At 37.9% G+C, this 115343-nt stretch carries 88 protein-coding genes and 1 tRNA gene (2 of these 89 running past the window's edge); 61 read left to right on the top strand and 28 right to left on the bottom strand.

Features of this window, described 5'->3' with window-relative positions; genetic code table 11:
• Positions 1 to 2568 carry the 5' portion of a VCBS repeat-containing protein gene (locus ACSBFT_RS15850; protein WP_489601388.1) on the bottom strand. It extends 696 nt beyond the left edge of the window, so the window shows 2568 of its 3264 coding nt (coding positions 1–2568); its start codon is at positions 2566 to 2568; its stop codon lies off the left edge, out of view.
• A gap of 138 nt (positions 2569 to 2706) precedes the next feature.
• Here ACSBFT_RS15850 and ACSBFT_RS15845 point away from each other — a divergent pair, with 138 nt between their 5' ends.
• The 3 genes from ACSBFT_RS15845 to ACSBFT_RS15835 are packed head-to-tail and all read left to right on the top strand — an operon-like array spanning position 2707 to position 6090.
• Complete coding sequence (locus ACSBFT_RS15845) at positions 2707 to 4218, top strand: sulfatase family protein (protein ID WP_489601386.1); 1512 nt, start codon at positions 2707 to 2709, stop codon at positions 4216 to 4218.
• Positions 4215 to 5663, top strand: a complete 1449-nt coding sequence (locus ACSBFT_RS15840; protein ID WP_489601384.1) for an outer membrane protein assembly factor BamB family protein — start codon at positions 4215 to 4217, stop codon at positions 5661 to 5663. Before ACSBFT_RS15845 ends, ACSBFT_RS15840 begins: the two co-directional genes overlap by 4 nt.
• Before the next feature lie 7 nt (positions 5664 to 5670).
• On the top strand, positions 5671 to 6090 hold the full coding sequence (locus ACSBFT_RS15835) for a DUF3995 domain-containing protein (protein WP_489601383.1): 420 nt from the start codon (positions 5671 to 5673) through the stop codon (positions 6088 to 6090).
• Here ACSBFT_RS15835 and ACSBFT_RS15830 read toward each other — a convergent pair.
• Positions 6080 to 7567: an FG-GAP repeat domain-containing protein gene (locus tag ACSBFT_RS15830; protein WP_489601381.1), complete on the bottom strand. Its 1488-nt coding sequence runs from the start codon at positions 7565 to 7567 to the stop codon at positions 6080 to 6082. The two genes, ACSBFT_RS15835 and ACSBFT_RS15830, sit on opposite strands and share 11 nt — an antisense overlap.
• A gap of 158 nt (positions 7568 to 7725) precedes the next feature.
• Between ACSBFT_RS15830 and ACSBFT_RS15825 the strand changes: the two genes are divergently transcribed.
• The 8 genes from ACSBFT_RS15825 to ACSBFT_RS15790 all read left to right on the top strand — a co-directional run bounded on the left by ACSBFT_RS15825 (position 7726) and on the right by ACSBFT_RS15790 (position 17961).
• The gene (locus ACSBFT_RS15825) at positions 7726 to 10938 is read left to right on the top strand and encodes a VCBS repeat-containing protein (protein ID WP_489601380.1); all 3213 of its coding nucleotides are present in this window, start codon (positions 7726 to 7728) and stop codon (positions 10936 to 10938) included.
• 144 nt (positions 10939 to 11082) lie between these two features.
• Positions 11083 to 11691, top strand: a complete 609-nt coding sequence (locus ACSBFT_RS15820) for a TetR/AcrR family transcriptional regulator (protein WP_489601378.1) — start codon at positions 11083 to 11085, stop codon at positions 11689 to 11691.
• Between the two features lie 2 nt (positions 11692 to 11693).
• Entirely contained in the window at positions 11694 to 12959 is a 1266-nt protein-coding gene (locus tag ACSBFT_RS15815; protein ID WP_489601377.1) for a TolC family protein, read from the top strand.
• Between the two features lie 13 nt (positions 12960 to 12972).
• On the top strand, positions 12973 to 13953 hold the full coding sequence (locus ACSBFT_RS15810; protein ID WP_489601376.1) for an HlyD family secretion protein: 981 nt from the start codon (positions 12973 to 12975) through the stop codon (positions 13951 to 13953).
• Positions 13953 to 14882 carry an ABC transporter ATP-binding protein gene (locus ACSBFT_RS15805; RefSeq protein ID WP_489601375.1) on the top strand — a complete coding sequence of 310 codons (930 nt, stop codon included), beginning with the start codon at positions 13953 to 13955 and terminating at the stop codon, positions 14880 to 14882. Before ACSBFT_RS15810 ends, ACSBFT_RS15805 begins: the two co-directional genes overlap by 1 nt.
• The gene (locus ACSBFT_RS15800) at positions 14875 to 15615 is read left to right on the top strand and encodes an ABC transporter ATP-binding protein (RefSeq protein ID WP_489601374.1); all 741 of its coding nucleotides are present in this window, start codon (positions 14875 to 14877) and stop codon (positions 15613 to 15615) included. The genes ACSBFT_RS15805 and ACSBFT_RS15800 overlap by 8 nt, the downstream gene beginning before the upstream one ends.
• Before the next feature lie 27 nt (positions 15616 to 15642).
• Positions 15643 to 16749 (top strand): ABC transporter permease, encoded by a 1107-nt coding sequence (locus ACSBFT_RS15795; protein ID WP_489601373.1) that lies wholly within the window; start codon positions 15643 to 15645, stop codon positions 16747 to 16749.
• 90 nt (positions 16750 to 16839) lie between these two features.
• Positions 16840 to 17961 carry an ABC transporter permease gene (locus ACSBFT_RS15790; protein ID WP_489601371.1) on the top strand — a complete coding sequence of 374 codons (1122 nt, stop codon included), beginning with the start codon at positions 16840 to 16842 and terminating at the stop codon, positions 17959 to 17961.
• Positions 17962 to 18048: 87 nt separating this feature from the next.
• Here ACSBFT_RS15790 and ACSBFT_RS15785 read toward each other — a convergent pair whose 3' ends face one another.
• Positions 18049 to 18933 carry an AraC family transcriptional regulator gene (locus tag ACSBFT_RS15785; protein ID WP_463044422.1) on the bottom strand — a complete coding sequence of 295 codons (885 nt, stop codon included), beginning with the start codon at positions 18931 to 18933 and terminating at the stop codon, positions 18049 to 18051.
• Positions 18934 to 19267: 334 nt separating this feature from the next.
• Between ACSBFT_RS15785 and ACSBFT_RS15780 the strand changes: the two genes are divergently transcribed.
• From ACSBFT_RS15780 to ACSBFT_RS15730, 11 genes are all read left to right on the top strand, one after another.
• Complete coding sequence (locus ACSBFT_RS15780; RefSeq protein ID WP_489601370.1) at positions 19268 to 20434, top strand: glycoside hydrolase family 130 protein; 1167 nt, start codon at positions 19268 to 19270, stop codon at positions 20432 to 20434.
• Positions 20435 to 20634: 200 nt separating this feature from the next.
• Entirely contained in the window at positions 20635 to 22233 is a 1599-nt protein-coding gene (locus tag ACSBFT_RS15775; RefSeq protein WP_489601368.1) for an MFS transporter, read from the top strand.
• 3 nt (positions 22234 to 22236) lie between these two features.
• Complete coding sequence (locus ACSBFT_RS15770; protein WP_463046508.1) at positions 22237 to 22683, top strand: GNAT family N-acetyltransferase; 447 nt, start codon at positions 22237 to 22239, stop codon at positions 22681 to 22683.
• A gap of 2 nt (positions 22684 to 22685) precedes the next feature.
• Positions 22686 to 23162 (top strand): GyrI-like domain-containing protein, encoded by a 477-nt coding sequence (locus tag ACSBFT_RS15765; RefSeq protein WP_489601367.1) that lies wholly within the window; start codon positions 22686 to 22688, stop codon positions 23160 to 23162.
• A 97-nt stretch (positions 23163 to 23259) separates the two neighbouring features.
• Positions 23260 to 24486 carry an AGE family epimerase/isomerase gene (locus ACSBFT_RS15760; protein WP_489601366.1) on the top strand — a complete coding sequence of 409 codons (1227 nt, stop codon included), beginning with the start codon at positions 23260 to 23262 and terminating at the stop codon, positions 24484 to 24486.
• Positions 24487 to 24528: 42 nt separating this feature from the next.
• The gene (gene bglX / locus ACSBFT_RS15755) at positions 24529 to 26772 is read left to right on the top strand and encodes a beta-glucosidase BglX (RefSeq protein WP_489601364.1); all 2244 of its coding nucleotides are present in this window, start codon (positions 24529 to 24531) and stop codon (positions 26770 to 26772) included.
• Positions 26773 to 27095: 323 nt separating this feature from the next.
• On the top strand, positions 27096 to 28208 hold the full coding sequence (locus ACSBFT_RS15750) for a PDDEXK nuclease domain-containing protein (RefSeq protein ID WP_489601363.1): 1113 nt from the start codon (positions 27096 to 27098) through the stop codon (positions 28206 to 28208).
• A gap of 4 nt (positions 28209 to 28212) precedes the next feature.
• Positions 28213 to 29511 (top strand): acetylxylan esterase, encoded by a 1299-nt coding sequence (locus ACSBFT_RS15745; protein WP_489601362.1) that lies wholly within the window; start codon positions 28213 to 28215, stop codon positions 29509 to 29511.
• A 50-nt stretch (positions 29512 to 29561) separates the two neighbouring features.
• The gene (locus tag ACSBFT_RS15740) at positions 29562 to 29777 is read left to right on the top strand and encodes a hypothetical protein (RefSeq protein ID WP_489601361.1); all 216 of its coding nucleotides are present in this window, start codon (positions 29562 to 29564) and stop codon (positions 29775 to 29777) included.
• Positions 29767 to 30069: a type II toxin-antitoxin system RelE/ParE family toxin gene (locus ACSBFT_RS15735; RefSeq protein ID WP_489601359.1), complete on the top strand. Its 303-nt coding sequence runs from the start codon at positions 29767 to 29769 to the stop codon at positions 30067 to 30069. Before ACSBFT_RS15740 ends, ACSBFT_RS15735 begins: the two co-directional genes overlap by 11 nt.
• Positions 30070 to 30359: 290 nt before the next feature.
• Positions 30360 to 31793 (top strand): glycoside hydrolase family 32 protein, encoded by a 1434-nt coding sequence (locus ACSBFT_RS15730; RefSeq protein WP_489601357.1) that lies wholly within the window; start codon positions 30360 to 30362, stop codon positions 31791 to 31793.
• Between the two features lie 70 nt (positions 31794 to 31863).
• On the opposite strand, the gene ACSBFT_RS15725 is transcribed toward ACSBFT_RS15730, so the two are convergent.
• Positions 31864 to 32667: a mechanosensitive ion channel family protein gene (locus tag ACSBFT_RS15725; protein WP_489601355.1), complete on the bottom strand. Its 804-nt coding sequence runs from the start codon at positions 32665 to 32667 to the stop codon at positions 31864 to 31866.
• Between the two features lie 159 nt (positions 32668 to 32826).
• Positions 32827 to 33636, bottom strand: a complete 810-nt coding sequence (locus ACSBFT_RS15720; protein ID WP_489601354.1) for a mechanosensitive ion channel family protein — start codon at positions 33634 to 33636, stop codon at positions 32827 to 32829.
• A 371-nt stretch (positions 33637 to 34007) separates the two neighbouring features.
• On the opposite strand from ACSBFT_RS15720, the gene ACSBFT_RS15715 reads away from it, so the two are divergent.
• The 6 genes from ACSBFT_RS15715 to ACSBFT_RS15690 all read left to right on the top strand — a co-directional run bounded on the left by ACSBFT_RS15715 (position 34008) and on the right by ACSBFT_RS15690 (position 44972).
• On the top strand, positions 34008 to 39521 hold the full coding sequence (locus ACSBFT_RS15715) for a GEVED domain-containing protein (RefSeq protein WP_489601353.1): 5514 nt from the start codon (positions 34008 to 34010) through the stop codon (positions 39519 to 39521).
• Between the two features lie 36 nt (positions 39522 to 39557).
• On the top strand, positions 39558 to 39908 hold the full coding sequence (locus tag ACSBFT_RS15710; RefSeq protein WP_463049011.1) for an avidin-fold protein: 351 nt from the start codon (positions 39558 to 39560) through the stop codon (positions 39906 to 39908).
• Positions 39905 to 40603 (top strand): DNA alkylation repair protein, encoded by a 699-nt coding sequence (locus tag ACSBFT_RS15705; protein WP_489601351.1) that lies wholly within the window; start codon positions 39905 to 39907, stop codon positions 40601 to 40603. Before ACSBFT_RS15710 ends, ACSBFT_RS15705 begins: the two co-directional genes overlap by 4 nt.
• A 44-nt stretch (positions 40604 to 40647) precedes the next feature.
• Positions 40648 to 43197 (top strand): glycosyl hydrolase, encoded by a 2550-nt coding sequence (locus tag ACSBFT_RS15700; protein WP_489601349.1) that lies wholly within the window; start codon positions 40648 to 40650, stop codon positions 43195 to 43197.
• Between the two features lie 37 nt (positions 43198 to 43234).
• A complete protein-coding gene (locus tag ACSBFT_RS15695) occupies positions 43235 to 43750 on the top strand; it encodes a cupin domain-containing protein (RefSeq protein WP_489601347.1) in 516 nt (171 codons plus the stop codon).
• Positions 43751 to 43874: 124 nt separating this feature from the next.
• Entirely contained in the window at positions 43875 to 44972 is a 1098-nt protein-coding gene (locus ACSBFT_RS15690; RefSeq protein ID WP_489601346.1) for a glycerate kinase, read from the top strand.
• Here ACSBFT_RS15690 and ACSBFT_RS15685 read toward each other — a convergent pair.
• Positions 44967 to 46031, bottom strand: a complete 1065-nt coding sequence (locus ACSBFT_RS15685; protein WP_489601345.1) for a phosphotransferase enzyme family protein — start codon at positions 46029 to 46031, stop codon at positions 44967 to 44969. The genes ACSBFT_RS15690 and ACSBFT_RS15685 overlap by 6 nt on opposite strands.
• A 180-nt stretch (positions 46032 to 46211) precedes the next feature.
• Between ACSBFT_RS15685 and ACSBFT_RS15680 the strand changes: the two genes are divergently transcribed.
• Positions 46212 to 46754 (top strand): hypothetical protein, encoded by a 543-nt coding sequence (locus tag ACSBFT_RS15680; RefSeq protein WP_463049004.1) that lies wholly within the window; start codon positions 46212 to 46214, stop codon positions 46752 to 46754.
• Between the two features lie 79 nt (positions 46755 to 46833).
• Here the strand turns inward: ACSBFT_RS15680 and ACSBFT_RS15675 are convergent, their stop codons facing one another.
• The gene (locus tag ACSBFT_RS15675) at positions 46834 to 48294 is read right to left on the bottom strand and encodes an alpha-L-fucosidase (RefSeq protein WP_489601343.1); all 1461 of its coding nucleotides are present in this window, start codon (positions 48292 to 48294) and stop codon (positions 46834 to 46836) included.
• Positions 48295 to 48300: 6 nt separating this feature from the next.
• Positions 48301 to 49656: an FGGY family carbohydrate kinase gene (locus ACSBFT_RS15670; RefSeq protein WP_489601342.1), complete on the bottom strand. Its 1356-nt coding sequence runs from the start codon at positions 49654 to 49656 to the stop codon at positions 48301 to 48303.
• A gap of 211 nt (positions 49657 to 49867) precedes the next feature.
• Between ACSBFT_RS15670 and purD the strand changes: the two genes are divergently transcribed.
• From purD to ACSBFT_RS15655, 3 genes are all read left to right on the top strand, one after another.
• Positions 49868 to 51157 (top strand): phosphoribosylamine--glycine ligase, encoded by a 1290-nt coding sequence (purD, locus tag ACSBFT_RS15665; RefSeq protein WP_463049001.1) that lies wholly within the window; start codon positions 49868 to 49870, stop codon positions 51155 to 51157.
• 131 nt (positions 51158 to 51288) lie between these two features.
• Positions 51289 to 52716 (top strand): PSP1 domain-containing protein, encoded by a 1428-nt coding sequence (locus ACSBFT_RS15660; RefSeq protein WP_489601340.1) that lies wholly within the window; start codon positions 51289 to 51291, stop codon positions 52714 to 52716.
• A complete protein-coding gene (locus ACSBFT_RS15655; protein WP_489601339.1) occupies positions 52703 to 53200 on the top strand; it encodes a gliding motility lipoprotein GldH in 498 nt (165 codons plus the stop codon). The genes ACSBFT_RS15660 and ACSBFT_RS15655 overlap by 14 nt, the downstream gene beginning before the upstream one ends.
• Positions 53201 to 53336: 136 nt before the next feature.
• On the opposite strand, the gene ACSBFT_RS15650 is transcribed toward ACSBFT_RS15655, so the two are convergent.
• Positions 53337 to 54599 (bottom strand): thioredoxin family protein, encoded by a 1263-nt coding sequence (locus ACSBFT_RS15650; RefSeq protein WP_489601337.1) that lies wholly within the window; start codon positions 54597 to 54599, stop codon positions 53337 to 53339.
• 139 nt (positions 54600 to 54738) lie between these two features.
• Here ACSBFT_RS15650 and map point away from each other — a divergent pair, with 139 nt between their 5' ends.
• From map to ACSBFT_RS15600, 10 genes are all read left to right on the top strand, one after another.
• A complete protein-coding gene (gene map / locus ACSBFT_RS15645; protein WP_463047808.1) occupies positions 54739 to 55503 on the top strand; it encodes a type I methionyl aminopeptidase in 765 nt (254 codons plus the stop codon).
• A gap of 13 nt (positions 55504 to 55516) precedes the next feature.
• A complete protein-coding gene (locus ACSBFT_RS15640; protein ID WP_463047809.1) occupies positions 55517 to 55867 on the top strand; it encodes an ArsC family reductase in 351 nt (116 codons plus the stop codon).
• Between the two features lie 201 nt (positions 55868 to 56068).
• Positions 56069 to 57505, top strand: coding sequence for an arylsulfatase (locus tag ACSBFT_RS15635; protein ID WP_489601335.1), 1437 nt, complete (start codon positions 56069 to 56071; stop codon positions 57503 to 57505).
• 14 nt (positions 57506 to 57519) lie between these two features.
• The gene (locus ACSBFT_RS15630) at positions 57520 to 61563 is read left to right on the top strand and encodes a hybrid sensor histidine kinase/response regulator transcription factor (RefSeq protein WP_489601334.1); all 4044 of its coding nucleotides are present in this window, start codon (positions 57520 to 57522) and stop codon (positions 61561 to 61563) included.
• A gap of 252 nt (positions 61564 to 61815) precedes the next feature.
• On the top strand, positions 61816 to 64833 hold the full coding sequence (locus ACSBFT_RS15625) for a SusC/RagA family TonB-linked outer membrane protein (RefSeq protein WP_489601333.1): 3018 nt from the start codon (positions 61816 to 61818) through the stop codon (positions 64831 to 64833).
• Between the two features lie 12 nt (positions 64834 to 64845).
• Positions 64846 to 66345, top strand: coding sequence for a RagB/SusD family nutrient uptake outer membrane protein (locus tag ACSBFT_RS15620; protein WP_489601332.1), 1500 nt, complete (start codon positions 64846 to 64848; stop codon positions 66343 to 66345).
• A gap of 88 nt (positions 66346 to 66433) precedes the next feature.
• Positions 66434 to 67843, top strand: coding sequence for an arylsulfatase (locus tag ACSBFT_RS15615; RefSeq protein WP_489601330.1), 1410 nt, complete (start codon positions 66434 to 66436; stop codon positions 67841 to 67843).
• 208 nt (positions 67844 to 68051) lie between these two features.
• Positions 68052 to 69398: an NADP-specific glutamate dehydrogenase gene (gene gdhA / locus ACSBFT_RS15610; protein ID WP_489601329.1), complete on the top strand. Its 1347-nt coding sequence runs from the start codon at positions 68052 to 68054 to the stop codon at positions 69396 to 69398.
• A 489-nt stretch (positions 69399 to 69887) separates the two neighbouring features.
• Positions 69888 to 71183: a Gfo/Idh/MocA family protein gene (locus tag ACSBFT_RS15605; protein WP_489601328.1), complete on the top strand. Its 1296-nt coding sequence runs from the start codon at positions 69888 to 69890 to the stop codon at positions 71181 to 71183.
• 479 nt (positions 71184 to 71662) lie between these two features.
• Positions 71663 to 71735: transfer RNA gene (locus tag ACSBFT_RS15600), tRNA-Lys, on the top strand.
• Between the two features lie 390 nt (positions 71736 to 72125).
• Here ACSBFT_RS15600 and ACSBFT_RS15595 read toward each other — a convergent pair.
• On the bottom strand, positions 72126 to 72527 hold the full coding sequence (locus tag ACSBFT_RS15595; protein WP_489601327.1) for a hypothetical protein: 402 nt from the start codon (positions 72525 to 72527) through the stop codon (positions 72126 to 72128).
• A gap of 442 nt (positions 72528 to 72969) precedes the next feature.
• A complete protein-coding gene (locus tag ACSBFT_RS15590) occupies positions 72970 to 74679 on the bottom strand; it encodes a GMC oxidoreductase (RefSeq protein ID WP_489601326.1) in 1710 nt (569 codons plus the stop codon).
• Between the two features lie 145 nt (positions 74680 to 74824).
• Here ACSBFT_RS15590 and ACSBFT_RS15585 point away from each other — a divergent pair, with 145 nt between their 5' ends.
• Both ACSBFT_RS15585 and ACSBFT_RS15580 read left to right on the top strand, forming a co-directional pair.
• A complete protein-coding gene (locus ACSBFT_RS15585; RefSeq protein WP_463048868.1) occupies positions 74825 to 75313 on the top strand; it encodes a heme-binding domain-containing protein in 489 nt (162 codons plus the stop codon).
• Between the two features lie 190 nt (positions 75314 to 75503).
• Positions 75504 to 76406: a prohibitin family protein gene (locus ACSBFT_RS15580; protein ID WP_463048867.1), complete on the top strand. Its 903-nt coding sequence runs from the start codon at positions 75504 to 75506 to the stop codon at positions 76404 to 76406.
• Between the two features lie 92 nt (positions 76407 to 76498).
• Here the strand turns inward: ACSBFT_RS15580 and ACSBFT_RS15575 are convergent, their stop codons facing one another.
• Positions 76499 to 77323, bottom strand: coding sequence for a hypothetical protein (locus ACSBFT_RS15575; RefSeq protein ID WP_489601324.1), 825 nt, complete (start codon positions 77321 to 77323; stop codon positions 76499 to 76501).
• 226 nt (positions 77324 to 77549) lie between these two features.
• On the opposite strand from ACSBFT_RS15575, the gene ACSBFT_RS15570 reads away from it, so the two are divergent.
• Entirely contained in the window at positions 77550 to 78716 is a 1167-nt protein-coding gene (locus ACSBFT_RS15570; protein WP_463048864.1) for a sigma-54-dependent transcriptional regulator, read from the top strand.
• 107 nt (positions 78717 to 78823) lie between these two features.
• The gene (locus tag ACSBFT_RS15565; protein ID WP_463048863.1) at positions 78824 to 80320 is read left to right on the top strand and encodes a YfcC family protein; all 1497 of its coding nucleotides are present in this window, start codon (positions 78824 to 78826) and stop codon (positions 80318 to 80320) included.
• Here the strand turns inward: ACSBFT_RS15565 and ACSBFT_RS15560 are convergent.
• Complete coding sequence (locus ACSBFT_RS15560; protein WP_489601322.1) at positions 80317 to 81075, bottom strand: hypothetical protein; 759 nt, start codon at positions 81073 to 81075, stop codon at positions 80317 to 80319. The genes ACSBFT_RS15565 and ACSBFT_RS15560 overlap by 4 nt on opposite strands.
• Positions 81076 to 81197: 122 nt before the next feature.
• Between ACSBFT_RS15560 and hemB the strand changes: the two genes are divergently transcribed.
• Positions 81198 to 82181, top strand: a complete 984-nt coding sequence (hemB, locus tag ACSBFT_RS15555; protein WP_489604844.1) for a porphobilinogen synthase — start codon at positions 81198 to 81200, stop codon at positions 82179 to 82181.
• Positions 82182 to 82185: 4 nt separating this feature from the next.
• On the opposite strand, the gene ACSBFT_RS15550 is transcribed toward hemB, so the two are convergent.
• Genes ACSBFT_RS15550 through ACSBFT_RS15535 form a run of 4 tightly spaced genes read right to left on the bottom strand, consistent with a single transcriptional unit; the run spans position 82186 to position 85970 of the window.
• Positions 82186 to 83160 (bottom strand): AAA family ATPase, encoded by a 975-nt coding sequence (locus ACSBFT_RS15550; protein ID WP_463048861.1) that lies wholly within the window; start codon positions 83158 to 83160, stop codon positions 82186 to 82188.
• 56 nt (positions 83161 to 83216) lie between these two features.
• Positions 83217 to 84038: a peptide chain release factor N(5)-glutamine methyltransferase gene (prmC, locus tag ACSBFT_RS15545; protein WP_489601321.1), complete on the bottom strand. Its 822-nt coding sequence runs from the start codon at positions 84036 to 84038 to the stop codon at positions 83217 to 83219.
• A gap of 52 nt (positions 84039 to 84090) precedes the next feature.
• A complete protein-coding gene (locus ACSBFT_RS15540; protein WP_489601320.1) occupies positions 84091 to 84873 on the bottom strand; it encodes a 3-keto-disaccharide hydrolase in 783 nt (260 codons plus the stop codon).
• Positions 84874 to 84923: 50 nt separating this feature from the next.
• Positions 84924 to 85970: a patatin-like phospholipase family protein gene (locus ACSBFT_RS15535; protein ID WP_489601318.1), complete on the bottom strand. Its 1047-nt coding sequence runs from the start codon at positions 85968 to 85970 to the stop codon at positions 84924 to 84926.
• Positions 85971 to 86111: 141 nt separating this feature from the next.
• Here ACSBFT_RS15535 and ACSBFT_RS15530 point away from each other — a divergent pair, with 141 nt between their 5' ends.
• The gene (locus ACSBFT_RS15530) at positions 86112 to 86855 is read left to right on the top strand and encodes a glycosyltransferase family 2 protein (protein WP_489601317.1); all 744 of its coding nucleotides are present in this window, start codon (positions 86112 to 86114) and stop codon (positions 86853 to 86855) included.
• On the opposite strand, the gene ACSBFT_RS15525 is transcribed toward ACSBFT_RS15530, so the two are convergent.
• Both ACSBFT_RS15525 and ACSBFT_RS15520 read right to left on the bottom strand, forming a co-directional pair.
• Positions 86848 to 87291 (bottom strand): transcription elongation factor, encoded by a 444-nt coding sequence (locus tag ACSBFT_RS15525; protein WP_463048856.1) that lies wholly within the window; start codon positions 87289 to 87291, stop codon positions 86848 to 86850. The genes ACSBFT_RS15530 and ACSBFT_RS15525 overlap by 8 nt on opposite strands.
• The gene (locus tag ACSBFT_RS15520) at positions 87292 to 88530 is read right to left on the bottom strand and encodes a glutamate-5-semialdehyde dehydrogenase (protein WP_489601316.1); all 1239 of its coding nucleotides are present in this window, start codon (positions 88528 to 88530) and stop codon (positions 87292 to 87294) included. It abuts the gene before it with no gap.
• A gap of 121 nt (positions 88531 to 88651) precedes the next feature.
• On the opposite strand from ACSBFT_RS15520, the gene ACSBFT_RS15515 reads away from it, so the two are divergent.
• The 4 genes from ACSBFT_RS15515 (at position 88652) to ACSBFT_RS15500 (ending at position 92457) form a co-directional block, all read left to right on the top strand.
• Positions 88652 to 90133, top strand: coding sequence for a DUF4301 family protein (locus tag ACSBFT_RS15515; RefSeq protein ID WP_489601314.1), 1482 nt, complete (start codon positions 88652 to 88654; stop codon positions 90131 to 90133).
• A gap of 150 nt (positions 90134 to 90283) precedes the next feature.
• Positions 90284 to 90901: a hypothetical protein gene (locus ACSBFT_RS15510; RefSeq protein WP_489601313.1), complete on the top strand. Its 618-nt coding sequence runs from the start codon at positions 90284 to 90286 to the stop codon at positions 90899 to 90901.
• 151 nt (positions 90902 to 91052) lie between these two features.
• Entirely contained in the window at positions 91053 to 91580 is a 528-nt protein-coding gene (locus ACSBFT_RS15505; RefSeq protein ID WP_489601311.1) for a hypothetical protein, read from the top strand.
• A gap of 37 nt (positions 91581 to 91617) precedes the next feature.
• A complete protein-coding gene (locus ACSBFT_RS15500) occupies positions 91618 to 92457 on the top strand; it encodes a sugar phosphate isomerase/epimerase family protein (protein WP_489601310.1) in 840 nt (279 codons plus the stop codon).
• A 23-nt stretch (positions 92458 to 92480) separates the two neighbouring features.
• Here ACSBFT_RS15500 and ACSBFT_RS15495 read toward each other — a convergent pair whose 3' ends face one another.
• Positions 92481 to 93122, bottom strand: coding sequence for a TIGR04282 family arsenosugar biosynthesis glycosyltransferase (locus tag ACSBFT_RS15495; RefSeq protein ID WP_489601309.1), 642 nt, complete (start codon positions 93120 to 93122; stop codon positions 92481 to 92483).
• A gap of 47 nt (positions 93123 to 93169) precedes the next feature.
• On the opposite strand from ACSBFT_RS15495, the gene ACSBFT_RS15490 reads away from it, so the two are divergent.
• From ACSBFT_RS15490 to ACSBFT_RS15475, 4 genes are all read left to right on the top strand, one after another.
• Positions 93170 to 93538: a Rid family detoxifying hydrolase gene (locus tag ACSBFT_RS15490; RefSeq protein ID WP_489601307.1), complete on the top strand. Its 369-nt coding sequence runs from the start codon at positions 93170 to 93172 to the stop codon at positions 93536 to 93538.
• A gap of 49 nt (positions 93539 to 93587) precedes the next feature.
• Positions 93588 to 94517 (top strand): hydroxypyruvate isomerase family protein, encoded by a 930-nt coding sequence (locus tag ACSBFT_RS15485; protein ID WP_489601306.1) that lies wholly within the window; start codon positions 93588 to 93590, stop codon positions 94515 to 94517.
• Positions 94518 to 94590: 73 nt separating this feature from the next.
• Positions 94591 to 95013 (top strand): hypothetical protein, encoded by a 423-nt coding sequence (locus ACSBFT_RS15480; RefSeq protein ID WP_489601304.1) that lies wholly within the window; start codon positions 94591 to 94593, stop codon positions 95011 to 95013.
• The gene (locus ACSBFT_RS15475; protein ID WP_489601303.1) at positions 95014 to 95394 is read left to right on the top strand and encodes a thiol-disulfide oxidoreductase DCC family protein; all 381 of its coding nucleotides are present in this window, start codon (positions 95014 to 95016) and stop codon (positions 95392 to 95394) included.
• 6 nt (positions 95395 to 95400) lie between these two features.
• On the opposite strand, the gene ACSBFT_RS15470 is transcribed toward ACSBFT_RS15475, so the two are convergent.
• The 7 genes from ACSBFT_RS15470 to ACSBFT_RS15440 all read right to left on the bottom strand — a co-directional run bounded on the left by ACSBFT_RS15470 (position 95401) and on the right by ACSBFT_RS15440 (position 100196).
• The gene (locus ACSBFT_RS15470) at positions 95401 to 96138 is read right to left on the bottom strand and encodes a LytR/AlgR family response regulator transcription factor (protein ID WP_489601302.1); all 738 of its coding nucleotides are present in this window, start codon (positions 96136 to 96138) and stop codon (positions 95401 to 95403) included.
• A gap of 1 nt (position 96139) precedes the next feature.
• Complete coding sequence (locus ACSBFT_RS15465) at positions 96140 to 97174, bottom strand: sensor histidine kinase (protein WP_463046878.1); 1035 nt, start codon at positions 97172 to 97174, stop codon at positions 96140 to 96142.
• A gap of 627 nt (positions 97175 to 97801) precedes the next feature.
• Positions 97802 to 98761, bottom strand: coding sequence for a signal recognition particle-docking protein FtsY (gene ftsY / locus ACSBFT_RS15460; RefSeq protein WP_463046881.1), 960 nt, complete (start codon positions 98759 to 98761; stop codon positions 97802 to 97804).
• A 73-nt stretch (positions 98762 to 98834) separates the two neighbouring features.
• Positions 98835 to 99242, bottom strand: a complete 408-nt coding sequence (locus tag ACSBFT_RS15455) for an acyl-CoA thioesterase (protein ID WP_463046877.1) — start codon at positions 99240 to 99242, stop codon at positions 98835 to 98837.
• A gap of 65 nt (positions 99243 to 99307) precedes the next feature.
• On the bottom strand, positions 99308 to 99463 hold the full coding sequence (locus tag ACSBFT_RS15450; RefSeq protein ID WP_463046876.1) for a DUF4295 domain-containing protein: 156 nt from the start codon (positions 99461 to 99463) through the stop codon (positions 99308 to 99310).
• Positions 99464 to 99485: 22 nt separating this feature from the next.
• Entirely contained in the window at positions 99486 to 99668 is a 183-nt protein-coding gene (rpmG, locus tag ACSBFT_RS15445) for a 50S ribosomal protein L33 (RefSeq protein WP_463046875.1), read from the bottom strand.
• Positions 99669 to 99839: 171 nt separating this feature from the next.
• Positions 99840 to 100196 (bottom strand): DUF3127 domain-containing protein, encoded by a 357-nt coding sequence (locus tag ACSBFT_RS15440; RefSeq protein WP_489601301.1) that lies wholly within the window; start codon positions 100194 to 100196, stop codon positions 99840 to 99842.
• 81 nt (positions 100197 to 100277) lie between these two features.
• On the opposite strand from ACSBFT_RS15440, the gene ACSBFT_RS15435 reads away from it, so the two are divergent.
• From ACSBFT_RS15435 to ACSBFT_RS15420, 4 genes are all read left to right on the top strand, one after another.
• Entirely contained in the window at positions 100278 to 101342 is a 1065-nt protein-coding gene (locus ACSBFT_RS15435) for a hypothetical protein (RefSeq protein ID WP_489601300.1), read from the top strand.
• A gap of 5 nt (positions 101343 to 101347) precedes the next feature.
• Complete coding sequence (locus tag ACSBFT_RS15430; protein ID WP_489601299.1) at positions 101348 to 101590, top strand: VF530 family protein; 243 nt, start codon at positions 101348 to 101350, stop codon at positions 101588 to 101590.
• A 92-nt stretch (positions 101591 to 101682) separates the two neighbouring features.
• The gene (gene uvrA, locus ACSBFT_RS15425) at positions 101683 to 104514 is read left to right on the top strand and encodes an excinuclease ABC subunit UvrA (protein ID WP_489601297.1); all 2832 of its coding nucleotides are present in this window, start codon (positions 101683 to 101685) and stop codon (positions 104512 to 104514) included.
• A 333-nt stretch (positions 104515 to 104847) separates the two neighbouring features.
• Positions 104848 to 113382, top strand: a complete 8535-nt coding sequence (locus ACSBFT_RS15420; protein WP_489601295.1) for a DUF7933 domain-containing protein — start codon at positions 104848 to 104850, stop codon at positions 113380 to 113382.
• Here the strand turns inward: ACSBFT_RS15420 and ACSBFT_RS15415 are convergent.
• A complete protein-coding gene (locus ACSBFT_RS15415; RefSeq protein WP_489601293.1) occupies positions 113379 to 113855 on the bottom strand; it encodes a hypothetical protein in 477 nt (158 codons plus the stop codon). The two genes, ACSBFT_RS15420 and ACSBFT_RS15415, sit on opposite strands and share 4 nt — an antisense overlap.
• A gap of 57 nt (positions 113856 to 113912) precedes the next feature.
• On the opposite strand from ACSBFT_RS15415, the gene ACSBFT_RS15410 reads away from it, so the two are divergent.
• Positions 113913 to 115343: the 5' portion of a tail fiber domain-containing protein gene (locus ACSBFT_RS15410; RefSeq protein WP_489601291.1), read on the top strand. It continues 9 nt past the right edge of the window; 1431 of the gene's 1440 nt are visible here — the first part of the coding sequence; the start codon lies at positions 113913 to 113915; its stop codon lies beyond the right edge, outside the window.

The raw sequence follows: 115343 nt of genomic DNA, 5'->3' as shown, positions 1-115343 counted from the left end.
GCTATTTGGGACTAGGATGGGTTTAGATAATTTGCCTTTTTCATTCATGAAAATTTTGATGGGCATCCAGTCGCCCACCACAATAAGGTCTTTGTCACCATCTGAATCTATGTCTTCCCATGCGGCGTCGGTAACCATTCCTAAATGGGTAATTTCTGGGTCTGCAAGGCTTACCCAAGCTCCATTCTCATTTCGGAATAAATAACTTTTTGGGCTTAATCCGTAACTTCCAACTACCGCCCTTGCTCCTAAAAAGAAATCAGGATCGCCATCTTGGTCAAAATCGCTTACCTCTAAAGTAGAAAAGTTTCCTACTACAGGAGGTATATGATTGGGGTCAACGGTAAAGTTCCCTTGACCGTCGTTGATATACAGTCTTACGATATAGTTGATTTGGTCTACGCCAGATTCATTTCCTCCAGCACCTATCAATAAATCATTGTCGCCATCAGCGTCATAATCTAAGAAAGACCCACAAGTGCTTTCAAAGCCCTTATCTGTTTCAAAACTGACTGAAGGTTTAAATTTAAAAGTACCATTTTTTTGCTGGATAAAAAGTTTGTCATCGTCTCCCTTTGCACCTAATAATATAAAATCTTCAAGCTTGTCACCATTGGCATCACCGGCGATTAATCTTGGACCTTCTGTGGAGAGCATTTGATGTAAAAGATATTCGTGATCGAAGTCATTATAGTTGTTTTCGTGATGAACAGCCTCTGGTGATATTAATTTCTCCGTAATGTCTGAAAACCAAGGTGCTATTTTTGACTGTTCATGGCTATAAATTCCGGTGGCGTTTTCATAGCTAAGATTCAATAACTGGTCGGCATTTACCTTTTCCATAATCTGGAATTTTCTGTCTGGCCAGATCACGGTTATTTTTTTAATCGACGTGGTTTTACCTAAACCAAAGAGCAATTGTGGTTCTATACTGCTTTCAAAACCCCTATTGATGAAATTTTCTAAAACCTGTGTTTGGTTTTCAGTTTCCACCACAACTTTGGCTCCAATGCCAAATGGGTTTTTCGAAGAACCCGAAAATTTGACTTTTAAATAATGATTCTCGGAAGTGTGATTTTCATATATAAAACTCGGCATGTTGACATTGTTTACCACCAAATCGAGATCGCCATCATTATCTAAATCGGCATAAACGGAACCATTGCTGAAAGAAGGTTTCTCAAGCCCTAAATTGACGGCTTCGTTTTCAAACTGTAAATTGGATTTTTGCACAAAAGCATAATTCATCAAAGGTGTGGATGGCATATGCTGTGTAAGCTTGGTCAAATCTTTGTCTGCTTCACCATTGTTCAAGCTTTTTCTGATTTCTGGTTCTTCCACAAATTCCCTAAAGTCGCCTGAGATAATGTCTTTATAAATCCCATTGGCTACAAAAATGTCTTTTATGCCATTATTATCAAAATCAAAAAACAGAGCACCCCAGCTCCAATCCGTGGCAGACACGCCGCTTAGTAAGGCTATTTCCTGAAATTCGGCTTTCCCATTGTTTAGCTGAAGACCATTTTGAATCATTTGGTAATGGTAGTTACCTCGGTATTTCAAATCCTCTAGATGAAAGGGTTCAAAAGTGGTCATTGTTTTAATTCGGTAATTGTCGGCAGGAAGCATATCCGTGGTGAATATTTCTGGGTAACCATCGCCGTTAAGATCACCAATATCTGCACCCATGCTTGACACAGAGCAATAATTGATTCTATTGTTTAAGTCTTCCGTGAACGTGCCGTCACCGTTATTGAGATAGAGATAATCTCTTTCCCAGAAATCGTTGCTGATGTATATATCAGGCAAGAAATCACCGTTTAAGTCGCCGGTGGCTACACCTAAGCCAAAACCAATTTTACTGCTATATATGCCAGCTTCTTTGGATACATCGGTAAAAACATTGCCATCATTTCTCATGAGCCTATCGCCTCCAATAGGATCTGGAATATCTCTCATGCTCTGGTATAGTTCTATCCTGTCTGGCTCTTTAAAGCTGTTATTAAGAATATAACAATCTAAATCACCATCTAAATCATAATCGAAAAATGCGGCGTGTGTGCCATATCCTCGGTTATTGAGATTGTATTCCTTCGCCATTTCTGTAAATGTGCCGTCCTGATTATTAATGAATAGCTCATTTTCTTTTTGTTCGCCCTCTAAATCTCCAGAGTTACAGACATATATATCTAGCCATCCGTCGGCATTGACATCTGTCATACTCACTCCAGTGCTCCAGGCTTTAGTGCCTCCAGTTCCAGATGTTTCTGTAATGTCTTCAAAAGTGAAGTTTCCTTTGTTGAGATAAAGTTTATTTTTCTTTTGGTTGGCGGTAAAGTAAAGATCTGGTAGGCCGTCGTTGTTGATATCTCCCACTGCCACGCCGCCGCCATTATAGAAGTTGCGAAAGGTTAAAATATTAAACTCCTTGGTTTCTTTAACCTCATTTATAAAGTCAATACCCGTTTCTTCCGCCGTTTTTAATTCAAAAAGTTTTTGTTTATCGCTTGATTTCTGACAAGAAAGGAATTGACCAGCAATAACTATATAAAAGAGAAAAACTCGCATTAAAGGTTAGGTTTTTGATAATTACAGTATGTCAAATTTAGTTTAAAAAATTGGAGGTTTTTTAGTTAATTTTGACTGATACGTAAAGGAAAGCTTAGTTTAGCTGAAGTGTAGTTTGAAGACTAAAAATGGTAAAAAATGTGTAAAAAGTATCTTTGGGTCGCCTTATTTTTAATAGGGGGGATGTCGGTTTCTTGTAAGGAAGAGAGAAAGCCTAACATCATATATATTCTTACGGACGATTTGGGAATAGGCGATGTTTCTGCTTACAATTCCGAAGCTAAGTTCCAAACAGCCAATATTGCTAATTTAAGTAAGGAAGGAATGCGTTTTACCGATGCCCATTCGGGTTCAGCCGTTTGTACACCCACGCGTTACGGTGTATTAACAGGCCGTTATAGTTGGCGAGGCGTTATGAAAAAAGGGGTGACATGGAGTTACGATTCTTCCATCATAGAGACAGACAGGGTTACAGTGGCACAGATGCTAAAAGAAAATGGTTATAAAACGGCATGTATTGGTAAATGGCACTTGGGTTTAGACTGGGCTATAGATAGCACCAGTAAATGGCCAGTGGATTTCGCTCAAAAAGTAGGGAATGGTCCTAACCAGTACGGTTTTGATTATTCTTACATCATTCCTGCATCACTCGATATTCCTCCTTACGTTTATTTGGAGAATAATAAGGTAACTGCACAGCCAGATAAAGAAACAGAGAATAAAAGTGAATATGGCTGGTGGCGTTTAGGGGCTACAGGGTCTGATTTTTCTCATGAAGAGGTGCTCCCAAACTTTTCTGCACAAGCGGTAAAGTATATCAATGAAAACAAAGACGAACCTTTCTTTTTATACTTATCCTTAGCCGCTCCGCATACGCCTATTTTACCAGATGCTAAGCATAAAGGTAAAAGTGGTCTGAACGAATACGGCGATTTTGTGATGATGGTAGATGAAGTAGTTGGCAATGTTACTGCTGCCCTAAAAGCGAACGGCTTAGATGAAAACACATTAATAATTTTCACTTCTGATAATGGTTGTGCACCGTATGCGGGCACAAAGGAAATGGAGACCAAAGGTCATTTTTCAAGCATGCAATACCGGGGTTATAAAGCTGAAATATATGAAGGAGGCCATAGAATTCCTTTCATTGCTAAATGGGCAAACAAAATCAAGGCTAGCTCTATTTCAGATGAAACCATTTGTTTGACAGACTTTATGGCTACTTGTGCTGGATTATTGAATATTTCTTTAGGAGATGACATGGCTGAAGATAGTTATGATTTGTCGTCGCTTTTAATGGGAGGTACTTCTATTGAAAACATTAGAGAGGCTACCGTACATCATGCTATGGATGGTTCTTTTGCCATAAGAAAAGGAGATTGGAAATTGATTTTAACTTCTGGTAGCGGTGGCTGGAAAAGTGATGAAAATGAATTGCAAGTTCAAAATGCTACCCATCCATTTCAATTGTATAATCTAAAAGAAGACGAAAGAGAAAGGAAAAATCTGGTAGAAAATTATCCTGAAAAAGTAGAGGAGCTGAGGTCTTTATTAGAGCAATATGTGCTGGAAGGAAGAAGCACTACTGGTGAAAAACAGGCCTACGTTAAAAGTGAGAATTGGCCCGGTTTGGACTGGATGAATAAATGAGAACTATATTTTTTCTATTTCTAATTCCTTTTCAGGTTTTTTCGCAAGAATCTTGGACAACGGTTTTGCCAACCGTGGGTACTTTTTCTTCACCCAGGCTGACAGATTTAAATAGAGATGGGGTGAAGGACATAATTATAGGTGCTGGTAGGTTAGAGTTTCAAGCTTGCGATACCGCCATGCTAGCTCTGGATGGAGTCACTGGGAAGCTACTCTGGAAGGTACCTGCCAAAGACCAGATTTTTGTATCGGCAGGTTTAAACGATGTGGATCAGGATGGTGTTATGGATGTCTTTCTGGGTGGACGTTCATCAGAGTTAAAGGCAATTAATGGAGAAACAGGAGAGGTAATTTGGTCTTTTGACACGTTAAAGTATTCGGAAAATGGGGACAAACGTTGGTTTAACTTTTATAACCCGCAATTTATACATGATGTAGATGCCGACGGAATTTCAGATATTTTGATTGCAAATGGTGGGGACATTATGGTGAAGCCACATGACCATAATAGAGCGGAGGGCAGACTGTGTATTATATCGTCAAAAACCGGAGTACTTTTGGCAGATGCGACTATGCCAGACCATCATGAAATTTATATGTCTGCAGTGGTAGAGATAAACGCTGAAGACCCCGTAAAATCTAAGATTATTTTTGGAACGGGGGGGGAAACAACGCCGGGGAGTTTATTTGTGGGCACTTTGGAAATGGTTCTTAATGGGGATCTTAGCTCATCAAAAAAATTGGCAGATGGCTTTGAGAAAGGATTTATTTCTCCACCAGCTTGGGTAGATATTAATAAAGATGATATAAGAGACATTGTTAGTAGTTCTGTGGATGGGAGATTATTGGCATTTGATGGTAAAACATACGACCAATTATGGCAAATGCGATTGCCAAATACAGAGTCTTATGGCTCCATGGCGATTGGCATGTTTAATTCGGACGATATTCCCGATTTTTTTGTGTCTTACGCTCAAGGTGTTTGGCCGGAGTTATCTTGGACCATGCAGGCCATGGTGAATGGAGCTAATGGTCAGGTGGAATATTTAGACTCTCTAGGTTATTACCAAACGTCTAGTCCAATAGCTTTTGACATAACAGGAGACGGTCTGGATGAAGTGATATTGAGCGTAGATTATCAAGTTCTGGACTCTTTGGGCCGAAAATCTTTTTATAGTACATTGTACGCCATAGAGTTTAGTCAGCCTATGGCACTTCCCTTGGTAGATGGTATTCCAGGTCATAATGTTTCTTCTACACCTTTGGTAGGAGATTTGGATGATGATGGTTTCTTGGAAATTATATACTGCCATGGCACCAATGCCTACCAAACATATACTTTTGATGGTCTTAGAATAAATTGTTTGAAAACCTCGATACCTATTTTAAAACCTATAAAATGGGGTGCGTATATGGGTAGTGATTATGATGGGGTGTATAAATAATTAAAATATGAAGTTGATTTTAACAATTCTTGAATCTGGTATTTTAATCATCTTGTCCGGAATCCATTTTAACTGGGTTTTCGGTGGAAAGTTTGGCTTCGATGTAGCCATTCCAACCAATCACAAGGGAGAGAAAGTACTTCATCCTAAAGCCATAGACAGTTTAATAGTGGCATCAGGACTCCTTATTTTTGGACTTTATTTTTTAATAAAACAAGGTTTGATAACTGTTAAGCTACCTACGTCCATTGATAAATATGGTGGGTGGGTTATATGCACTATTTTCTTATTCAGAGCCATTGGCGACTTTAAATATGTGGGTTTCTTTCATAAAGTGAGAGGAACCAACTTTTCAGATATGGACCTTAAATTATTTTCTCCCCTTTGTTTAATATTAAGTTTAGTCGGATATTATCTTATTGCTTAAAAACACCATTTCCATCTGTTCCCATATATGCTCCCCATAGGATTGGAGCGTTTATTTCAACTGAAGTACTGATTCTTTTAACCTGCATTCCTAGAAAAGCCAGAAGGTTGGCACTAGGACTAAAGTATTGACAATGAATAATATCAAGATAGCCGTCATGGTCTAAGTCGCCAATCCAAGGCGTACTGAAAATATTTTTAAATTTCCCAAGCTCTTCAATGTCTTGAACTCTTTGATTCTTGAAATCGATGGCTAGCAGTTTGGTCGAAACTTCAATGTCTTCTGGGGAAGTAAAACCAAGTTCACAGTTATATTCATTGATGCTAATGATGGCTTCGTCTGTTCCGTCATCATTGAGGTCATAGATGACTGGAGATGAAAAACCAGTGCAACCAAGCGTGTTGGTATATGCCACTTTTCCGGTTTTTCCATCTAGCATAATTTGTACAGAGCCTGTACTTTGGGGCCAAATACCTTTACTTACAAAAGTAAAAAGGTCTGGCGTTTGGTCGCCATTAAAATTGCCAATGGCAAATCCATTACTAGATTCTGTATCTGGAATTTCTTGGCTCCAAAGCAGTCTCTTAGTTTTGCCATTAATGGCCGAAATTTTACTGCCATGAGAAATAGATACTACGTCATAAAAACCGTCATTGTTCAAGTCTACAGCCACAGAAGGAGCTATATAACCATGACCGGTCCTGTCTGAATAAATAATTTCTGATTGGCTGATGTCGTTGTTTTTTAGGTCGCTTAAGGAGCATAGGTATAAGCTTCCATTGATGGTTTCACCACCCGTACCAAATACTATATTTTCACTTCCGTCAGGTTGTTTGAAATACAGTGGAGACATATAAGATTCTAGTCCGTCTGGCATGGTGTCGGCGGCTATAACACTGCCATCTTTACTGTTCAAAATCATCAAGATACCGGCATACCTATTTTCCATGGTGTTTGGTGCGGCTTTAGGGTTACCGCCTGTCACCACAAGTAGGTCTTCGGTGTTATCATTGTTTTGGTCAGGGATGATGATCGCGTTTTGAAAGTTATATTTGGCGTGTTTTAATTTAGGGTGATCGTCATATTTGAACGCCCATTTCCAGATGTTCTCACCCGTTTTTCCGTCTATCCCATAAAACTGATTTGACCTTCCGCCAATAAAAACATCTTTTACACCATCTTCATTGACATCAAGTAGTGTGGCGGAGCCATATATTTGATCTATGGTTGCGTGACTCCAGATTATTTCGCCTGTTTTTCCATCTAGGGCTAAAACTCCTTGGTCGGACGATTGGTATTCATTTTTTCCCGCTCCTATAATAATGTCTAGCACCCCATCATTATTAAGGTCAGCGGTTTTAGGAGAAGACTGAGAGCCTATGACGGGTAGGTTTGTAGTCCAGGTTAATTCCGTTTTTTTTGATGAACAGGAAAGTCCAATAAGGACAATTAAAGTAATCGGAAATAATTTTGTCATCTTGATTTTGGAAATAATTTTGGGTGTCCGCATTAAACAGTACAAGTTACCTGATTAGTTTTTAAAATATTGCACGCGATTTAGTTAAAAAGCTTTCAAAAAACTAATTTTATAGGTTTGTTGACTGTACCTCATCGCTCCTGTTTTAAAATTCTCAAATGAAGAAATATTTATATTTTGCTTTTATTGGTTTTCTCTCTTCTTGTCAGTCAAATGGCGATACGCTTTTTGAAAAATTGGGTTCCTCCGAAACGGGCATTGATTTTATCAATAGCATCCATGAAACGGACGACTTAAACGTACTGGTTTACGAGTATTTCTATAATGGAGGAGGAGTGGCTGCCGCCGATTTTGATAACGACGGTTTAATAGATTTATACTTTACAGCCAATCAAGGAGCTGATAAGGTCTATAAGAATTTAGGTCAACTGAAGTTTGAGGATAAGACGGCAAACTCGGGCGTAGAATGGCATGGTGAATGGAAAACAGGTGTCACGGTGGTTGACATTAATAACGATGGGCTATTAGATATTTATGTTTCTGTGTCAGGAAATGAAGAGAATCCAGCCTTGAGAAAAAATAAATTTTATATCAATGAAGGCAATTTTGTATTTAAAGACAAGGCAGCAGAATATGGATTAGATTGTAATGGATTTACTACCCAAACAGCCTTTTTTGATTATGATAAAGACGGAGACTTAGATGCTTATGTCATGAATCATAACGTGAAAGATTTTAAGCGTTTTGATGTTGAAGCTGTTCATTTTATGAGAGATGAATTTGCAGGTGACAAACTGTTTAGAAACGATAATAACAAGTTTGTGGATGTAAGTAAAGAAGCCGGGATTAAAGGAAATCCAATCGGTTTTGGTCTAGGTATTCAAGTTTCTGATTTGAATCAAGACGGATGGCCAGATATTTATATTTCAAACGACTATTTAGAAGGAGATTATTTATATGTCAATAATCAGGATGGTACTTTTTCGGATAAGATAGCCGAGATGGTAGACCACACCAGTTATTTCAGTATGGGAAATGATGTGGCGGATGTGAATAATGATATGCTGCCAGACATTTTTACTTCAGATATGCTTCCAGAGGATAATAGACGTCAAAAGCTACTTTTTGGGCCTGACAATTATGAAGGCTACTTGAATATGCTTCAGAATGGTTTTCACCCAGAAGTCATGCGTAATATGCTTCACATTAACGAAGGCAATGGAAGTTTTGCAGAGATGGGACAACTGGCAGGAATCTCTAATACAGACTGGAGTTGGTCGCCTTTATTGGCCGACTTTGATAATGACGGTTTTAAAGATATGTTTATTTCTAATGGTTATCTCAGAGACTATACCAATAACGATTTTGTCAAGTTTTATTCCGAACAGAGAAGTGAAGGAAGTGATAATGTAATGGATATTATAAATAAAATGCCATCTACTAAAACGGCCAATTACGTTTTCAGAAATAAAGGAGGTCAGACTTTTGAGAACGTTCAGAAAAGCTGGGGTTTTGAAGATGCTAGAATCACAAACGGAGCCATATATGCCGACTTAGATAACGACGGTGATTTAGAGATTATCACCAATAATTTAAATGAAGAGGCTAGTGTTTTTGAAAATAGAACCAAAGAAAACGGACATTTTATTGCCTTAAATTTGAAAGGTAATTCTAGTGAGATTCTGAATACAAAAATTAAGGTTTATACCGATAATAATTCTCAGTATAGGGAGTTTTCTCCTAATCATGGCTTTCAAAGTAGCTATTACGGAGCTCAGCTTTTCGGTCTAGGGAGCCTGACTGCCGTAAAAAAGATTGAAATAATTTATCCAGATGGAAGAGGGCAGACATTGTTAAATCCCGCTATCGATAAATATATGGACGTAGCATATAACCCTACAGAAATTCCCTCTCCTGAAAATGAAGTACCTTATTTTAAAGAACTTGATTTTCAATGGGTAGAGCATAGTCAAAAGCCTCTAAACGATTTTAATCGCCAAATTTTATTGCCCTGGATGTATTCTTATCAAGGGCCTTGTTTGATTAAAGGAGATATTAATGCAGATGGTATTGAGGATTTTTATCTAGGCGGCGGAAAGAATTTTCCTGGGCAGTTAATGAAAGGTTTGGGGAATGGCAAATATGTGGCTACCAATGAGGCTCTGATGAAACAGTGGGAGCTTTGCACAGATGTGGATGCTGCGTTTTTTGATGCCGATAATGATGGCGATCTAGACCTTTATGTTGTGGGTGGAGGATATGAGTATTTGCCGAACGACCTGATGCTTCAAAACAGACTTTATTTAAATGACGGAAAAGGAAATTTTTCTAAAACAGATGAAGCTTTCCCCGCAGACATTTTCTCTGACTCGGCGGTTGAGGTTTTAGACTTCGACAACGACGGCGATCAAGATCTTTTTGTTGCTGGTTTTGTGCTTCCTGGAGATTATCCTGTAGCCAATCCTTCAAGATTTTATGTGAATAACAAAGGCGTATTTACCAGATTAGCGTCTAAGGCTTTTGACAACTTGGGTTTAATTAAAGATGCTAAAGCAGTAGATTATGATGGTGATGGGAAAATGGATTTGGTTTTGGCAGGGGAATGGACAGAGATTAAAGTTTTAAAGAATTTGGGTGGTGATTTTGAAGTGAGGAATAATGTCATTCCAAGTGGAACGGGTATGTGGCAGAGTCTTCTCTTTGAAGATTTTGATGGTGATGGCGATATGGATTTAATAGCAGGAAACCTTGGACTTAATTCTCAATTCTGTGCTTCAGAGAAGGAACCCCTTCAGTTACATCTGGCAGACTATGATGGAAATGGAAGGATAGACCCCGTTATTTCTTGTTTTATACAGGGAGAAAGTTATCCCGCATATAGTAGAGATGAGCTCTTAGATCATATAGCACCACTCCGGAAAGTTTATAACACCTATGATATTTATGCAGGAGTAACCACCGCTAAATTTTTAGAGAACTTTCCGGACGTTATACCAGTAGTTTATAAAACCACGAACCTGTCGACCTCCTATTTCAAAAATGAGAATGGTAAGTTTATTAAGGCAGAATTGCCCGTCCAAATTCAGGCCGCACCCATTTATGCCATGCTGACTAAAGATGTAAATGGCGATGGAAAAATGGATTTAATAGCTGCGGGTAATAACACCCATACACGTGTTAGAATTGGAAATATTTCAGCGAATCATGGGCAGGTTTTCTTAAATGATGGTAAAGGGAATTTCTCTTTTGTTCCATCTTATAAAGCAGGTCTTAAGCTAAAAGGAGAAGTGCGTGCCTTGGCCGATGTCAATGGAAACCTTCTGGTGGGTCAAAGCGGAAATAAGATTAAGGCCTATATATTAGGAGATTAAGGTGCTTCTGTTATGCTGACTTATCGCTTTTTATGATTTCTTTCATAAAAACTTAAAGAATGTTTTTTTGGATTCTAATATTTTTCCCAATACGTTTGTGAAGTACTTAACCATATGGTTAAACTAACTAGATAGACTAAAAGGTTGGCGAAAGAAGAAACTACAGAGATTAAAATTCTCAAAGCGGCAGAGGAGATATTCCTTAAAAATGGAATGGACGGTTCACGTATGCAGGAAATAGCAGATGTAGCTGGCATAAATAAGGCTATGTTGCATTACTATTTCAGATCTAAGGAGATGCTTTTTGAAAAAGTTTTTAATGAGAAGGCTCTTTTGTTTTTTCCTGAGGTCACCGCAATATTTGAAACAGAAGCTCTGCTGGTAGATAAAGTGGATGCTTTTGTAGAAAAATATATCCTCTTTATGAATGAGCACCCGGTCATACCTTTTTTTATTATCAGTACTATTAATAGAAAGGAAAGTGATGGATTTATTGAAAAGTTGCCCTTTAAGAAGGCCATTGCAGAAAGTTTCATGAAAAGCTATTATAAAGACCTTGAGAAAGGTTTGGTGTCGGAATTGAACCCAATGCAGTTTATCCTATCTCTCATTGGAATGTGTATTTTTCCTTATCTAGGAAGGCCTATTTTACAGCACAGTTTCCAGTTGTCTCATGAGGCGTTTTTAGAGCTGATGGTGATGAGAATAAACGAGGTCCAAAACTATACCCGTAAAATTTTAAGTGTATTGTAATTATGAAGAAGGGATTGTTTTTCATTATCGGCATTTTGTTAGCAGGGCATTTAAGAGCCCAAGATGTCATTTCATTGGATGCTTTAGTAATAAAAGCTAAAGAGCATAGTCCACAGCAAAGTCAATTGGGTTTTATTGATCAAATAACGGATTTGCAAATAAAGAATCTGAAAGGGGCTTATTTACCGCAGTCGTCTTTAGGTGGGCAGGCCACTTGGCAATCGGAAGTAACCTCTTTGAATATTTCTTTACCAGGTGTTAATTTTCAGCCGCCACCTCAAGATCAATATAAAGTAACTTTGGATGTGCAGCAAAACCTTTGGGATGGAGGTGTTACCTCAATTCAAAAAACAATGGCTTTGGCCAGTCAAAAAGTTGAGAAAGCCAAAGTGGATGTAGACCTCTTTAAGACAGAAGAGCAGCTTACTCAGCTTTTCTTCGGAGTTATTTTTGCCGATAGGCAAAAGGTGAATGTGACGTTGATTTTGAATGAGATTGATGCCAATATAGCGAAGGTCAAATCTGCCGTTGAAAACGGAATTGCGATTCATAGTAATTTACTAGCTCTAGAGGCCAAAAAGCTGGAATTGCAACAGCAATACGTGGATATACAAACCAAAAGGGAATCTGCCATAGAAGCAATTTATCTATTAACAGGTGAGCAAATTCCAGTGGAAGCTACTTTTGAGTCTCCCGTATCTCTAGTGCCAAATTTCTCTCAAAACACAAGACCAGAACTTAATTTACTCACTGCCCAGCAACAGTCAACTAAAGCATTGGAGGGACTTGTGAAGTCTAAAAATATGCCGAAAGTCATGCTGTTTGGTACGGGAGGATACGGCAGGCCTGGCTTGAACTTTCTGGCCAAAGATTTCTCTTCTTATTTTATAGGAGGTGTTCAGTTAAAGGTGCCACTGAGTCATTTGTATAATGGTGGGCAATCTAATGAAATACAACAGCTTCAGATAAATAGAATGAGGCTAGATAAGCAAAAAGAAAGCTTCACTTTAGCTTCAAACATTCAAATGGCTGCTCAAAGAAAGGATATGGAAAGACTAGGAAAATTGGTACAAAGCGATCAGAAATTGATCAACATAAGAGAACAAATTACCAAAGTGGCCAATGCTCAACTGGAAAATGGTGTCATCACGGCCACAGACTATCTAGAAGAACTGAATAGAGAAGACTTAGCTAAACAGACCTTAATTCTGCACGAAGTTCAGCTTATGCAAACCGAAAGAAACATTAAACTCATTTTGGGTCAATAAAAAGTAATATAAAATGACAACACGATATATTTTATCATTGGTGATACTGGCTGCTTTTATGGGCGGCTGTGGAGGTAGCGATCATGAATTTGATGCCACAGGCGTTTTTGAAGCGTCCGAAATTATAGTCTCATCGGAGAGTTCGGGGAAGATCCTTGATCTGGGAATTGAAGAAGGTTCTGTGCTTACGGCTGGCCAATTGGTGGGCTTGGTAGATTGCGAAAACCTCAACCTACAGAAGTCTCAGTTAGAAGCTAGCTATGATGCCATAGGTGCCAAAAGAAATTCTGCGGGACCACAGGTTCAAGTCTTAAAGGAGCAGTTGAATTCTCAAAGACGACAGGTGGACACGCAAAAAGAACAATTGTCTGTTTTAGCTAAGGAGCAAGCCAGAGTTCAGAAACTGGTAGCCGCAGAAGCGGTTCCTACGAAACAACTCGACGATTTAAATGGAAATGTAGATGTGCTTCACAAGCAGATATTAACTGCCGAAAGTCAATTGAAGGTTACGCAACAACAAATAAAGTCTGCCGAAGAACAGATAGCCATAGGAAACAGAGCGGTGATGAGTGAGCAAAATCCTATGAAAGAAAGAATAGCTCAAATGGATAATTTGATAGGTAAATGTCAAATTCTTAATCCAATGGCTGGAACGGTATTGGTGAAATATGCTGAACAAAACGAAGTGACAGGTGCTGGAAAGGCACTTTACAAACTGGCAGATTTGACGGAACTAAAACTGAGAGCATATCTTACAAATACGCAATTGGCAAAAGTTAAAGTGGGACAGGAAGTTAGCGTTATGGTAGATAACGGAGAGGAAGATTTTAAAGAACTTAAGGGAACTATTGAATGGATAGCCGCTAAGGCAGAGTTCACACCAAAAACCATTCAAACGAAAGACGAAAGGGCTAACTTGGTTTATGCCACTAAAATTGTGGTGAAAAACGACGGTTTCTTGAAGATTGGGATGTATGGTGAAGTTAAATTATAATGTCGGCTGTTAGTGTTCAAAATATCACCAAAACGTATGAGAAAGGTAGCGTAACGGCACTGAAGGGTATAAACCTAGAAGTAAAAGAAGGCGAACTTTTCGGAATCATCGGTCCAGATGGAGCAGGGAAAACTACGCTGTTTAGAATCCTGACCACACTGTATATTCCTGATTCTGGAACGGCTAAAGTTATGGGTCTCGACGTGGTAGAAAAGCTCTGGGATATCAGGAAGATTGTTGGTTATATGCCAGGTAAATTTTCGCTTTACCAAGATTTAAGTATTGAGGAAAATCTGAATTTCTTTGCCACTGTTTTTGATACTACGGTAGCGGAGAATTACGAGCTGATAAAAGATATTTATATACAAATAGAGCCCTTTAAGCATAGACTTGCTGGAAAGTTATCGGGGGGAATGAAACAGAAACTAGCCTTATGCTGTGCTCTTATTCACGAACCCAAGGTTTTGTTTTTGGATGAACCCACCACAGGAGTGGATCCGGTTTCCAGAAAAGAATTCTGGGATATGCTGGATAAGCTAAAGGAGAAAGGAATCACCATTGTGGTTTCTACACCATACATGGACGAAGCCAGCAGATGTGATAGGATAGCTTTAATGCAGAAGGGAGAAATACTAGAATTAGACACGCTGGAGAATGTCATTACGAAGCATTATCAAAAGATGTATGCTATTAAGGGTGCCAATAGGTATAAATTAATGCTGGATATTAAAGCTTATAAGGGTACCGCCAGTTGCTTTGCCTTTGGGGAAGAAAATCATGTGACGCTAAATGCATCGGATTCCTCTGAAGAAGGACTAAAGCGTTTTTTAAAGGAAAAAGGGCATGAGGATGTGGTTGTAAAGATCATTGAGCCTGGAATAGAAGATGTGTTTATCAAACTAATGCTAGAGCAAGAAGCCCATGTCTGAAATAGTCATACATACCGAAAATTTAACCAGAAGATTTGGAGATTTTACAGCTGTGGATGCCATTAGTTTTGATGTAACAGCAGGAGAGATATTCGGTTTTTTAGGTGCCAATGGTGCAGGAAAAACTACAGCTATGAGAATTTTATGCGGACTTTTAGAGCCTACATCAGGCATAGGAAAAGTGGCAGGTTTTGATGTCTACAAGGAGAACGAGGAAATCAAAAAGAACATTGGTTACATGAGTCAAAAATTCTCATTATACGAGAATTTGACAGTGAGAGAAAACATCACATTCTTTGGTGGAATCTATGGTATTCCTAGAAAGGAACTGAAAGAAAAGGCCAATGTGCTTATTGATAGATTGGGGCTTGGCTCAGAGGCAGACAAATTGGTAGGTTCTTTGCCTTTAGGCTGGAAACAAAAAATCTCCTTTTCTACCGCAATTCTTCATGAACCCAAAATTGTGTTTTTAGATGAACCTACTGGCGGCGTAGACCCTATTACCAGAAGACAGTTTTGGGATATGATTTATGAAGCAGCAGACAGAGGGATTACGGTTTTTGTGACCACTCATTATATGGATGAAGCCGAGTATTGCGACAGGGTGAGCATTATGGTGGATGGTGCCATAGCGGCCTTAGACACGCCGTTCGAAATGAAAAAGTCTTTTGGCGTGAAGGATATGAACAATGTTTTTCTTCAGCTGGCGAGAGGAGCAAAAAGAGGAGAGTAGCAGACTAAAATTTATTTTAAATATAACATGAAAGTCTTTCTAGCTTTTGTAAGAAAAGAATTTAGGCACGTGCTGCGTGACAAAAGAAGTATGATTATTCTGATAGGTTTACCTATCGCGATGATGCTGCTCTTTGGTTTTGCTCTGACCTCTGAAGTGAAAAATTCTAAAGTGGCTATCTTAGATTTTTCTAATGATGAAACCACCAGATTATTAATAGACAAATTAGACCAAAGTAAATATTTCTCGGTCAATAAAATATTAAAAAGTGAAACGGAAATAGGGCCTGCTTTTAGGAGAGGAGAAGTAAGAATGGCGGTTATTTTCCCGCAGAATTTCCAGACGGATTTATTGCATGCTAATCATGCCCAAGTAAGGTTTGTGGGGGATGCCTCAGATCCCAATACTTCAAATATTATGATAAACTATGCTTCGGCTATTTTCATGGATTATCAGAACGAGTTATTTGGAGAAACTAAGCTGCCGTATCAGATAAAGACAGAAACTAGAATGCTTTATAACCCGCAGTTAAAGGGTGCCTATAGTTTTGTGCCAGGCGTGATGACCTTAATTCTAATGCTTTTGGGTGCCATGATGACTTCCGTTTCTATTGTGAAAGAGAAAGAAATGGGCACTATGGAAATTCTTTTGGTCTCTCCTATGAAACCTATATTGGTTGTTTTAAGCAAGGCCGTTCCTTATTTGGTTTTATGTTTTTTAGACGTGATTTTGATTTTGCTTATGGCGGTTTTTGTTTTAGACATGCCTATAGTAGGTTCGGTTCCATTGCTTTTGGCAGAGAGTTTATTGTTCATATTTACAGCTTTGTCTTTGGGCTTGTTAATCTCGGCCATAGTGGATTCTCAACAAGTGGCTATGTTTATTTCTTTGGTAGGTTTTCTAATGCCAGCTTTGGTTTTTAGTGGCTTTATGTTTCCAATTGAAAACATGCCATTGCCTCTTCAAATAGTTAGTAATGTGGTGCCTACCAAATGGTATTATGATATCATTAGCAGTATTATGGTAAAGGGTTTGGGCTTTGCTTTTGTGTGGAAACAAACGGCGATACTCTTTTTAATGACGCTGGTTTTTCTAACCGTGGCCATTAAGAAGTTTAAAGTAAGGTTAGCGTAAAATAAATAAGCATTAGCTCCATAGGAGCGGTACATCGGTAGAAAGGGGGGGACAACCCCTAATCGAATTAAGCCATTTAAATTGAAATAAATGAACAACCTATTTTTTCTGTTAGAGAAGGAGTTTAAACAGATTTTTCGTGACCCGGCTATTCTGCGTTTAATCTTGCTTATGCCCATAGTTCAGCTTGTTTTGATACCACTTGCGGCAGATTATGAAATAAAACAGATTAATATTTCTGTAGTTGATCACGACCATTCTACCTATTCCAGAAGGTTAACAGAAAAACTGACGACCTCAGGGTATTTCCAATTGGCAGAATACCATAATTCGTATAAGAAGTCATTAGAAACCGTAGGGAAAGGAGATACAGATATTATTTTGACCATTCCTGCCAATTTTGAAAGAGATTTAATAAAGGAAGATAAGAATACACTGCATTTGGCTGCAGATGCCGTAAATGGAGTAAGAGCGGGTTTAGGCACGGCCTATGCAACCCAAATTATAGGAAACTTCAATCAAGAAATTAGAGCGGAGTGGGTGCAGTTTCCTCGAATGTTTCCAATGCCTCAAATAGAAATAACTTCTTCAAACTGGTACAATCCACATATCAATTATTATCTATTTATGGTACCTGGTGTTTTAGCCATTTTGGTCACTATGGTAGGGAGCTTTTTGGCGGCTTTGAATATTGTAGCAGAAAAGGAAGTAGGCACTATAGAGCAGTTAAACGTTACGCCACTTAAAAAGCATGAGTTCATTTTAGGTAAACTGATACCTTTTTGGGTACTCGGTATGGTTTCTATTACTTTGGGAATGATAGGAGCGTGGCTCATTTTTGGGATAATACCTGTTGGCTCCTATTTAACCATATATATCTATGCCGCTGTATATCTATTAGGGGTTTTGGGTATCGGTTTGTTGGTGAGCACATTTGTAGATTCCCAGCAGCAGGCTACGCTTTTTGCTTTCTTTCTCATGATGATTTTTATCCTACTGGGTGGTCTTTATACGCCTATTGAGAGTATGCCTGAATGGGCACAATGGCTTACCAAAATAAATCCTCCGGCCTATTTTATTAGGGTTATTAGAGCAGTTTTTATTAAAGGAAGTACTTTTTCAGAGCTATTACCAGACTTTTTCGCTATGGTCGGTTTTGCCATTTTCTTTAACTTTTTAGCCGTAAGAAATTACAGCAAAAGAAGTGCTTAAAGGTTTCTTGGAAAGAACTGAAATCTGAATAAAAAAACGCCGAAGAATGGAACTTGCTGCATTGAAATAAAAAACACCAAAAGCTATCTAAATAAATGTTCTAGTACCGGCAAAGTCCTCTCTAAACTGCTTTGGTGTACAGTTTTTCTTAGATTTAAAAAGTCTGTTGAAATAAGAAAGGTTATTGAAACCACATTTATAGGCTATTTCTGAAATGGTTTCCGTAGTATCAATAAGTTTTCTGGAGGCATGGCCTAACCTAATTTCGTTAAGGCTATCTATAAAGGTTTTTCCCGTTCTCTTCTTAATGAATCTACTAAAGGATACGTCTGTCATTCCTGCAATTTTGGCCACATCAGATAGGGTAACTTCTTTGGCGAAGTGGATTCTCATATGAGCAAAAACCGCTTCTATTCTCCTACTGTTATATGTCGTCTTATTCCCTACAAAAGAATCCTCAGAGAGCAGCGTCATCTGGTCGGTTTTAGAGAGCTCATGCAAAATGCTTAGAAGTTCTAAAACACTGTCAAACCCAGTTTTCTGAGTAAGTGACTGAAATCTGGGTGTCAGTTTCTGAGCTATTTCTTTGGAAAAACTTATCCCTCTAATAGATTTTTCAAACAGTTTGCGAAGAAAATAGGATTGATTTCTTTTAAGGAAGTTTTCGTCAAACAGATCTCTATGAAACTGAATCGTGATTTCTTCTATTTTACCTTTTTCTTCGTCCAAGATAAAATCGTTGTTAACCCAGCCATGAGGCAAGTTAGAGCCTACCAGCACTAGCTCCACATCACCAATAACCTCTTGGTGATCTCCCACAATTCTCTTGACACCTTTGGCATTCAAAATAAAATTCAGTTCGTATTCTTCATGGAAGTGAACGGGGAAATCGAAGTTGGTCTTGGTTCTAGTTATGACGTAAAAACAGTCATAAGGAGTTAGGGGTGTTATTTCTCTGTAAACATGAGACATATTATTTCTTAGGGCTTAGGGTATATGACAAAAGTAGTGCTTTAAGTGTCGTTTTACCAAATCGTAAATTTCAGGGTTTATTTGCCAAGAGCCTTGTTTTATGAACATTATTACTCGCTCCTATTTTTTGTATGACTTATAAATTGATAAAAATGTGTTATTCTAGAAAGCCATTTGATTCTATTTTTGTATTGGATCCGCAAAGCATTAACCTGCTCTTTTTAGATTTAAGTAGGAAAGAAGACTTTAAAATGACGACCGATTCCAGAAATGTTCTGTTTGAGAACGGGTTAAGATAACTCAAATTTTATAGGCAAACGTATTCACATATTTAATGGAATTTAACAGTAGATTAGAAGCTTTAAAACGGCAAAAAGACGAATTGATTTCAAAAATCAATGAGAAGGAGAAATTAGGAAATGGGATTTTTGATAGATATAAGAATCCTGTTTTGACAGCGGAACATGTTCCACTAAGTTGGGAATATGACCTAAATCCGGCTACGAACCCCTTTCTCATGAAAAGGTTTGGAATAAATGCTGTCTTTAATGCTGGTGCCATAAAATGGAAAGGTAAATACGTTTTAGCCGCAAGGGTAGAGGGGTATGATAGAAAATCGTTTTTTGCAATTGCCGAAAGTGAAAATGGAATAGATAATTTTCAATTTTGGGATTATCCTGTAACTATGCCCGAGACAGAGAACCCAGACGGTAATGTTTATGACATACGTCTTACAAAGCACGAAGATGGATGGATTTACGGTGTTTTTTGTGCCGAAAGGAAAGACCCTAATGCCACACCAGGTGATGAATCTTCCGCACACGCCAGTGCAGGGATAGCAAGAACCAAAGATCTAATAACGTGGGAAAGGCTGGCAGATTTAAAAACGAGCAGCGACCAACAAAGAAATGCGGTTTTGCACCCCGAATTTGTAGGTGGAAAATACGCTTTTTACACACGTCCGCAAGATAGCTTCATAGATGCCGGTACTGGCGGAGGAATTGGTTTTGGAGTCTGCGAAGACATAGAAAATGCTGTCATTAAAAATGAAGTCATTTTACATGGAAAATCTTATCATACGGTTTATGAGGTGAAAAACGGACAAGGGCCGGTACCTATTAAAACAGAGAAAGGCTGGCTGCATCTGGCCCATGGGGTAAGAAACACGGCTGCCGGCTTACGATATGTGCTCTATATGTTTATGACAGACTTGAAGGACCTAAGCAAAGTCACGCATCTTCCTGGAGGGTATTTTATTGCTCCTGAAGGGGGAGAAAGAGTAGGAGATGTGTCTAACGTTGTTTTCACCAATGGTTGGATTGCAGACGAAGATGGTAAAATCTTCATTTACTACGCTTCTTCTGATACAAGAATGCATGTGGCTACCACCACGGTCGATAAATTAATGGATTATTGTATGAATACGCCAGAAGATGGCCTGCGTTCAGCGGCTTCTGTGGAAGTTTTAAAAAGCATTATTATCAAGAATAAATCTCTTTAGTATTTTCTACCTATCTATAAACAAGAAGCCTCTCTTTCTGAAAAGACGGAAGAGAGGTTTTCTTACACTAAATTTTACCTGAATTAGATAGCATTATCAAAGTAAACCTTATTTTTGAATGTTTAGATAAATAATACCCATGGAGTCTTCGAGTACCTTTTCATAAAATAATCTTAACTCCCTAACCTTAAACTTCAACCATGTCCGAAAAAAAGACGAATAACATGCCTGCCCTTTACACTCTAATGACCGTATGGTTCTTTTGGAGTTTCGTGGCAGCGTCTAATGGTATTCTTATTCCATTATTTAAAGAGAAATTTAATCTATCTCAAACCGAAGCTCAGCTGGTAGATTTTGCCTTTTATGCAGCGTATTTTGTCGGTTCTTGGCTTTATTTGGTGTTTTCTAAAATCATGAAAACAGATATTTTAAATAAAATAGGGTACAAAAACGGAATCGTTATTGGTCTTGGTTTATCGGCTTTGGGTACACTTTTGTTTTACCCTGCTGCAGTAACAGAGTCTTATGAATTGCTTTTAGGAGGTCTATTTATAGTAGGTCTTGGTTTTAGCCTTCAGCAAACTGCCACACAGCCTTTCATGATAGCTTTAGGGCCAGCCGAAACAGGTGCTCAGCGTATTAACATGGGCGGTGCGGTCAATAACTTTGGAGGAACCATCGGGCCAGCTTTAGTGAGTTATGCCATTTTCGGTTCTATTTCAAAAGATGCGGCATTAAATGCTTCCATCCAAGATGTAAAAATTCCTTATTTGATATTAGGAGCTCTTTTCGTGATTGTGGCTATTTTCTTTTTGGTGTCAAAACTACCTAGAATTAGAAACGAGGAAGAAGTTAAGGTAGACAACACCCTTACTTATGTACCGCTGGTATTCTTAGGTATTTTCGCCATAGTGTCTATTGCAGTAAGCATAGAAATGGCCATTATGGTAAGTTTTGGTATTATGATGCTCTTTGTAGCTTATGCCCTTTTTAGAGGTATAAGTTCAGGCCCTTTAACAGGAAAAGAGAATTCGGTTTTTGATTTCCCACAAGCTCTTTTAGGAATGGCCGCCATCTTTGTTTATGTAGGTGTAGAGGTTACTGTTGGTTCTAATTTGGGGGAATATTTAAAAGAGACACAGGGCTTAGATTCTTCAGAAATATCTAAATACGTATCGCTGTTTTGGGGTAGTATGATGATTGGCCGTTGGACAGCCGCCATGCCAGCCTTTAATCCTTCTGCTATGTGGAAGAAGATTTTGACTTGGGTGGTTCCTTTTACGGCTTTTGGTATTGTTTTAGGAGCTAACTCGCTTTACAGTGGTGATGTATCAGACCTTTATCCTTATGCCATTTGCGTTGTTATTATGATTTTAGCTTTCATAGCCGCAAGAGAAAAACCAGTTCTGATTTTATTGATATTTACGGCTTTAGGAGCCATTATGACCTGTATCGGTATTTTTAGTTCAGGAGATATTGCCCTTTTCTGTCTTATTTCTGGTGGACTTTTCTGTTCTATCCTGTGGCCTAGTATTTTCTCATTGGGTACAGCAGGTCTAGGTAAGTATACCAATCAAGGCTCAGCATTACTTATCATGATGATTTTAGGAGGAGCCATTTTGCCAGTAATTCAAGGGAAATTAGCAGATATGATAGGTATTCAGTTTTCTTACACTTTGGCAGCAGCCTGTTTCATATTCCTGTTTGTATTTGGCTTGGTAGCTCAGAAAACATTGAGAAAGCAAGGCATCGACTTTGACGCCGAAGTAGCCAAAGGGGCAGCAAAAGGCGGACACTAATTTATGCAAGACATTAATATCAGAGAATTTGGCGAAGATGATTTTGAGCAATTGCTTGAGCTCTTCAAAGAATTCTCTGTTTTTGAAAAACGCCCTCATATGATGGTCAATGATTTGACCACAATGAAGGCCGAGAAAGATTATTTCAAAGGTTTTGCTGCAGTTTTACCTGACGGTAAAATTGTGGGATATGCCACCTATAACTTTGTTTATTACACCTGGAGCGGGAAATCCATTTACATGGACGACCTCTACGTAAAACCTGCTCATAGAGGAACAGGTTTAGGCAAAGGACTTATCCATAAGGTGATAGACTTTGCTAGAGAAAACAAGTGCCAAAAAGTGAAATGGCAAGTTTCTCATTGGAATGTAAAAGCGAAAGAGTTTTATCGAAGTTTAGGAGCAGTAATAGATGATAACGAACAAAACTGCGACTTAAAATTGAATTAGGAATGAACCCCGAAATTATAGATTCACCCGAAAGGAAATTTATAGGTATGGCCTTAGAAATGACTTATAGTCAGGATACCACAGGTCAGTTATGGGGCAGCTTTATGCCGAGAAGACAAGAGGTGAAAAACAGGGTTCATCAAGGTTATTTCTCTCTGCAGGGCACAGATCCTGCTTTTACCATGTATGACAGAAATGTTGACAGGCCTTTTACAAAATGGGCTTTAGTAGAAGTCTCCAATTTTGATAATGTGCCAGAGGGCATGGAAACCTTCGTATTACCTGCTGGTAAATATGCCATCTTTCTTCACAAAGGAAAGAGCGTTCCCGCCTTCATAGAAAAGATAAAAACTATTTTAAGCGAATGGCTCCCGTCTTCAGGATTCCAAATTGACAACCGCCCCGACTTCGAAGTGCTAGAAGAAAACGCAAGAAATAACCCAGAAGCAGAAGAGGAGATTTGGGTGCCGATAAAGTAAGATTCTTGTCTGCAGAAAGTAATCCGTGAAATCCCTGTCTGCTGATTTATCCGCCGTAAGGAGGAAAAGCAGGCGTATTCCATTAAGTGAAAATCCAATGCTAAAAAATTTAAAAAAAGAAATTCAATCAGAGCTCAGCAATATCTTAGGATTTTGGTCAAAGAATACCCTCGATGAAATCAATGGAGGTTTTATTGGTAAAATGAGCACCTATGGTAAAATCCATCCAGCAGCCGAAAAGGGAGGAGTTCTTAATGCCCGAATTCTTTGGACATTCTCTGCTGCCGCTGGTTTTGAAAGTCTTTCAGAAGAAGAAAGAGAAACAAGTTTCGCTTTAGCCAATAGAGCTTTTGTGTATTTCAAAACAAATTTTGTGGACCATGAAAAGGGCGGCGTTTATTGGTCTATCAATGCTGATGGCTCTCCAAAATCAACTCGAAAACAAATCTACGGATTGGCTTTTGCCATTTATGGTTTATCAGAGTTTTACAAAGTATCAGAAAATGAAGAAGCCTTGGTTTTGGCTAAGAACCTTTATGAACTCATAGAAAAATACAGTTTCGATGAGCAGTATGGAGGGTATTGGGAAGCTTTCACCAAAGATTGGGAATTGTTAGAAGATTTGCGACTAAGCGAAAAGGACCGCAATGACCCTAAAACCATGAATACGCATTTGCACATCATTGAGGCATATGTGAATTTGTACAAAGTTTGGGAAGATGAAGGCTTGAAATCTAAAATTGAGCATTTACTAGAAGTTTTTGAAAACCATATAATTGATAAAGCGTCTGGCCACATGAAACTCTTTTTTGATGCAGCGTGGAATAATCAATCGGCTGGGATTTCTTATGGGCACGACATTGAAGCCGCATGGCTTTTACATGAAGCTGCGGCAGCATTAGGGAATGATGAGTTAACACAAAAATGGGAATCCTTTGCCATTCAAATGGCAGACGCCACCATAGAAGGGTTCAATTTGGACGGCAGTCTGAATCATGAAAAAGATGCTGACACAGGGCATATAGATACGCATAGAGAATGGTGGGTAAGTGCAGAGGCTATGATTGGCTTTTTGAACGCCTACCAGATTTCCAAAGAGGAAAAATATTTGCCTTTGGTAGAGCAATTATGGGATTTTACTAAAAATCATTTGATTGACCGTAAAAACGGCGAGTGGTATTGGGGCGTTTATGCTCCCACATCTTGCGAGCCAAATTATCAAATCATGGATGCCGAAGACAAAGTAGGTTTCTGGAAATGTCCCTATCATAATGCACGAGCGTGTATGGAATTGATTCTTAGATTGGAAGCAATAATTGCGTAGATTTATAACTGCAATTAGTAAGAAAAATAACCTAAATTATAAATGAAAAAATTAACCTTAAGTCTATCCTTTGCCTTATTGGCATTTATAAGTTTTGCCCAGTCTCCTTATAAAAACGCTAGTCTCTCAGACGAAGCTAGAATAGCAGATTTGCTTTCTAGAATGACTGTTGAAGAAAAAGTGGGGCAATTAAACCAAGTTAATGGCGGGGTTTTAACAGGCCCAAGTGTAGCAAATGACCCTGGAGCACAGGGTAAGGTACAATTACTAAAAGACGGTATGGTGGGTTCTTTCCTAAATGTGGTAGGAACAGAGCAAACATTGGCCACCCAAAAAATAGCAGTAGAACAAACAAGACTAGGCATTCCATTATTATTTGCCTTTGACGTGATTCACGGTTATAAAACCGTTTTCCCTATCCCCTTGGCAGAGGCTGCTTCGTGGGATTTGGCAGCCGCCGAGAAATCTGCTTCTATTGCTGCTAAGGAAGCCTCTTCAGCAGGATTGCACTGGACTTTCGCTCCTATGATGGACGTTTCTCGCGAGCCACGCTGGGGTAGAGTGATGGAGGGTTCAGGTGAAGATCCATATTTGCAAGGAAAATTTGCGGCAGCGAGGGTTAAGGGCTTTCAAGGAAACTTCGATGAAAATCATGTTTTGGCTACTATAAAGCATTTTGCGGCATACGGTGCTGTGGAAGCAGGTAGAGAATATAACACGGTAGATGTGAGCAGATATGCCCTTTGGAATTACTATTTACCTTCCTATAAAGCTGCTGTGGATGCGGGTGCTGCCACGGTGATGAATAGTTTCAATTTGGTGGATGGTATTCCTGCCGGTGGAAATGATTTTTTGGTCAATAAAGTGCTGAGAGACAAATGGGGTTTTGACGGCATGGTGATTTCTGACTGGGCGTCTTTTGGCGAAATGATAATTCACGGTTATTCGAAAGATGCTGAGCAAGCCGCCATTCAAGCTATTATGGCTGGTTCAGACATGGATATGGAAGCTGGAGTAACTAGAACTACCTTGGTAAACTCTGTAAAAGAAGGCAAAGTACCAATGGCTGTTTTAGATGCCGCGGTTAGTAGAGTGTTGGCCTTAAAATTCAAGCTTGGGCTATTTGACAATCCTTACAAATATCATGATGCTGCCAAAGAAAAAGCTACACTTATGGCGGATGCTCATTTAGCAGAAGCAAGAAAAGCTGCAGGAAACACCATGACTTTATTGAAAAACTCTGATGGCGTTTTACCATTGAAAAGTCCTAAAAACATTTTAGTCTTAGGTCATTTGGCTGAAAGTCAAGACGACGTTTTAGATTTCTGGAAAGGACAAGGCGAGCATAAATACACGGTAACCATTTTAGAAGGAATAAAAGCAAAGTACCCAAAAGCCAATGTTACTTTCATTCGCTCGGTGGGCAGAGAAGGTGATTTTGATGCAAGCTCTGTAAAGGAAATTAAGAAGGCCGCTAAAAAAGCTGATGTAATCATTGCTACAATTGGGCTTTTTGGTGATTTGGCAGGCGAGGCTCGTTCACTTTCTGATGTGTCGCCTTCTGATGGGCAAATAGAAATGTTGGCCAATGCAAAATCCACAGGTAAGCCAGTGGTAGTTTTGGTGCAGGCTGGCCGCCCAATGATTATGACAGATGTGGTTAAAAACTTCAATACGATACTTTATACTTGGATTGGCGGTACGCAGCACGGCCATGGAGTAGCTGATGTTTTGAGTGGTGATGTAAATCCTTCGGCCAAAACGGTGATGAGTTTTCCAGTAGCCATGGGTCAAATACCAGTTTATTATAATCACTATAACGGTAGCCGCCCACATATAGATGGAAACGAAGGTCCAGACCATTTCTGGGTGTCTCGTTACAGAGATATCCCTAATGAGCCTTTATATCCTTTCGGTTATGGTTTGAGCTATTCTACTTACAAATATTCAGATTTGAAAATCTCAAAAACTAGCATCAATCAGAATGAGTCTGTAAACGTTTCGGTGAATATCAAAAATACATCTGATGTAGATGGAACTGAAATAGTGCAGCTTTACATTAGAGATTTGGTTTCTCAGCCAGTGCGACCAGTAAAAGAATTGAAAGATTTCGCGAGAGTAGAAATAGCGGCTGGCCAATCAAAAACAGTAACATTCGAATTACCAGCCACCAAGCTTTCTTTCTTCGACCAAGACGGAAACGTTTTGCTTCAAAAAGGAGCTTTTAAAGTCTTTGTAGGAACGAACTCGAGAGACGTTTTAGAAGTGGGTTTGGAGTTGAGATAATGTTTTGAAATGACTTATTATTAATTTGTGCGGTAGCATTTTTATAAACTATCCATATTGTCAAAATACTGTTTGAAGGACGGTCAATTTTCTAAGTCAATTGTTTTTAATAGTGTTTCTCTTTTAAAAATTGAGTGTACAAGTTTATTTTGATAATGTTTTTTTGATTACTTTTTTACGATAAAAAAGTAATACCCGTCCGGTAGGACAACCATAGTAAACGCAAGAACGACCTGTTTGTATAAAAAGACGTCTGTACCTCATGAGATATTTGATTAAAACCCTACTATTCCTAAGCCTATTCACCTGGCAAAACCATTAACTTGAACCAACAATTCACACATATTGCCCAAATAATTCACCAGGCACGCACAAATGCCTTTAAAGCAGTAAATGCGGAGTTAATAAATTTATATTGGAATATGGGAGCATGTATTTCTAGGGAAACTGAGGCGGCTTCTTGGGGAGATAAAACTGTAGATGAACTTGCTAGCTCTTTGCAAAAGAACCATCCGGAACTGAAAGGTTTTAATAGAAGAGGTTTGTACAGAATGAAGCAGTTTTATGAAACCTATGCTTCTTTCTCAATTGTGACATCAAAGAAGACACAATTAGAAGGGGTTGAAAAAGGGGAAAATGCAATTGTGTCCTCGCCGAGGACACAATTGCAAATTGCTGATAATAAGGGTAGTATAAAGGTGCCCTCGTCAAGTACACAATTTGAAATAGATGACATTAGAGACACTATTTTATGTAGATTAAGCTGGACTCATCACCGAACAATATTTACTAGATGTGAAACGGAAGAGGAGATTGTGTTCTATCTAAAACAGGTCATTAAAGAGAGATACACCGTTAAGGAACTCGAACGCCAGATTTCTGCAGGATTGTTTGAACGAATGATGTTGAGTAAAACTAAAGCCGTTAACATGGTTCAAAAAACTTATTCTGAAATATCAAATACAATTCTTGATAGCTATGTGTTTGATTTTTTAAACCTAAAAGAGAAACATAGTGAAAGTGATTTGCAAAGAGGTTTAGTAAATCAAATGAAAGATTTCATTTTGGAACTGGGTAAAGACTTTCTATTTATTGGGGAAGAGTATAAAGTCCAAGTTGGCAATAGTGACTTTTACATAGATTTACTATTCTTTCATAGAAGCCTACAATGTTTAATTGCATTCGAACTAAAAGCGGACAAATTCAAACCAGAGCATCTAGGGAAGTTAAATTTTTACTTAGAAGCTCTTGATAGGGATGTTAAAGGTCAAAACGAAAATCCAAGCATTGGCGTGTTATTGTGTAAAGATAAAGAGGAGGAAGTTGTGGAATATGCACTTAGCAGAAGCCTGTCGCCGACGTTGGTATCTGAATACAAAACAAAACTACCTGATAAGAAATTGCTTCAAAAGAAGCTCCATGAAATTTTTAATTAACCCAATGAAAAACCTAACCCTACTACTCCTAAGCCTATTCGTATGGCAAAATCTTATAGCTCAGCCACCACCAGACCATCAATGGGTGGAGGTGGTAGTTTCGCCAAATAACTCAAATTGGCTTTATGAAATAGGAGAGGAGGCCGAGTTTACGGTTACCGTTCTTAAGAAAAATGTACCCTTAGAAAACGCTACTATTAAATACGCTATAGGTCCTGAAAAAATGCCTGCCACTATCCAAAATGAAGTGGTGTTAAAATATGGTGCCATTAAGATAAGTGGAGGTACCATGAAAACCCCAGGGTTTCTAAGGTGTCATGTCAGTACAGAGGTAGACGGAAAGACATATTCTGGTTGGGCTACAGCAGGTTTTGAACCTGAAAAAATCAAAGCTACAGTTAAGAAGCCTGTTAATTTCAATATCTTCTGGAATGAGGCTTTGGCAGAAAACGCCAAACTTCCTTTAGATACGAAAATGACGCTTTTATCAGAACGATGCACCGAAAAGGTGAATGTGTATCATGTCAGTCTTCAAAACTGGAAAAGAGGAGCAAGACTTTACGGAATCCTATGTGTACCCAAAGCCGAAGGGAAATATCCTGCTGTACTAAAAGTACCTGGAGCAGGTATTAGACCTTATTATGGCGATGTTCAGTTTGCCGAAGATGGCGTTATAAGCTTCGAAATAGGCATTCATGGTATTTCGGTGATTATGCCGCAGCAAAATTACGACGACCTTTTATCTGGCTGGAATAATCACTATTGGAATAATAACCTGAACGACAAAGACACTTACTTCTACAAACGTGTGTATATGGGCGTGGTGAGAGCCAATGACTTCATAACATCGCTTCCGCAGTGGGATGGTAAGAACTTGGGTGTAATGGGAAGCAGCCAAGGTGGTACTTTGACGCTGGTGACTGCAGGTCTTGATAAAAGAGTGACAGCCGCTTCTCCAGTACACCCAGCTATGTGCGATTTGACAGGATATTTAGAAGGAAGAGCAGGCGGTTGGCCACATTATTTGGCAGATACCACTAAATGGTCAAGAGCAAGCCATCCTGACGTTTTAGAAACTATCGGCTATTATGATGCTGTCAATTTTGCGAGGCAAGTCACCGTGCCCGTTTTATTCTCTTTTGGTTTTAATGACACCACCTGTCCGCCCACATCTGTTTATGCGGCATACAATAGCATCACTAGCCCAAAGGAAACCTTTTTGGCAGTAGAATCCTCACATTGGATTTTTCCAGAGCAATATGAGAAACAACGAGCTTGGATGATGAAGCAATTGAAGAAGTGATTTTCACCCAAAAGTTTTGTTAAATTTGTTTAGGCTAAAATATTTTGAATATGACACAATTATTAGTTGAGGTTCCAGAAGAAGAATTAGATTTTTTCAATTCGCTTATAGAAAAATTTAAATACAACTCAAGAGTATTGGAAGATGAAGATGAATTCTCACCTGATTTAAAGGCACTTTTAGATGAGCGATTGGAAGAAGATGAATCCAAATATATTCCAATTGAAAAGGCTAATGCCTTTTTAGAGAAAAAATATGGTTTATAAAATCATTATATCTCAAAGGGCTTTAGATGAACTTGAAAGTGCGATTGAGTATTATTCTCGTAATAAGTCTAGTACTATTGTTTTTTACAAGGCATATAAAAATACGCTATCGACTTTAGAGATAAATCCATTTTTTCAAAAAAGGTATAAAAATATAAGAGGCCTACCAATTCCTAAATATCCTTATATGATATTGTTTACAGTCGATAAAGCAAATAAGGTAGTAGAAATTAGATCTATTTTTAACACCTTTCTAAATCCCAATAAGTATCCTTTAATAGAATTAGTGTAATGAATAAAAAAAGCGAACCAAACTGGCCCGCTTAATTTTATATAGAAGATTTTTATCACTTCCGTAAATGCACTGTTCTTTGTGGAAAAGGAATTTCAATTTTCGTATCCTTTCTTAAGTTGCTTGTGCATGTAGAAATACACATCCCAGTAATGTTCGCTTTTTGCCCATGGACGAACCGTGAAATTTCCCGAGCAGCAGGAAAAACAGCGAGCTTGGATGATGAAGCAATTGAAGAAGTGATTTTGGTCTTATATCTAGTTTTGCCCAATATATAAATCTAACATTTTATGAAATCATTTTTAATTTTACTGTTGGCTAGTCTTTTTCTTGCCTGCCAATCCGAAAATCCATTGGAAAATACCTATAGACCTCTTCACCATTTTACACCACCTGAAAACTGGACAAATGACCCTAATGGAATGGTTTATTTAGATGGAGAATACCATTTTTTCTACCAGTATAATCCCTTTGGAGATAAATGGGGGCATATGAGTTGGGGTCATGCTGTTAGCAAAGATCTAAAAACATGGGAACACCTGCCCTTGGCTATTCCTGAGTTTGATAACGGAGATAGCACCACCACCATGATTTTCTCAGGTTCTGCTGTAATTGATTCTTCTAATACCTCGGGCTTTTTTGAAGATGGTTTTACTAAGGGTATGGTAGCTATTTTTACCTCTCATGTTGACAGCAGCCGTACCGGAATAGCACAGCATCAGAGTTTAGCTTACAGTGCCGACAAAGGAAGAACCTGGAAGCTTTATGATGAAAACCCTGTGCTGGATGTTGGGCTAAAAGATTTTAGAGACCCAAATGTCATTTGGAATGAGCAAAGAGGAGCTTGGTTAATGACCGTAGTAAAACCTCATGAATATATGGCTCAATTTTATGAATCTGCAGATTTGAAAAATTGGACATTACTTAGTGAGTTTGGCCAACAAGGCGACACTACAAAAATCTGGGAATGCCCTTCACTTTTTAAGGTACCTGTAGAGGGTTCGGATAAAGAAAAATGGGTCTTGTTAATTTCTTCTGGTCATAAAACGGAAGGTTTTGTGGGCATGCAGTATTTTGTGGGCGACTTTGATGGTGTCAAGTTTACGGTTCAGAAGCAAGACGACGTTTTTGCATTAGATGAGGGTAAAGATTTCTACGCAGCTATCCCATTTAATAATTTGCCAAAAAAACACGGTAAACCAGTGATTATGGGTTGGGGGAATAACTGGGCTTATGCCAATGATATTCCAACAGTCGGTTTTAGAGGTACTTTTTCTTTCCCTAGGGTTTTGTCTTTAACATATAATAATGACACTTATAGGCTTAAAAGTGAGCCAATTGTATCTGAAGAAATAAAGACATATGAGATAGATTCAGAGGTATTGAGTTTAGATGAGCCGAGTTTTCACCTGCATGTAAAAAGAGATGTGTCAGAGGAAGGTTTTGAGCTCAAAGTGGCAGCTTCAAAAGAAGAGTTTGTACTGTTTTCTTACGACTTAGAAAAGGGCGAATTAAGTTTTGATAGAAGAATGTCTGGTAAAACAGATTTTAATAAAGCCTTTCCAAGTATTGAAACGGTGAAGGTTTTACCTAAAAACGGTGAGATAGAGTTGGATATCTATTTTGATGTGGCTTTGGTGGAAGTGTTTATCAATGGCGGAGAAGAAGTGATAACAAATCAAATTTTCCCAAACAGCTATAAGGTGGAGGTTGCTTTGAAGTAAGCGTGCTCAAAAAAACAGCAAAGGCTTCATGCCTTTGCTGTTTGAATATTTTGCGTTTAATACTGAAATATCACTTCTGTAAATGCACCGTTCTTTGTGGAAATGGAATTTCAATATTCGCCGCATCAAATCCTTTCTTAAGCTGCTCATGCATGTAGAAATGCACTTCCCAGTAATGTTCGCTTTTTACCCATGGACGAACCGCAAAGTTCACGGAGCTATCGCCCAATTCACAGACAAAAATATCTACAGGTTTGCTTGTTAAAATTTTGGGGCATTTATCTGCCACTTGCTGAATAACCGCTCTAGCACGGTCTATATCATCAGCGTATCCTATCCCAAAGACCATATCTACCCTAATTTCTCCCAGCCCAGAAATGTTGGTGATAACATCACTTGTAACAACACCATTTGGGATGGTTATGGTTTTGTTATCCGGAGTTATTAAAATGGTATTAAAAATTTGGATGGCTTTTACAACGCCTATTTTTCCGCTCAGTTCTACCAAGTCGCCTACTTTATAAGGCTTGAAAGTAAGAAGCATGACCCCACTAGCGAAATGACCTAAACTGCCCTGAAGAGCCATTCCGATGGCAAAGGCCATGGCACCCAAAATAGCAATAAAAGAAGCAGTTTCTACACCAAACATGCTTGCTACAGTAAAAAGTAAAAGCACTTTTAAACCAATACTTACCAGCGACAGCAAAAATGGTTTAATTGTAACGTCAATATTTCTGGCATCAAGAGCCTTTTCTAACATATTATGGATTTTTTTAATTATCCAAAAACCAATGATTAGTGTTATAAGGGCTAAAAGTATCTTGGGGGTGTACTCAATAGCCATGCTAAGAATTTGGTCTGTGTATTTTTGCATTTTGGTATACAGGTTTAAATGAAATAATGTGTTTTAGACGACGATTTTTCTGGAAAGTCATTTTACCCAGGCCTTATTTAGCTAAAGCAATCTATAAACAAAAAAAGGGAAGTACCCATTTTAGGCACTTCCCTTGACACTCAAAAATGATGAACGACCTTAAGCGGTCTTCTCAATATGCACAGACCTTTGCGGAAACGGAATTTCAATTCCCTCTCTATCAAAAGCCTTTTTAATGTTTTCTTGCATGTAGAAGTTGATTTCCCAATAATGCTCATTTTTAACCCAAAATCTTACAGAGAAATTGACCGAGCTATCAGCCAATTCTGCCACAAAAATATCAATTGGCTTTTCTCTTAGGACATTTGGACAGCTATCTATCACTTGTTTAATAACATTTCTTGCTTTGTCTATATCGTCGCCATAACCAATCCCAAAAGTCAGCACTAACTTCTGTTCTTCTTGTCCAGTAATATTGATGATAACATCGCTGGTTACCACGCCATTGGGTATCACTACTTTCTTGTTATCGTGCGTCATGAGAATGGTATTAAAAATATGTATAGCCTCTACTTTACCTATTTTCCCACTAATTTCTACTACATCTCCTACTTGATAGGGTTTGAAAATTAGAAGCAAAATGCCACTAGCAAAGTGTCCTAGACTTCCTTGAAGTGCCATACCTACCGCAAAAGCTAAAGCACCTAGAACGGCAACGAAGGAGGCCGTTTCTACGCCGAATATACTTGCAGCACTAAAGATTAAAAGTATTTTTAAGCCTATGCTTACTATCGAAATTAAGAAAGGCTTTACGGTCTCGTCTACCTCTCTTTTGTCTAAGGTCTTTTTAAAGGCTACAGTGATTTTATTGATAATCCAAAAACCAATGATAAGTGTTACTATTGCCAATAGAACTTTGGGTAAAAATTCTATCGCCATGGTGACTATCTGGTCCATATACTTCTGCATAAATTGCGTTCTTTTGATTTTAATTTTATTTGTTGTTTGTCTTTTACTTACGGGAACTAACCGTCTTTGTATCGAAAAAGTGTCAAGAAAGGTGCTTTAAGGGCATTTTGGGGCTTAAAAATGGAGAATTGTATGATAGATTATAATAATAAGAAGTTTAGCCTAGTACTGGGTTTGTTCTATTTTTCCAATTTGTGCTTCCTATAATGAATCTCACTAAACTTAAAAAATGGAAAAACCCTTTGTTCATATATGACAGATTATAAGTTTTGGTCTTAATTCCCTTAAAATAGTTCCTCGTTTATGTGGCATATATGACTGGCAGTTTTATTTTGCATGCTAATAAATGCAAATAATATCCACTGAAGTAAATGAATTTTAAGGCTATTCTCTTTTTTTTTCTGACCCACGCTCTTTTTGCTCAAACAGATACCTTTCTAGACTGTAAAACGTTCGACAAAAATGATAGATATTACAATGAGGTAAGAGGTTTATTGAACCAAGGTTTACTAAACCAGAATAGGATAAAGACCAAAATAAGCGTTGCTGTTCATACTAAAATAATAAGAAAAAGTGACGGGAGTGGGGGGATAGGGGTAGGAGAACTTAATTCAGCACTTTCGGAATTGAATAATAAATTTGCTCCAATCGGAGTAAGCTTTTTTTTCCTTACGGATGATCCCGTGTATATCGACAGTGATGAACTTTACAATTTTGACACCGAACTTGAATCAGAGGTTGCACAGCAGTTTGATGTAACTAACGCAGTAAATCTATATTTGGTTAACAGTTTTTCCTCTTCCATAGGTGGCTTTTCTTATTTCCCAGATGATGATAAGAATACCAATAGAGTGTTTTCTTATTATCAGAATCTAAATGACATGATTTATAGGGTTTTGCCTCATGAATTTGGACATTATTTTGGGCTGTTTCATACTTTTCAGGGTAACAAAACAAATGATGAAGAATTTGTGACTAGAGGTATTGCGGCGAATTGTGAATATGGAGGAGATTTGCTTTGTGACACCCCAGCTGACCCATATGGGCGTCTCTTTATTATTGGCGGTTTAGACTGCAGTTTTCCATATGCTTTTTTTGATAAGAATGGAGTACAGTATACTCCCGCAACCAATAATATGATGTCGTATTACCGCGGATGTGGAAATGTTTTTACGGCAGGACAAATTGATATGATGTCTTATGGGATAGCTAGAAGACTAGCACCTTCTTCCAATAAATCTGTGAGTTATACTATTCTTGGCCAAAAGGAAACTAGAGGTGAGATTATTACAGGTTCCATTGTGGATGGCAATAATAGAGAGAAGGCAAGGGATATTTGCAGAGACGAAGAAGCTTTTGTGACTTTTGAAAGTAATTTGAATGAAGGGACAGGTTTTGAAGCTTGGTTAATTTCGGTAAACAACAAGGAACGAATTTTGATCGGCTCGGGAATTAGCTCGCCTATGAAAGTGAGTTTTAAAGATATACCTGAGATATATTTTCCATTTTATGTACAAGTCGTTACAAAAGATGAAAGTGTTTTTGGGAATACTTCAAAGCAGTCATACTTTTTAATGGATATTCCTAAAATTAAAATATCTGGTGATATAGAAATTTTCAAAGGAGAAGGAGCTTATTTTTTTATAGAAGTGTTTGGTGGTGCTGCAGATTTTGTAGTTTCAGACAGCACTGGTCTACAGTTTGAATATACGGTCTATAATCAGTTAGGTTTAAATAAGCAAAATGTTGACATCGAGGGAAGTAGAAATCTTTATGTTAAGTCGGTAAGTAATCAATGTGGCTTTGGCTCCGGAGAGGGGAAAGCGAAGATAACTTTGAAGGATATTCCGACTGCTACTTTTGTTGATGTAAGATGTGAATCAAATTATTGGTGTATAGATACTCGGAAAGAGTTTGAAATGTTTTCCTTGGGAGGATTGCCGGAAATCAATAAAATAACTGTAATTAATAAAGATGGTAACTTCTTACGTGAAATAAAAGATTATGAGAAAGAGCCAGATCGTTTATTTATGTCGGCATCTGAATCTTCTGATTTACCAGATGAGTTCTTTATTGAGTTTAGTTTTAATGGAGTTGTCAACCCTTTGCGAAGTGAAAAATTATATTTGGCAAAACCTTACAAGAAAAATATATCTAGAAAGCTTGAAATTTTCAGAGGACAAAGTGTGGAAATACCTCTAGAAGGTTTGGTTTCAAGGAGCAATATAGAGGTACGTTTAAGTGACAAGTCTAAGCAGTTACTTATTGGAGAAAACCCTAAACTGTCTTTTAAACCTGTTGACACAGGAATGGTTGCAATTGATGGAATAATTAATCTTGGTTGTCAAAATATTGATTTAAGAGGAGAGCTTGATTTCAAGATTAAAGAAATTCTAGATATTGGTGTGGTTCGTAGTGCTAATTCGTGCATTGGAGATGAAATTGCAACTAAAATAGATGTTCACGGAAGTTTTTTTTCTGAAAGACCGGATGTTATTCTTTATAATGAATTGGATATTGAAATTTCTAGAATTAAAGCATTTCTTGTGAATGATCAATTATCCTTTAAGGTAAGCGATGAGGTAAAGGAAACAGGTTTTTATTACTTTCGAGTGGTCTCCTTAGAGAACTTTATTAGTGAGAAAAGTAATAAATTTCAAATTATAGTTAGCCCGGAAATAGATATTTTGCCGGTTTATGGAAAAGCCGAACAAGGCAAAAGTCTATTAGACTATTCGAATGTTAGTACCCCTTTTAAAATGTATTTAAGTGATGGTACCATATATGAATGTGACCAAAACCATAAACTACCTGTAAAGGAACTTTCAGCCGGGAAATACCAGATAGTTGGTTTGGAGAACACATGTGGGAAAAGGGATGTTGATATAAAATTTACCATTGAGCCAAGTTTGAAGAATGATTTCTGCATACCAATTTCAGATGTCAAAGAAAAAGTTGGAACAATATCTTATTTAGAGATAAAGGCATCGGATGGTTCTGGAATTAAAACAAGACAAGTTGAAAGAAATTTCTTTACAAATTATGTCTATAGGAATGAAGAGGTTATCAATTTAGTCAAAGGGAATTGGTATGAGATTAACGTTAAAGACTACACCTTTGAACTTCCGACATACTTTGCGGGGGGAGAAGGTTCTTCTATAAAACTTTGGATTGATTTAAATAGTGATGGTCAATTTACGGAAGAGGAATCATGGTCTCCAAACTCTTATACAAATCTTATACGTTTTCAAATTCCTACGGAAACCTCAACAGGTTTTCACATCTTGAGAGTAAGGACATTAAGGAGAGAAACTGAAAATGTGGGACCATGTAGTAAAATTGACTTTGGAGAAACGAGGGATATGATCCTATGGATTGATGATCATCAGTCTCCTGCATTAACCATTCAGGCATCCAAAGAACTTCTATGTGCACAGGAGACGATTCAATTTTCTTTATCATCTAATTACCAAGTTCCAGAAAACGGAGTTCATGTCACACTTCAGGATGTACAAGGTGTTGTTTTAAAAGATTTGGGAAATCTGAATACTGGAAACCATACATTTAACTTTAGCTTGGATATACAGGAGTTTGAATTTGGACTTAAGCTGGTTGCTGAAGATCAGTCAAATAACATCGTTAACCATAGTCAAAAGTTGTTTGTTTTTACACCACCTAAACTCTCTATTTCAAAGAATGTTTATGGGGTGAAATCTAAGAGTGCCTCGGTATCTTTTAATATTGAAGGAGGTTTCCACGCAAAATTAGATTATTTGTATAACAATCAGACTTTTACAGTTGGACTTGATAACTATTTTAATGGTCCTCTAGCCTATTCTTTTGTATTAGACAATGTTACGGAGTCTTCTTTAGAGCCCTTGCGAGTATATGATAATGTATGTGGACAAGGTGAAGTTGCAGGTAAGGTAACTGTAAGGGAGGTAGAAGATCAAAACCTAGATATAACGCCTAGGACGACTTTACAATACGCTTTTATCAATACTTGCGATGGTACATTTAGTATTCAACCAGCGGTACAGAATGCAGGAGATTTTCCTTCAGAAAATTTTTTCACGTACGTCTTAATTGATGGAAAAGGTAAATTGATTAAAACATTAGGCAGTGTTAAGCAAAGCATGCTTAGTTTAAATTCAAATGACATTTTGCCTCCAGGCTGGTATTATTTGGAAGTTTTTGCTTCAAAACCATTCAGCCGTAGCTATGTTACTTCGTTCGAAGTTAAAAACACGAAAAAGCCAGATTTGAAAATTTTAAACAATTTTTTTGAGGACAGTTATGGTGTCTTACAGATATCCATGGAGAGACAGGGTAATATTTTTAAGTTTAATGAACTCGGTATTTCGAGTAGAATCAGTGCTCGAAATTTCAGAAAAAAACTTTCTCCAACTTCTACCTTTGTCGGAATGGAGTACAGTGATAGCTACTATAGTTGTCAAGAATCCCAAAGTGTTAACTATGAGTATAAGGCATCCTCAAGAAGTACAAGTAAATTAATTGCTCAAAAAAACATTAAAGCATGCAGTGAAAGCGGAGTAGGCTTTACTTTTTTAAATAGCAATGATTGGGAGCCGAATAACCAATTTGAAGTTCAAATGTTTACTTCCGATGGGAGTTTCATGTCATCGAAATTGGCGACTGCAAATGGAAGGGAACTGTTTAGCGAACCGTTTTTAGAAACGGGATTAGGGAAAAAATATAAATTGAGGCTGGTAAGTACCAATCCTTACAAGGAAAGTGACTTTACCAATGAATTTCAGTTTGGAGAAAAGCTCAATGCTTCTTTTACCGATAGAAACCCGCTTTTAGCTTACGCTGGAATTAGTTTCCCCTTGGAAGTCATGTTTGAGGGTAAAGGACCCTATACATTGATCTTAAACGATTCCATTAGATATGAAGGCTTAAATGATAGTATTAGTACCATTGATTTTATCCCAGATGATAGAACTAATAATATTAAGCTCAGCGAAGTATTAGGAAATTGTGGAACAGGTACTGCTAGTGGAATTAAACCCGTTGAGATAGTTGAGAAACCTTATGTAGAGTTGGCCAGTTTTAGCGACAGTTTGTATTGCTTGAATCGGAACTTAGAAGTCTCTTACAATTTAAAATCAGGTGTTTTTATAGATTCCGCTCAATTATTCTTAGAAGTTTTTGACAAAGTGAGTAATACTTTTATCAAAGTAAGAGATTTAGAAGGAGTTAATAATACCGTGCTAATAAGCCCAAGTGAAATACCTTTAAATGCTAATCTTAATACTTTAAGAGTATCATCAGTTGACCCAGAATTGTCTTTTAACGAATCCGATGTTTTTCTAGAAATGGAGCCATTCTTTGTTCCAATAAGAGATGAAATGAGTGTGGTTGGAGCACAATATTCTTTTAATCTTGGGATAGTGTCAACTTCCGATTTTAAAATTGAGTTTAATAATAATATCTATTTGACTGGAGAGGGTGGCGGTCTTTCTAGGCAGATGGTTCAAGCTATTGTTCCGCCAGATGGAATCTTTGAAGTAACACACTTTGAAAATGCTTGCGGTGAATATATACTTCCTTTGTCTTTTAAGGTTGATTTATTGTCTGAAAAGGAATTTGCAAACCAAGTCGTTATTTATGAAAACCCTATTAGAAGGTGGGATTCGCCAGTAACAGCATCATTACCCTTTTTTGGAGGTTTTGAAATAGAAGTTAAGGTGATGAACTCAAAAGGGCAATTGGTTAAAACCCTTCATCTTAAAGGAACCAATAATGATATCAATAGAAGAAATTTGTATCAAATAGATGTTAGTGATTTAAGCAGTGGGGGGTATTTTCTACTGTTTTATAAAGATGGCATATCATTTAGTAAAAAAATTGTAGTTATTTAGTCTGTATTAAAAATTCATCATAACTAGATTAATTTTATGAATAGGCTTAATTATAATGATAGACATTTTCGGCCAATCGAGAATTCGGAAAACGGAGAAACGTCAATAGATACTATCTTTCATTACAAACAAATGGGAGATATCATAACTTCTGAATACGAGGGCGGGAAGATCATAAAAGGTCATCTTTTAGCAAAAGTAAAATCTGACGGAAGCTTAGAAATGGCCTACCATCAAATCAATACAAAAGGTGAATTATTGACAGGGAATTGTCTTTCTACTCCTGAAATCTTACCTGATGGTCGTATTAGATTACACGAAAAGTGGCGATGGACATCTGGAGACTTTTCTAAGGGAGAGTCAACCCTTGAAGAAATTAAGGAATGACTTATCAAGAAGTCATAGAGGAATTGCATGCTCTATCGAATCCTGAAAAAGTACAATTCAAAAAGGAGAAGTTCGGCATAATTACAAGCGACGCTTTGGGCGTTTATCATGCAGACCTCAAAATATTAGCTAAAAGAATAGGTTCTGACAATGAATTGGCCCTAAAACTCTTTGACTCTGGAATTTTTGAAGGAAGGCTTTTGTGTAGCAAAATTTTTAATCCTAAAGACGTTACAGAAGCACTCATGGAAACTTGGTTAGTGACTTTTGAAAACTGGGAGATCTGTGACTCCTTTAGTATGGGTTTGTTTTCCAAATCGCCATTTGCGGTAAAGAAAATTAGAGAGTGGTCTACCAGAGAAGGTGAATTTGAAAAGAGAGCGGCGTTTGCTACGCTTTCATCTTACTGCATGGCAGATAAGAAATCAGGCAATGAGCTTTTCCTGTCTTTTTTACCAATTATAGAAAGTGAATCTACTGATGAAAGGCTGTATGTTAAAAAGGCTGTAAACTGGGCTTTAAGAAGCATTGGTAAACGAAACACAGATTTAAATAAAGAGGTAATTAGCTTGTCAAATACGTTGTTGAAAAAAGACAGTAAGGCCGCCAGATGGATTGCCAAAGATGCTTTGAGGGAATTAGAGAAAGAAGATGCTAATATTTTGGACTACCCCAGAGCCGTTTATAGAGTATAAGTCGGCATATCTCGTTAATTTGGCCTACAATACTCAATTTCCCTATGCGTAAAATTCTATTTTCTTTTCTTTTCTTAATTTCATTCCCTACACTTTTCGCCCAAGACGTGACTAAAAATACTGCTAAACCTTGGGCATACTGGTGGTGGCCGGGTTCGGCGGTTAATGAAGCAGATCTTGCCACTAACTTAAAAACTTACGCAGATGCGGGTTTTGGTGGCATGCATATTATTCCTATTTATGGTGTAAAAGGAGAGGAGGATAAATTTATTCCTTATATGTCTGAACGGTGGCTTGAGATTCTTGATTTTACGGTTAAAGAAGCTCAGAAAAATGGAATGCAAATTGATATGAGTTTGGGTACAGGCTGGCCTTTCGGTAGTTCAGAATTAACCAATATGGAGGCCGCTAAGAAGTTTAACCTGGAAAAGATCAATGGCAAATACGAATTGAAAGTGACGAATACCGGTCAACAGGTTAAAAGAGCAGCACCTGGAGGAGAAGGCTTAGTTTTAGACCACTTCAGCACTGAGGCAGCCGGAACTTATTTCTCTTTGTTTGGCAAAGCCTTCAAAAAGAAAAACTATGGGGTAAGGGCGTTTTATAATGATTCATACGAGGTGTATGGAGCCAACTGGACTGCTAATTTTCTTGAAAAGTTTAAGGCACTGAGAGGTTATGATATTGCCGAACATTATGATGTCTTAGCTTTAGATGCTGCCATAACAGAAAAGCAGCAACGTATCTGGGCAGATTATAATCAAACGCTTCACGACTTACTTTTAAGCACCTTTACTAAAAGTTACACAGACTTTGCACACAGCTTTGGGAAGTTTGCCAGAAACGAAGCTCACGGTTCTCCAGCCAATATTCTAGATTTATACGGTCTTTCAGATGTTCCGGAAACAGAGTTTTTTGGGAGTAAACAATATGACATACCGGGGTACAGACAGGACGAAGACTATGACCCTGGCCGTTTTGGAACGCCAACCGAGTATGTGATGAAAATGGCTTCTTCGCCAGCACATATTTTAGGGAAACCTTTGGTGTCCTCTGAAACCGCCACTTGGAATGCCAATCATTTCAAAGGAGCACTTTCTCAAATCAAACCACTGATAGACGAGTCTTTTGTGGCAGGCGTAAATCATGTTTTTTATCATGGTGTGCCATACTCGCCACCAAGTGCTGAATTTCCGGGATGGCTTTTTTATGCCAGTACTAACTTTAATCAAAACTCGCATTTCTTTAAAGAACTGCCGCTCTTAAATAGATACATAGAGGTTTGTCAAACAAGATTACAGCAAAGCACGCCAGATAATGATGTTTTGGTGCTTTTACCTTTTTCTGACTTATGGCATTCTGTGGGTAATAAATCAAAAATGCATTTGGTAGATGTTCATAACATTACCAATGGGGGTATCTTCTCCAAGGATTTGCTAAAGCTTTTGGATGACTTAAAAGCTGCTGGTATTTCGTATGACTTTATTTCAGACAGTCAGCTATATGATTTAGATGTAGTGGCCGAAAACCAATCTTATTTACGAATCAAGAATGGTCTAGTAAAATATAAGGCGGTGGTGATTCCCAAAACGGTACACATGAAGAAGGAAACGGCCAGTAGGCTGAAGTTTTTCCATGAGGCTAAAGTACCTGTAGTCTTTGAGTATATTTTGCCTTCTAAATCTTTTGGATTTCAGAATTTTGATAAAAGGGATGGCGAGTTGAAAGGTCTGCTTTCAGGAATGGGGGAGGTGGCATCCAAATCTCCTTTAGCCTCTCTTAATTCTTTCGATATTGACGGCGAAGAGCTTGGACAATTAGGTTTAGACTTTACACGAAAAATTAACCTCAAGGGACAAACGGAGTACTTTGTAAGTAATTTGTCTGCTAAAACTGTGGAACAAGAAGTTTGGTTAAATGTTGTTGCAGAAAGCTTTTTGCTTTTCTCTCCATTGACAGAAGTATCTGGCGTTTTAAAAGTAATTGACCATAAGCAAGGAAAATCTTCCATTCCATTTTATTTAGAGCCAGGGCAAAGTGTTTTCCTAGTGGCTGGCGGAGATTCAAAAGAAAATTGGGTTTGGCATAAAACAAATGAAGCATTGGAAGTCAAAGGAGAGTGGCAAATTGATTTCTTAGAAGGAAATCCTAGAAAACCTGCTTCTTATGTTACATCTGAATTAAGTTCTTGGACGAATGCTCCAGATATGGATGCTCAGTATTTTGATGGCTATGCCAAATATTCCATAGATTTTAGTTTGTCAAATATACCCGCAAATGCAGCTGTTTTGTCGTTAGGTGATGTGCGTGAAACAGCCAAAGTTATACTAAACGGTGTTGAATTGGGGACAGCATGGAGCTTGCCTTTTACAATCAATGTACCCAAGGGCGTTTTAAAAACAGAGAATCATTTGGAAATAGTGGTAAGGAATACTTCAGCGAATAGAATCCGACTTTTAGACAAAGAAGGTGTAGAATGGAAAAAGTTCTACGACATTAATTTTGTGGATATTACGTATACCCCGTTTGATGCCTCCACGTGGGCTCCTGTCTCTTCTGGTCTTTTAGGACCCGTAAAACTGTTTTTTGAATAATTTTTGACCTAATTTTAAACAAAAATATCACAACCAAATGAGTTTAGATTTTGATAAGAGTGCTGAAAGGCCAAGTGTTTTTGAAGGAGTTCAAAGCTTCTTAGATGAAAAAGGTTTTAGCGTAGTGGCTACGGACCATAATAGACCTTGGGGTGGGTTCTTCGTTTTGGAAGAGAGCCAAGCACCTGAGTTTATTCAGAACTTTTTCCCTCATCTTTCTTTGGAAGATTTTGCAGGCTTTGAGAAGTTGAGCCCTAAAATACTTGTAGTAGCTCCTGACCAGAGGCTTTCTTGGCAATATCACCATAGACGTGCCGAAATCTGGAAATTGATTGGAGGAGTAGCTGGCGTAATTATTTCTGATACCGACGAGCAAACAGAATTGCAAAATTTAGAGATTGGTCAGGTCATTAATCTGAAATGTGGTGAACGCCACAGGTTAGTTGGAACAGACGGTTATGGCATAGTAGCGGAAATTTGGCAGCACACCGACAAAGAAAACCCGTCGAATGAAGATGACATCGTTCGAGTTCAAGATGATTTTGGAAGATAAATAAAATAGCATACTAATCTTTTTAGAGGTTTCAGGAAGTTCATGTTTCTTGAAACCTCTTGTTATAAGAGCATACTTGATGAACCATTTCTAAGCTTTAATTGCTTTTAAAAAAAGATAAAAAATGAAAATTCTAATAGCCTCAGATTCTTTTAAAGGAAGCCTTTCTTCAAAACAAGTGGGAGAAGCCCTAGAAAAAGGAATATTATCTATAAAGCCAGAGGCGGAGGTAGAGATAGTGTCTATCGCTGATGGAGGAGAGGGCTCTTTGGATGCCATTAATGAAAGCATAAATGGAACAGAGGTTAAGCAGTTTGTGAAAGACCCTTTTTGGCGTACCATTACAGCTTCTTATTTGAGAAAGGGAGATACCGCTTATATAGAAATGGCAGCCAGCAGCGGTCTTAACTTAATAAAACAGACCCAAAGAAATCCTGAGTATACCACTTCTTACGGTACAGGGCAGCAAATTAAACATGCTGTAAAAAACGGAGCCAAGGAGGTCTATCTTTTTGTTGGTGGCACCGCCACCAATGACGGTGCTATAGGTATGGCTCAAACTTTAGGCTATAAGTTTTTAGATGAAAATGATGAGCCTGTTCTAACGGTAGGAGAGGGTTTGAGTCAAATCAAGAAGATTGTTCCACCAGAAGACAAGTTAGATTTTAAGCTGAAGATAGTTTGCGATGTGACAAATCGAATGTTTGGGCCAGATGGTGCTGCTTATGTTTTTGCTGCTCAAAAGGGAGCTGATGAAGATGGTATAAAAAGGTTAGATGATGGCTTAAGAAATCTAGCCGCAGTTATTAAAAGTGACCTTGGAAAAGATGTAAGTACAATAGTCGGAGGAGGAGCCGCTGGCGGAGTTCCTGCAGGAATGGTAGCGTTTTTCGATGCAGAAATACTTTCTGGGACGGATACCATTATGGATATCGTGGGCTTGAAAAAGAAGATAGCCAAAGCCGATTTAGTTATTACAGGCGAGGGTAAAATAGATAGTCAGACACTTTCTGGGAAATTGATTTCTGGCATAGCGAAAGCCAAGCCAAGTCAGTTGGTAGCTGTTTGTGGTATAAATGAACTTTCTGAAGAGGCGTATTCTGCTATAGGCGTTAAATCTGTTTATGCATTGGTGAGTGATACCGTTTCTAAAGAAGAAGCTTTGGAAAATACCGAAGCCTACCTCATTAAAATAGGAGGACAAATAGCCAAAGATTTATAAAAGTTTTTCAATCTCTCCTTCAAGGAGTTCTCTTTGGCTTTGTAAGCTTTCTAACAGAATAAGTTGATTCTTCGCTCTATTGAAATTATGAAGATCGTGTTTTACAGGATAGTAAGTATCGCCGACTAAGAAATCAGCCAGGAATCTTAAAGCTTGCATGAAAATTAAGAATTCTCCAGCATAGAAAAGATGCTTCTTTTCAGTCGAAGTAAGTACCTCTCTCATTTCGGAGATGTATCCACTTAGTAGGGCTTTATAAAAGTCTGGCCTCACCTTAACTTTTTCCCATGACGTGCTTTCCTCGTTTTCTAAGGAAGTATATGTACGAATCATATCACCCAAATCTGAGATACAGTAACCAGGCATGATGGTGTCTAAATCGCAAAGGGCAATGCTTTGATGCGTGTCTTTATCAAAAAGTATATTGTTAATCTTAGTGTCGTGATGCTGGATTCTAATCGGGAAATCAGGGTTATTTTTAAGGGCTAGAAAGGTCTGATTGAGTTCTTTCTGAGCCAGGCATTTGTTGATCCATTCTTGGGCAAAAGAAATTCGGTCTGAAAGACCATTTTTAAGAGCATCTTCAAACTGTTGAAACCTGAAATTTAAATCATGAAAGCGGGGGATTGTTTCCGAAAGACAAGCAGGATCTAAGCCATTTAGGTTTTTACTAAAAGAACCCACGGCTGCCGCCGCGGCCCTAGCCATCTCCGTATTTTCTGCCAAATCAATGGTATAGGAGTTAGTAACAAATGGACTTAGTCTCCAAAAATCGCCATTTATTTTGGCGTATGGATTTCCATTTTTGGTGCTGATATATCTTATGAAAATATAGTTCGGATAGGTTTCGGACAAGTAATCTGCACAGGATTTTATATTGCTAGCTATGAACTCTGGTGATTTAAATATCGCGGTATTGATTTTTTGTAAGACAAAGGATTCTGAAATTGTTACCAGAAAGGTTAGGTGTACCAGACCACTTCCTAAGGGCTTTATAGATGCTTGTTGGTCATTTAAGTGGAATTGACTTAGTATTTTCTTTAAATCCTCGCTGGTCATTAATGGTATAATTGAAAGATGTATTGGTACAATGCAAAGGAAATAATTTAACTATTACTTGCTTCTCAAATGGCAATTTCGTAATTTTTAAATGATATAAGTTTAATAGTCTTCTTGAATTTTCAGCATTCACATAGCTACCGTCATTTTTTTTCATTGACAATTTAAACTTTTACTATTATGAGAACTTATATAACCCTTCTAGCGATTTCAGCTGGTGGTCTATTCTTGTGCCAATCTTGTAACTTATCTAGTCAGACTAAAGTACAAGACGAAGAAAAAGAAACGGCTAAAATTATTAAGGTAATTGAAGAGGAAACGGACTGTTTTTTCAAAAGAGATTACGATTGTTGGCAAGATAAATTTACACATACAGATTACTCTTATCAGGCATGGAGTAATTCTGACGGAACCTTTGATGCCTCTGTGGGATGGGAAGCCATCGAAAAAAACCTCGGTAAATACATTAAAGAAAATCCATCTGACCCAGAGGAGCCAGGCTCTAGTCACCCAATGGTAAAGCGGGAAAACATGAAAGTGAAATTTTACGGAAATTATGCGGCCCATTTAACTTGGGACCAATATAATAGTGACCGAAGCCAAGAATACTTTTTACATTCTAAAGAAGTAAGATTGATGGAGAAGGTTGATGGAGAATGGAAGATCGTAAATGTTTCAGCTTTCTGGAATTACAAAAATCGTATTCCTATTGCTGATGTTTAAGATGAGGGATATGTTATGGTCTATCTCGGTTTGAATTCACTTCATGTGCCTCAGCCATAAGGATAGACCATAACTTATTTTATTGAGCTTTAAATATTCCAATGTCACTAATACATAGAGCCACGGGTGCACTAAAGGTCAGTTTCACCTTCTCGGTGCTGATTTCTTCTGCTAACTTAATAAGTCTATTGGCTCCAATACTGTTTACTTCCGCCACTTTTTCCCAAGCACCGTTTTTGAGAACCTCTACTAAAACTTTTTCAACTCGCTGACCCAATTTTATGTTCTCCCTTACTCTTATCATGTCAAAAGTTTCCACTTTTGGAAGGGATATTTCTAAGGATGCAGTGGTGGTTTCGTCATCAGTAGCCCAATAAGTATATCTATCGTTATCCACGAGGTATTCCTCGTTATATGCAGACCCTCTCACATTACTGGCTTTAATTGTAGCTCCTGAGATATAGTTAGTTTTGAATGTTTTTTCCAGCTTCTCTCCAAACTCTTTTAAAATCGTGACATCATTGTTGCAAAGAACACCTTCTGGGGTAGGAGAAAGTCCTAAATCCAGTGCAGCACCTCTACCTACACTTTTTAAGTATAGATCAAAAAGCATGTTGGCATCTTTTTCTTTACCATCTTCTTCAGGATGGTAAAACCATCCTGGTCTTAATGGAACGTCGCATTCGGCTGGCATCCAGTATTTCCCTCCACGCGTACCTGTACTACTTACTAGGGTGTTCACATTTCCTGGAACCGCTACATTGCCAGTACTGGCATCTGGTGTAAACGTTGCCCAATGTGTTTCTGCGGCGTAGCCATGTTCACCTCCTACCCATCTAACGTCTAACCCAATATCACTAAAAATGTTAGCCATAGGCTGAAGTTTCCTTGTGATTTCTCCCCAAGTATTATCCCAGTCGTAATAAGTGGTATTGTCTATTTTTCTGGGTTCATTGGCTCCGCCATAATATCCATCTCCTCCATTCGCTCCATCGTGCCAGCTCATAAAAAGATTGCCATAATTACTATATAACTCTTTGAGCTGAGCTCTGTAAATTTCTAAATATTTAGGAGTGCCATAAAATTCATTGTTTCTATCCCATGGAGAGCAGTAAACGCCAAACTTTAATCCTGCTTTTTCTGTCGCTTTTTGGAATTCTTTAACCATATCGCCCTCACCATTTTTCCATGGACTCTTGCTGATGTTATAATCGGTGGTTTTAGTTGGCCACAGTGCAAAACCATCGTGGTGCTTAGCTACAAAAATTAAACCTTTTAATCCTCCAGCTTTTGCGGCATTGGTAATTTGATTCGCGTCAAACTGCAATGGATTAAAAATGGCTGGGTCGGCATCTCCAAAACCCCATTCTTTGTTTTCAAAAGTGGTAGGCGTGAAATGAATTAAGGCGTAGGTCTCCATTTCGTGCCATGCGAGTTGCCTTTCAGATGGCAAAACGCCATAAGCCTCAGGAGGATTGACGTCTTTTTGGCAAGCACTCAAAACGCTTATTAGTATTAAAAATAAAATCGTTTTCTTCATTTAATATTATTCTACTAGTTCTATTTGTAAAAGTTCTTGATTTGGTTTTTGAGCACCCCAGGCCGAGCCAATAACTAGAGCGGCACCCATGGCAGCGGTATCTTCAAAACCGACTTTGTAAACTCTTTTATCATGAAACGCTTCCGATAAAAGTTCCATGAAAATGTCGTTTTTGGCTAGTCCACCTTCCACAAAAATATTTTGGATAATTGGTCTGTGTTCAATGGTAAGCTTAATGGAAGCCACTTGCTGTGCTACTAAGTCCATCACAAATTGATGGTATGCCTCTTCAATAGTTTTAAAGCTATTGAGGTTTCTCTCCATAAAAGGGCAATCTAGTTTTGTTCCTAAATCTGTATTATCCGGGACTACTTGTCCAATGTTTTTTCTTAAATGTCTAATGATTTTTTCGTCATAATGGATGTTAAGGCAGTGGTCTGGTTCAAGTCCAAAATGAGCTGATAAATGGGCTATTTGACGACTATGTTCATTTCCACTAAATAGCCTAGCCAGTTTAATTCTTTCACCTTTTTCGTTTATAACATTAAAGCAATTACTATTTATATCATTAGATGATGCCTTAGAATGATTAAACGGATTAATGCAGACCGTCCATGAACCTGTACTTAAAAGTACAAACCGTTCTTTTGAACAAGCTAAGAATGGGAGTGTTTCCGCCACCTTATAGTACATTCCTGTGCCTATCGCTAGATCTCCTTTTTGTGTGAATTCAGAAGGTTTCACGACTGGAAGCATAAGAGATTTAAGTCCTTCTTTTTCAATCCAGCCCAAATATGCTTTTTTTGCAAAATTCCAAGCAGAGGAATGACTTCCAATAATAGTGCAGTCGTGAAAAAATTTACCACTAAATTGACTTTGAAGGTATTGTGCGATTGAAACACTTTTATCAATTTTGGCAAAAACTTCGGGGTTATTTTTTTTTAAATCTAAGAGTTGGAGTGCTGCAGTATCAAAATTGAATTCTGTTATTTGAGTATCTTCGATGCTCAGCTTATGTTTGTCAAAAGTTTCCTTAATGAAAGCTCTGGTTTGATAGCTCAAGGTGCTGTCCGTTTTCCATGACGATACAACAGGCACGTTATCTTTATCAAGGTGTACAATTCCTCCAACATACGAAGTGAAATTGATAGCGGCAATCTTATAAAGTTTTGAATTTTTATGGATTTTGAAGTTGCTATCTACCCATGCTTTCAGGTTTGATAGGTTTTCCAACATCTTATCTTCCGCATTGATAGAGCTTTTTGGTGTGCTGGAATGAAAAAGAATATTGAGTTGTTGATCAAAAACTGTCACATTTAGATTATGACGCAAAACATCGAAGATGAGACAGGCTTTTTGCATAATAATTTTTTCTTTCAAATTAACACAGTTCCAGTTATGAATCAAAGCCGTATATAGGAAGAAAGGTCATTTTTTGGTATATACTTAAAAAAGTTTTATTGAGGATTGGTCAATTGCAATTCCATTTATATACGCGTGTAGTTAATTTAATTTCATCATGCCCTAAAACTTCACGACATTTGTGGACTTCAAAAGAAAGCGTAATAATTATATGAATATTTTAGTTTTAGGCTCAGGCGGTAGAGAGCATACTTTTGCATGGAAACTAGCTCAATCAAATAGATGTGATAAATTATATGTTGCACCAGGAAATGCGGGCACTTCAGAGATTGCGGAAAACGTTAATATTTCAATTTTGGACTTTGAAGTTGTTGGTAAATTTGTGCTAGAAAACGAAATAGGAATGGTAATAGTGGGGCCAGAAGCTCCATTAGTCGCTGGTATTGTAGATTATTTCAAAGCAGATAGCAAACTAAAAAAGATAAGAATTATAGGGCCTAGTGCTAAGGGTGCTATGCTAGAGGGCAGTAAAGATTTTTCAAAAGATTTTATGAAGCGTCATGGTGTTCCTACCGCGGCCTCAAAAACTTTTACAAAAGAGAATTTAAAAGAGGGATTGGCATTTCTTGATGCGGAAGCAGGACCTTATGTGTTAAAAGCAGACGGATTGGCAGCAGGAAAGGGTGTAATTATTACAGAAGATAGAGAAGATGCCAAGAAGACCTTACATGAAATGCTGGTGGATGCTAAGTTTGGTGATGCAAGTTCCAAAGTGGTCATCGAGCAGTTTTTGAAAGGTATAGAACTTTCGGTTTTTGTATTGACAGATGGTAAGAACTATTTGATTCTTCCCGAAGCTAAGGATTATAAAAGAATAGGAGAGGGAGATACAGGGCTTAACACAGGAGGTATGGGTGCGGTTTCTCCAGTACCTTTTGCCGACGAGGCTTTTATGAAGAAAGTGGAAGAGAAGGTGGTAAAACCGACTTTGGCGGGTCTTCAGAAAGATGAGATAGATTATGTAGGTTTTATTTTCATCGGTTTAATGAATGATGGTGGAGAACCACAGGTGATAGAATATAACGTGAGAATGGGTGACCCAGAAACGCAAGTGGTTTTTCCAAGAATTCAAACCGATGTGGTTAGAATCTTTAGAGCTGCGGCTGAAGGAAAACTGGATAAGATTAAACTCAAGATAACACCTAAAACTGCGGTAACTTCTGTAGTGGTGGCAGGCGGATATCCTGAAGACTACAAGAAAGGTCATAAGATGGAAATTCCAGAAGGAACTGCGGATACACTGGTTTTTCATGCTGGTACGATAAATGAAGGAGATGAGATACAAACCAATGGCGGAAGAGTAATGGCTTTGACAGGAATGGCCAAAACGATGGCAGCGGCGGTGAAGAAATCTCAAAGTATGGCTAGAAAGGTGAAATACACCGGTAAGTACTATAGGAAAGATATTGGACAGGATTTACTGTCTTTGAATAATAATTAGATTATTTTTGATAAAACTTGGATCTCATTGTGAGATCTTTATAGTTTGAATACACTCTGCAGGAGACGGAAGATGTGAGGTTTGGCAGAGTTTTTAGTTAACGGGCTTAAAGCCTTTGAATATATATATTTATGGGATGTGGACAATGCTCTTCCGGAGGGTGTGGTAGCGTAAAAGCTATTGTAACCACCGAGAAGACTAATCATAAAACTGCGGGATGCAGTAGTGGAGGGTGCAGCTCAGGGGGCTGTACTAAATTAAATACCTTCGATTGGCTTTCAGATATGGCCCTACCTTCATCTATGAGGTATAATGTGGTCGAAGTAAAGTTTAAAGGAGGAAGAAAAGGCTATTTTAGAAACACTAAAAATATAGATTTATATACTGGTGATTTTGTGGCCTGTCAAATGCCCACTGGATATCATCTAGGAACCGTTTCTTTACAAGGAGAGCTGGTAAGACTGCAGTTAATTAAGAAAGGGATTTCTGATAATGAAGAAATAACCAAGATCTTAAGGAAGGCCTCCGAGCAAGATATCGAAAAACATCAGCAAGCTATTAATAGAGACATGCCTGCCCTTTACAGAGTGAGAGAGCTGGTTTCTGACTTTAAGCTTAAAATGAAACTTTCTGATGTTGAATTTCAATCAGATAACTCAAAAGCCACTTTTTACTACTCTGCAGACGATAGAGTAGATTTTCGTGATTTAATAAAGAACCTGGCTTCAGAGTTTCGGGTGCGGGTAGACATGCGTCAAATTAGCATGAGACAAGAAGCCTCTAGGATAGGTGGGATTGGCTCTTGTGGGCGTGAACTTTGCTGCTCCACTTGGCTTACAGATTTTAAGTCGATCTCAACTTCGGCGGCTAGATATCAAAATTTATCACTTAATCCTGCTAAACTTTCAGGGCAGTGTGGTAGGTTAAAATGCTGCTTAAACTATGAGTTAGAAACTTATGTGGATGCTCTTCAAGATATTCCTAAAGTTACCAAACAGCTGTTTACAGAAAAAGGAGAAGCTTTTCTTCAGAAGACAGATATTTTCAGAAGGTTAATGTGGTTTGGCTATAAAAATGATAGCAATTGGTATCCTATTGCGACTACGAGGGTAGTGGAAATTATGGATATGAATAAGAATGGCAAAAAGCCTGTTAGCTTAGAAGATCTAAACCTTCTAGAGGACGTAGTAAGTAAAAAGGAGCCTATAAATAATGAATTGGATAGGCTTGATAAAAAGCTAGCGAATAAAACTATCGATAACAAACCTAGGAAAAAAGGTAATAGAAAAGCTGGACCTCCTAAGCAGCAGAGAAATGCTAAGCCTAATGAGCCACAGGCACCTGCTCAGCCAAATGCAAATGTTCAAGGACAACAGCCCAAAGCTAAGGGTCCTAGAAAGCCGCCTGCTAAAAGAGCAGCACCAGTAAAAAAAGCGAATGCCCCCGCAAACAGCCCAACTACAAATTCAGCAGCCGAAGGTGGAGCAGGAGCACCAAGGAAAAAGAATAACAGAAGAAACAATAGAAAACGTCCTAATAGCAATAATGATAAGAGCTAAGATAGGTTTGGGTTTTATAGCCGTACTTTTTCTTTATGGCTGTGGTACAGGTTCAGTTCATAAGGATTTGGTAGATTTTGATGACTACCAATGGGCTGTAAACGACACTAAAACTTTTGAATTTGAGATAAAGGATTTTACTAAGGAGTATCATATTAATTACCTTCTTAGAAATGCCATTCAATATCCGTTTTATAATATTTACCTGAAGAGCTCTTTGAAAGATTCTTCTGGTGCCGTTATGATGTCTGGAATGGAGGAGTTGATTCTTTTTGACGAGAAGTCGGGGAAACCATTAGGAGATGGTCTAGGAGATCTGTTTGACCATAGGATTGCCGCGGCACAATACAAAAAAATCACTTTTCCGTATGTAGGAAAGTACAGTTTTGAAATTCAACAAAACATGAGACCCGATCCTTTGGTTGGCATTCTTTCTATAGGCTTTGAAATTAACCTACCAGAGAAAGTGGCTGAAGCTAAATAATACCATTAGCAATAAGATTTCAAAGGTCTGCTTAAGTGCCATCTCGGTATTTTAGCAGACCTTTTTTGTGGATTTTTGACCCAAAAAAAGAGATGAACGCGTCGCGAACATCTCTTTCAATAAAAGCACTTCTTTCTTACTTAAGACTATTACTTAATTTACTAAACTTATCTAGCTTAGTGCCAATTTTAGTAGCTAAATCTTGAGCTGTTTTAGCGTTTAATTTCGCTTTCTCTATCTCACCGGCTTTTTGGTTTAACCTTGCCAGTTCATAATAGTATTCTGCTCTTACATTATCTTGGGTAATGGTAGGCAATGCACTTACTAACCAAGTGTTGGCGGAGTTGAGATAAGAATTATTAGGAAAATTATCTGTGAAAACTCTTGTGATGTATACATATGCAGAGCCATTTCCTTTCAATGCCCCTATCATCTTGTTCCCTACCGCTAAAGCTTCAGGCAATTTGTTTTCTTTTATTAGAGCTTTTGTTTCAAACTCCCAGAGCGTATTGTCAGCATACTCACCTGCGTTTATGCTGGCCATGTATGTTCTTATTTTTTTAAGCTCGGCAGTGCTATACTTTTGACCTTTGGGTCCGTAAAGAGATCTTTGTAGAATTCCACCCAGAATGTTGTTCTGATTATCTGCATGTCCTTCTTCTTTTTCAAAAGCTGCTGCTTTGGCCACATTGGCAAACCAATATTTAGCAAAACCATTATCAATATCGTCAACCGCTTTTTTGGTTAATTCCCAGCTTTCAGCAGAACCTAATTTATCTTTAGGATAAATCTCATATAGAGCGTTTGCTGAGGCTAAGCCAGCAAGGGTGTCTTTAGTTACACGACTGAAAGAAGCATAATTGGCTAGGAAATCAAGAGAACGCTCTCCATCTTCAAAACGTTTGGCGTAACTTGAAGCTCTTGTTTTAGGATTAAGAGCAGCATCAGCGTTTCCGTTTATAGATGCAATGTTTGGGTCTGCACTGGCTTGGTGAACTAGGTTTCCGTCTCCATCAAAATAAAGGAACATAGGGAAGCTAGGAAGCCAAATGTTTCTCTCGTTCAAGAATTTTACCTGCTCAGCTTCTGTAACATTAAGTTTGTAACTGATGAAGTTAGCATTATACTTTTTCGCCACTTCTGGCTCTTTGAAAAATGGCTCTAGTGCCAAGCAGTAAGGACAAGTAGGAGAGTAACATTCCACAAAAAGTAATTCACCTCTACTTTTGGCTTCAGCGAGTGCCTCATTAATATTTCCTTTCCATGAAATTTCCTTTTCATCAATAACTTTTGGAGCTAAATCTGTTGCTTTAGTTTCCTGAGAATTGGACTTGCATCCGAAGGCCAATAGGACTAAGAGAATAGAAATTCCTTTAAGATTTTGAATGTAATTTTTCATTTACTTTTTATACTATATTGATGGTTTTAAGCCTTATGATTATCTGAATCAAGATTTTTCTCGAAATTAACAACAAAACAGGAAACGGCAGCTATATTGATTACGTTGTGTTGTTAAATGGATGTTAAAATAAGAGAATATGTCGATAGCGAATAACGAAGAACTGGAAGGGATAAAGGCTGTAAGTGAAGCGGTAGCCCAAACACTTAAGAAAATGAGAGCACATGCCAAACCTGGTATGAGCACTTTTGAGCTTGATGAATTTGGAGGAGAATTACTGAAGAATATTGGAGCGAAGTCTGCACCTTATGAAAGTTATAAGTTTCCAGGGTGGACCTGTATCAGTGTCAATGAAGTGGTAGCCCATGGCACTCCATCGAAAGAGATAATTCTGAAAGATGGTGACTTAATTAACATCGATGTTTCGGCAGAGATGAATGGTTTTTGGTCAGATAATGGTGGCTCTTTTGTATTAGGAGAAGATGTAAATAACCTTCAGCCTTTAGTGGATGCTTCTAAGAAGATTCTTTTTGAAGCCATAAGTAAGATAAAAGGAGGAGTGAAAATTTCTGATGTTGGCTTTATTATGGAAAATGGGGCCAAAAAAGCAGGTTTTAAGGTGATAAGGAATTTGGCAGGACATGGTGTAGGAAGAAGTTTGCATGAAGAACCAGAAGATATCCTAAATTATAGAGATAAAGCGAATAAGCAGCGGTTTCGCAAAAACTCGGTAGTGGCTATTGAAACCTTTATAGCCACAGCATCTAAATTTGCCGTAGAATCTGATGGAGAATGGAACTTGGTAGGAGATAAGGGTGGTTTTGTAACACAGCATGAGCACACTATTCTGGTAACAGACGCCGAACCGTTAATTTTGACGGCTAATAATGAAATTTGGAATTAAGAATAAATAAAAAATGGCATATACACTTTACGGAATCCCAAACTGCGACACGGTAAAAAAAGCAAGAACGTGGTTAACAGAAAACGACATAGACTTTGAATTCCATAACTTTAAGAAGGATGGTTTGTCTGAGGACAAGGTCAACGAATGGCTGAAGCAAGAAACCTTAGAGGTACTGGTTAATAAAAAAGGAACCACTTATAAAAAACTATCCGATGAGCAGAAAGCCTCGGTGGCTAGTAATGAAACGGCCGCTGAGATAATGGTTAGTCAGACTTCCGTTATTAAACGTCCTGTGCTAGAAAAGGATGGGGAAGTGCTTGCCGTGGGTTTCAAGCCCGACATTTATGATGCCATTTTTTAGTTTCTCTATGGAAGTGAATGGAAGTTTAAAGGGCGTACCAATTCTTTGAAAATGCATTTTATCGTAGTTCAGTGAGGTCATGGGGCCTTGGCTAGGGGGATATATTGATTCATAATACTGCTCAGAATCACTCAAAGGGTTTTGGAGTATTGCTAGGACAGCCATCTCTTGATTAGATTTGAGAAAAATATCCAAATAAGTATGTCTATAAAATCTCTAGCAGTAATTCTTCTTTTTTTCTCTCTGTTCTCTTGTACTAAAGAAACCGAGGTCGTTAAACAGCCCAATATAATTTATATCCTAGCCGATGACTTGGGTTATGGGGATGTGGGTTGTTACGGACAAGAATTAATAAAGACACCTAATATTGATAAGTTGGCGGCAGACGGAATGTTATTCACAGACCACTATGCGGGTAGTTCGGTTTGTGCACCTTCTAGAGCATCATTGATGACTGGTAAGCACATAGGGCACAGTTATGTGAGAGGTAATTATGAAAATGGACCTTTGGGTTTTGGTGCTTGTTTAGAATTGAGAGATCAAGATTTCACGCTTGGTGAGTTATTAAAACAGGCCAACTATAAAACTTCTATCATTGGGAAATGGGGTTTAGGAATGGACGCAACTACTGGTGAGCCAATCAAACAAGGTTTCGATTATAGTTACGGTTTTCTAAATCAAGGTCATGCTCATAATCAGTTTCCAGAATATCTTTTTGAAAATGGAAATAGAGTCGGTATTCAAGAAAATGAGGAAGGGAAAATGGGAGCATTTTCTAATGACATTTTTACTAAAAAGGCTATTGAGCATTTGAGTGAGAAGGACACTAAAGAACCATTTTTCTTATATATGGCCTATACCACTCCTCATGCGGAGTTAGTATTGCCGAATTCTGGTACTTTCGAAAATTATACAAAAAGTATCGATGATAAGGCCTTTGTTAATCCTAGTGGGAAAAGTGATAAGGACGGAAACAAGTGGGCTTACAGATCTACAGAAACACCGCTTTCTGCTTATGCTGCTCAAATAAGCCATCTAGATTCTTGTGTTGGGGTGTTGGTGAATAAAATCAAAGAAATGGGTTTAGAGGATAACACCATAATCATGTTTAGCTCGGACAATGGCCCCCATAAGGAAGGCGGGGCTAATCCGAGTTATTTTAAAAGTGGGGGTGAATTTAGAGGAGTGAAGAGAGACCTTTATGAAGGAGGAATAAGGGTTCCGTTTATTGTTAAATGGCCAGGTAAAGTGGACAAAGGAAGTGTTTCAACCCATGTTTCTGCTTTTTGGGATTTAATGCCAACCTTGGCGGAGATTACAAATCAGGATACTGCTGGTTTAGAATCAGATGGCGTTTCTTTTTTACCGACCTTAACTAAAGGAACTCAGAAAAAGCACGATTATCTTTATTGGGAGTTTCACGAAAATCCAAGTTCTGACCAGGCTGTAAGAAAAGGAAAGTGGAAAGCCGTAAGACATGACTATAAAGGAGAGATGGAGCTTTATGATTTAGAGGCAGATAGAGGAGAAATGAATAATGTAGCCTCACAAAATCCTGAGATTGTTAAAGAAATGCTTGGACTGCTAGACAATACAAGAACTCCAAGTGAAATTTGGCCGCTGAAAAGTTTGAAATAGATTAGAAATTCAATTTGAAAAGTATTGGATGCTTCATATTTAGTTTTTTTGCTCTTTTATTCCATTTGAGAGCACAGGGAATTGATGTGAAAAATCTCAGGATTTCGGAGGAAAGTTGGCTTCCGAACCGTTCTGTAAACTGTATTTTTCAAGATTCTGAAGGTCTCCTTTGGGTGGGCACGGGTTCTGGATTGTATGAGTACGATGGTTATGATGTGAAGCATTATGCTACAAAACCAAATCAAACCAACGCTCTTTTTACCAATACGGTAATGAGCCTTTCCGAAGATATTTATGGGAACATTGTCATTTCCATGGAAAGTGGCTTTAGTGTTTTTAATAAAAAAACTAAAGTTTTTCAAACGCTTTCAAGAGAGATAGAGGGTTTTGGAGCTTTAAAGAGGGGATTGGATAAAGATATCTGGGTAGGTAGTAATACAGCCAGCTATCTTTATCAATATAGAAATGAATCTAAGGATGGTTTTTCGCCAGATAGTCTAGAGCGTTTTATTAACCTTTCTAAAGGCTTTGATAGGCTTACGGGTCGTATTGTTGATCTGGAACAAATTAGTTCTGAAACACTTTTGTTAGGTACTTCACAAGGACTTTTTCTGTTTGACTTTAAGCATCAAACCATAAAAGAAACGAAGTACAAGTTTCCCGTAAGCGTGATTCGAAAATCTAAGCTTGGAGAAATATGGGTAGGAAGTCAGGGAAAAGGTTTATATGAGTTCGTAATGGAAAAGGATCAGCTCAAATTGCTGAACCAATACCATTTCGGAAATCCAAAAGAAGCGGGTTATGATTTTATAACTTCGCTTTCTTTTGGGAGAAATAAGGAACTCCTCGTTACGTCCTATCACAGTTTCTATATGAGCTCTGGTTTTGGAGGTAGAAAAGGCTTTGAAGAAGTAAAACTGCATACAGATATTTTTGAAGATAATAATATCTTGACTTCTTATATTGACAAACTCGGTGTGATATGGATTGGTACATTAAGGGGTTTAGTTAAAATTAGACCGGCTTCCATTGAAGTAGAAAGGATAAAATTGAATGTAAGTAATTACATACCAATCAATAATCAGGTCAATTACCTATTCAAAGACAATCAAAACAAAATCTGGGTCAAAACCAGAGACGATGGCTCCTTTATCTTTGAACCCAAAAATGGCAAGTTCGAGAAAGTAGATATCCCGAATAGTATTAGAAGGTTTTATCAGTCAGAAAATGGTGTTTATTATTTCATAGGAGAGGCTAACTTTTATGAACAAAATAGAATAGGAAAAAAAACGGAGTTAAAGGTTTTGCACACCGCCCAAACGGCTATTAATGTTGCCTTAGAAATAGAAGCTGGAGAGTGGTGGTTGGGTTGTGAAAAAGACGGATTAGAGCGATATTCCGTTAACAAAAAAGGAGTTTATGATAAACTTTTTTCAAAAGTTAACGAACTCAGCAATCATACCTCGACCATCTTTGCCATGATTAAAGACCGTTCAGAGAACGTCTGGATAGGTTCAAGAGGAGACGGACTCACAAGAGTTAATCTCATTACGGGTGAGGTGAAAAAATACTCTGGTATAGATAGAAAAGGGACTATTTCTAGAAGAATTTTAGCTTTGAAAGAAGACGCCAAAGGACAAATTTGGATTGGAACCAGAGAAGGTGGTCTATATAAATATTTGCCAGAGACAGATTCTTTTAGGCAGTATACTAAACTTCATGGACTTCCGTCAGATGTGGTTTGTGCCATTGGCGAGAGCTTAAATAAAGATTTGGTGGTGAGTACGGATAATGGTATTGCCAAATTCATCCCCAATGAGCTCATACCGTTTCAAAGCTTCGGTGTAGAGGAAGAGATACTTTTTGGCGATTTTTCTTTTGGTGCTGTGGCTTCTGGTGAGCATGGCGATGTCTATTTTGGAAATACTAACGGTATTTATAAAATCAAAACTTTACCTGCACAAGGCCGCCAAATGGCTGCGTTTCATTGGAATTCATTTGAAGTTATAGATACGGAAGGGAATAAAAATGATGGAGAAAACTTAATCAATACCATTTTAGAAAATAAAAGTATTTCACTTAAGTCAAACGAAAATAGCTTTGAAATTCTCTTTTCATTATTAGATTTTGGTATCCCTGAAAAAAACAGATATGCCTATAGGCTTAAGGGTTATGATAATAATAAATGGCGTTATTCATTAGAGGCACATCAGAAAGTCCAGTTTTTAAATATTCCTCCAGGACATTATACGCTGGAGGTGAAATCGTCAAATAGCTACGGGCAGTGGAATGACGAACCTTCAAGTTTTGATATTATAATAAAGGTACCTTTTTGGAGGTCCAGTGCCGCTTTCATTTTATACTTAGTGCTGTTTATTTCTCTTTTATACTTGGGATACTTTTTATTTAAAAGATGGGTTAAACTTCAAAAACAACTTCAGGAAGAGAAAGCCCAAGTGGCCTTTCAAGATCAGCAAATGGTTCATTTCTCCGATTTGTCGCACGAGATAAAGAATAGGCTAACCATGATTTTAGGACCTTTAGAGAATGCCTTGACCGGTAAAAAGGTGAATCAAGCAGTTCTTAATAATCTTTATGAGCAGGCTCTAAGGTTAAAAAGAATTACGGACCAGATTATGAACATCAGAAAGAGTGAAGGTGGAGAGTTCCTCTTAAAGGTGGGTGAAGGAAACATTTTTTCGTTGTTGGAAACCATCTGTCATGATTCAGAGCCTCTAGCGATTATTAGAGACATAGAACTAAAATACTCTTTCGAGCAAGAGTATCCAGATGCATGGTTTGATGGAGAGTTAATAGAAATTATGATGCTGAATTTACTCAGCAATGCCATGAAATATACGCCACCAGATGGCGTGGTAACCGTCACGGGCGAAACCGTTATTCTTGAAAAGTCTGATTTACCAGATACTTCCCCGCTGCCAGGAACTTATCTGAAATGTACCGTTAGCGATACTGGAATTGGTATACCTGAGGGCGATATTGAGAAACTTTTTAATAGATTTTATAGAGCTTCTAATCTTTCCGAATCCGGTGGAGGGAAAGGAATTGGCCTTGAATTAGTGACTAGATTGATTCAAAAGCACAGAGGTTTTATTGATATAAAAAGTAAAGAAAAGGAATTCACAGACGTTACGTTTTATCTGCCGATAGAAAAGAAACATTTTCAGGTGAATGAAATGAAGCTTTCTATAGATAGTGTTCCCATTATTGAGATTGAATCTAGAACCCAAAAAGATCTAAAGACTTATACAAAGGAGAATGGAACCATACCGTCTATATTAATAGTAGACGATGAAACTGATATTCTAGATTTACTGGAGGAAAATTTAAGTGTGAATTTTGACGTAACACGAGCTTTAAATGGAGAGGAAGCTCTCAAAAAGCTGGGGTTAAAAAGTTTTGACTTAATCATAAGCGATTTAGCCATGCCGAAGATGGACGGTCTTTCCCTATTAAGACATGTCAAAAATCAAACGACATGGAATCATATTCCATTTATAATTCTTACAGGTAGAAATTCGGAATCTCAGAAGTTATTATGCCTTCAAAGTGGCGTTGACGATTTTATTGATAAGCCCTTTAGTGCAACTTTAATAAAATGGAGGGCTAAAAACTTGATTGAAAATCGCTCACTTTTAAAAGCCAAATTCACCAAGAAAATTAACTTGGAACCAGAAGAGAGGGAGATGGAATCTCCAGAGGAGTTATTTATTCAAATGGTTATTGGGCATATAGAATCTAATTTGATGAACCCAAGCCTCGGTGTGGAGTTTTTAGCAGAAGAATGTAGTATGAGTAGAGCTACTTTTTATAGGAAAATGGAAAGTTTATTGGGAGAGGCACCCTCTATATTTATCCGTACGTATCGATTGAAAAAAGCGGCACAGCTATTAAAAAGCGGCAACTTCTATATCTCAGAAGTGGCGTATCAAACAGGATTTAATAACCCAAAGTACTTCACCAAGTGTTTTCAAAAGGAGTTTGGAACAACGCCTTCAGAATACATTAAAAATATAACCGAGGGTTCATTTGAATAAACCCAAAGTGTTTCAGGAAAGTTGGCCTACCATGTTTAATAAAGTAAAGAAAAGAGAGCTTCGGCTCTTTTTCTTTTTTATCTACAAATTATTAATTTCTTAAAAAGTGCCTTAAAATGCTCTCAGAGAGGGTCTAATGGCGGGTTGAAACATTTTTGACCCTTTATTGAGACATCTAGGTAATCTGAGGAAAGTACTTTTGCTTCTGTCAAAATATATTTAATTCTATTAATCTAATACTAACAAGGACTTATGATGAAAAAACTATTTTTCAAGATCACTTTGGTCATCCTTTTTGCCTTTACATCGGTTTGCAGCTTTGGGCAGCAGGTTGTAAAAGGTCAGGTGACTGACGAAAACGACGAACCCTTAATTGGGGTTACTGTGGCTGTTCTGAAAACCACAAAAGGTACCATGACTGATGTGGATGGAATGTTTAGTATTTCTGCTGGTTCAGCAGAGCAGCTTGTGTTCTCTTTTGTAGGGTATAAATCCACTAATGTGATTGTGGGTACTAAAAGTACCATTAATGTGAAACTTGAAACAGACCAAGCCTTACTTGAAGAAGTCGTGGTGGTAGGTTATGGTGTAACTCAGAAAAAGGATTTAACTGGAGCGGTAAGTCAGGTAGACGCAGAACAGCTAGCAGATATGCCGGCTTCTAGAGTAGACCAAATGCTTCAAGGTAGATCTTCTGGTGTTTTGGTAACTTCTGCCAATGGTTCTCCAGGAGCTAGATCTTCTATCAGAATTAGAGGAGGTAACTCTATTAATGCAGATAACGAACCTCTTTATGTGATTGATGGATTTATTGTAGGCACTGATTTCAACCTTAATAACATCAATACCAATGATATTCAGTCTATTGAAGTATTAAAAGATGCTACTGCCATTTCTATTTATGGAACTAGAGGAGCGAACGGTGTTATATTAATTACGACTAAAAGTGGTGAGTCTTTTGGCGGCGGAAAACCTAATGTTTCTGTAAACCTTTATACGGGTGTACAGCAAATGGCCAGAAAGATAGACTATTTGAATGGTTACGATAGAGCCGTTTTTGGGACAGAGTTTGCTGCCAACTCTGGAAGTGCAGATCCATTTGCGGATAAAAGCGAAATCGGAAATTCTGATTGGCAAGATTTAATTTCTCAGACAGGAACAATTTCAAACATGGATTTCTCTATTGGAGGAAATACGAAGGAATTGAACTACTACGTTTCTGCCAATTATTTCAACCAAGAAGGTATCATTAAAGGAACAGGTTTAGAGCGTTACAATTTCAGAACTAACCTTGACTTTAAAATCAGTAATAAAGTAAAAGCAGGAGTAAGATTAAACGGTTCTTTTACACAAACGGAAAATGATAAAACTGATTTATGGGCTTTAAGGTCTGCTTTATCTTCGTTCCCTACATATTACCCAGATGGCGTAACTTATTGGGATCAGAACATTGTTCAGGGTGGAGCGTTTGCAAACCCTTTGGCCAATATTGCTCTTATAACAGACTTTACTTATGGCACTAATCTTCTTACAACGGCCTATTTAGAGTATAGTCCTTGGAAAGACGTGGTTGTCAGATCTACGATTGGACCTAAAATTAACTGGACTAAAAGAAATCAGTTTGATCCAGGAACACTTCCTACTAGAGCAGCAGCTCAGCAAGGAGGTTTGGCCCAAATAGACAATGCTTTTGAATTTGATATACTTCAAGAGAATACCATCTCATATTCAAAACAGATTAATGAAAACAACAGAATCAACCTTCTGGGAGGTTTTACCTGGCAAAAAGGCTTAAGAGAAACCACTTTTGCTCAAACACAGGGTATTTCTATTGATGCCATTAACTATGATAATTTGAGCATCGGAGACCCTTTGACCTATAGAGTAGGATCTACTTTGGCAGATTCTAGACAGTTGGTTTCTTGGTTAGCCAGAGCTAACTATTCTTTAAAAGATAAATATTTATTCACCGCGGTAGGTAGAGTAGATGGAGCTTCTGTATATGCAGGTTCTAATAATGCTTATGCTTTTTTTCCTTCTGGAGCCTTTGCGTGGAGAATTATTGACGAGCCTTTCATGCAGAATCAAAACCTTTTTTCTAACCTGAAGTTTAGAACAAGTTTTGGTACAGCGGGTAAAGAGTCTATAAGCCCTTACAGTACTTTGGCGGTGTTAACTAACAGTATTTTGGTTTTTAATGATACGCAGACAATAGGTATTCAAAAAGGAAGACCAGCTAACCCAGAACTTAAATGGGAAACTACGAGTCAGTTAGATATTGGTTTGGAATTTGGATTTTTGAACAATAGACTTTCTGGAGAAATTGATTATTACTATAAGAAAACTAAAGATTTACTTTTGGCAAGACAAATTCCTAAAGTAACAGGTTTTGATACGAAATTGGAGAATATTGGTTCTATTCAAAACCAAGGCTTAGAGTTTATGTTGAATTCTATCAATATTAATTCTAATGACTTTAAGTGGGAGTCTTCTTTGACTGTTTCTGGAAACAGGTCTAAGATATTGAACCTTGCAGGTTCTGATGAAATCATTATATATTCTCTCGAGCAAGGAGGCCCAGGAGCTAAGTTAATCGTAGGTCAGCCTGTAGGTGTTTTCACGGGAGTTCAGTATTTAGGAACTTATAAGTCACAGGAAGAAATAAATGCGGATGGAAACCTAGGAGTTCGTCAAGTAATAGGTGGTCCAAGATATAAGGACGAAAACGGTGATGGTAAAATAAACAACGACGACCATATCATGATGGGAAATCCAGAGCCTAAATTCTTTGGAGGTATAAATAACAGTTTTTCTTATAGAAACTTCAGTTTGGATGTTTTCTTCCAAGGAACCTTCGGCAACGACATCTACCATGAAACCAATCAAGCCAGCTTCTTTGGACTAAGTGAATCTAATATTTATGCTGAATTAGTGGATAGATGGAGTCCTGAAAACCCAACGTCTGATATTCCTAAAGCAGGTGGAATCGCTAGTATTTCTGATGTTGTTTCCAATTCTGCTATGCTAGAAGACGGTTCACATTTAAGATTAAAAAGCTTAAAAGTAGGGTATAATATACCGCTTAAAAGTAATGCCATAAAAAGCTTAAATGTTTATGGTGTTGGAAGTAACCTTTTCTTGATTTCTAAATTCAGAGGTTACGACCCAGAAGCAACCAGATTTGGTACAAATTCTACGGTTAGAGGGATTATTAGAAACCAATATCCTAATGCTAAAACGTTCACAATTGGTTTAAAAGCAGACTTTTAAAGAATAAGATAAATGAGAAAGATAATATTATTATTAACGGTGGTTTTCTTGAGCTCATGCTCAAACTTCCTAGAAGAAAACGTAAGGGGGATTATATCTCCAAATAACTTTTATAATTCTGATCAAGAAGCCATTCAAGCGGCAAATGGAATCTATAAAGGTATGAGAGCTAGTAATCTTTATGGTGGCTGGCAGGGACTTTCAACGTATACCTTTTTTGGTTCTGACGAGGCTATGCCAAGTAGGGTTTTTGGAGGTTTAGGGCCCATTATGGATTATAACATAACAGAAACGAATTATGGAAACGCCTACAACATTTGGAGAGATTTATATGGTGTAATAGGTGATGCTAATTCTGTTTTAGTGAATGTAGATGGAAACGCTAAGCTTTCTGTACAGACTCAAGATAAGGTTATTGGCGAAGCATTGTTTTTAAGAGCTCTTGCTTACTACCATTTGACTGCCCTTTGGGGAGATGTTCCTTTCTTTATCAGTGATATGCCATTAGATGAGGTAGCTGTTTTAGGAAGAACTAATATGGACGAGATAAGAACAGCCATGATTGCGGATTTGAAAAAATCTGAAGGTTTATTGCCATCAGAGAATCAAGGTTCGGACATAGGAAGAGCTACAAAATGGGCCGCTAAGTTTTTAAGAACGAGGTTTCATTTATGGGAGAAAGATTGGGCTAGTGCTTTAGCTTCTAGTAAAGACATCATTGATAACTCTCCCCATGCTCTGATGCCAACTTACGGCGAAGTTTTCGACGTTAATAATCAGTTTAATAAAGAGGCTATTTTTGGTTTTGACTTTACTAAAGACGTGCCTTCTAATGCTCAAGAGATAACAGATAGTTTTAATCCTAGACTTAGAGATGAGCCTAAAAATGCCGCTTTAAGAAACGAGTTCGCAGGGAAATTGACAGACTTAGGAGAAGAATTTAATGGTTATGGCTTGGCAGTTCCATTAACTGATTTAGTGAAGAATTACCCTAAAGATGACCCTAGAAGGGCTCATAATTTATTGAATCAATATTTGGGTTATGACCTTACTTTCACCTACTTCAAAAAGAGAACAAATTTTGATTTTGTGAACTCTCCAAGATATAATCATGGCGAGTGGTGGATTACCATGAGGTTGGCAAACGTTTACCTTATGGCCGCTGAAGCAGCTAACGAATTAGGTAATACAGCGGAAGCTCTAACGTATACAAACAGAATTAGACTTCGCGGTTATGGTGTTGATAGCCCTGTAGCAGCAACTGGTCAAAGTGACATTAGAAAAGCTATTCAAAACGAGCTTAAATGGGAACTGGCAGGTGAAGCAGAGAGGCGTTATGACTTAATAAGGTGGGGCATTTTGCTAGAGACCGTTAAAAATGCTGATTATGGTTTATTTCAAGGACCAAAAAACATCAAAGATTATATGGTGAAGTTGCCAATTCCCCAAGAAGAAATTGATTTAAACCCAGCTTTATTGGAGTCAGATCCAACGAACAATGGTTATAGATAAATTTTATATGGCTAAAGATTGAGTAAGATTAAAGGTCAGCCGCTTTGTGGTTGACCTTTATTGTTTTTCATAAATAAATATTACAAATATGTGGAGAAAAATAACTGTTTTAGTCCTAGTGCTAGGAGTGTTTTGGGCTTGTAAAACACCTTTTAATAGCACTTCTGATACTTCTAAAAAGCCGAACATTGTCTTCATTATGGCAGATGACTTGGGCTATGGCGATGTAGGTTTCAATGGCCAAACAAAAATAAAAACACCTGCATTGGACCAAATGGCACAAGAAGGGGTGGTTCTAACCAATCATTATTCTGGTTCTCCGGTTTGTGGGCCGTCTAGGTCTTGTTTACTTACGGGTACACACACGGGACATACCACGGTGAGGGGAAATCCTAATTGGACCACTTCTGGAGCAGACGTTGTTTTAAAAGAAGATGATATTACCGTAGCAGAAGAGCTCAAAAGAGCGGGGTATCATACGGCCATATTAGGTAAATGGGGCATGGACGAATACGGTGTAAGTGGTCAAGCCAATGCTCAGGGCTTTGATTATTTCTATGGATACAGAAGACATGGTGAAGCTCATCACTACTACCCAAAGCACCTTTGGAGAAATACAGAAAAAGTACTTTTAGACGGGAATATTCCAGAGGAAACATTTGGCCAATATTCTCATGATTTGGTCGTGCAAGAAGCTTTAGGTTATTTGGATGAAAGAGCCGCAACTGCTGAGCCGTTTTTTATGTATGTGGCTTTCACCACTCCGCATTATGAGTTAACGGTTCCAGAAGACTCCAAAAAGCAGTATGAAAATTTGGGTTGGGAAAAAAGGCCTATGAATAAAGGGCATTACTATAATGATGAGGAAGGAAATATAGCCTATGCCGGTATGGTGAGTAGAATGGATAGGGATATTGGTAAAATCAGAGAGAAACTAAAACAACATGGCTTAGATGAAAACACAATAGTGATTTTCACCAGCGATAATGGGCATGAATACGACAATGGGTTCTTTAACAGCAATGGAGCTTTTAAAGGCAGAAAAAGAGATGTGTACGAAGGTGGAATCCATGTTCCTTTTACGGCAGTATGGCCCGGGAAAATAGCTCCAGGTACAACTTCCAATCATCAATCGGGATTTTGGGACTTTTTAAGCACAGCCTGCGAAGTGGCTGGTATTATGCCTACTAAAAAGAACTTAGATGGTATATCATATTTGAATGCCTTGAAGGGCGAGAAACAGAAAACCCACGAATATCTGTATTGGGAGTTTAATGAAGGAGCAGGTCCAAGACAAGCTTTAAGAAAGGGCGATTGGAAATTGGTGCGTCAGTACCAGAAAGAAGATGAATTGTATAACCTTTCTAACGACATCGGTGAAGAAAAGGATCTTTCTAAAATAAATCCTAAAAAATTAAAGGAGCTTCAGGAATTGATTCTTATAGCAAGAACCGATGACCCGAATTATGAACTCACTAAAATTGTAAAGAATAAGTAGTAAGTCTTACTTCTGATAACATTCTTTGAAAGCATTAAGTCTCACTGACGAAAGTTGGTGAGATTTTTTATTGAAATAAATTGGATTGACTTGTTCATTTTTATAAAGTTTTAGAGAAAGGAAGGATATTTTGTGTAGACCTTATTTTCTTTACTTTTACCTTCGGTTTTTCAATCAAAACTAAAATAACCTATAATCATTCGACAGTATGTCAGAAACTAAAATTGCGGCTTTTATGGAATATGTGGAGGCCCGTAACTCCAATGAACCAGAATTTTTACAAGCTGTACAAGAAGTTGCAGAAGTTATTATTCCATTTGTTGAGGAGAATCCTAAATATAGAGGCAAGAAGATACTAGAACGAATGGTAGAGCCCGAGCGTACTATTATTTTTAGAGTACCATGGCTTGATGATAAAGGAGAGATACAAGTAAACAGAGGCTTTAGAGTAGAAATGAATTCTGCTATTGGTCCGTATAAGGGTGGGTTGCGTTTTCATCCAACCGTCAACCTTAGTGTTTTAAAGTTTTTGGGTTTTGAGCAAGTATTGAAAAACTCGCTTACAACACTGCCCATGGGTGGAGGTAAAGGAGGTTCTAATTTTGACCCTAAAGGGAAATCTGATAACGAAATTATGAGATTTTGTCAAGCCTTTATGTCTGAGCTGTTCAGACATTTAGGTGCTAATACAGATATTCCTGCGGGAGATATGGGTGTAGGCGGAAGAGAAATTGGATACATGTATGGTATGTACAAAAAATTGAGAAATGAATTTACAGGTGTATTAACGGGTAAAGGAATTTCTTATGGGGGGTCATTAATTAGGCCAGAAGCCACGGGTTATGGAAATGTTTATTTTACTAGATGCATGCTCAATACACGAAATGATAGTTTCGCAGGTAAGACTGTTCTGATTTCAGGTTCTGGGAATGTAGCTCAATATACCGCTGAAAAAGCGACAGATTTAGGTGGGAAAGTGCTGACCATGTCTGATTCTTCTGGAACGATATATGATGAAGAAGGAATATCTGAAGAAAAATTAGCCTTTATTATGGACTTGAAAAATGTAAAGCGTGGCCGGATAGAGGAGTATGTAGTTCAATATCCTAAGGCAAAGTTTTACGAAGGCACTCGACCATGGAATATAAAAGGGGACATCGCACTTCCTAGTGCCACAGAAAATGAATTGAACGAAACGGATGCTAAGAATTTGGTAAATAATGGGTGTATTTGCGTGAGCGAAGGAGCCAATATGCCTAGTACACCTGGTGCTGTTGCTGTATTCCTTAAGGAAAAGATATTGTATGGCCCTGGCAAAGCTTCCAATGCTGGCGGGGTGGCCGTATCAGGCTTAGAAATGTCTCAAAATGCCTTGCGTTATAATTGGAAAAGAGAAGAAGTGGATAACAAACTAAGAGAAATTATTAACGATATTCATGAATCATGTATAAAATATGGCCAAGAAGAAAATGGTTATATTGACTATGTTAAAGGTGCAAATATTGCAGGATTTGTGAAAGTGGCTGATGCCATGCTGGAGCAAGGAGTGGTTTAACCGAAGGCATATATTTGAAAGTAACAAGGAGCGTTTAAAAGTAAACGGCATTTAACCTGAGCTAGCGTCGAAGGGCTATGGTGATTGAGTTAAAATGGGTTTACGTATGGATTAGAAGCAATTTATTTAGCTACGGTTCCGATAAAATCGGGAGGTTGCCTAATGCATAAAGCGGGTTTAAATTCGGTAAGCACGGCAATCTGTTGTGCTTATTGAATTTAAGTGAGTTTACACTCCCGTTTTTTATGAACCTCAGCTTGTCTAAGGTTTTAAGCCTAACTATAAGCTCTTACACGGTTATTAAGCCACGGAGTTTCTCAGAAGTATAAAAATTACCGGAATAGGAGTAGTATTTCAAGCTAAAGGATTAAGACAGCTGTTTATAAACGCATCCTATGGCCTATATTCATGAGTGAGGTACTTTGGGTAGGGTTATATTTGAGAATTAAGTTTTCAATTGATAAATTCGCTTAAACTTATACAACCCAAATGAAAAAAAATCTTAATCGCCGTGATTTTCTAAAATCATCTGCCGTAGCTTCTAGTTTCTTTATTCTTCCAAGACATGTCCTAGGAAAGGGCTTTTTGGCCCCCAGCGATAAAATCAATATAGCTTTTATTGGTTGTGGTAAACAGAGTAATGGACTTCAGAGTCGCTTTTATGAGACAGGTCAGGTGAATATTGTAGCGGCAGCAGACCCTCACCGATTAAAATTGGAAAGGTTTACCCGTAATCTTAAGAAACTAACTTTGAAAGACAGCTTAGACGCTTCTTTCAAAGCCTATGAAGACTACAGACAAATAATAGAAGATAAATCTATTGACAGTGTGGTGGTGGTTACACCAGATCATTGGCATGCTGCCATGACCGTTAAAGCTGCGGAGGCTGGTAAAGATATTTATTGCGAAAAACCTTTAGCCCTGACCGTTAAGGAAGGACGAGCCATGGTGAAAGCGGTAAGAAAAAATAATAGGATTTTACAAACGGGAAGCATGCAGCGTTCTTCGCCAGAATTTTTAAGAACGGCCGAGCTGATTAGAAATGGTTATTTGGGTGAGATAAAAGAGATTTTTGTGAATGTGGGTAACCCACCCAAAGACATTGACTTTATGGCACAGCCCTTACCAAATCACCTAAACTGGGATTTATGGCTTGGGCCAAATGTGGAGCAAACGCATTATAATGAATTATTGGCACCTACCTTAGAAAATGATTTTTGGGCATTATGGAGAGAGTATAAGCCTTTTGGCGGTGGTTATATTACAGATTGGGGTGCACATATGTTTGATATTGTGCAGTGGTCTTTAGGTATGGATCATTCTGGTCCAGTGAAAGTTTCTGCTCCACTATCTAAGAACATGTCTGGAGATATTCGGGGATTAAAGTACACTTATAAAGATGGGATTACGGTTACCCATAAAGATTTTGGAAAGAATAATGGTATTCGTTTTATAGGTTCTGAAGGGATATTGGATGTGAGAAGAAAGAACCTAGAAGAGCCTGATAGTTTGAAAAAGGTAGCCATTAAATCTACGGATATACGTCTCAAGAATCCTGAAAATCATTATATAGATTTTATCAATTCTATGAGAACTAGAGAGCTGCCAATATGTGATGTTGAGATAGGCCACAGAACTTCCTCTATGTGTAATATTGGAAATATAGCTTATGAACTTGGTACTGAACTGGAATGGAATCCAAAACAAGAGAAGTTTAAAAATAATGCTGTGGCCAATGGCTTTTTAGGAAGAGAGATGGGAGCAGAGCATGGGATTATAATTTAAGTTCTTTTGGAGCTAGAAAAGTCAGAAGTCTTGAGATTTATCAGGACTTCTGAGTTTCTTAATTCAGGCTTATTGATTCATATTACAAGAATTTAGGAGCAGTTTTTTCAATTAGTGGGAACAAATTTGGGCTTCAATAGTAATTAATTTTATAAGCACTTTATCAATGGTCGAATCACTATACAGTACCATGACCTTGTTTTTACAAGCTTTCAATTTATAACTGAGTGGATTTGTTTCTGGCTTATATTGAGTATTTTAAGTTAGTATTTTCTCCTTTTTGCTTAATTGCCTAACCCCAAGATTTGACTTGATTTTCTAGCCAGAGTCTTCGTGTTGGGGTATTATAACTGAAAATATTAAAGAGCAGATTTATCCATAATTACGCAGGTATCTTTTTATTTCAAAAAGTTTACTCTACTTTTGCACTCCCAATCGGAACGCAGGTTTAAATGTTCTGAAAATTTGAAGGGAAATTTGATTCCGTAGCTCAGCTGGTAGAGCAATACACTTTTAATGTATGGGTCCTGGGTTCGAGCCCCAGCGGGATCACAAAAGCCACCGATTTGGTGGCTTTTTTTGTTATATGGATATCTCATTCTGAAAAGCACTACATTGATTTTATGAGGTCTAGAGTGCTGCCAATTTACGATGTAGAGATAGGACACAGAACGGCTTCTATGTGTAATATTGGAAATATAGCCTACGAACTATGAGCAGAGCTAGAATAGCACCCAAAACAATGCAAATTCAAAAATAACGCAGAGACCAATGCCCTTTTAAATGGGAGCGGAGCATGGGATTTTAATTTGGAATAATTGACTCGTTTGAATCAAATTATCATCGATGGAAAGTGGGGAGTTTTTTTTAACTATTTCGTATTGAGGTAAGTATGTAGCGATAGTCTTTAAGTGATTACTTTTGAAACGATGCTTTTTTTTCTTAATACAACTTGTCTGAATTCAAGACTATGAGTTTTAAAAAATCAGTAAAATTATTTGCAATGAATTTTACCGTTCCGTCAAATTCGTTCTTGAATCCATAACCTAGATAAATTTTGTTGTCTTTTTTGAAAGTCCAATCCAAGGACTGTTCAACATAAAATCGAACGAATTCATCACTATATTCAAGGTATTCGGAAATTATTTTTTCGTGATTCCAGATTTGTTGCCTTTCAAAACTACAATCTTCTTTATAGCCGTTTGCTGAATTGTAGAATTTGACAAAATCATAGGGAAACTTATAGACAGTGATTTTTTCTAGTTTATTCAAATCGTTTGAACAAAATCCAAGATTTAGAGGAATATCGAGTTCTTTTAGTTCATTAATTAACTTAGGTATCATTTTTTTGTTTCAGTAGATCGAGCGTTAAACGTAATAATCGTTTTCCAAAATAATAGGCACTAGTAGCTTATTTAAAACTTGCTATTTTCTCAGTTATGTTTTTGCGTAGTGAAGAATTTATGTCCTTAACTGTTTTGTTGCTTTGAATAAGGCGTGAGTCACCTAATCCACTCATCATTCTTCCCAACGATCACAAAAGGCTTCTACATTCTAGCTTCAATGAATCTGCTTGTGTTTTTATGGTTGTATTTGTCAAAGAATCCAAAAACAAAAACGTCTACTGTTAAGTATAGGCACGCTTATGTTAATCTCTACCTAAGCTAAAATCACCATGTTGTCACCTTGTCGCCATTCAGAATAGAATAAACGTGACATACTAATTTTTCTGCTTTATGAGAAGTTTTAATATTGCCACTTTAAAGTTCTTTTAGCCTTTTGATAATTAAGGAAATTCCTTCACCCCAAAATCCACCGCCCTTGCTGTCAAAGCCATATAAGTTAAGGAAGGATTTACATAACTGCTACTGGTCATGCACGCTCCATCGGTTACAAAAACGTTTTCACAGCCCCATATTTGGTTGTTTTTATTGAGGACAGAGGTCTTTGGATCGTGCCCCATTCTGGCAGTGCCCATTTCATGTTTTGATAAACCTAGCGGAGGTTTTTCGCTTCGGTAAGTGCTTACGTTTTTAACGCCACAAGCCTCCAGAATCTCTCCAGCGGTTTGTTCCATGTCTAAACGCATCTTCATTTCATTTTCCTTAAATTCAGCATCAAAAACTATTTTAGGAATACCATATTTATCTTTTTGACTTTCATGTAGATACATTCTGTTTTCTTCATAGGGTAAACATTCTCCAAAAGAACTCATACCAGCTCCCCAACCGCCTACTTCAGACATACTTTCCTTAAATTCCGCACCGAAACTTGGTTGCCCGGCAGTATTTCCTTTGGCTCTATTGGCGTAGCCCTGATAATCAAAACCTCTGACGTAGTCTTGTTTGTCGCCATTGATATTTCTGAATCTTGGTATAAAAAAGCCAGCTGGTCTTCTGCCGTAATAATACTTATCTAAAAAGCCATCTACCTCTCCTCTGGCACCCACTCTTGAGTGATGGTCCATAAGGTTTTTGCCTAGCATGCCGCTCTCGTTTCCTAAACCATTCGGATGCCTGTCGGATTTTGAATTGAGCATAATTTGTGTAGTAGCTATGGTGGAAGCATTTAGGAAAAGTATTTTGGAGAAAAACTCTGAGCTCTCCATGGTTTCGGTGTCTATCACCTGTACACCTTTTGCTTTGCCAGAAACGTCGTCCAGAATAACCTCGCTTACCACGGCATTGGTGAGTACGGTTAGGTTTCCTGTTTTCATAGCGGCAGGATATGCTCCAGAATTGGTACTATAATATCCTCCAAAAGGGCAGCCTTTTGCACACATGTTTCTGCTTTGACAGTTGGTCCTTCCTAGCGAGCGTTGCTCATCCGTAGGTTTAGTCAGGTGAGCCACTCTTCCTATAGTTATGATGCGTTTATCGCCATATACGTCCACCATTTTTGACTGAAAATCTTTCTCTACGCAGTTGAGCTCAAATGGCGGCTGAAACTCACTATCAGGAAAGTGATCTAAGCCTAAGGCCTGTCCACTCACGCCTACAAATTTTTCTATTTTAGAATACCATGGAGCCACATCATTATAACGTATTGGCCAATCGATGGCTATACCTTCTTTTAAATTGGCCTCAAAATCTTGTGGACCCCATCTTAAAGCTATGCGTCCCCAAAGCAATGATTTGCCCCCAACACCATAGCCACGGTACCAGTCAAAAGGTTTTTCTCTTTCATAAGGATTTTCCTCAAAAGGCATCCAAAACTGGTCGTTTGTTTCATTTATTGGGTAAGAACCTTCGGAAGTCATGTACGGAAACTTATCCTTTATTTCATTTGTAAGCCCGCCATGATGAGGCAGGTTCCAAGGGTCCGTCATGGCATGTGTATAGTCTGAAATATGTTCTCTTTTAGGTCCACGCTCTATCATGAGCACTTTGAGCCCTTTTTCTGCAAGCTCTTTGGCGGCTATTCCGCCGCTCATTCCACTACCTACCACTATGGCGTCATACGTCTGAGTTTCTTTTCCTGAAGAGTTGATATACATCTTTTTTTTATTTCAATTGGGGCGTTCAAATTTACAAATGGATTTCTTTTTTAGAGGTGCTAGTCATAGTTTAAGCCAAATTTTAAGACCTCTTTTCTATTTGTTCTTATTATTAAGTAGTTTTAGACGCAATAATTCCTTAAAAATGATCAAAAAAATTCTTTTAGCTCTTCTAGCAGTACTTTTTATAATTCAATTTATAAGACCAGAGAGAAATATTTCTGAAAGTATTTCTGTTAATGATATCAGTGCCAAATATGCCGTACCTGAGGCTGTGCATCAGATATTGAAAAAAGCTTGTACCGACTGTCATTCTAATAATACAGTTTATCCGTGGTATGCTAATATTCAACCTGTGGCTTGGTACTTAGATGATCATATCCAAGATGGCAAAAAGCACTTTGACATGTCTGAATTTTTGGCTTACGAACCATGGAAAGCTCATCATAAATTAGAAGAGTTAGAAGAGGAAGTAGAAGAGAACAAAATGCCATTCGACGATTATGTAAGAATTCACGAAGAGGCAGACTTAACTTCAGAAGAAAAGTCAAAATTGATAGCTTGGTCAAAAGGGATTAGGGCAGAAATGGCAGCTGATAGTACCTTAGATTTAACCCGTCCTAAAAAAGATTAATATAGTATCTAGCTAAGCTTATAAAACGGTAAGCTTTAAGATGATTTTTTCCTGTTTTATAAGAAAATGAGATAAATTCCGACCTTAATTGCTAAAAGCCGTATGAATATGTTAGATTCCCTTTATCCAGTTTGGGTAGTTTGGGCAGTCTTTATTTTGTAAATTGACAATTCAATCAAACGGAAAGAATATGTCATTATTATTATTTTTAGGACTTGCAGCCATTATCGCAAGTTTTGTTCTAAACAACCCTACATCACCGCTTCAGCGGATGTCTGGTGTTATTAGAATTGCTGGCATTGTACTTTTAGCGTTAGGGGCACTGTCTAAGGCTGTTATCCAAATAGATCCAGGTCAAGTAGGTGTTCAAGCTCTTTTCGGGAATGTTCAAGAAGGTACTTTAGAGAGTGGTCTTAATATTGTAAATCCATTGGTGGAGGTGAGGGAGTTTGACATTAAAACTCAAAACTATACCATGTCCGGAATTAATGATGCGGGAAGTAAAGATGGGGATGATGCCATTAAAGCCCTGTCTCAAGATGGGCTTGAGGTTACTATTGACCTAACGGTATTATATAGAATCATACCTTCAAGTGCACCTTCTATTTATAGGGAGTTAGGTACGAGTTATAGAGATTTGATAGTTAGACCAATTGCCAGAACTAGAATTAGAGATTTGGCTGCTAACTATGAAGCAGTTTCGCTTTATTCTTCTAAAAGAGAAGAGTTTCAAGCCAAGATTTTTGAAGCTATTGATAATGATTTCACCTCTAGAGGTTTAGTGTTAGAGCAGCTTTTGGTGCGTAACATCACTTTGCCAGAGTCTGTAAAGAAAGCTATTGAGTCAAAAATAAATGCCGAACAAGATGCTCAGAAAATGGAGTTTGTACTTCAAAAAGAGAAACAAGAAGCGGAACGTAAAAGGGTAGAAGCAAGAGGTATTGCCGATTATCAAGAAATTATTGCATCTACTTTAACTACTAAGCAATTACAATATGAAGCTATTTTAGCTCAGAAAGAGTTGTCATTGTCGCCAAATGCTAAAGTGGTGGTTATGGGAAGTGGAAAAGGAAATATACTTATCAATCAATAATGATTTGATAGATGCCAAAAATTTAGGCCACCCTAGGGTGGCCTTTTTTAAATCTACACTGGATTATTAGTCGTGTAGCACATAATTGACTTTTAGTTACATAAGAATTCGTATGTAACTTTTTTTGTGGTGATTTCCCCATTTCTCTCTGTGGTTATTTCAGAGGTAGTAGGAAGCCCTTTCTTGTTATAATTGTATATGATGCTGGTTTTTTGATCTACTTTGCCATTTTCATCATATATCTTTCCTGAAACTAAGTTGTTTTCACCGAAAAGGCTGAAAAAATTGTTGGCTAATCCTACAAAACCAAGTGCGGCTGTTTTATAAGCTTTAGGATTAAACTGTGGTTTGTCGTCATATTTGTCTCCCACAAAAGCCAGTTTTTCTGGCTCTCCATCAAAGCTTGTATACACCTGACTGACATTGGCTCCATTATAAACGAGTCTGGTATTGCTGGAAAGCTGTTTACCAAATAGCGTTACGGTGGTCACCACTGCAGTAATTTTACCATCACTTAAAACGAAAGCATTTTTCTGTATAGGAATACCAGACATACTAGTTTTGGTCTCGTTTACTCTACCTTTATCATCATAGATATACTCTACTTTTAATTTTTGAGTTTCGTTGTTACTTTCCACTTCCATGGTTTGGATCACATTTTTGGCGTCGTATCTAAAACTCATGGTGGTTTTAGGGTCTTCTAAGCTATAAATTCTCATTAAATTAGATTGTACGTATTCAAAATCCGTGATACTATTGCCTTTATCGTCAACCATTGCTAAGAGTGGACACACCGAATCTCCTCCAAAAGGGTCAACGTCGCCTTTTTTCTTTTTACAAGAAATTACCAAAGGGTAAAGCAGTACTAATAATAAAATTTTGCTTAAAACCTTTCTCATAATCAGTTCTTCCATCATTATTAAATAGATCTACAATAATTGTACCGATAACGTATCTACGTTTAAGCTTTTACAATCTGCCCTAATGTTTGATTGTTTACAATCAATGTGCTTTTTAATAGGTATATGCTGTAAATCATATCATTGCCAAGGTATCCTTTGATAGAAATTTTACTATCTTGCCTCGTAATCTGTGATTTGTTTAGATAGGAATCACATCATATATAATTCTAATGAAACCCCTATGGCAAAAATCCTCGTAATTGATGATGAAAAAAGTATCCGAGATGCTCTGAGAGATATTCTAGAGTATGAAGGCTACCAAGTTGATGAAGCTAAAGATGGTCAGGAGGGGCTAGAGATGGTATTGAGTGCCCCCTATGATGTAGCACTTTGCGACATAAAAATGCCCAAACTAGAGGGTTTGGATGTGCTTCAAAAAGCCAAGGAAGAAGGCTCCATAACACAATTTGTGATGGTTTCTGCCTTTGGAAATGTAGAAAATGCTGTTGAGGCTACTAAAAGAGGAGCTTTCGACTTTATAACTAAACCACCAGACTTAAATCGACTTTTAGTAACGGTTAGAAATGCCATTGAAAAAGCCAACGACGTAGAAGTTATAAAAACGCTTAAGAAACGAGTTTATAAGAAAAACGAAATTGTGGGTGAGTCCGCTATCATCATGAAGGTGAAAGAAACCATTGATAGAGTAGGTCCTACTGAGGCTCGTGTATTAATTACGGGTCCTAATGGTTCTGGTAAGGAAATGGTGGCAAAACAGATTCACGAGAAAAGTAATAGGTTAAAGAAACCGCTTATTGAAGTTAACTGTGCGGCTATTCCTTCAGAACTTATTGAAAGTGAACTTTTTGGTCATGAAAGAGGTGCTTTTACTTCGGCTGTGAAACAGCGTATTGGTAAGTTTGAGCAAGCAGATAATGGAACCTTATTCTTAGATGAGATAGGAGATATGAGCCTTTCTGCTCAGGCTAAAGTTCTTAGGGCTTTACAAGAAGGAAAGATTACGAGAGTAGGCGGAGAAAAAGAAATAAAAATTAATGTAAGGGTACTTTCGGCTACCAACAAAGATTTAAGACAGGCTATTGCGGATAATGATTTCAGAGAAGATTTATTTCATAGACTAAATGTAATTCCAATTCATGTACCTGCTCTGGCAGAAAGGGTAGAGGATATACCAGCATTGGCAGAAAAGTTTTTACAAGATGTAGGCGAAGACTATACAGACCAGCCGCTTAAGCGTTTTTCTCCGGAAGCCATGGAGCAAATGAAAAAACTACCTTGGACAGGAAATGTAAGAGAGCTTCGCAATGTGGTAGAACGTTTGGTGATTATGTGTGGTGAAGTGATTCAGGCAGATGATGTAAAGCTTTACGCTGGAATGGGGCTTTAAGAAGAGATATTTTAAGTATTTTTAAAAGTGAAGTGTTTGATTTAGTTCAATGCTTCACTTTTTTTCGTTCTGGACTGTTATTTAGTATTTCTCAATCTATTTAGTTTATGAAGTCAATAAAGTTTCCTTCGGCTCATACCGTTCTGTTTATTATTGCTGCAGTGGTAGCTCTTTTAACTTGGGTATTGCCTTCTGGGGAATACGATAGACTTGTGTATGATTCGGATAATAATTCATTCAAACAGACGGGAGAATCTAACAGCGAATATCCAGCCACTCAAGAATCTTTGGATAAATTAGGGATAAAAATACCTTTAGAAAACTTTACAGATGGAAGTATTTGGAAGCCCATAGGAATTCCTGGGAGTTATCATGAAACGGCCTCAAAACCACAGGGAATATTGGCGTTTTTTCAAGCTCCGTTAAAGGGTATTGTAGAGTCCATTGATATCATATTATTTGTGCTCATTTTGGGAGGAATGATAGGGGTAGTGCATAGCACCAATGCTTTTGACTCCGGAGTGGCTAGCTTATCTTCTTTGTTAAAAGGTAAAGAGTTTCTATTGATAATCATAGTAACTTGTTTAATGGCGGCTGGAGGTACCACCTTTGGTTTAGCAGAAGAAACCATTGCTTTTTATCCTATTCTAGTTCCCGTTTTTTTAGCAGCAGGGTATGATGCCATTGTAGCGGTGTCTTGTATTTTTATCGGATCCACTATTGGTTTGATGGCAGGTACCACAAATCCTTTTTCTGTAATTATTGCGTCGGATGCTGCGGGTATTAACTGGCTTTTAGGCGTGAATGGTAGGTTATTGATGCTTTTAACTGGAACCATGATATGTCTGTGGTATATTTTGAGATATGCTAGAAAAATAAAGCTAAATCCTAAAAGTTCAATTATCCATGATCAAAAAGAAGAGATAGAAAAGGCTTTCTTTAATAAAAAAGGAAATGTGATTGAGCCCCTGACATTGAATCAAAAAATTGTTTTGGGAATTTTCATTTCGTGTTTTGTTATTATGGTTTATGGTGTTTCTGTACTGGAATGGTGGTTTCTAGAGATGACAACCGTGTTTTTTATAGGAGCGGTATTAATTGGAATTGTAGGGAGAGTCAATGAAATGAAGTTTGTCAAGGCATTTATTTCAGGAGCCAATGATTTATTAAGTGTAGCATTAATTATTGGAATTGCCCGAGGAATCACCGTTTTGATGGAGAATGGTCAAATTTCAGATACGCTCCTTGATGCTGGCTCCGGATTAGTTTCTGATATGCCGAAAGGTATTTTTGTTAATATTTTATACTTCGTTTATGTAGGTTTGTCTTTGTTTATACCCTCTTCTTCTGGAATGGCGGTGCTCACCATGCCAATTTTTGCTCCCTTGGCTGATGTCGTAGGAATAGGGCGTGAAATGATAGTGAACACATACATTTATGGGCAAGGCCTCATGACCTTTATAAACCCTACCAGCATGATTCTGGCATCACTTACTATGGTGAACGTAGGTTATGATAAATGGCTTAAGTTTATTTGGCCGCTTGTCTTGATTTTGACATTACTTTCTATGCTATTTTTAACCTTAGGCGTTTATCTCTTTTAATTAGCAAAAAGGAGAAAAATGGCTACCGCCCCCAAAACAAGAATCCAACTCACAAAGAAGGGTTTCCACGCTTTCCATTTCTCATGTTTATTTAAGTTTTTATACTTTCTGGGATTCTTTTTTGAAATGAGCTTTATCAAGAAGAATATGCCAGCCGCTAAAACTCCCAAGGAGAGGATATAGAAAACCCATGGCCAAAACACATAGCCAGAACAACCTAGACTACAGGCCATTACTAAACCAAAAAAGGTCAATGGAAGGCTTAATAAAAAGAGAAATCCGTAGAGTATTTTCCTTTTGGTAGAAAAACTCATTTTCTTTTTTTCTTTCTCTCTTATTTTTATCTGGACCTTGTTTTTCTTCATCGTTTCAGCCAGGAGCCCACTCTTCGGGCTAAGCTGCACATCATTAGCTAATATACCATGGCTGTTTCTGTTCGAGTCTAAACTTGAAAACAGGCTACCTGTAAAGAAATATAGAGCCCAAGAACAGCTCATGATCAAGAGGCCATTTTTAAAGAAGCTCTTATAATGCCTTCTTTTGGTGTTTTTTCTTATTAAGACATAGACCAATGAAAGGAGTAGAATGCACAATAAAAGATATTCATTGCCGGTAATGGGTGCTATGATGGTTTTTCCAAGGTAAAAAGCAATGGACAATCTTAAAATTTCTGATAAAATTAACAGGAAGCGTGCCGCAATAATGTTTTGAGACGCCCACTTGGAGGCACTGTTATTTAACAGATTAAGATTCATATTTGATATGGAGTTGATACGCCAAAGTAACGCTTAAAACATTGAAAAAGATTTTTTTCTATGCCTTTTGTGTCAACAGGGTATGGCAGTATCCTTATCTTTGTGGAGTGAATAGAGAATATATGCAATTAATACATCGTCCTAGAAGAAACAGAAAAAGTGCTGCCATACGATCAATGGTGGAAGAGACGACACTTTCTGTCAATGATTTCATTTTTCCAATGTTTGTTACGGGTGGAGAAAGAAAGAAAGAAGAGATTAAATCTATGCCCGGAATATTCAGATACTCTTTGGATATGTTACTCGCTGAGCTAGAAGAAGTAGTGTCTTTAGGTATAAAATGTATTTGCCTTTTTCCAAATTATCCAGACGAAAAAAAGGATAAGTATGCCACTGAAAGTATAAAACCTGAAACTCTTTATCTAGAAAGTTTAAGACAGATAAAATCCAAATATCCTGAGTTGGCAGTGATGACAGACGTGGCTATGGATCCTTACAGTTCTGATGGGCACGATGGCATAGTGGAAGATGGAAAGATAATTAATGATGAAACGGTAGAGGTGCTATGCCAAATGGCTGTAGCTCAGGCCAGTGCAGGGGCAGATATTATAGGGCCATCAGATATGATGGATGGAAGGATTGGTGCCATTAGGGTAGCTCTGGATGACGCCGGTTTTGAGGATGTTAGTATTATGGCTTATTCTGCCAAATATGCCTCAGCATTTTACGGCCCCTTTAGAGATGCTCTGGAGTCCGCACCCAAGTTTGGAGATAAGAAGACCTATCAAATGAACCCCGCTAATATTAAGGAAGCCCTATTTGAGGCGGAATTAGATTTTGCCGAAGGGGCAGATATGTTAATGGTGAAACCTGCGTTTAGTTATCTTGACGTTATAAAAGCACTGAACGATAATTTTGATATTCCCGTAACGGCTTATAATGTTTCTGGCGAATATGCCATGATAAAAGCCGCTTCCAATAATGGGTGGATAGACGGCGAAAAGGCCATGATGGAAATGCTTATCAGTATGAAAAGGGCAGGAGCCAGTGTGATTCTAACCTACTTTGCCAAAGAGGCAGCGGAGGTTTTAAATCGTAAAGCTTGATCTTTTATTTACCGGCAATTGCCACCGTTTTTAATATCTTTTCAATGATTTGCTCCGTGGTAACGCCATCTGCGTCTGCTTCGTAATTTAAGATAATTCTGTGACCAAAAACATCTTTTACTAGCGGCTTGATGTCTTCTGGTAAAACATAGTCTCTGCCATCAAAGAAGGCGGTAGCCTTGGCGGCGTTGTATAAGGCAATGCCCGCACGGGGAGATACACCAAACTGTACATAATTGGCTTCTAAATCCAGTCCATAATCAGCAGGGAATCTGGAGGCAAATACCAGCTCAATAATATACCGTTCCAGCATATCAGAGATATTTACCTTGTTTATTTCATGACGAATTTGACGGATGTCTTCGGCCGTTAAAATAGTTTGAGGTGTATAATGCCAATCAAGGTTGGTCATGCGTCTTATCACTTCTAACTCACTGTTTTTGTCGAGATAATTCACAAAAACTTTCATCATAAATCTATCTACCTGAGCTTCAGGTAAAGGATAAGTACCTTCCTGTTCTACAGGGTTTTGTGTAGCCATTACAAGAAATGGTCTGTCTAATTGATAAGTTTCAGAACCTATGGTTACTTGTTTTTCTGCCATGGCTTCTAGTAGGGCAGATTGCACCTTGGCCGGAGCTCTATTGACTTCATCTGCTAAGATCAGCTGAGAGAAAATAGGGCCTTTTTTTACTTCAAAATCTCCAGACTTCTGATTGTAAATCATGGTACCTATTAAATCTGCAGGAAGTAAATCTGGCGTAAATTGAAGCCTTTTAAAACCCAAATCTAGCACTTGTGCTAAGGTATTAATGGTTTTGGTTTTAGCTAAACCTGGTACTCCTTCCAACAGGATGTGCCCTCCCGTAAAAAGTCCAATCAATAGTCTGTTGACGAGATAGTCTTGTCCTACTACTACTTTTTGTACCTCTTCAAAAACCGCTTTTATTTTGTCCTGAAGATATTGGTTTTCTGCCATTTAGAATTTTGGAATTTTGTGAAATTAAACAATTCGCTGCGAAAAACGATATTGACCTAGTTTTTAGCCAGTACGAAGCGGTCTTTTTCGTAAAAATCTTGTATCAATGATACGTTTTTATAATGATAAGACTCAAAAAGAGCTTTTGTTTCTGCCGCTAAATAGGCGTTTATTTCTACAGCAATGAAGCCGTTTGCGTTGAGGTGTGATTTACCATATTTAGCTATAGCCTGATAAAAAATCAATGGGTCATTGTCTTCTACAAAGAGTGCCAGATCTGGCTCATAATTCAAAACATTTTCTGCCATCTCAGATTTCTCAAGATTTCTAATGTATGGCGGGTTACTTACTATAATGTCAAAGTTTCCAGAGCCGTAGTTTAGAATGTCGGCTTCTATAAAATGAAGTTGAGCTGCAAGGCTTGTTGCATTTCTCTTGGCAAGGGCCAAAGCGTCTTTTGATACATCTAAAGCGGTTACTTTAGTATTTTCTAATTCTAAAGCTAAGGAAATGGCAATGCAGCCGCTTCCTGTGCCTATATCTAAAACGCTTGGGTTTGTGAATTCCTGAGATTTTATAAGGTCAATTATTTCTTCGGTTTCTGGTCTTGGAATGAGAACATCTTTAGAAACAAAAAACTTTCGATTTCTAAAGTAGGTGAAACCTACCACGTGCTGAAGAGGCTCGTTCTTGTTTAGCCTGTCGAGCTGTTTTTGAAGTAAAAATTTATCTATTTCAACAGCTCTATTGAGCACGATGTCTGTCTTACTTATTTGGTGTGCATCTTCTAACAATAAATAACTAACAGCTTCTTTCTCTTCAATAGAAAGCTGTTCTATACAAAATCTGAATAGGTTATTTGCTTCGGTATTTATCATTAAAAAAGGGAGAGCCTAGGCCCTCCCTGATTATAATATCTTAGAAAAGGGACTATAGCTTTCTTAGCCAAATGTTTCTAAACTGCATTTTGTTGCCATGATCTTGAAGTGCAATGACATCGTCTCCATGGGCTTCTGTGTACATATGAAGACCAATATAGTTTGTTAAACCAGCTATAGTCGTATTGTTTTGAACCAACACGCCATTATGCAAAACGGTAATTCTTGCTGGTGCGTCTACTCTTCCGTCTGGCTTAAATCTTACGGCGGTGTAAATGACATCATAAGTGTTCCATTCTAATGGTCCACGCATTACGTTAACTAAAGGAGCTACATCTTTATATATCGCACCGGCTTGGCCATTTCTGTAAGTTCTGTTTTGGTAAGAATCCAAAATTTGAAGCTCATATCTTTTTTGTAAAAACAAACCAGAGTTACCTCTTCCCTGACTTACACCTTCTACTTTATCTGGTGCAGAAAACTCTATGTGTAATTGGATATCACCAAATTTCATTTTGGTTTGGATGCCACCGCTACCTGGCTTTACCTCTAAGTGGTCGTTATTTACGATAGTCCATGGTGCTGGTTTTGTGGCATCCAACTGGCTGGCCCATTGGTCTAAGTTACTTCCGTCAAATAAAATGATAGCGTCAGAAGGGGCATCCCCAAGAACTTTTGCAGGTGTAACTACTTTGACTTCTGGCTCCCAAATTTCAGTCATTTCCGGCTTCATTGGCATTGGAGAAACCTCTGGTGGGGTGCTAGAGTATTGAGCAAATCCTGATATAGAAGTGGCCATTAAAGCCAATAAAATAATATTTTTCTTATTTGTCATAGGAATAGAGTTTATATAAATTTTGAGCTGCCAAAGTTACAAAGTAATGTTTAATCTTTCACTAAATTTGTACGAGCTAGAAAGTCTTTTACGCCACTTCTGCCGCTGTCCATCATAAGTCTTTTTTCCTCCTCGAGTACTTTTCTCACTCTAGGGCTCATGCCTAAGTCATTGATGAAAATGGTTCTGTGAACATCTTCTGGGTGTGGTGGGTTCACATTTCGCATTAAGATGCTTGATAAGGCAGACATGTAAGAGTTAAAATCGGAGATTTCATACGGAGCTATACCACTTCCATTTTTTACTTCTTGATTAATTTGTTCTTTTCTGTCCAATCTAAAACCTATGGTTTCTTGATTGAAAATGTGCTTTTCTTCATTGACACATTCGTTTAAGAATTTAGTGTCATCAAAAACTTCAATGGGGTAATTCATTAAAATACCGCCATCCACAAATAAGTGGCATCTGTCTTCTGGCGTGGGCTTATCTATAATTTTACCTTCAGGGTTTACCCAGAGAGCTTGATAGTAGATGGGTATAGACATGGATATTCTTACCGCATCTGCGATTCTCATTTTAGGATAAGTTTCGTAAGAGAATATAACCGACCGTTGATTCGACAAATCTGCTCCCACTACATATAAATCTCTAAATGGGTGAGCGTTGGCTAGTCTGTGTAGGTCTTCAAAAGTGAGATTCCTATTTCCTGTTCTGTTATAAATTAAACCTTCTATGGTGGCTAAAAAGCGGTCTCCCTTAAACCAACCATATTCTCCAAGCAGGCGTTTCGCCCCTTTGGGTATAAATCCGTCATCGTTAAAAGTCTCTACGGACGTGCTAGCAATAATCTCTGAAATGTCTTCTGCCGAGTATCCTATGGCTAGTAGGCTTGCTTGTATAGCACCTGCAGAGGTTCCTGCCACGCGTACGATATTCTTTAAAATGCCATTTTCTTCGAGTTCTAACATTGCACCACCATAAGCAATGCCCTTAATCCCTCCGCCTTCCATCACCAAGTTTCGGTAATTATGGTTTTGCGATTTTGCTTGAAGATGAAACAGTATTAATATGCTGAGAAGTACCTTTCTTAAAAACATGGTTTAATTTAAAATTTGCCTATTTGTAATAATGTAATTTGAGTAAAAAATGTTTCATTACTTAAACTTATCTTTGCTACGGAAATTGAAGTATTTTAAGATACTCCATATTAGTTCTAGATTTTAATATAGCTACGCTCAATGAAAGTTTCTTTAATTACGGTTTGTTATAATTCGGTAAAGACCATTGGTCATACTATTGAAACGGTTCTAAGTCAAGATTATTCAGATATTGAATATATTATCAAGGACGGAGGATCTACAGATGGAACTTTGGAGCTGTTGAGAAATTATGAAGGAAGACTTAAAGTGGTTTCGCAGCCAGATAAGGGCATTTATGACGCCATGAACCAAGGCCTTGGATTAGCCACTGGAAACGTTATTGGAATCATAAATTCTGATGATTTCTTTCCAGATAATGCGGTTATATCTAGAGTGGTGAATGCATTTTCAAAATCTGAAATTGACGCTGTCTATGGAGATTTGGAATATGTGGATCCAGAAGAAGTAAGTAAGGTTACAAGAAACTGGAAGGCAAATGAATATGACAAAAACAATTTTTTGAAGGGTTGGATGCCACCACATCCTACTTTTTTTCTAAAAAAAGAATTGTATGAAAAGTTCGGTGTTTTTAACCCTGATTTTAAATCTGCTGGCGACTATGAGTTAATGCTCCGAATGCTTTATAAAGAAGGTGTAAAGGCTTCTTATATTCCGCATGTTCAAATGAAAATGAGGGCTGGGGGGGTAAGCAATATGTCTATAAAAAATAGAATGCGTGCCAATATGGAAGACAGAAGAGCGTGGAAGATAAATAATATCAAACCAAAGTGGTATACGCTTTGGCAAAAACCGCTTTCTAAAGTTTTTCAGTGGCTTAGCTAACCTCCAATACTTTCATGGCCTTGCCGCGAAAATCAAAGTTCTCCCCAGCTTTTTTACCTTTTAAAGCTTCTCCCATAGGGGATGCTAAAGAGGCTACCATCACTTTAATTTTGTCTACTTCAATGACCCCAATGCTCACACTGAGGAAAAAGACACCAATATTTGTTTTGACCAATGCTCCTTGGCCAGCTAACACATAGGAAGTTTCAGGGTTTATAATCGAAAGAATATCCCAGTCTATTTTGGCTTCGTGCCATTGCCTGGTATATAAGTTTAGATCATTATGAGCCATGGCTCTGCTGGTTTCAAATTTGTCTCCAGCAGAGCTTTTAGTATCTTCATTGGCTGCGTTTTGGGCTTCAGCCATTGCTTTTTTAGCTTCGGTAAGTCTTAGTTGTACCTTTTCTCTGGCTATTTCTAATAGTTTTTCTTTCACCTACCTTGTTTGCCCTGTTCCTCTTAGTATCCATTTCTCGGTAACCAGTTTCTCAAGAGCAAACGGTCCTCTAGCGTGTAGTTTCTGGGTAGATATACCTATTTCTGCACCCAAACCAAACTCTTCTCCGTCTGTAAACCTTGTAGAAGCATTATGGTAAACAGATGCGGCGTCTACTTCTCTAATAAATCTTTCTGCTAGATCGGTGTTAGCGGTGATGATGGCTTCTGAATGTCTAGAAGAATTAGCCTCAATATGCTCTAATGCTTCCTCCATGTCGTCCACGGTTTTGATAGATGCTTTGAAGTCTAACCATTCTTTTCCAAAATCTTCTGGCTCTGCTTTTTGTAATAATTCATAGCCATTTTTTTCGAAAATAGGATAACTAAAATCATCCGCAAAAACTTCGACATGGCTTTTTCTAAAACCATCAAGGATTTTAGGAATCAGCTCCTCGGCCACTTCTTTATCTATAATGGCAGTATCTAACGAGTTACATACAGAAGGTCTTGTTACTTTGGCATTTACTATAATAGCCGCAGCCATATCTAAATCTGCCGTTTTTTCTACGTAAGTATGGCAAACACCAGCACCCGTTTCAATAGTCGGGATTAAAGAATTGGTTCTTACATAATTTATCAAGCCTGCAGAGCCTCGGGGAATGATAACATCCACATATTTTTCTGCTTTCAATAGTTCTTGCGTGTAAGCTCTGTCTGCTGGGAGTAAAGTTACAGCTGCCGTTGGGATATTAAATTCTTCCAAAACCTCATGGATTAATGAAACCAATAAAGTATTTGAAAAATGTGCTTCTTTTCCACCTTTTAAAATAGCCGCGTTTCCAGAACGAAGGCATAGCGATGCGACATCTATGGTTACATTGGGTCTCGACTCGTATATAATTCCAATCACCCCTAATGGATTAGAGACCTTTTGAAGCTTAAGTCCGTTAGGTAGCGTTCTTTCTAATATTACTTCTCCAACAGGGTCTTTCAGTTTGGAGACTGCTCTTAAAGCGTTCGCTAAACCCTGAATACGTACATCAGATAAGAGGAGTCTGTCGTATTTGGGGTCAGACTCTTCCATTCTATCAAGGTCTTTTTTATTTTCAACCTTAATTATTTCTATTGAAGATTCTATTTTAGAGGCTAATTTCAGTAAAATTTCACTTTTCTTTTCTGAACTTAAACCTGCTACTGCTTTTGATGCCTTGCGGCAATTGATGAAAATTTCTTCCAAAACACTGTTATTTTTTTAACAAAGGTCTTAAAAAATACTCGTTCATTTAAGTTTCTGGCTTCATTTCTAAGATTTCATTACTATTTTTAAGGCATTATTCTCTATACATAAACCCTAAAAAATGTTTTCAGAAAAGGATTTAGCACAGATCGAAAAAAGAGGAAGCGATTTAAAAATCGTGGAAGAACAGGTTGAAAACTTCAAAAATGGTTTTCCTTTCTTAAAAGCTAAAAAAGCTGCTACCATAGGAGATGGCCTTATTAAGTTAGATGACCAAGATGTCTCAGAAATGGTATCTTTTTTTGATACACAGGCTTCTAAAAAGAAGCTGTTAAAGTTTGTTCCAGCCTCAGGAGCCGCATCTAGGATGTTTAAGGCCCTATTTGCAGCTAAAGATGAAGGAAAAAAAGATGAAGCTGTAGATACTTTCGTGTCAGAGATAAATCGTTTCGCTTTTTCGGAAAGCTTGAAAAAGGTTACAGGAGGAAAATCAGAACCCCAAGATTTATTAGAGGGTTTATTAAATAGTGATGGATTGGACTATGGTTCATTGCCTAAAGGTTTATTAGAGTTTCATCAGTATGAAGACGGAACCAGAACGGCCGTGGAAGAACATATGGTGGAAGGAGCTGCATATGCCAACAGAAATGGTAGAGTTAGACTCCACTTTACAGTTTCTCCTGAACATAAGAGTAGATTCAAAGCCTTGATTCTGGATGTAAAGAAAAAGTATGAAGAAAGGTATGGGGTACAATTTCTCTTTAGCTTTTCTGAACAAAAGAAGGGTACAGATACCATTGCTGTAAACATGGATAATAGCCCTTTTAGAAAAGAGGATGGAAGTTTATTGTTCAGACCAGCTGGTCACGGGGCCCTTTTAGAAAACTTAAATGAGCAGGATGCTGATGTTATCTTTATTAAGAATATAGATAATGTGGTACCAGATCATCTTAAAGAAGATACTATAAAGTATAAGAAAGCTTTGGCTGGTTTATTATTTAGCTATCAGAAAAAGCTATTCAATTATGCTAAGAGATTGGATAAAACGGAGGTTTCGGACTATACCAGACAAAAGGCCTTGAGCTTTCTGAAATCAGAAATGAATGTAGTACCCCCAAAAGGTTTTAGGAACTGGTCGGCAGAAGATAAATTAGTATATGCCAAAGAAAAAATTAATAGACCTATAAGGGTTTGTGGAATGGTGAGGAATGTGGGTGAGCCTGGGGGTGGCCCATTTTGGGCACAAAATTCTGATGGTTCTGTTTCTCTTCAGATTGTAGAATCAGCTCAAATAAATTTTAGCAATGCTCGTCAAAAAGAGACCTTTGAAAACGCAACTCATTTTAATCCAGTGGATTTGATCGTTTCAACGAAGGATTTTAAAAGAGAGAAATTTGATTTACTTAAATTTAGAGACGCAAAAACTGGGTTTATTACAGAAAAATCTCTGAGTGGAAAATCTTTAAAAGCCCAAGAGTTGCCTGGTTTATGGAATGGAGCCATGGCAAATTGGAATACGCTTTTTGTAGAGGTACCTTTAATTACTTTTAATCCGGTTAAAACCGTGAATGATCTTTTAAGGAAAGAACATCAACCGGCTTAATAGTCAGAAATTTGCGGATAATTTGGGTTTAAATTGATTGTATTTTTTAAAGAATTGTACTTTTCGAAGAAATATTGCATTTAATTAATCCATTTGTCTTTTGTCCCATTTGAATTTCCAACATTTGTAACATAATAATTAGTTAAACAAATGACTAAAAAGAAAATAACATTTTCATTAGCAGCAGATATAGTAGGAGATGCTACTTCTGGGGTTTTAGTAGGGGAGTTTAATAATTGGGATACTAGAAATGGTTTTGAGTTAAAGAAAACCAGTGATGGTTCTCTAAAAACGACTATTTCACTGGAAACGGGAAAAACTTACGAGTATAGATATCTTCTAGATGATGGAAGATGGGTAAATGATGGAAATGCAGAGGATTATACTTTTGTAGGAAGTTACCAAGTAGATAACTGTGTAATATCCATTCCAGAAGAGGCTCCCAAAAAAGCTAAGGTGGTTAAAAAGGTAGCGGCGAAGCCTGCAACCAAAACGACTAAGGTGGTTGTTAAATCTGATGTAGATGATTTAACTAAAATTGAAGGGGTTGGTAAGAAAATAGCAGAGCTATTAAATAGCGATGGTATTACTACTTTTCAGCTTTTAGGTAAAGCAACACAGAAAAAATTAAAAGAGATTCTTGCCGCTGCCGGTCCAAGATATCAAATGCACGACCCAAAAACATGGGCGAAACAATCCAAACTAGCCGCGGCTGGTAAATGGGAGCAATTGGATATTTTGCAAGCCGAGTTAAAAGGCGGAAAATAATATTATTTCAATAGGGTTGAATATAAAATCCGGAGGCTTTGCCTTCGGTTTTTTTTTGTTTAAGGGCTAACTAAATTTCGTAATGATTACACTTGCGTATATTTATGGATTAAATTGTTAACCCCAAATGCTCTATAGATTAAAGCACCTGATGTTTTTATTCGTTATGTTCTTTTTCTCCTGCGAGAAGGAAGAGACTGTTTTTATGTATAGTGTGGAGCCGGAACTTGAATCTTTTGTAAATGCTTTTTATGCCGAAGCAGACTTGAGAGGTGTAGTTTTACCTAAGACGAATCTTATTGTGGAATTTGGTGAAGTGAGTGAAGAGCTTTGTGGGCAGTGTGAAAGGCCAAAGGGCTCAAAAGAATTACAGCGAAAAGTACTTATAAGTAAGGCATCTTCTTGCTGGGGTAATAGCGTTAACCAAAACAAAGAAGCCTTGGTTTTTCATGAACTTGGGCATTGTCTTTTAAACAGAGAACATAAGGAAGTGTTTTTTGCCGGTGGGGCACCCAAAAGCATTATGGTTAAGGTTTTGGAAGGCCCATATCAACCCTGTGTTTATGTTTTTAATGAAAATCCTATGGCCTGCAATAGGACCATAAGAAGGAAATATTACTTAGATGAGCTCTTTAATGAAAATATAGCTGAGGTTCCTAGTTGGGCAAATCAGGAATAGATTGTACTTTAGTCCTGTTCAACCAAAGAATTAACAAATGAATTTTTCTAGAAATGATTTTATAAGAACCTTAGGCATAGGAGCTGTTTCTGCAGCCGGCATGTCATTCAATACATCATCATCCAATATTAAACCTAATGCTCATAAATTACGACTAGGCTTAGCTTCCTATTCGCTGAGAAAGTATAGTTTAGACGAGCTGATAGACATTGTGCAAAGGCTCGATATTAAAGATGTGGCGTTTAAAAGTTTTCATTTGCCTTATGAGGCTTCTCCAGAGGAGTTAAAAAAGATTACTGCGAAGGTAAAGGCTAGAGGAATTAACCTTTATGGGGTAGGTGTAATTTATATGAAAACGCCAGAAGACGTGGAGACGTATTTTAACTACGCCAAAGCCGCAGGTGTAAAAATGATTATTGGAGCTCCAAAGCATGATTTACTTTCCTTGGTAGAGAAGAAAGTAAAAGAAACAGACATCAAGCTGGCCATACATAATCATGGACCAGAAGACGAAATCTTCCCATCTCCAGGAAGTGTTTATGAAAAGATAAAGGGCTTGGATAAGAGAATTGGTTTATGCATTGACACAGGTCATACATTTAGGTTGAATTTAGATCCTGCTACAGAGCTAAAGAAATATAAAGACCGCCTGTTTGATGTACATATAAAAGATATTCATGAACAAATTCCTAAAGGTCAGAATGTGGAAATAGGCCGTGGAAAAATGGATATTGCAAGCATCATGCAGGCATTGATAGATATTGAGTATGATGGTGTTTTAGGTCTAGAATACGAAAAGGATGGAGACCATGCCATTTACGGCTTGGCTGAATCTGTAGGTTATGTTAGAGGAATATTGAGCACTTTAGAGGCTTAATATTTATTCAAACTGCTCGATTTCTATTGAGAAGTCGAGCAGTTTTTAATCTCTAAAAGGTGTTCTACATCCGCTTGCACGTCTACGTCACTTAAAGTTGGAAGGAGGGCATAGGATAAAGAAAAGTGGTCTAAAGCTTCCTGTGCTTCTAAACATACAGTTTCATGCGACCATCTTTTGTTTAAGAAGGTTTTTTTTAGAACATCGTCCGCATTTATGGCTTGTTTCTTGAAGTTGAAACCAATGCTATAGTAGCCACCATCTTTTGCTGGACCAATGACCGAATCGTAGGTATCCAAAATATTAAAAGCGGAATCTATAATTTCAGTGGTTAGATCAAGGCAGTCACTACCAATAATAAGTACCTTTTGGGCACCTGAATCATAAAGCTGCTTAAACCCATGATACATTTTTTGCCCTAAATCTGGATTTTGGTCTTGTAAATGTTTTTGAAACTTCTCATTACACCATTCGTCGCTATTGTTGACATATTGACTGTAGAAAAGGTGGCGTTGGGCATCTACATTAAGGGTTACTTCTCTCGTGTGAGATAGAAGTAAAAGGTAGATTTCTAGTGCTTTTTCTTTCCCTAAAGTAGCTGCCAATCTCGTTTTAGCTTTGCCGAGTTCAGGATTTTTAATAAAAATAAGAAGAGCGTTTTCCAATACTGTTTAGTTTTGTGAAAGACAGTTAAACATCAATTTATAATAATATGCAAAAACAAATTATATATACGGAAAATGCACCAGAACCGATCGGCCCATATTCTCAAGCCGTATTAATTAACGGTACACTATATGCATCAGGTCAAATAGCTTATGATGCTTCTCTTTCAGGAAGTATTGAAATAGAGGCAGTGCAAGTTATGGAAAATTTAAAAGCGGTACTCGAGACGGCTGAAATGGATTTTAATAATGTGGTTAAGTGTAGCATTTTTCTTAAATCAATGGACACTTTTGGTCAGGTTAACGAAGTTTACGGCAGATACTTCACAGAAAACCCTCCAGCTAGAGAAACGGTTGAAGTGGCTAAATTACCAAAGGATGTTAATGTAGAAATTTCGTTGATTGCGGTTAAATAAGAGTTTTTAAATGTTTATTTTTAAGGAAACAACCTACTGAAATATTGTAATGACAAGCAGAAGAAATTTTATAGCGACCTCAAGCTTAGCGGCTGGAGGTCTTTTTATGGGTGCTAATGAAGCTATGGGAGCATCTTTTTTGAGCAATTCTGATAAACCGTTTAAGTCAAATTTTGCCCCTCATTTTGGAATGTTCCAAAATTCGGCGGGAAAGGATTTTGTGGACCAGATTAAATTCATGCACGAGCGTGGTTTCAGAGCATTGGAGGATAATGGTATGATGGGCAGAAGCTTAGCTGACCAAGAGCGTATCTCTAAAGAAATGACTCGATTAGGTATGCAAATGGGAGTTTTTGTGATCAGTTTCGATAATTGGCCTTTGAAAACTTCTTTGGCTTCTGGAGACGTGGAATGGAAAGAAATTTTCTTAAAAAAATGTAGAGAATCCGTTGCTGTAGCCAAAAGGGTAAATGCCAAATGGATGACGGTAGTTCCAGGGAACTTTGCCAGAGAATTGCCAATGGGCATTCAAATGGCCAATGTGGTAGATGCATTAAGAAGGGCTGTGGATATTTTGGAACCACATGGCTTAACAATGGTTTTGGAACCGCTCTCAGATACACCAGATTTATTTATGCGTACATCAGATCAAACCTTTTTGCTTTGTAAGGCTGTGAATAGTCCGTCTTGTAAAATACTTTTTGACATGTGGCACATGCAAAGGAATGAAGGCAGGCTTCAAAGAAACATGGATCTTACTTGGGAAGAAATAGGTTACTTTCAAATTGGTGATGAGCCGGGGAGAAAAGAACCTACTACTGGCGAAATAAACTATAAACACCTTTTTAAGCATATTTATGAAAAGAATGCTAAAGATGACCAAAGATTGGTTTTAGGAATGGAACACGGAAACTTTTTTGATGGAAAAGAAGGGGAAGAAAAGTTAATAGCGGCTTACAGGTGGTCTGACGATTTTTAAACAGTATCTTTCTTAGGTAAAGAATAATCAGAAAACATATACATCTTAAATTTGACAAAAAACATTTCAAACTATGCAGAACATATTACTTACCAGTCATCACTACTTGGCTTTTATAGCGTTAATCTTAGTAGCTTGGGCTACGATTAATGGCGTTTCTGGCGTTACGTCTGAAAAGGTGTGGGAAGACAAACACAGAAAGATTAATTTATTTGCACTTATAGCTACACATACTATGCTGTTATTGGGTATTGTACTTTTATTCATGGCAATGAGTAACGCAGATATGAGCGGTATAATGAAGAACGCCATCGCTAGAAAGCAATACGTTGAACATCCGATGATGGGTATTTTAGCGGCTATTTTTGTGACCATCGGAAACGCAAAAAGTAAAAAGGGTATTGGTAATGGAAAACGCTTTAAGTCAACATTGATTTTCTTTGGACTGGCTTTAGTTTTCATTTTGAGCCGTTTACCTTTCGAGAAGTTATTCTAAATGAGTGTGGTTCTATTTGATGGAGTGTGTAACTTATGCAATGGGTTCGTCAATTTTATTATAGATCAGGATAAAAAAGGAGATATTAAGTTCGCTTCTCTTCAGTCTAACTATGCAAAAAATCTTTTAGATTCGGAGGCGAAAGAGCTTGAGTCTGTAATATTTTTCGATGGGAAGGATTTATTTAGAAAATCTGAAGCAGTATTCCAAATAGCAAAACAGCTACCCAATTTTAAGTGGGTAGCTGTTTTTTGTTTTTTACCACTCTTTTTAAGAGATGGTATTTATGATTTTATAGCTAGAAATAGATATAGGATTTTCGGAAAGAGTTTATCTTGTCGTATTCCTACGCCAGAACTACAATCACGATTCTTAGGCTGATCCAGCCTAAGACTTTTGATAATTTATAGCACTCATTAAATCCTCCATATTACTATCGCTTACAGGAATGTCAAACTTGTCTATCGAAATTCTATGGTTTCTAATACTTTGAATTTTATCAAGATTAACGATATAAGATTTTTGAACCCTCATAAAATTACCGGGAAGCCTTTCTTCAATACCTTTTAAGGTAGACTTTGTAAGGATGGGCCTCGTCTGAGAAGTGATGAAGATTTTGATATAATCCTTTAGACCTTCTATATGAGTGATTTCTTCAAATATTATTTTAACTAAAGAATATTCTACGTTAACAAAGAAAGAAGCAGGTTCGGCTGGAATAGAAACACCACTTGGTAATTGACTAGGAGACTTATCTTTTTTAAATAGATCAAGGGCCTTATGAGCGGCTTTTGAGAATCTATCGAAGCTTACAGGTTTCATAAGGTAATCTACGACATCAAGGTTGTAGCTTTCCACCGCATAATTATCATAAGCGGTAACCAATATAACCATAGGCTTGTCTTTTAAACTAGCCAAAAATTTTGTTCCTAGCATTCCTGGCATTTGTATATCCAAGAACATGAGATCTATTTTGTTTTCTTGTAGGGCTTCCATGGCTTCATAAGGGTTTTTACAAACCTTTACTAAGTTCAAAAATGGAACTTGCTCAATGTTTTCTTGCAGCAGTTTTCTGGCAAGGTTTTCATCATCAACCGCGATACAGTTCAATTTTGTTACTGACATATTATTGCTTTATCTCTCGTTTTAAATTCAATTTTAATCTCACTGTAAACTTATTGCCATCATCCACAATGTCTAGATGATGTTTCTCAGGATATAATAACTCTAATCTTCTTCTAACATTCTTTAGACCAATACCAGAGCTAAAGTCTTTCTGATCTGTATCTTCCGGACCAATTAGATTCATTACTTCAAATGTAAGATCTGTTTGATCATAACTCAAATTTATATTAATTATTGGCTGAGTTACCATTCCCACACCATGTTTAAAAGCATTTTCTACAAATGGAATAAGGAGCATGGGCTCAATGGTGAGGCTACTGTCATTTCCAGATATGTGAACGCTTATATCTACATCTTCTCCATATCTGATCTTTTGAAGGTCTATGTAGTTTTTTAAATATTCCAATTCTTTACTAACAGGCACTTGTTTAGTATCTGTTTCATAAAGCATGTATCTAATGAGTTGTGATAGTTGGATGGTGACCGTTTCTGCTAAATCCGATCGAGAACGAATTAAATAGACTATGCTGTTTAATACATTAAAAATAAAGTGTGGGCTAATTTGAGATCTTAAGAAGGATAGTTCTGACCGTAGCCTTTCCTGACTTTCTTCAACTCTCAGGTTCTCTTGTTCCATATATGCCGTTACAAGGCCGTAGCCAGTACCTAAGGCTGCCACAAAAATTACGGGAAAAAATATGAAGAAGGTATAAGTATTTCTGTAGTCGGGGTTAACCCATACTTTAATATAACTTTCTGATAATATATATATTAAACAAATAGATGTTAAAATGATTAGATAAGTGGTGACACCTTTCTTTTTAAATACCTTCGGAATGAGATAGAAAACGATAAGGTAGAATAGAGGAATTTCTACTAACCTTACGATAAAAAGCATTTTTAAGAAAATAACAGCGGCAGGATTGTCATAATCTGCATTAATCAGCGGATATCCTATCCAGATTCCCCACATAAATACTTGGAAAAGTATTTTGTAAAGGCTGTCGTTATTTTTTGATTGTAGGTTCAGGTTCATATCTAACTCATAAACAAAAGGCTAAGAAATTATAAAACCAAGTTATTTTGATAATCGTATTTATTTCGAAGATATATGCTAGAATATTGTCGTAAAGTTATATAATCGACAAATATGAGTTATTTATCATCAAAATGTCCCTATGCAACGATTGAAAACATCTTGCATACGTATATGGTATATATTTGGGCGATTTCTAGAGAATAGCACATGAATACTAAAATTTGTATAACATTAAGAGGCAAGGTCTTGTCAACAGGCTGTGCTTAAAAATGTTATTTCTTCTTAAATCTCTTGCAAGAGATTGTGAGTGTCGTTTTAGTAGTAATGTGAAATTCTGCTCAATTTTATGTGTTTGTGTTGTGAATCAAAGTGATTTTATGGACAGTCCTAAAGTGGTTTATGCCAATTTCTAAATGGAGGGATTGAACTATTATTGCTGATAGATCATTTAATAATTAGGGTGTTTTGTACTTTATAGTTGAATTAGTCACCAAGTAGGTGTTTTAAGATATACTGAGTTTTCTTTTTTGGTAAACTTAGAGAAGAGCAAAAATAAAAGGGGTTTTATTTTTAGAGGGGGTTGCTTCACAGTAGCTCCCTTTTTTAATGTAATAAAACGGTTATCTAAGATTTGCTAAATAAGGAATCTACAAACTCGGTTTTGTTAAAAACTTGTAGGTCCTCCATTTTTTCACCAACACCAATATATTTTACTGGAATCTTAAACTCATCAGATATGCCAATCACAACCCCACCTTTTGCGGTTCCATCTAACTTAGTAATGGCTAATGAATTAATTTCGGTAACCTTGGTGAATTCTCTTGCCTGAATAATGGCGTTTTGTCCGGTACTGCCGTCCAGAACGAGCATGATTTCATGAGGAGCTTCTGGCAATACTTTTTGCATCACCCGTTTTATCTTTCCGAGCTCTTTCATCAGGTTTACCTTGGTGTGAAGCCTTCCTGCCGTGTCTATTATGATAACGTCGGCACCTTGCTCCATTCCTATTTTCACGGCGTCATAGGCTACAGAAGAGGGGTCTGTGTTCATGCCATGATCAATAACAGAAACGCCTACACGCTCACCCCATAGTTTAAGTTGATCTACGGCTGCGGCTCGGAACGTATCTGCAGCACCCAGTACTACTTTCTTTCCATTTTTCTGAAAATTATAGGCTAGCTTACCAATGGTTGTGGTTTTACCAACACCATTTACACCTACCACCATAAGGATATAAGGTTTGGGTAGATTGTCGGTTTCAAAGCTATTCTGAACATCTTGGGAGTTGTTCTCTTCTAAAAGAGCGGCTGTTTCTTCTCTGAGGATTTTATCTAATTCATTAACCGAGGTATACTTGTCCTCAGATACTCTTTTTTCAATCCTCTTGATGATTTTTATAGTGGTGTCTAAACCTACATCTGAAGAAATTAAAATCTCTTCTAGCTCGTCTAAAACTTCTTCGTCAACGGTAGATTTACCAACAACGGCCCTGCTGATTTTGTCAAAAATGCCCGATTTAGACTTTTCTAATCCTTTGTCTAAAGTTTCTTTCTTCTCCTTATTAAAAAAGCTAAAAATACCCATGTAGGTTAATAATGGTTTAAGTGGCAAAGAGGTCTAATTACAAATGTATAAGCTTTTGTTCTTTAGATTTTCCTTATAACACAGAAGATATGAAAAAAGATTCGGTTACGTATAATGGAACTCTAGTTGGTTTCATTTTTATAGCATCTAGAGCAATCCATAAAGTGGATGCTTTTACCAAGATTTCTTCACCTCTTTTAATGATGTAGTGTCTTTCTGAAGTAATTTGAGTGAAATTTTGAACCCAAGTTTCCACAATAAGTTCGTCGTTTTCATAAGCGGATTTGAAATATTCTATCTCATGTTTTCTTACCACCCATCTTATGGCGTCGGATATTTCTTTGGGAGCCTTAGCGTACCAATGACTTATAGCAGCCTCCTGTAGATATTTGAAATAAACCACATTATTAACATGCTCAAGCTCGTCTAGATCTTCAGGTTTAACTTTTATGGCGTGCTGATATATTATTGGGGTAGACATAGGTTAAATGAGAAAAGCCCTTTCCAATTATGGAAGGGCTCTTATAAAATCTTTTTTTTAAGCTATTACGCTTTCAAAAATTCAGTTACTTGTTCTGCAGGAACCATTTCTTCTTTGAAAGTGTAGGCTCCGGTTTTTGGAGATCTTACAGCTTTCACCACCTTTGCAAAACTTCTAAGCTTAGATTTATCTTGCAGCGTTGCAACTACTTTCTTTGCCATGATTTTTCTATTTTAAATGGTGTTATTTAATTTCTTTATGAACTGTATATTTTCTCATTACTGGATTGTATTTTTTCAATTCCAATCTAGTAGTAGTATTCTTACGGTTTTTAGTGGTAATGTATCTCGACATTCCCGCTAGGCCAGATTCTTTGTGTTCTGTACACTGTAAAATCACCTGAACTCTATTTCCTTTTTTAGCCATCGCTTTATCTGATTAAAAATATCTTGCCCTCAAACAGGGCTGCAAAGATAACTATATTTTCTACTTGGACAAATTAACTTTAAAAATATTCTGTAGAATTATTAGGCATTCTACAGACATCTTATCTCTAGCCCTTTGTAGTAATAGCTTATACAGCGTTAAATTTATTTTTTAAAATGGAAGGTCATCTTCTCCTTCTAAAGCTGCAGGTATTTCTGCTGGAGCTGTAGCTGTTTTAGGAGCAGAGGTTGGTGCCGCTGAAGTTTGCTGTCCTTCTAGTCTCCAGGCTTTTATGTCTGTGTACCATCTTCCGTTATACTCTCTACTTTCTATTTCAATAGAAGCGGTAACCGTGGCTCCCATTTTAATCAGGTTTTCATCAATTTTGTCTCCCCACATCGATAAACAAACCTTTTTAGGGTATGTTCCTTCCGTTTCAATTACAAAATCTTGTTTTTTCCAAGTACCATTTTTTCCTTCACCTGACTGTAAAGGTAAAACTTGAATAATATTTCCGCTAATTTCCATTTCGAATTAATAGTATAGATTTTTAACTAATTTCGATGCAAATCTAAAAAAATACCAATCTAAAACCGAATCATTCTTTAAGTGCTTTCTGAATTAGTCCATCAAATAGCCGACTTACAGCTCCATGGGAATGAAAAATTTCCGGATGGTCTTTTTATGTCCTACAGGTTAAATAGTTGTTGGTTTTACCAAAGATTAGATTCAAATATCTTTGCCTCAAGCTCTGTGGCTTTCATTTTGAGATGTATCAAAGAAGATGTTTCAAAGGAGTATCAGAGTGTCATAGAAGGGGTTTTGGAAGGTATAAAGGTTAACTATCCATTATACCAAAATAAGGAGGGTTTAAAGACTTTTAATTTTTGGCAGACCAAACCCACCAATCATTTTCCCAATGGATATTTGATGAAAAGGTTCAAGCATTTCAAATTACCCGATGATATTGACGATACGGCTTTGGTTTATTTAACCAGTGATTATAAAACGGAAGAAGTTTTATGGCTGAAGGAAAAGTTGAAAAAGCATACTCCAGCTCACTTGGTTTATAATACTTGGTTTGGTGTTAATATGCCAGCAGAAAAGGATGTTTGTGCTCTGTGTAATCTTATGTATTTGCTTTTTGAGTCAAAAACTGATTTTAATGAATATGATTTTGCGACGCTAAACTATCTAAATCAAGTTATAATTTCTAAAGAATTTTTGAGTGAAACTTTTTGGGTTTCTAGACATTATGGTACGCTTCCGTTAATTGTTTATCATTATGGACGACTACTTGGCAGATTTGAGATTGATGAATTGAAGGAGGCTAAAGAAAAACTGCGAGACCTCATTCCTGTTTTTTTTGAGAAAGAGACTGGTTGGCTAAACAAAGTTTTGCTGCAAACATCTTTCCTTAAATTATATGGAAACGAGGGAGAACAGGGGATTTTAAAATGGAACCCCTTTGAAGGAAATTGGAAGAACAAACTTAAATCGGAACAGTTTTACGCTTTCATAGGGGCACCATTTGCTCCTTTGACCACTAGTTTATGGAAAGGTATAGCTTCCAAAGCATTTTTTCAGATTGGCTGGAAATGCGAGGCTCATGAATTGGCTTTAGTATTAGAAAACGTAATTTTGAGGCAGAAATATTTCGAGACGAAATCTTAAGGGTTATGGAAAATAAAGAATTGGAATCACAGCCGAACAATCCGCTACATGGCGTAAGGCTGGATTTTATGTTGGATACGCTGCTAGATGAATTTGGCTGGAGTGGTTTAGGCAGAATTATTAAGATCAATTGTTTTAATATAAACCCTACCGTTAAATCGTCTTTGAAGTTTTTAAGAAAGACAGACTGGGCCAGAAAGAAAGTGGAAGACCTTTATTTGGAGGTTACGGCGAGAAGAAAGGACTGATTGATTAATATTTTAGCTTTTTAAAACATGGCTAAGCGGTTTGTTTTCAATTTGGTTACCTTTGCGAATTATCAGAACCCAAACTATATTTCGTGGCATTATCAGATGTAGCATTAACAGGACATGAGCAAATAGAAGTTTTTGGAGCTCGTGAACACAATCTTAAAAATATTGACGTCACTATTCCTAGGAATAAACTCGTTACAATTACTGGAATTAGTGGCTCTGGCAAGTCGTCATTAGCCTTTGATACCATCTATGCAGAAGGGCAGAGAAGGTATATGGAGAGCTTTTCGGCTTATGCCAGAAGCTTTATTGGAGATATGGAACGTCCGGATGTTGACAAAATCAACGGCCTTTCTCCCGTAATCAGTATTGAGCAAAAAACAACCTCGAAGAATCCACGCTCTACTGTGGGTACGACTACTGAGATATACGATTTTCTTCGTCTTTTGTTCGCCCGTGCCGGAATTGCATATAGTTATGTAACCGGCAAGCCTATGATCAAGCAGTCGCAAGATCAGATTGTTGAGAAGATTTTGGGTGAATATTCGGGTCAAAAATTGAATCTTTTGGCTCCAGTGGTTAAAGGTAGAAAAGGGCATTACCGTGAGCTTTTTGTTCAGATAAGAAAAATGGGCTACTCCAAGGTCAGAATTGATGGAGAAGTACAGGATCTTACACCCAAGATGCAGGTAGATAGATATAAGATTCACGACATAGAAATAGTAGTAGACAGGATTGTTCCGAAAATAGAAGATAGATATAGGATAAGCCAATCTGTTGGAACGGCTTTAAAAGTAGGAAAGGGCAGTATGCTACTGCTAAACGAGGAGGGTGATGTTCAATATTTGTCTCAAAACCTGATGGATCCAGAAGCTGGTATCAGTTATGAGCAGCCGTCTCCTAATTCGTTTTCTTTTAACTCTCCTTATGGTTCGTGCCCTACATGTAATGGCATGGGAGAGGTGCAAGAAATTACAGAAGAATCTATTATTCCAAATAGGTCACTAAGTATAAGTAGAGGAGGAATTGTAGCTCTTGGAGAATATAGGGAACTATGGATTTTTAAGCAAATTTCTGTCATTTTAAAGAAATTCAAAGCCAATATAAGTACGCCGATTGAAAAGATTCCTGAGGAAGCTATGCAGGTGATTCTTTATGGAAGCGAAGATCCTGTGGCGGTACCTTCTAAAAAATATCCAGGAGAAGACTGGAATACGAATTTTGAAGGAATCATTAATTTCTTGAAAAGACAACAGGAATCTGATAATGATAAGATAGGGGATTGGTTAAAAGATTTTATGTTAATCAAGACCTGTCCAGATTGTGAAGGGGCAAGATTGAAAATAGAATCAAGACACTTTAGAATCCACGATAAAAATATTTCAGAACTATCCACAATGGACGTATCTGATTTGGCCGCCTGGTTTGAAAATATAGAAGAGAAGCTAACAGATAAACAGAATCTTATAGCCGTAGAGATTTTAAAGGAAATTAGAAAGAGAATTGGTTTTTTGAACGGTATTGGTCTTGACTATTTGACTTTAAACCGCCCTATTAGGTCGCTTTCTGGTGGAGAAGCTCAGAGAATTAGATTGGCTACACAAATAGGTACCCAGTTGGTAGGTGTTTTATATATCATGGATGAGCCTAGTATAGGTTTGCATCAGCGTGATAACGTAAAACTAATAACTGCACTCAAAGATTTAAGGGACTTAGGAAACACGGTGCTTATAGTGGAGCATGATAAGGATATGATGCTGGAGTCGGATTATATCATAGATGTGGGGCCTGGAGCAGGAAGGCATGGAGGTAGAATAGTGGGTAGTGGAGTGCCAGAGGAGTTCTTGAAAAATGGAAGTAAAACCGCGGAATACCTGAGTGGAAGAATAAATATTGAGATACCTAAGGAAAGAAGAGAAGGAAACGGAGAGACATTAATTCTAAAAGGAGCGGTAGGTAATAACCTTAAAAATGTAGACCTGAAAATTCCTTTAGGTAAGATGGTGTGTGTAACGGGTGTGAGTGGAAGTGGAAAGTCATCATTAATTCATGACACGCTGTTTCCTGTTTTGAATAAGCATTTTTTTAGAGCAAAACGGGAGCCTTTAGAGCATAAAAAGGTAACGGGTTTAGAGTATTTGGATAAAGTGATAGAGGTAGACCAGTCTCCTATTGGGAGAACACCGAGGAGTAATCCGGCCACATACACTGGTATGTTTACAGATATTCGTTCCTTATTTTCAGATTTACCAGAATCTAAAATTAGGGGCTATAAACCAGGGCGTTTTTCTTTCAATGTAAAAGGTGGAAGATGCGAAACTTGTCAAGGTGGAGGAATGAAGAAGATTGAGATGGATTTCTTACCTGATGTGCATGTGGAATGCGAAACGTGTAAAGGCAAAAGGTTTAACAGAGAGACTTTGGAGGTTCGTTTTAAGGGAAAATCCATATCTGATGTGTTAGATATGACCGTGGAAGAGGCCTTAATGTTTTTTGAGAAACAGCCACGTATAAATAGAAAGGTTCAAACACTTTTTGATGTGGGTTTGGGATACATTACGCTTGGCCAGCACGCCACGACACTTTCTGGGGGAGAAGCTCAGCGAGTAAAACTTTCTGAAGAACTTTCTAAAAGGGATACTGGAAAAACGATATACATTCTTGATGAACCAACCACGGGATTACATTTTCAGGATATTCAGAAACTGTTAGATGTACTTCAGAAGCTGGCAGATAAAGGAAATACCGTTCTTATTATAGAGCATAATATGGATGTTATAAAAGTGGCTGACCATGTGATCGATGTAGGGCCTGAGGGTGGTACCCGAGGCGGATATATTATAGCAGAAGGCACGCCTGAAAAGGTAGCTAGAGTAAAGGGAAGCCATACGGGTTTTTATCTGGCTAAGGAGTTTTGAATGAACTTTAAGTAATAGAGCTCTTTGGGATAGTACTATTATTGTATTTTTTTGTAAAATTTTATTGAATGGTAATCTTGCTTGTATTTCTTTTCAGGAATTTTTAGGGTAGTATATATAAGATCCTATTTATTAGGGTAGTAGGTTTGGTTGCGTAAAGCAGTATTGTTTTCAGGTATAGGGGTATTTCCATGAAAAAATGGTAAAAGCTCGTTATGAGTTATAGCAGGGATACCTCCATTTTGTTTTATTGTGCTAAATATTTGTAGCTTTATCCATAGCCGTTTAACGATAAAGCAGTTGTTCCAAACATCTATTTAGCCTGTAATTACAATGAAAAGAACCCTTACCCTCACGCTTGTCATTTTGTTTTTTGTCAAATTCTCTTTATTTGCCCAATATTCACCAGTTCCACCAAGTTTCAGTACCAACTTTTCTCCTTCCCCAGTTGGGCCTAGCTCAAGTTCGCTATTAACCTATACTATTAATAATAGTGAAGGTGGGGCAGTAACGGATATTGCCTTTACAAATACGCTTCCTGCTGGGGTAACCATTGCAAGTCCTTCAGGTTTGATTTTTAATGAAACTGATGGTACTGTAACCGCACCTGACGGTGATGACATCATCAGCTTTACAGGAGGGAAACTAGGAGCAGGAGCTACCATGACTATTCAGCTTTATGTAACTGCTGGTACTTCTGGGACTCATACTAATGTAACGGACGACCTCACTTCCAGTGCTGGAAATAGTGGAACTGCATCGGATGATTTGGTGGTAAATGCTAGTAACACGGGTCTTTCTACTGCTTTTAGTGATGCATCAGTTATTGTTGGGCAGACGTCTACCCTAACATTTACTTTTGATAATAGTCAGAATTCTAGTAACGGTATCAATGGTTCTATCTCCACTACTTTACCCGATTATCTTGTTTGGGCCAATCCAGTAAATATTACAAATTCCTGCCAAATCAACCCAGTAATACCAATAACGGCAAATCCTGGAGAACGAAATTTTTCATTTAATTTTAGTCCTCCTTCTTTCGCATATGTAGCCGAAGGAACCACATGTACTATTTCTTTGGATGTAGAAGCTGTGGATGTCGGAAGCGAATTGTTAGTAAGTACTCTAGTTGAAAATTTTGGCGGCAACATGAATGGTCTTGGGATTTCACTTTTGAAAGTTATTCCTAATACAGCTGGTGGTGTTCGTTTTGAAAAGAAATTCTCTGATAAGGTAGTTTCTCCTGGAGATACTACCATGCTTGAGTTTACTATTACTAATCTAGATAGGGCTAATGCTCTTACTGCAATAGCTTTTGCAGATGACTTAGATGCCGCTTTAAGTGGTATGATTGCCTTTGACTTGCCTATTAGTCCTAATGTTTGCGGTTCGGGTTCTTTAAGCTTCTCGGGTGGTTCTTTAGCTTTCACGGGTGGTTCTTTATCTCCCGAAGAGAGTTGTACTTTTTCTGTAGCTGTTAAGATTCCGAATAACGCTGCCGCTGGAATCGTTACAAATACCACCTCTGCGGTTACCGGAGATAGGGGAGGCAATCCAGTAACAGGGCCTGCAGCTACAGCTAGTTTGGATGTTAAGCTTAGACCAACTTTAACAAAGGAAATAGTACCTAACCCTGTTGATATTGGTGGAAGTACAATTTTTAGATATACACTTAAAAATACCGACCCTGCTAATGAATTAACTCTAGGTCAATTTATTGATGATGCTCATGGTTTTAACCATGGCCTTACTGCTACTTTTTCCTTCCCTCCAAGTGATTTTTGTGGAAGTGGTTCTACCATGGCAAATTATATTAACCCTTTTGGTAGTACCCTAGAAGGTATTCAACTTAGTAACGCTACTTTAGCCGCTGGAGCTTCTTGTACTTTTGATGTTGGAGTTACTTTTCCAAGTTCTGTAGACGAAGGAACTTATCCTTCTAAAATAACAAATTTACAAGGAACCTTAGATGGCTTAGCTGTTTCAGGAAAGTTACTTGTAAATAAGGATTTGATTATTACTACCCTACCAAAATTGTCAAAAAATGTAGTAGGAGATGCATCAATTCTTCCAGGAGATACACTAACGCTGGAGTATCAAATAGTTTTAGGTGAAGATGCCAGTCAAGGATTTACGGGGATAGCTTTTGGAGATGGTTTTTCTTCTTTGACCTCTTCTACATCTACTACTTTAAATGGTTTGGAAATTGTTGAAATTTTTGATGTAAATATGTGTTCTCCGGCAGTAATATCTGGAGATGGGACAGATTCTTTAAGCTTTAGCGGAGGTTCTATGTCCCCAGGAGACACTTGTTCTTTTAGGATAAAAGTTAAGTTAAGTACTGACGCTCCTATTGGTACTTTTTTAAGCTCAACTTCAAAATTAGTAGGGGATACTTTTACAAGAGATTCTGCTAGTACAAGTTTTGATGTTATTGGGATGATAATAAAAAAGGAATATAGTCAACCAATTTTCCAAGGAGATAGCATGACTATGATATATTCATTTATCAATGTTCATCCTAATTATAATATTAGCCTATCGAGTTTTAGTGATAAGCTAAACTCAGAATTAAATGGCTTACTTTATGATAAAGGCAACGTGACTGGGTATTGCGGAAGTAGTTCTGGTATCTTAGGGACAACTACTGAGTTGTTTCTTCATAGTATTGAAGTGCCACCTGCAGCTACATGTAAATTGGAGCTTAGAGTAAAAGTGCCATCAAATGCTGCATTTCAAGATTACAAGACGGAATTATCAAGATCAGGAGGTGTAACTCAGAATAGTGGGGCAAATTCAGGTACTGCAAATAGTGTTAAATTGATTAATGGTTCATTTGAAGTTTCTCCAGCCATAGAATTCTCTAAAACCTTTTTGAGCGGTGCTATTCCTAAGGATACCGTTTTATTGCAATTTAAAATTAAAAATGTTCACTCTACTTCAACTATTTCAAATATAGCTTTTACAGATAATTTAAGTGCTATGTATGCAGGCTTTACCAGTGTGGGTTTACCACGAGTCTTAGGATGGGGTTTCTCTTTGACCACTGCCTCTGGTGGAGATTCTATAATAGTTTTAAGTGGTGGTTCTCTTTTAGCGGGTGAGGCAATTAACTTTAATGTTAAAGTAAAAGTACCTGAGGATATTTACTCGGGCACTTTTAATAATACCACGAGCCAGATTAACTTTGATTTAAATTCCAATAATCTAACGCATAAAGCCGCTTCGGCAAACTTGGTTGTTAATAACGACAGAAGACCTACTTTTTCAAAAACCTTTGCTCAGGATACTATTCTTACTGGCCAAATCACGACATTGACCTTTAAGGTCGATAATTCCAATAATGCTGGTGCCGTCGGCTCTATTAGCTTTTCCGATAATTTGCCTGAAGGAATGTTTATTGCTAATACACCTAATATTGTAAATTCCTGTGGTGTGGGTACGGTAACCGGAGTAGCGGGTTCGACCTCGTTTTCTGTGAGTGGAGGGTCTGTACCGAGTGCATCTATTTGTACCTTTTCTGTAGATGTTAAGGTCTCAAAATCTAAGATGAATGTTAATACTTCGCAGGAATTGACATCAAACGCGGGAACTAGTGGAGTCGCAAAGGATAGTATTTATGTAAAGATGCCTCAGCCAAGTTCTTTTACGGTAAATACGCTTTCACATCAAGTTATTTCACTTAACGTAAGCCCTAATACTAATAATTCAGATTCTATCTTAGTAGCCTTTTCTACAGACGGTGTTTTCGGTGTACCTTCTGGTTTTTTGAATACTGGAGCTTCTATAAGTGGAGGAGGTGAAGTTCTGTTTAAAGGCTTAGCCGCAAACTTGCCAAATCACACAGGTTTAAATCAATCTACAGTTTATTATTACAAAGTTTGGTCTTTAGGTTACCATTTGTATTCAAACATAGGTTTGACTGGTCATGATACAACCTGCGTTAACCCGACTCAGGCTTTTGACGTTGTTCCATCGGCATCCGTAGTATGTGTTGGAACCAACCCTAAGCTGTCGGTGACACCGGTTTTAGAAAATGTGACCTATAAATGGCAGATGAAATCTCCTGGAGGAACATTTGCAGATATAGCCACCTCTTCCCTGTATTCCAAAGTGGATTCATCAACCTTATTACTTAGTTCGGTTTCTTTAAATGAGCATAATAAGATTTACAGATGTCTTATTTCAAGTAAATGTGATAAAGACACTACCAATGAATTTGAATTAAATGTTTACAGTAATCCAGTGATTACATTAAACCCGAAAGATTCAAGTAACTGTGCAGGCAGTGATTTTAAATTTTACGTTGCGGCATCTGGGCCGAATTTGACTTATCAATGGCAAAAAAGAGTAGGTTCAGCGGCCTTTGTTGATATTGCCTCTGCAGTGGATGATACTTTGACATTAAATGCGACTTCTTTTTCTGATGACAGCACTTTTTATAGATGTGTGATAACAGGAACTTGTGGTGTTTCTATTTCTGACACCGCACTTTTAAGAGCACCTTTGACACCTGTTTTAACGGCAGGCACCGTGGTCAATCCAAGTACCTGTTCGGGAGTTGATGGTTCTATTCCATTTACCAGTACGAATCTACCAAACGGTACTTACTCCTTGAGTTTCACAAGTACAGGGACGGCTAGTCCAAAGAATGTAACCGTTAGTGCCAATAGCTTTACTTTGGGAGGTCTGTCAGCAGGAGCCTATAGTAATTTCTCTGTAACGTATTTAAATTGTACGGGAACAGATGCGACTTCAAAGACATTAACCGATCCACCAAAACCGACGATAGCAGCACACACAGCAGTAAATCCAAGTACCTGTTCGGGTGTTAATGGTTCTATTCCATTTACCAGTACGAATCTACCAAACGGTACTTACTCTTTGAGTTTCACAAGTACAGGGACGGCTAGTCCTAAGAGTGTGACCGCTATTGCCAACACCTTTACATTGGGAGGTCTGGCAGCAGGAGCCTACAGTAATTTCTCCGTAACGTATTTAAATTGTACAGGAACAGATGCGACTTCAAAAACATTGACCGATCCACCAAAACCGACGATAGCAGCTGGTACAGCAGTAAATCCAAGTACCTGTGCGGGTGTTGATGGTTCTATTCCATTTACCAGTACGAATCTACCAAACGGTACTTACTCCTTGAGTTTCACAAGTACAGGGACGGCTAGTCCAAAGAATGTAACCGTTAGTGCCAATAGCTTTACTTTGGGAGGTCTGTCAGCAGGAGCCTATAGTAATTTCTCTGTAACGTATTTAAATTGTACGGGAACAGATGCGACTTCAAAGACATTAACCGATCCACCAAAACCGACGATAGCAGCACACACAGCAGTAAATCCAAGTACCTGTTCGGGTGTTAATGGTTCTATTCCATTTACCAGTACGAATCTACCAAACGGTACTTACTCTTTGAGTTTCACAAGTACAGGGACGGCTAGTCCTAAGAGTGTGACCGCTATTGCCAACACCTTTACATTGGGAGGTCTGGCAGCAGGAGCCTACAGTAATTTCTCCGTAACGTATTTAAATTGTACAGGAACAGATGCGACTTCAAAAACATTGACCGATCCACCAAAACCGACGATAGCAGCTGGTACAGCAGTAAATCCAAGTACCTGTGCGGGTGTTGATGGTTCTATTCCATTTACCAGTACGAATCTACCAAACGGTACTTACTCTTTGAGTTTCACAAGTACAGGGACGGCTAGTCCGAAGAGTGTGACTGTTAGTGCCAATACCTTTACTTTGGGAGGTCTGTCAGCAGGAGCCTACAGTAATTTCTCTGTAACGTATTTAAATTGTACGGGAACAGATGCGACTTCAAAGACATTAACCGATCCACCAAAACCGACGATAGCAGCACACACAGCAGTAAATCCAAGTACCTGTTCGGGTGTTAATGGTTCTATTCCATTTACCAGTACGAATCTACCAAACGGTACTTACTCTTTGAGTTTCACAAGTACAGGGACGGCTAGTCCTAAGAGTGTGACCGCTATTGCCAACACCTTTACATTGGGAGGTCTGGCAGCAGGAGCCTACAGTAATTTCTCCGTAACGTATTTAAATTGTACAGGAACAGATGCGACTTCAAAAACATTGACCGATCCACCAAAACCGACGATAGCAGCTGGTACAGCAGTAAATCCAAGTACCTGTGCGGGTGTTGATGGTTCTATTCCATTTACCAGTACGAATCTACCAAACGGTACTTACTCTTTGAGTTTCACAAGTACAGGGACGGCTAGTCCGAAGAGTGTGACTGTTAGTGCCAATACCTTTACTTTGGGAGGTCTGTCAGCAGGAGCCTACAGTAATTTCTCTGTAACGAATTTGAATTGTACAGGAACAGATGCGAGTTCAAAGACATTGACCGATCCACCAAAACCGACGATAGCATCAGGCACAGCTGTCAATCCAAGTACCTGCTCGGGTGTTGATGGTTCTATTCCATTTACCAGTACGAATCTACCAAACGGTACTTACTCCTTGAGTTTCACAAGTACAGGGACGGCTAGTCCAAAGAGTGTGACCGTTAGTGCCAATACCTTTACTTTGGGAGGTCTGTCAGCAGGATCCTACAGTAATTTCTCTGTAACGAATTTGAATTGTACAGGAACAGATGCGACTTCAAAGACATTGACCGATCCTCCTAAGCCAACGATAGCATCAGGCACAGCTGTCAATCCAAGTACCTGTTCGGGAGTTGATGGTTCTATTCCATTTACCAGTACGAATCTACCAAACGGTACTTACTCTTTGAGTTTCACAAGTACAGGGACGGCTAGTCCAAAGAGTGTTACGGTTAGTGCCAATACCTTTACATTGGGAGGTCTGTCAGCAGGATCCTATAGTAATTTCTCTGTAACGAATTTGAATTGTACAGGAACAGATGCGACTTCAAAGACATTAACCGATCCACCAAAACCAACGATAGCAGCAGGCACAGCAGTCAATCCAAGTACCTGTTCGGGTGTTAATGGTTCTATTCCATTTACCAGTACGAATCTTCCGAACGGTACTTACTCTTTGAGTTTCACAAGTACAGGGACGGCTAGTCCAAAGAGTGTTACGGTTAGTGCCAATACCTTTACTTTGGGAGGTCTGTCAGCAGGATCCTATAGTAATTTCTCTGTAACGAATTTGAATTGTACAGGAACAGATGCGACTTCAAAGACATTAACCGATCCACCAAAACCGACGATAGCAGCTGGTACAGCAGTAAATCCAAGTACCTGTGCGGGTGTTGATGGTTCTATTCCATTTACCAGTACGAATCTACCAAACGGTACTTACTCTTTGAGTTTCACAAGTACTGGGACGGCTAGTCCGAAGAGTGTTACGGTTAGTGCCAATAGCTTTACATTGGGAGGTCTGTCAGCAGGAGCCTACAGTAATTTCTCTGTAACAAATTTGAATTGTACAGGAACAGATGCGACTTCAAAGACTTTAACCGATCCACCAAAACCGACGATAGCAGCAGGCACGGCAGTCAATCCAAGTACCTGTTCGGGTGTTAATGGTTCTATTCCATTTACCAGTACGAATCTACCAAACGGTACTTACTCTTTGAGTTTCACAAGTACAGGGACGGCTAGTCCAAAGAGTGTGACCGTTAGTGCCAATAGCTTTACATTGGGAGGTTTGACGTCGGGTTCCTATAGTAACTTCTCTATATCCTATTTAGGTTGTTCTGCCCTCAGTAATGCTGTGATTTCAATAAGTGATCCCACTTATAGTGCTTCGGCGTCAAATTTAGGGCCATATGAAGAAGGTGATTTGGTTCAATTATTTGCTTCCAATGGTGTTTCTTTCGAATGGGCTGGGCCTAATGGATTTCATAGTTCCTTACAGAATCCAAGTATTTCAGATGCTAAGGCAGTGAACGCTGGGACTTATTCTGTGACCGTAATGGGAGAAAATGGTTGTTCCATCCAGTTGGCTACGGTGGTTGGTATATCCTGTAGCACACCAAGCATGTCTTATTATTTAGCTTACGGAGGAGCCATTCCTGAGCTTATTACGCCACTGAGAGCAGGTATGCAAGTGCAGCAGTCCTCCAGACCCATGACCGTTATTGCGTATAGCACATGTACTTCACCAAAAATAGAATCTGTCAAATTCCAACTCTCTGGTACAAGTAATCTGCAGTATTATATTGACAATGATATGCCATTCAATTTGCATGAATTAGGGAATGTCTCTAATGGAGATGTTTTACCCAATAATAGATATACGTTTATTTCTAGAGGGTATTCCGAGGATGATGCTGGAGGGCAAGTTTTAGTTGGGCCTGATGAAGTTCAATTTGATATTATTCCTCCATTGCCTAGCTCTGGATCTCCAAGGGTAGTGACCAAGCCTACTTATTCAATTTCTGAAATCTGTATTGGCACTAGTTTTAATGTAAGTACTTCATCAACAGGTGCGTTTATGGTGGGTAACTTATATCAAGTTTACCTTTCTGATGCCAATGGTCATTTCTCTTCGCGTACACTAATTGGGAGTTCCACAAATCCAAGCCAGATAAGTTGTACCATACCTAATTATATGAAAGGAGGCTCAGGATATAAGTTAATGGTAGTTTCTACGGCACCGGTAGTGTCCTCCATGATTTCGACCCAGCCATTAAGGATTATTTCTGCGGATTTAGTGCTAGCCTCACCTATAGATGATGTGGCTGGTGGGGTAGTGAGTTATAGTGCCATAAATAACATTAAAGCTACCAACAAAATTAATGGTAGCGGAAACCTTACCCTTAATTCGGGCAGGAAAATAGAATTAGAACCAGGTTTTAAAGCAGAGGCTGGCTCGGTATTTAAAGCAGAAATGAAGTCGGTATGCCAGAACTAAATAACATGGAGTTCAATGTTTCCTTTAAGTTCTTTGTCGCTTTTTTTGTCCCAAAGTTTAAAAAGGAAATGATAGGTTTCGCCTTTTATCACGGGTTTACCCATTCGGATATTAAATTTTAGATTTTCGGCATCAGATGCAGAGACACCAGTAACATCATATTTTTTAAAATAATCTTCAATATAGTAAATGACATTATTATCCTTATCTACCAATGAATTCTCTCCGCCGATAAAAACTTGGCCATTTTTACCAGGTGAGAAGTCGTCCACTCCAAGAATCTCAATGGTGAGTTCGTTGCCAAAGTCTATATTTTTATTTAACTTAACTGCTTGGTTATCATATACTTTGATGGCAGTTGGATTTAGACCCGTTTTTTTTACATACAATCCAATCTGTTCGTTGGCAATGTCTGAATTGCAGGAAACAAGAAAAAGGGCGATAGATATAAGGCTGGCTATTTTTGAAAACATTTTTTGAATTTTGATAAATTAATACGAATAATAATTTTAACATAAAACACAGATGACATGAAAGCAAGAATAAAAATTCTTTTCTCACTGCTCTTTGCTAGCTTCTTTATGCAGGCTCAAATTAGCAAAAAAAGAGATGATGTAGAGCTCAAACAGATAAATAGTATGGTAACAGAAGCTAAATCCGTTACAGATCAAGTCATTCTTGATGATTTAATAGTGGATGGAAGTGCCTGTGTAGGTCAGGATTGTGTAAACGGAGAAAGTTTTGGTTTTGATACCATCAGAATAAAAGAGAATAATTTAAGAATTAGGGCTCAAGATACCAGTACGTCCGCAAGCTTCCCTACTAATGACTGGCAGATCACGTTTAATGATTCCAGTAATGGAGGAGCTAATAAATTTGCTATTGATGACATTGATCATGGTAGAACGCCATTTACAATAGAAGCAGGGGCTAGGTCCAATTCTCTTTATGTGGATGATGGTGGCAGGGTAGGTTTTGGTACAAACACACCTGTTGTACAAATGCATAGTAAGGATGGTAATACCCCAACTCTAAGGCTTGAACAAGATGGTACTTCTGGTTTTACGCCGCAAACTTGGGATATGGCAGGAAATGAAGCTAATTTCTTTATTAGAGATGCTACTAATGGGAGTAAGTTACCTTTTAGGATATTTCCTAATGCTGCTTCGAATGCTCTAACTATTGAAGGAACTACAGGTGATATTGGCTTAGGAACTACTTCTCCAGATGCCGAATTGGATATTGAAGCTAATAACCCAAGACTTAGGCTTACTAACATTACCGCGAATTCTAAGGTTTGGGAAATGGGGAGTGATGCAAATTATTATTACTTAAAAAATGCTACTGATACCCGTGTCCCATTCAGTATAGAGTCATCTGCGTTGGACAGTGCCTTTACTATTAATTCGACGGGTATTAAGTTAAAAAACAGTGCTACCTTGACTTTTCCGGATGGTACCATTCAAACTACGGCATTTGGAGGAACAGTAGGTGCTTTTGCTAACTTAGAAGTTTCTGGAACTGCTTATTTTGCTAGTGATGTTTATGTAAAAGGAAATGTATTTCCTGGTGCCACATATAGCCCTTCTGATGCTAGAATAAAGAATGATATAAACCCACTATCTGATGCTACATCCGTAGTGATGAACCTATATCCAAAAACATTCTTTTATAAGAAAGAATTTACGGAAGAGTTGGGTTTACCTGAAACTAAGCAGTTTGGACTTATAGCTCAAGAAGTAGAGAGGTTCCTTCCGAATCTTGTAAAGGAATTTGAGACTAAGTCTGGTAATAAATTTAAAAGTGTTAACTATAATGCCTTAATTCCGGTTCTTGTTCAAGCCCTTAAAGAGCAGAAGGTAAGGATAGATGAATTAGAAAATCAAGTGTCGAACTATGCTTCTCTAGAGAATAGATTAAATGCTTTAGAGGCACAGTTGAATTCGAAAAATAAAAATGCA

The organism is Arcticibacterium sp. SM2516 (assembly GCF_057914865.1).
This window is presented reverse-complemented; position numbering and strand designations above follow the sequence as displayed.

What these genes read in the sequence shown, in the direction of transcription:
- ACSBFT_RS15845 (WP_489601386.1), top strand. Translation starts at nt 2,707, where the DNA reads ATGTGTAAAAAGTATCTTTGGGTCGCCTTATTTTTAATAGGGGGGATG.
- ACSBFT_RS15840 (WP_489601384.1), top strand. Translation starts at nt 4,215, where the DNA reads ATGAGAACTATATTTTTTCTATTTCTAATTCCTTTTCAGGTTTTTTCG.
- ACSBFT_RS15835 (WP_489601383.1), top strand. Translation starts at nt 5,671, where the DNA reads ATGAAGTTGATTTTAACAATTCTTGAATCTGGTATTTTAATCATCTTG.
- ACSBFT_RS15830 (WP_489601381.1), bottom strand. Translation starts at nt 7,567, where the DNA reads ATGACAAAATTATTTCCGATTACTTTAATTGTCCTTATTGGACTTTCC.
- ACSBFT_RS15825 (WP_489601380.1), top strand. Translation starts at nt 7,726, where the DNA reads ATGAAGAAATATTTATATTTTGCTTTTATTGGTTTTCTCTCTTCTTGT.
- ACSBFT_RS15815 (WP_489601377.1), top strand. Translation starts at nt 11,694, where the DNA reads ATGAAGAAGGGATTGTTTTTCATTATCGGCATTTTGTTAGCAGGGCAT.
- ACSBFT_RS15810 (WP_489601376.1), top strand. Translation starts at nt 12,973, where the DNA reads ATGACAACACGATATATTTTATCATTGGTGATACTGGCTGCTTTTATG.
- ACSBFT_RS15805 (WP_489601375.1), top strand. Translation starts at nt 13,953, where the DNA reads ATGTCGGCTGTTAGTGTTCAAAATATCACCAAAACGTATGAGAAAGGT.
- ACSBFT_RS15800 (WP_489601374.1), top strand. Translation starts at nt 14,875, where the DNA reads ATGTCTGAAATAGTCATACATACCGAAAATTTAACCAGAAGATTTGGA.
- ACSBFT_RS15795 (WP_489601373.1), top strand. Translation starts at nt 15,643, where the DNA reads ATGAAAGTCTTTCTAGCTTTTGTAAGAAAAGAATTTAGGCACGTGCTG.
- ACSBFT_RS15790 (WP_489601371.1), top strand. Translation starts at nt 16,840, where the DNA reads ATGAACAACCTATTTTTTCTGTTAGAGAAGGAGTTTAAACAGATTTTT.
- ACSBFT_RS15785 (WP_463044422.1), bottom strand. Translation starts at nt 18,933, where the DNA reads ATGTCTCATGTTTACAGAGAAATAACACCCCTAACTCCTTATGACTGT.
- ACSBFT_RS15780 (WP_489601370.1), top strand. Translation starts at nt 19,268, where the DNA reads ATGGAATTTAACAGTAGATTAGAAGCTTTAAAACGGCAAAAAGACGAA.
- ACSBFT_RS15775 (WP_489601368.1), top strand. Translation starts at nt 20,635, where the DNA reads ATGTCCGAAAAAAAGACGAATAACATGCCTGCCCTTTACACTCTAATG.
- ACSBFT_RS15770 (WP_463046508.1), top strand. Translation starts at nt 22,237, where the DNA reads ATGCAAGACATTAATATCAGAGAATTTGGCGAAGATGATTTTGAGCAA.
- ACSBFT_RS15765 (WP_489601367.1), top strand. Translation starts at nt 22,686, where the DNA reads ATGAACCCCGAAATTATAGATTCACCCGAAAGGAAATTTATAGGTATG.
- ACSBFT_RS15760 (WP_489601366.1), top strand. Translation starts at nt 23,260, where the DNA reads ATGCTAAAAAATTTAAAAAAAGAAATTCAATCAGAGCTCAGCAATATC.
- bglX (WP_489601364.1), top strand. Translation starts at nt 24,529, where the DNA reads ATGAAAAAATTAACCTTAAGTCTATCCTTTGCCTTATTGGCATTTATA.
- ACSBFT_RS15745 (WP_489601362.1), top strand. Translation starts at nt 28,213, where the DNA reads ATGAAAAACCTAACCCTACTACTCCTAAGCCTATTCGTATGGCAAAAT.
- ACSBFT_RS15740 (WP_489601361.1), top strand. Translation starts at nt 29,562, where the DNA reads ATGACACAATTATTAGTTGAGGTTCCAGAAGAAGAATTAGATTTTTTC.
- ACSBFT_RS15735 (WP_489601359.1), top strand. Translation starts at nt 29,767, where the DNA reads ATGGTTTATAAAATCATTATATCTCAAAGGGCTTTAGATGAACTTGAA.
- ACSBFT_RS15730 (WP_489601357.1), top strand. Translation starts at nt 30,360, where the DNA reads ATGAAATCATTTTTAATTTTACTGTTGGCTAGTCTTTTTCTTGCCTGC.
- ACSBFT_RS15725 (WP_489601355.1), bottom strand. Translation starts at nt 32,667, where the DNA reads ATGCAAAAATACACAGACCAAATTCTTAGCATGGCTATTGAGTACACC.
- ACSBFT_RS15720 (WP_489601354.1), bottom strand. Translation starts at nt 33,636, where the DNA reads ATGCAGAAGTATATGGACCAGATAGTCACCATGGCGATAGAATTTTTA.
- ACSBFT_RS15715 (WP_489601353.1), top strand. Translation starts at nt 34,008, where the DNA reads ATGAATTTTAAGGCTATTCTCTTTTTTTTTCTGACCCACGCTCTTTTT.
- ACSBFT_RS15710 (WP_463049011.1), top strand. Translation starts at nt 39,558, where the DNA reads ATGAATAGGCTTAATTATAATGATAGACATTTTCGGCCAATCGAGAAT.
- ACSBFT_RS15705 (WP_489601351.1), top strand. Translation starts at nt 39,905, where the DNA reads ATGACTTATCAAGAAGTCATAGAGGAATTGCATGCTCTATCGAATCCT.
- ACSBFT_RS15700 (WP_489601349.1), top strand. Translation starts at nt 40,648, where the DNA reads ATGCGTAAAATTCTATTTTCTTTTCTTTTCTTAATTTCATTCCCTACA.
- ACSBFT_RS15695 (WP_489601347.1), top strand. Translation starts at nt 43,235, where the DNA reads ATGAGTTTAGATTTTGATAAGAGTGCTGAAAGGCCAAGTGTTTTTGAA.
- ACSBFT_RS15690 (WP_489601346.1), top strand. Translation starts at nt 43,875, where the DNA reads ATGAAAATTCTAATAGCCTCAGATTCTTTTAAAGGAAGCCTTTCTTCA.
- ACSBFT_RS15685 (WP_489601345.1), bottom strand. Translation starts at nt 46,031, where the DNA reads ATGACCAGCGAGGATTTAAAGAAAATACTAAGTCAATTCCACTTAAAT.
- ACSBFT_RS15680 (WP_463049004.1), top strand. Translation starts at nt 46,212, where the DNA reads ATGAGAACTTATATAACCCTTCTAGCGATTTCAGCTGGTGGTCTATTC.
- ACSBFT_RS15675 (WP_489601343.1), bottom strand. Translation starts at nt 48,294, where the DNA reads ATGAAGAAAACGATTTTATTTTTAATACTAATAAGCGTTTTGAGTGCT.
- ACSBFT_RS15670 (WP_489601342.1), bottom strand. Translation starts at nt 49,656, where the DNA reads ATGCAAAAAGCCTGTCTCATCTTCGATGTTTTGCGTCATAATCTAAAT.
- purD (WP_463049001.1), top strand. Translation starts at nt 49,868, where the DNA reads ATGAATATTTTAGTTTTAGGCTCAGGCGGTAGAGAGCATACTTTTGCA.
- ACSBFT_RS15660 (WP_489601340.1), top strand. Translation starts at nt 51,289, where the DNA reads ATGGGATGTGGACAATGCTCTTCCGGAGGGTGTGGTAGCGTAAAAGCT.
- ACSBFT_RS15655 (WP_489601339.1), top strand. Translation starts at nt 52,703, where the DNA reads ATGATAAGAGCTAAGATAGGTTTGGGTTTTATAGCCGTACTTTTTCTT.
- ACSBFT_RS15650 (WP_489601337.1), bottom strand. Translation starts at nt 54,599, where the DNA reads ATGAAAAATTACATTCAAAATCTTAAAGGAATTTCTATTCTCTTAGTC.
- map (WP_463047808.1), top strand. Translation starts at nt 54,739, where the DNA reads ATGTCGATAGCGAATAACGAAGAACTGGAAGGGATAAAGGCTGTAAGT.
- ACSBFT_RS15640 (WP_463047809.1), top strand. Translation starts at nt 55,517, where the DNA reads ATGGCATATACACTTTACGGAATCCCAAACTGCGACACGGTAAAAAAA.
- ACSBFT_RS15635 (WP_489601335.1), top strand. Translation starts at nt 56,069, where the DNA reads ATGTCTATAAAATCTCTAGCAGTAATTCTTCTTTTTTTCTCTCTGTTC.
- ACSBFT_RS15625 (WP_489601333.1), top strand. Translation starts at nt 61,816, where the DNA reads ATGATGAAAAAACTATTTTTCAAGATCACTTTGGTCATCCTTTTTGCC.
- ACSBFT_RS15620 (WP_489601332.1), top strand. Translation starts at nt 64,846, where the DNA reads ATGAGAAAGATAATATTATTATTAACGGTGGTTTTCTTGAGCTCATGC.
- ACSBFT_RS15615 (WP_489601330.1), top strand. Translation starts at nt 66,434, where the DNA reads ATGTGGAGAAAAATAACTGTTTTAGTCCTAGTGCTAGGAGTGTTTTGG.
- gdhA (WP_489601329.1), top strand. Translation starts at nt 68,052, where the DNA reads ATGTCAGAAACTAAAATTGCGGCTTTTATGGAATATGTGGAGGCCCGT.
- ACSBFT_RS15605 (WP_489601328.1), top strand. Translation starts at nt 69,888, where the DNA reads ATGAAAAAAAATCTTAATCGCCGTGATTTTCTAAAATCATCTGCCGTA.
- ACSBFT_RS15595 (WP_489601327.1), bottom strand. Translation starts at nt 72,527, where the DNA reads ATGATACCTAAGTTAATTAATGAACTAAAAGAACTCGATATTCCTCTA.
- ACSBFT_RS15590 (WP_489601326.1), bottom strand. Translation starts at nt 74,679, where the DNA reads ATGTATATCAACTCTTCAGGAAAAGAAACTCAGACGTATGACGCCATA.
- ACSBFT_RS15585 (WP_463048868.1), top strand. Translation starts at nt 74,825, where the DNA reads ATGATCAAAAAAATTCTTTTAGCTCTTCTAGCAGTACTTTTTATAATT.
- ACSBFT_RS15580 (WP_463048867.1), top strand. Translation starts at nt 75,504, where the DNA reads ATGTCATTATTATTATTTTTAGGACTTGCAGCCATTATCGCAAGTTTT.
- ACSBFT_RS15575 (WP_489601324.1), bottom strand. Translation starts at nt 77,323, where the DNA reads ATGATGGAAGAACTGATTATGAGAAAGGTTTTAAGCAAAATTTTATTA.
- ACSBFT_RS15570 (WP_463048864.1), top strand. Translation starts at nt 77,550, where the DNA reads ATGGCAAAAATCCTCGTAATTGATGATGAAAAAAGTATCCGAGATGCT.
- ACSBFT_RS15565 (WP_463048863.1), top strand. Translation starts at nt 78,824, where the DNA reads ATGAAGTCAATAAAGTTTCCTTCGGCTCATACCGTTCTGTTTATTATT.
- ACSBFT_RS15560 (WP_489601322.1), bottom strand. Translation starts at nt 81,075, where the DNA reads ATGAATCTTAATCTGTTAAATAACAGTGCCTCCAAGTGGGCGTCTCAA.
- hemB (WP_489604844.1), top strand. Translation starts at nt 81,198, where the DNA reads ATGCAATTAATACATCGTCCTAGAAGAAACAGAAAAAGTGCTGCCATA.
- ACSBFT_RS15550 (WP_463048861.1), bottom strand. Translation starts at nt 83,160, where the DNA reads ATGGCAGAAAACCAATATCTTCAGGACAAAATAAAAGCGGTTTTTGAA.
- prmC (WP_489601321.1), bottom strand. Translation starts at nt 84,038, where the DNA reads ATGATAAATACCGAAGCAAATAACCTATTCAGATTTTGTATAGAACAG.
- ACSBFT_RS15540 (WP_489601320.1), bottom strand. Translation starts at nt 84,873, where the DNA reads ATGACAAATAAGAAAAATATTATTTTATTGGCTTTAATGGCCACTTCT.
- ACSBFT_RS15535 (WP_489601318.1), bottom strand. Translation starts at nt 85,970, where the DNA reads ATGTTTTTAAGAAAGGTACTTCTCAGCATATTAATACTGTTTCATCTT.
- ACSBFT_RS15530 (WP_489601317.1), top strand. Translation starts at nt 86,112, where the DNA reads ATGAAAGTTTCTTTAATTACGGTTTGTTATAATTCGGTAAAGACCATT.
- ACSBFT_RS15515 (WP_489601314.1), top strand. Translation starts at nt 88,652, where the DNA reads ATGTTTTCAGAAAAGGATTTAGCACAGATCGAAAAAAGAGGAAGCGAT.
- ACSBFT_RS15510 (WP_489601313.1), top strand. Translation starts at nt 90,284, where the DNA reads ATGACTAAAAAGAAAATAACATTTTCATTAGCAGCAGATATAGTAGGA.
- ACSBFT_RS15505 (WP_489601311.1), top strand. Translation starts at nt 91,053, where the DNA reads ATGTTTTTATTCGTTATGTTCTTTTTCTCCTGCGAGAAGGAAGAGACT.
- ACSBFT_RS15500 (WP_489601310.1), top strand. Translation starts at nt 91,618, where the DNA reads ATGAATTTTTCTAGAAATGATTTTATAAGAACCTTAGGCATAGGAGCT.
- ACSBFT_RS15490 (WP_489601307.1), top strand. Translation starts at nt 93,170, where the DNA reads ATGCAAAAACAAATTATATATACGGAAAATGCACCAGAACCGATCGGC.
- ACSBFT_RS15485 (WP_489601306.1), top strand. Translation starts at nt 93,588, where the DNA reads ATGACAAGCAGAAGAAATTTTATAGCGACCTCAAGCTTAGCGGCTGGA.
- ACSBFT_RS15480 (WP_489601304.1), top strand. Translation starts at nt 94,591, where the DNA reads ATGCAGAACATATTACTTACCAGTCATCACTACTTGGCTTTTATAGCG.
- ACSBFT_RS15475 (WP_489601303.1), top strand. Translation starts at nt 95,014, where the DNA reads ATGAGTGTGGTTCTATTTGATGGAGTGTGTAACTTATGCAATGGGTTC.
- ACSBFT_RS15470 (WP_489601302.1), bottom strand. Translation starts at nt 96,138, where the DNA reads ATGTCAGTAACAAAATTGAACTGTATCGCGGTTGATGATGAAAACCTT.
- ACSBFT_RS15465 (WP_463046878.1), bottom strand. Translation starts at nt 97,174, where the DNA reads ATGAACCTGAACCTACAATCAAAAAATAACGACAGCCTTTACAAAATA.
- ftsY (WP_463046881.1), bottom strand. Translation starts at nt 98,761, where the DNA reads ATGGGTATTTTTAGCTTTTTTAATAAGGAGAAGAAAGAAACTTTAGAC.
- ACSBFT_RS15455 (WP_463046877.1), bottom strand. Translation starts at nt 99,242, where the DNA reads ATGTCTACCCCAATAATATATCAGCACGCCATAAAAGTTAAACCTGAA.
- ACSBFT_RS15450 (WP_463046876.1), bottom strand. Translation starts at nt 99,463, where the DNA reads ATGGCAAAGAAAGTAGTTGCAACGCTGCAAGATAAATCTAAGCTTAGA.
- rpmG (WP_463046875.1), bottom strand. Translation starts at nt 99,668, where the DNA reads ATGGCTAAAAAAGGAAATAGAGTTCAGGTGATTTTACAGTGTACAGAA.
- ACSBFT_RS15440 (WP_489601301.1), bottom strand. Translation starts at nt 100,196, where the DNA reads ATGGAAATTAGCGGAAATATTATTCAAGTTTTACCTTTACAGTCAGGT.
- ACSBFT_RS15430 (WP_489601299.1), top strand. Translation starts at nt 101,348, where the DNA reads ATGGAAAATAAAGAATTGGAATCACAGCCGAACAATCCGCTACATGGC.
- ACSBFT_RS15420 (WP_489601295.1), top strand. Translation starts at nt 104,848, where the DNA reads ATGAAAAGAACCCTTACCCTCACGCTTGTCATTTTGTTTTTTGTCAAA.
- ACSBFT_RS15415 (WP_489601293.1), bottom strand. Translation starts at nt 113,855, where the DNA reads ATGTTTTCAAAAATAGCCAGCCTTATATCTATCGCCCTTTTTCTTGTT.